Origin of the sequence: Microbacterium sp. MAH-37, from assembly GCF_009758255.1 — a bacterium.
GTDB lineage: Bacteria > Actinomycetota > Actinomycetes > Actinomycetales > Microbacteriaceae > Microbacterium.
This window is the reverse complement of sequence record NZ_WSEN01000001.1, coordinates 1-91,859: the sequence shown is the minus strand read 5'-3', so window position 1 is coordinate 91,859 and position 91,859 is coordinate 1. Positions and strand designations below refer to the sequence as shown.

The window sequence follows — 91,859 nt, the reverse complement described above, 5'->3', positions numbered from 1 at the left end:
CCCACATCGTCCCGGAGGTCTTCGCTCACCTCAGACGTTCACAACGTGTCGGGGAAGAACATCTAGCGCCCGTTGCCGTTCGAGCAGGTCCGGGTCTCGGCGTTCTGCCCCTTGACGTTCGGCGGCAACGCGACGGCGCCGTCGGTCGCGCCCGGGGTGGGCGTCGGCGGGGTCGGCGCAGTGGTCTGCCCCGGGGCGTCCACCACTCCCTCCTGGGTGCCGCGCTTGTGCGTGACCTCGAGCGGCCGGTTCTCGGCGATCGCCGTCCACATCTCCTCGGCGGAGGCCTCGTCCGGCACGACCTTGCTCGAGTTGCTCGGATCGTCGAAGACCGGGTACTGCAGGAACACGTAGTCCGCGGGCGGCACGTCCTTGATCGCCAGGCCGATCTGAGCGATCCGCATCGGGTCGAGCTTGTCGCTGAGCTCGGAGCGCTTCACCCCGATGCTGGCCAGACGCAGCACGGTGCCGACGTTGCCGAGCACCTCGGCGCTGGTCAGCTTGCGCACCAGACTCGACATGTACTGCTGCTGGTTTCCGATCCGGCTGAGGTCACTGCCGCCCACCAGTCCGTGCCGGGTGCGCAGGAAGTTCAACGCCTCCAGGCCCTGCAGCTCACGCGTGCCGGCGGGCAGGTGGAGGCCGGTGAGGGGATCGTCGATGGGCGACGCGAGGCACACCTCGACGCCGCCGATCGCGTCGGTCACCTCGATCACGCCGCCGAAGGTGACGGAAGCCGCGAACGTGACCTGCTCGCCGCTGAGCTCGGAGACCGTCTTGGCGACGCAGTTCAGGCCGCCGCGTCCGTACGCCTCGTTCATCGCCGCGCGGCTGGTCTCGCGGTGCACGGTGCCGTTGTCGTCGGTGCACTCGGGCTGCCCGACCATCATGTCGCGCGGGAAGCTGACCACGGTCACGCGCCGCGGGTCGTTCGACACGTGCACCAGCAGGTTCACGTCGTTGAGCTTTCCGGACTGCTTCTTGTCGTCGCACCGATTGCCGAACAGGTCCGCGATGTCCTTCTCACACTTGTCGATGCCGACGAGCAGCACGTTGAAGCCACCCTCGTACGCCCCGATGTCCGGGGGCAGCTCGGCGGTGTCGTCGAGCGTCACGGTGTTCTCCGCCGCTGTGCTCGCCAGCTGCGTGGCGACGAACGCCACGACGCCCACGGTGCTCACGAGCACGACGGCGAGGGCGATGCCGAGCAGCGACATCAGCTGGCCGAACGCCCTCGGCGTGCGCTGCGGTCCATGCCGCAGGATCGGTCGCCGTCGCCTCAGTCCCACCGGGTGCACCCCCTGCCGGCCCTCGCGGGGTCGGAGGGTACTCACACCCTAGCCGCGTGGTCACCGGAAACCGGCAGATCCACGCGGAACGGAGAAGGTCAGCGCCGGACGTTGCCGTTCGAGCAGGTCTGCTGCGCGGCCGAGTTGCCCTTGACCGTCGACGGCAGCTGAGCGACCTCGTCGGGCGCCGGCGTCGCGCCGGGCTCCGTCGTGGCCGGCGGCGTGGTCGCCTCCGGAGCGTCCTCGACGACGACGCCGTCGTTCTTGGTGTTCTTGTGCGTGATCTCGAGCTGCTTGTTCGCCGAGATCGCCGCCCACATCTCCTCGGCCGAGTCGTCGTCCGGCACGACCTTGTTCGGGTTGTCCGGGTCGGTGGCGGTCGGGTACTGCACGAACACGATGTCGCTCAAGGGCACGTCCTTCATCGCGAGACCGATCTGCACGAGCTTCATCGGGTCGGCGAGCGACTTGCTCGGTGTGAGGTTGCTCACCGTCGTGGAGGCCAGCTTCAGCATCACCGGGATGTTGCCCAGCGTCTCGCTGCTCATCATCTTGCGCGCGAGGCTCGACATGTACTGCTGCTGATTGCCGATGCGGCCGAGGTCGGAGCCGTCGCCGACGCCGTGCCTGGTGCGGAGGAACTGCAGGGCCTCCAGGCCTACGACGGTGTGGGTGCCGGCCTCCATGTCGAGGCCGGTGTACTTGTCCTTGATCGGACTCGCGAGGCAGACGTCGACACCGCCGATGGCGTTCGTGATCTCGATCACGCCGCCGAAGGTCACGGATGCGGCGAACTGGATGTCCTCACCGGTGAGTTCACTGATCGTCTTGGCGACGCAGCTCAGACCGCCGTACTCCCAGGCGGAGTTCAGCGGCTGCTTGCTCATCGCCGAGCTGACCCGCCCGTTCTCGGCCTCGCAGGACGGGATCGGGACCATCATGTCGCGGGGAAAGCTGACCGCGGTGACGCGCCGGGGCTCGGCCGAGACGTGCACGAGCAGGTTCACGTCGTTGAGCGTGCCCTCGCTGTCCTTGCCCGTGCAGCGCTTGCCGAACAGTTCGGCGTACTTCGGCTCGCAGGTGTCGACACCGGTGAGCAGCAGGTTGAAGCCGCCCTCGTAGGCGCCGATGTCCGGCGGCACGGCCTTCTGGCCTTCGAGCTCGACGGCGTTCGCCTGCACCGTGCTGGTCAGGCCGAGGCCGATGTAGCCGACGACGGCCATGCCGCTCACCAGGACGACAGCGGCGAAGATGCCGACGATCTTCAGCAGCTGGCCGACGAACGAAGGACTCGACTGCTGACCATGGCGGGCGAGGGGGCGCCGCGACGTACTCGACTCGCTCAATCGGTGCCTTTCGGATCTGCTGCGGAGGGTGCGGGATTCGAACCCGCGGAACATCTCTGCTCACTGGTTTTCAAGACCAGCTCCATCGGCCGCTCGGACAACCCTCCCGATCCCGGCCGGGGCCGGACGATCAGGCGTCGAGTCTATCCGGTTTCCGCGGATCGCCGGATGCGCCGAGGATCATTCTCCCGCGCCCTCCTGGGGAACTACTGGGCGGCGGCCGTGCGCGAGATCCGTGCGCCGGCCCGACCGAGCATCGACGGGGAGGGCGCCGCGGCCTCGAGCGCCGCGGCGAAGTCGGCACCGGGGATGCGCAGCATCCGGCACTCCGTCCTCGTGACGACCGTCGCGGAGCGCACCGCCCTCTCGAGCAGCCCCAGCTCGCCCACGTAGCCCGGCGCCTCGACATCCGGCACCTCGGCTGCTTGACCGTCCGCCCGGACCGCGGTCACCGCGAGCACGCCGTCTTCGAGCACCCAGAGCGCGTCGGACGGGTCGCCCTGCGCGATGATCGTCGTGCCGGCAGGGACGGTGCGCTCCTGGGCGCTCTCGGCCAGGTGCTCGATCAGGCTGCGCGGCGCACCCGCGAACAGGTCGAGCTGATCGAGGGTGCGCGTGATCGGCGCCAGCCGATCCGCCCTCTGGGCGACGTCGGCGTCGAGACGGCGCAGCACCGGCAGCCCGAGCAGGCCCAGCAGCGGGAAGCCGAGGCCGATGGCACCGAACGCCACGGCCAGCCCGAACACGCCGTACAGCGTGCTGGCGAGCACCGAGGCGAGCACCGCGCTGGCCAGGATCAGCACATCGAGCGTGCCGAGCACCCGACCGAGCACGTCGCGCGGCAGATCCCGCTGCAGCGTCGTGAACGCCAGCACGTCGACGATCACCATGCCGATTCCGGAGATGAGCTGCAGCGCCGAGCCGGCGAGCACGGAGCCCGCGAAGACGCTCAGCCACAGCGGCACGCACTGCAAGAAGATCGCCCCGATGATCAGTGCCGCCAGTCGCCGGGAGGCGGCCAGCCTCTGCGCCAGCCCCGCGGCGACGACGCCGCCCAGCGCGTTGGCCGCCAGGAGCAGCGTGTACCCGACCTCATCGCCGTGCAGGTGCTCGGCGAGTGCCGGCAGCAGCACGTTCGCCGAGTTCGCGGCGGCCGAGTCCAGGATCAGGAACACCGTCAGCACGAGAGCCTTCTGGTGCTGTCCGAGAGTTCGCACCCCCGAGACCCACTGCCGGAACGAGCCTTCACCGGCCTCGGCGCTCCCGTGCGAGCGCACCCGCAGCACGGAGTAGATGAGCGCGGCGACCACGAAGCTCGCAGCGTTGACCAGAACTCCCCACACCGGCTCTCCGGCGAGCAGCAGCAGCCCGCCGACGCCGGGACCGATCACCACGATCACGCTCTCCAGCAGCGCGAAGAGCGCGTTCGCCGCGACCAGGTCGCGTTCCGGCACGACCTCGGGGATGAGCGCGCCGGAGGCCGGGCGCACCGGGGTGCACACCGCGGTGAGGACGGCGGCCCCGACCAGCAGAAGCCACAGCGGCGCCTGCAGCCACACGATCACGGCGATGCCGATCGTCACGACGGAGGCGATCCAGGCGCTGACCATCAGCAGCGCCCGGCGGTCGTAGCGGTCGGCGAGAACCCCGGCGTAACCGCCGCACAGCACCCCGACCACCCAGCGCACGGTCACAAGGGCGGTGACCCACCCGGCGGACTGCGTGCGTGTGAAGACGTACGCGATGAGCACGACGTTGTACGACCACGACGCCCCGCCGTCCACGATGAACGCGAGCGCGAGAAGGCGCAGATCGCGGTGCTTCAGCGCGGCTGTGAAGCGGGGTTTCGCCTCACTCGTCGTGCTCTGGTCCCCAGCATCCATCCGTCGCCCCCATCGCGACTCCGGCACCCCACATGCCGGCAGACGATGTCCGTCCGAGCGAGGCGGACAGCCGAATCATAGACCCGGGCGAACGCCGGCGGTAGAGCGGATGCGGGTGGGGTCAGCGCGCGGCGATGAGCAGCGAATCCAGAGCGAGGGCCAGGCCGCCCTCCTCCACCGTGACGGTGACCTCGCCGGCGGCTGCCTTCACGACATCCGGGGCCTGTCCCATCGCCACCGCGCGGCCGCCGCCGCTCAGCGACCAACCGAACATGCCGAGATCGTTGCGCCCGTCGCCGGCCACCAGCACCCGTTCGGATGCATGGCCGAGCTGCTCGCGCACGCGCGCCAGCGCAGTGCCCTTGTCAACGCCCTGCGGGGCGATGTCCAGCCATGCGGTCCAGCCGATCGCGTACGAGACCTCGTTCAGACCGACCTCGGCGACCAAGTCGTGGAAGTAGTCCTCGTCCTGGCCGGGGGCGACGACGACCACGCGCGAGACAGGCTCGGCGGACAGCTCCGCGAACGCCACCTGTCGGGCGCCGTCGAGCGTCCAGTCGTCGAGCTGCTCGGTGAACAGGCGCTGACCCGACCCGAGTTCGACCATGTACCGGGCGTCCGGCAGCCGCTCGCCGAGCAGCCCGAGCACCTGCGTGGGGTCGAAGGTCTCGACGTGCCAGCGCTCCCAGTCGTCGCCGGCGCGACGCATCGTGACGGCGCCGTTCGAGCAGACCACGAACTCCGGCTCGAGTCCGAGCGACTCGAGATGCGGGCGGGTGCCGCCCCAGCTGCGTCCGGTCGCGAGGGTCACGAAGTGCCCGGCGTCGCGCAGCCGGCCGATGGCCGCGGGCACGCCCGGGCTCATCGTCTCGTCCTCGAGGATGATCGTGCCGTCGACGTCGAGTGCGACCAGCCAGGTGTCGGCCCCGGAACCGGTAAGAGGGATCGTCATGCCTGCACCGGCTCGAGCACCTCGAGGCCGCCCAGATAGGGACGCAGCGCCTCGGGCACGCGCACCGATCCATCCGCCTGCTGGTGCGTCTCGAGCAGGGCGACGATCCAGCGCGTGGTCGCCAGTGTGCCGTTCAGCGTGGCGACCGGCTGGGTCTTGCCGCCCTCCTCCGTGCGGTGCCGCACGTCGAGGCGGCGCGCCTGATACGTCGTGCAGTTCGAGGTCGAGGTGAGCTCGCGGAACGCGTCCTGCGTGGGGACCCATGCCTCGATGTCGTACTTGCGCGCGGCGCTCGAGCCGAGGTCGCCCGCAGCGACGTCGATCACACGGTACGAGAGGCCCAGTGCCGTCAGCATCTCCTCCTGCAGCGCCACCAGGCGCAGGTGCTCCGCCTCGGCGTCCGCGGCGTCGGTGTACACGAACATCTCGAGCTTGTTGAACTGGTGCACGCGGATGATGCCGCGGGTGTCCTTGCCGTAGGAGCCGGCCTCGCTGCGGTAGCAGGTGGACCAGCCGGCGTACCTCAGGGCGCCCTTCGACAGGTCGACGATCTCGTCCTTGTGGTAGCCCGCGAGCGGCACCTCGCTGGTGCCGACGAGGTACAGGTCCTGCGCCTCGAGGCGGTACACCTCGTCGGCGTGCTCGCCGAGGAAGCCGGTGCCCTGCATGATCTCGGGGCGGACCATGGTCGGAACGATCATCGGCGTGAAGCCGTTCTGCAGCGCCTTGTCCAGCGCCATGTTCATCAGCGCGATCTCGAGGCGCGCGCCGATCCCCTTGAGGAAGTAGAACCGCGCGCCGGACACCTTCGCGCCGCGCTCCATGTCGATCGCGTCGAGCAGCTCGCCGATCTCGAGGTGGTCGCGCGGAGTGAAGTCGAACGTCGGGATGTCGCCGACGCGGCGCAGCTCGACGAAGTCCTCCTCGCCGCCGGCGGGCACGCCGTCGATGATGACGTTCTCGATGCGGTCGAGCGCTGCGGATGCGGCATCCGCGGCCTCGTTGGCCGCCTGCTGCGCCTGCTTCACGCGCTCGGCGAGCTCCTTGGCCTGCGCGACCAGCGCGGCCTTCTCGTCCTTGGGCGCCTTCGCGACCTGCTTGCCGAACGCGTTCTGCTCTGCGCGCAGCTCCTCGAACGACGTGATCGCGGCCCGGCGCGATCGGTCGGCCTCGATCGCGGCGTCGACGGTTTCGGGCGCGTTCCCGCGCGCGATCTGAGAGCGTCGGACGGTCTCCGGTTCGTCACGGAGCAGAGCGAGGTCGATCATCCAGCAAGTCTACCGGCGGGCGGACGCGCTCCTCCCGGGCCTCCCTCCCCCGAGGAATGTCGCAATTCGCCGCATCCGGCGCGGGGATGCGGCGAACAGGGACACGCCTCGCGATGAGCGCTGGGCGCATTGCCTTAGAGTGACGTCATGAGCACGCAGGACGGGAAGAAGCAGCACGCCGCGCTCGTGTTCAACCCGATCAAGGTCGACGAGAAGCGGCTGCGCACAGCCCTGAAGACCGCGTCGAAGAGGCACGGCTGGGCGGCGCCGAAGTTCTATGAGACGACGGTCGAGGATGCCGGGCAGGATGCCACTCGCGCGGCGATCGACGACGGCGCCGCAGCTGTGCTGGTCGCCGGAGGCGACGGCACCGTGCGCGCGGTCTCGGAGGCGATCGCCGGCACCGAGGTTCCGCTCTCGATCGTGCCCAGCGGCACTGGCAACCTGTTCGCCCGCAATCTGGACCTGCCGCTCGGCGACCCCGAGAAGATGATCGACGCCGTCTTCGCCGGCATGACCTTCCCGGTCGACATCGGCTGGGCGCACCTGACCCGTGAGGACGAGTCGACCTCGGAGCACGCGTTCGTGGTGCTGGCCGGAATGGGCCTGGATGCGGCGATGATCGCGAACACCAACTCGAACCTGAAGAAGCAGGTCGGCTGGGTCGCGTACGTCGACGGCGCCGCGCGCTCCCTGCCCGGGGCGAAGCCCTTCCGCACGGTCTACCAGATCGACGATCGCCGGCTGCACTCGGTCAAGGTGCAGAGCATGCTGTTCGCCAACTGCGGTGCGCTGCCGGCGGGCATCGCCCTGGTGCCGGACGCGTCGATCGACGACGGCACGCTGGATGTCGCCGTCATCCAGCCGACGGGGCCGTTCGGCTGGCTCGGGGTGTGGCGGCGGATCTGGTGGGACAACTCTGTGCTGCGGCGCACCCGCGCCGGACGCCGGGTCCTCGAGCGGCGCGGACGCGACACCTCGATCCGCTACCTCCGCGGCACTTCCGCGGAGGCGGCCATGTCCGAGCCCACATCGATCGAACTCGACGGCGACGAGTTCGGCGAGGCCGTGCGCATCCGCTGCCGCATCGACCAGGGCGGCCTGCTCCTCGTGCTCCCGGAGGGGCACGACACCAGCAGGTTCTGACTCAGTCCATCACCTCGACGGTGCCGGTGAGGTTGCCTCCGGCCAGCGTCAGCGTGAACGGTGCGTCGTCGTCCGCGGGCTCCTGCACCCCGAGCACGGTCACGCGCGGCGCCATGTCCATCGTGCACACGCGATCGTCGTCCGCGAAGGTCACGGTGGCGCCGCCGTCGGTCTCCTCGACGCCGGAGACCACGGGCGGACACGTCGAGGATCCCCAGGTCAGGAGCACGATCCCCTGATCGTCGAACCAGCCGGCGGAGGGCTGCATGTCGGTAGAGCCGGAGGGGGCGGACGCCAGCGCGTCGAGGTCGGCGTCGGCGGTGAAGTCGCCGTTCACGACCGTCACGTCGATGTCCTTCGTGACGTCGACCCCCTCGGGGATGACGGCGAGCGACGCCCGGGGCGCGAGATCGGCGGTGCACGCCTTCTCGTCGGGGTCGACGAGGGTGACGGTGATCTCCTGACCGGAGGCCGAGATCGAATCCGTCTGCGGCACGCAGGTGGACGACCCCCAGGTGACGACGGCGAACGAGCGCCCGCCGTCGAGCCATGCGGCCTCGGCGTCGTCGGTCTCCTGACCAGCCCCCGAGCCCGTGGTGCTCGTCGGCGCCGGGGCGGAGGAGCCCGGCGCTGAAGGCGACTGCGCGCACCCGGACAGTCCGGCCGCGAGCAGGGCCGCTGCGGCGAGCGCGGCGGCGGACAAGAGGATGCGCGTACGGTTCATGCCTTCACGGTACCTGCGTCCCGGCATCCGGACATACCGATTCGATCACTACTGCAGAGCCGAGGTGAGCCGTGCGAGGTTGTCGAGCACGGTGGAGCGCAGCGGCTGCTGCTCCCACTCCTCGAGCGTGAGCTCGCGGCTCAGCCTGCGGTATTCGTCCTCGACCGCGCGCACCTCGGAGACGAACTCCTCACCGCGCACCAGCATGGAGATCTCCATGTTCAGACCGAACGAGCGCATGTCCATGTTGCTCGATCCGATCACGGCGACATCCTCGTCGATCGTCAGCGTCTTGGTGTGCAGGATGAACGGCTTGCGGTACATCCAGATGCGCACGCCCGCTTTCAGCAGCACCTCGTAGTAGCTGCGCTGCGCGTGGTAGACCATCGCCTGGTCGCCCTCCTCCGAGACGAACAGCTCCACCTGCACGCCACGGTCGCACGCGGTGGACACCGCCAGCAGCAGCGCCTCATCCGGCACGAAGTAGGGGCTCACCATCATGATCTTGCGCTTCGCCCCGTACAGCAGGCCGAGGAACAGCTGCAGGTTGTTCTCCGCCTCGTAGCCGGGCCCCGAGGGCACGATCTGGCAGTCCAGGTCGCCGGTGCCGGTCTCGACGCGGGTGATGTCGATCCCCTCCGGCACCCGGTCGGTCTCGGCGTAGTAGTCGCTGAGGAAGACGGCGTTCACGCTCGCGACGATCGGGCCGTCGACCCTGACCATGAGGTCGACCCAGTGCAGACCGCGCTTGATGTTCTTGCGCAGGTTGTACGACGAGTCGGTGACGTTCTGCGATCCGAGGAAGGCGACGTCCCCGTCGATGACGAGCAGCTTGCGGTGGTTGCGCAGGTCGGGGCGCTGCCAACGCCCCTGGAGCGGCTGCACGGGCAGCATCTCGTGCCAGTCGGCGCCCATCGCGTCCAGCCGCCTGCGGGTCTGCTTGTACTTCGGCTTGCCGCGGTTGGCCCAGAAGTCCACCAGCACCCGCACCGGGATGCCGCGCGCCGCGACCTCCTCCAGGGCGCGGAAGAAGTTGTCGGTCGCGGCATCCGCCTGGAGTATGTAGAACTCGACGTGCACGTACTCGGTGGCCTGACGGATCGCGTCGGCCATCGCGTCGAGCGACTCCTGGTACTCGGAGATGAGGTGGGCGCCGTTGTCGCCGGCGAGCGGCATGGCGCCGAGGCGCTGATTCATCGTGACCAGCGGCGGGAACCACTCCGGCGCGTTGGGCCGCAGAGTGCCGAAGCGCAGATTGCTCGAGGTCTCGGCGATGTACGCGTTGATCTGGGCCTGCTTGCGGCGGCGTGCGCGCGGCAGTCGCGGATTGCCGATCAGCAGGAAGAGGATGATGCCGATCTCGGGCAGGAAGAAGATCGCCAGCAGCCAGGCCATCGCCGAGGTCGGGCGGCGGTTGCGCGGGATCACGATGATCGCGGTGATGCGGATCCCGAGATCGATCACGGCGATGACGGCGACGATCCACCACGGCCAGTTGCTGGTGTTGATCACTCCCCCGCCTCCGTCAGCTGCCGACGACACTCGGATCAGCGTAACGGCTGGCACCGACAAACCGCGTCATTCCGCGGATGTACGCGTGCGAGGTCAGGACGCGCGAGGTCAAGACGCGCGCGGCGGCAGGCCGCGGCGCGCGCGCTCCTCGGCCTCGATCTCGGAGTGCACCTTGCGCTCGGTGCGGTCGAAGCGCAGGATGCCGCGCAGCACGAAGTAGAACACGGCGCAGACGGCGATGGTCGGAAGGATCGACCAGATCACTGCACTCCAATAGCTGTCCACCCCTCCATCGTACGCGTGTTCCACCGGTACTCCCCACCGGGGTATCCGTCCCGAGCTCTGCACAGGCAGGCTTTTCCCGCGGAGACAGGGTGCGCGACTCCGAGCACGCTCGGGGGATGGACACGATCATCAAGGCATCGGATGCCGCAGAACTGCTCAGCCTCGTCCCCGCTCTCGCGGGCTTCACCCCGGTGCGCAGCCTGGTGGTGCTGCCGTTCCACGGCACGCGCGCGCCCGGTGTGCTGCGGATGGACCTGCCGCCGGGCGACGACACCCCCTGCGACTACGTCGACGACGTGCTCGAACTGCTCGCACAGGTGCGCGGCTGCGACGCGATCGCCGTGGTCGTGTACTCCGACGAGGCCGCCACCCACACGCGCGACGGTCTCGTGCTGCCGCACTCGCTGCTGATCGATCACCTGCTCGGCAGCGCGCACGAGGAGGGCTTCCACATCGTCGAGGGACTCTGCGTGCTGCCGTCGGGCTGGAGCGACTACCTCGAACCGGAGCCGGTGCTGCATCCGCTCGACGGGATCCCGTCGGCGCCGGAGCTGCCCGGTGTCGATGTCGTCACCGACCAGCACACCGGCACCGAGCTGCCGCCGGCCGACCTCGCGGCACGGCAGCGGGTCGGCATGGCGCTGCGCGATCTGGACGCCGTCCTGGAACGTGTGCGCTGCGGGGGCTCGCAGCTCGGCTCCGACGAGAATCCGCAGGCGATCGGTGCGGCCGTCATGCTGGACGACATCCCCTCCTTCGCCGAGATGCTGCTGGAGGGCGAGGAAGACCCGCCGCCGTTCGCCTGCGCCGCGCTGCTGTGGTGTCTGCATCGTCCGGCGCTGCGCGACGCCGTGCTCGTGCAGTGGGCCAGTGACCACGCGACCGGGATGCGTGCCTTCGATGCGCAGCTGGGGCACGCGCGGAACGGTGACCGGACGCCGAGCGAGATCGGGGACGTCTTCCTCGGCCGCGCCGGCGATCCCGACCCCGCACGGCTGCGCCGGGCACTGGAGGTCGTGCGGTACTCCGTCGCCTGCGCACCCCGCGATCTGAAGCCCGGCGCCCTGGCATCCGCCGCCTGGCTGTCGTGGGCGCTGGGCAGGTCGACGCACGCCGACGCCTACCTGCGGATGTCGCAGCGGATCGAACCCGGGCACGGTCTGACCGCCCTGCTGCTGCGGGTGCTCGAGAGCGCGCTGCTGCCGATGTGGCTGATGGAACGCGGTGAGCGCCTCGCCCGGCGGGCCGGGTGAGCGGTGGTCGCCGCTCGACCGGCTGCCGTTACTTGACCAGCGGGAAGAGGATCGTCTCGCGGATGCCCAGGCCGGTGACGGCCATCAGCAGGCGATCGATGCCCATTCCCATTCCGCCCGTCGGCGGCATGCCGTGCTCGAGCGCGCGCAGGAACTCCTCGTCGACGCGCATCGCCTCGAGGTCGCCGCCGGCGGCGAGCTTGGCCTGCTCGATGAAGCGCTCGCGCTGGATGACGGGGTCGACCAGCTCGGAGTAACCCGTTGCCAGCTCGAAGCCGCGCACGTACAGGTCCCACTTCTCGACGACGCCCTCGATGGAGCGGTGGTCACGCACCAGCGGAGAGGTGTCGACGGGGAAGTCCATCACGAAGGTGGGTCGCTCCAGGCCCGGCTTGACGAAGTGCTCCCAGAGCTCTTCGATCAGCTTGCCGTGCGTGGCGTGCGGGGGCACCTCGACGTCGTGCGCCTCGGCGAACGCGACCAGGTCGGCCAGGGAGTCCTGCGGGGTGAACTCACGACCGGCAGCCTCGGAGAGCGAGCCGTACATCGAGATGCGGTCCCACTGACCGCCCAGGTCGTACTCGGTGCCGTCGGCCCAGGTCACCGTGGTGGAGCCCGAGACCGCGATCGCCGCATTCTGCACGAGCTCCTGGGTGAGGTCGGCGATGCCGTTGTAGTCGCTGTACGCCTGGTAGGCCTCGAGCATCGCGAACTCGGGGCTGTGCGTGGAGTCGGCGCCCTCGTTGCGGAAGTTGCGGTTGATCTCGTACACCCGGTCGATACCGCCGACGACGGCGCGCTTCAGGTACAGCTCGGGCGCGATGCGCAGGTACAGCTCGGTGTCGAACGCGTTCGAGTGCGTGATGAACGGACGGGCGGATGCCCCGCCGTGCTGCACCTGCAGCATCGGCGTCTCCACCTCGAGGAAGCCGTGGCCGGTGAAGGTCGCGCGCAGGCTGGCGTTCACGGCGGCACGGGCACGCACGGTGGTGCGGGCCTGGTCGCGCACGATCAGGTCGAGGAAGCGGCTGCGCACGCGGCCCTCCTCGCTGAGCTCGCCGTACACGTTCGGCAGCGGCAGGATCGCCTTGGACGCGATCGTCCAGTCGTCGGCCATGATCGACAGCTCGCCGCGGCGGCTGGAGATCACCTCGCCGTGCACGAACACGTGGTCGCCGAGGTCGACGAGCTCCTTCCACGCGGCGAGGGACTCCTCGCCGACGTTGGCCAGCGAGACCATCGCCTGGATGCGGCTGCCGTCGCCGGCCTGCAGCGTGGCGAAGCAGAGCTTGCCGGTGTTGCGGCTGAACACGATGCGGCCGGCCACGCCGACGACGACGCCGGTCTCGGCGCCCGCCTCGAGGTCACCGTACTCGGCGCGCAGCTGCGGGATGGTGTGGGTCACCGGCACGGAGACCGGGAACGCCCCGCCCGCGGCATCCGTGCGCTCGGCGATCAGCTTCTCGCGCTTCGCGAGGCGCACCTCGCGCTGCTCGAAGGTGTCATCCGCCTCGGCGGTGTCGTCTGTGGGCGCGGCGGCGGTCGCGTCGGTCATGTGCGGGCTCCTCGAAAGTCGCCCTCCAGTCTACCGGGGCGCCCCTGTGCGTCCCGCGAGGCGTGGAACGGAGTGATGCGGCAGCCCTCACGCCGCGCGAGGGCTCAGTGCTCGAGCTCCGCACGGAGCGCGAGGCCTGCCCGCCGCATCACCTCGAGCACGCGATCGCGGGCCGGAGCGCCGCGCTCCCAGTTGACCAGCACGGCGTAGGCGAGCCGGCGCTCCGGAGACATCACCAGGCCGACGTCGGCGCGCACGGTGCTGATCGTGCCTGTCTTGTTCCACAGCCAGACGTCGCGGTCGAAGAGATAGTGCGCGAGCGGGTCCAGCCCGAACGCCGACGCGACCATCGACAGATCCATGCCGGCTCCGAGCCAGCGCTGCAGCAGGTCGCGGGAAGCGGCGCCGAGGTCGTCGCCCCGTGCCGTGCGCGTGACGAAGCGCACCATCTCCTCCGCGTTCGCATGGGACAGCGTGCGCGGAGCACCCGGCGGCAGCGGCCAGCGCACGACGTCGTCGAGTCCGGAGTGCGTGTAGCCGAGCTCCCGCGTGTGCGTCTGCACCGTCTCCAGCCCGATGACCCGGCACAGGGTGTTGGTCGCGGCGTTGTCGCTGGTGGCGCCGATGAGCGCCGCCACGTCGTACAGAGAAAGGGTGTGCTGCTGCAGCAGGTACCAGATGCCGGAGTTGTCGAACTGCTCGACCGGGCGACGGGTGACCCGATCGTCCAAGGTGCGCGAGCCCTGCTCGGCTTCGGTCAGCAGACGGTGCAGCAGGAAGATCTTGCCGACGCTCGCCGTGTCGAGCACCCGTTCCGGGTGGTGCCGGAACACCTCCGCTCCGGTGTCGGCGTCCGCGGCGAGCGCCGACACGGCCAGCCCGGGGAACTCCTGCTCCAGCTCGTCGAAGCCGATGGTCACAGCGTCACCCGCTCTCCGCGCGCGAACGCGCTCCACCGGCCGCGCCACAGTGCGCCGCTCCCTGCCAGCAGCACCTCGTCGGCCGCGGTGTCGACCACCGCGGTCACGAAGGTCCACATGTCGTCGGAGCGCCCGAGGACGCCCGGCATGCGCAGAGCGGCGAACACCTCGTCCGCGGTCGCCGGGGTCCCGCATCCGTGCAGCACGCTCAGCCGGTTCCTGCTCTCCTGCAGCCACACGTCGTCATCGGGCACGGCGAGACCGTCCGCGGTGCCGTCGATCAGTCGCAGGTGGTTGGTGTGCCGGTACGCGCCCGAGGTGCGCGCGACCCGGCCTCCGGCGTTCTCGATCAGGTCGGCCCGCCCGTCGGCGTCGGCGATGTCGAAGGCGAAGCCTCCGGCGCACGGCACCTCAGACAGGGCGGCGCGCGCGGAGTCGCCGCTCTGCCGGCGCTGCGCGTGACGCGCGACGAAGTGCCGTCCGGCGCCTTCGGTGTTCGCCGTGACCACCGGCACATGGTCCATCCCGAACGCGAGGCCCGCCGTGGTCGTGACGAAGGCGTTCGAGGGCAGCATCCCGGGATACCAGACGGCTGTGATCGCGGGATCGCCCTCGATGTCGAGCGTGACCAGCCGGATCGCCTCGTGCAGCTCGCCGGAACCGTCCTCGTTGTGGCCCATGAGCACACCGGCATCCGTGGTCAGCGCGAGGTCGCTGCATCCGGTGCCGTCCCTGCCCAGGTCGCCGCGCAGGTTGCGCGCCCACATGTCCCGTTCCGGGATGCCGGCGCCCTCGGCGATCCAGGCGAGCTCCTGCGATTCGACGGGCAGCAGCCGTCTCGTCGACGCGATGACGGCGTCGAACCGCGCGGCGGCGACGCCGTCCGCTCGGCGCATCTGCGCCTCCCAGGTTCCTCCCTGCAGATCGCGGAAGGCCCGGATCGCGTCGGCGTGCTCGCTGCCGAGCGCGCGCATGACCTCTGCGCGCCCACCGCGGAACACGCTCCAGGCGAGGCCGGAGACGGGTTCGAGGTGAGCGATCTCCATCAGACGTCCCTGACGTCCGGTGCGGGGTCGGATGCCTCGCGCAGCGCGCGCTCGACCGTGGACTGCACCAGCGCGGAGAGGTAGCCGCCGGGGTTCTCGACGCCGATGCCGCGCAGCAGCGCCGTGGACTGCCCGATGATCGAGCGGGAGAACTCGGATGCCGTGGCGATGGCCTCGGCGTAGTCGGCGCGGTCCTCCTCGGCGACGACGACCGGCTCGCATCCGAGCTCGACGGCCAGCGCCTGCGCGATCGGCAGCACCGCCGCGGGCGCGGTGACGGCGGCGAACGCGGCCTGCAGCTGCCGCAGGTCGACCGTGGTCCCGGTGAACGAGATCGCCGGATGCACGGCGAGCGGGATCGCCCCGCGCTCGGCGGCGGGGCGGAGCACGTCGATGCCGTAGGCCGGGTCGGTGTGCAGCACGAGCTGGCCGATCTGCCAGCCGCCGACCTCCGCGATCCCGGCGACGAGGCCGGGCAGCTGGTCGTGCGGAACGGCCAGCACCACCAGCTCGCTGCGCCGCACGACCTCTGTCGCGTCGAGCACAGGAGCGCCCGGCAGCACCGCGGCCGCCCGGTCGTCGTCGGAACCCGAGGTGATGCCGGTGATCGCGTGGCCCGCTCCGGCGAGCGCGGCGCCGATCACCGGCCCGACCCGGCCCGCGCCGATGATGCCGACTCCGAGTCGTCCGTTTCGAGTCATCCGTCGATGCTAACGCTGCGGGCGCGCCGTGCTCGTCGGCCCAGGTCGCAGTTCGCACCGCTGAGACGTGCGCGAGCCGCGTCCAACAGCGACCCGGATGCCGAAGCGGCCGCGATACCGAGTCCAACTGCGACGTGAACGCCGTTCGACCCCGCGCCGCGGCCGCGAACCGCGACGCGGCGCCGAACCCGGGCGCCCGCGCCACCGGCATCCGCCCAGGTCGCAGTATGCCCCGCTCTGACCCGCGAAGAGCGGGACCAGCTGCGACCTGAACTCCGACGGCGGCCCGACACCGGGGCGGAGTGCGACCTCAACAGAAGGCCCTCAGACCGCGGCGTCGGCACGATCGCGACCTGTGACGTGCGCGCGCAACTGCTCACCGATCGCGCGCATGGCGTCGATCACCGGCGCGCGCAGATCCTCCGCGCTCCCCTTCCAGTTGGCGGCCACGGCGTATGCGACGCTCGCCGCGGGCCCTTCGAGGTGCCCGGTGTCGATGCGCGCGAACGAGGTGCTGCCGGTCTTGTGACGCAGCACCATGTCCTGATACTCCGGCTCCGCGTGCGCGAGCGGGTCGAGCAGCAGGGCATCGGCGACCATCGATGTGTCCGCGTTCGCGGCGAGCCAGGTCAGCACCTGGTCGCTCACCTCGGGTGAGATCACGTCTCCCGCGCCCAGCCGGCGCATCACGTCGGCGAGCTCGGCGGCGGTCCCGAACGACGGCGTCCACGGCAGGTCCGGAGTGCGCTCCGAGCGGATGTAGTCGTGCAGCGCGGTGTCGGCGTAGCCGAGCTCCGGGGCCACCGCGCGCACCTCGTCCAGCCCGCACAGCGCGATCAGCGCATTGGTCGCGAGGTTGTCGCTGAACGCGCCGACCAGCAGCGCCGCGTCGTACACGCACAGCGACTGGTTCAGCATCCGGTACAGCAGCCCGGAGTCCTCCACGATGTGCTCGGCGGGGATCGGCACGACCTGGTCCGCCGACAGCGACCCGTCGGCGAGCCGGCGCGCGACCTCGATCAGCAGGAAGATCTTGCCGATGCTCGCGGTCTCGCACTGCTGGTCCGGCGTGTGCTCGGCGAGCACGGCGCCGGTCCCGGCGTCCACGATACGGATCGACCAGGTGACCCGATCGTCCAGGGCGGGCAGCTCGATGGCCATCAGGCTTCTCCTCCGACTTCTCCGACGACGAGGCGGATGCCGGCGTCGCCGGCTTCCAGCACGCCGTCCACGTTCAACGGCACGCTCAGCGCGTTGGGGTCGTGTCCGAAGCCCTGCTCCCAGAGCACCGGCTTGCCGAGGTCGGCGAGGTACTCCGACATCAGCGCTCGGACCCCGTCGAGGTCCGCCGTCCCGTCGCGCACCGCGCAGTTGTGCCACGACCCGAGGACGATCCCGGATGCCGCGGCGATGCGGCCCGCCCGCAGCAGCGCGAGCAGGAACCCGTCCAGCCGGTACAGCTCCTCGTCGATGTCCTCGAGGAACAGGATGCCTCCCGGCGCGACAGCGGCCTCCGGTGCGCCGAGCGCACCGGCGAGCAGGGCGAGGTTTCCGCCGGTGAACCGGCCTGCCGCACGCCCTGGCACCATCACCTCCGCCTCGGGCCCGACGATCCCGCGATCGCCCCACGGCTCGAACAGCCAGCGGCGCACGTCGTCGCGGATCGCCTCGGAGTCGCGGAACACGTCGTTGCCGGGCATCGGGCAGAACAGCGTCGGCACGTCCATCTGCACGCGGAACGCCTCGTGCAGAGCGGTGATGTCGGACGACCCGGTGAGCAGCTTCGGCCGGCCGTCGCGCCGCAGCGCAGCCCCGCGCATCAGATCCCAGTCGATCCCGTCCAGCAGTCGCATCGCCCCGTACCCGCCGCGCACGCACACCACGGCGGCCGTGTCGGGGTCGAGCCAGGCGTCGACCAGGTCGGTCCGTCGCCCGGCATCCGGCCCCGCGAGGTACTTCGCCCGCGGATGCGGCTGCAGCACGTGCTCGCCGACGGTGACCTCGAGACCCCACTCGCGGTAGTACCCGACTGCGCGCTGCAGGCTCTCGGCGTCGCCGAGACCGGAAGGAGTGACGAAGTGCACCCGGTCGCCCGGCTGCAACGGCGCCTCGGTCAGGTACGCGTGCCGGTCCACGGCCACGGCCGTGCCGCTCACGCCCCGGTCCGCTCGATCGTCGGCGCGGCCGCGAGCAGCCGCCTGGTGTACTCGTGCTGCGGATCCAGCAGCACCTGCTCGGTGGTGCCGTACTCCACGATCTCGCCCTCGAGCATCACCGCGACGGTATCGGCGATGTTCCACGCCAGCCCGAGGTCGTGCGTGATCACCAGTGCGCTGAGACCGAGGCGATCGCGCAGCGAGAGCAGCAGCGCGAGGATCTCGCCGCGCACCGAGGCGTCCAGCGAGGCCACCGGCTCGTCGGCGACCAGCATCTGCGGCCCCAGGGCGAGCGCGCCCGCGATCACCGCGCGCTGCCGCTGCCCGCCGGACAGCTCCTGCGGGATCGCCGTCACGAACCGTTCCGGTGGCGTCAGCTCGGCGTCGATCAGGCTCTGCGCGACCCGCTCGGCCTCGTCGCCCGGGTAGCGCTGCACGCGCAGCCCCTCGGCGACGGACTCGTAGATGCTGAGCTTCGGGTTCAGCGCCGCCGTGGGATCCTGCAGCACCATCTGCACCTCACTGCGGAACGCGCGCAGCGCGCGCCCCTTCCGCGGCAGGTCCTGGCCGCGGAAGCGCACCGTCGATCCCTCATCCGGATGCTGCAGACCGACGAGCGTGCGCGCCAGCGTGCTCTTGCCCGAGCCGGACTGCCCGACCAGCGCCAGGATCTCGCCGCGGCGCACCTCGAGATCGACGTTCTTCACGGCCCGCAGCGTCTGCCCGCGGCCGTGGTAGGTCACGTTCAGCCCCTTGGCCTCGAGCAGCACCTCGTCCGTCATCCCCTGCCCGCCGTCATGCGCGGGACGCTCCCGCCGCGTGACCGGATTCAGGCGGGATGCCGGGTCGCCGATCGTCGGGAACGCGTCGGCCAGCTGCCGGGTGTACGGCTGCTGCGGCTCGAGGCACACCTGCAGCGACTCGCCGACCTCGATGAGCTCGCCGTCGCGCATCACCGCGATGCGGTCGCAGGCGGTGGCGAGCACCGACAGGTCGTGGCTGATCATCAGCATCGAGATGCCGCGGTCGGTGACCAGTTCGCTGATCATCTCCAGGATCTGCTTCTGCACGATCACGTCGAGCGCGGTGGTCGGCTCGTCCGCGATGATGATGTCGGGCTCGCAGGCCAGCGCCATCGCGATCATCACGCGCTGCTTCTGCCCGCCGGACATCTCGTGCGGATAGGCGTCGATCTTCTGGGGTGCGAGGTCGACCACGCGCAGCAGCTCGGCGACGCGGGCCTTGCGCTCCTTCTCGGTGCGCCAGGCGTCCGTGATGTGCAGCTCGAGCGCCTCGATGATCTGCTGGCCCACGGTGCGCACCGGGTTCAGCGAGTGCATCGCGCCCTGGAAGATGATCGACGCGTCCGACCAGCGCAGCGCGCGCAGTGCGCCGAAGTTCAGCTCGGTGATGTCGGTGTCGCCGACGAGCACGCGCCCGGTGAGCTTCGCGTTGGCCGGCAGCAGCCGCAGCACGCTCATCGCGAGCGTGGACTTGCCGGAGCCGGATTCCCCGGCCACGCCGAGGGTGCCGCCGGCCGGCAGCTTCAGTGAGATGTTCTTCACGGCGTGCACCTCGCCGCGGCCGCCCCGCTCCGAGGTGCGGTAGGTGATCGAGACGTCGTCGAAAGTCAGGTCGGGCATCTCTCAACGGCTCCTCAGGGTCGGGTTCACGATGTTCTCCACGGCACGGCCCACCAGGGTGAACGCCAGCACGACGAGCACGATCGCGATGCCGGGGACGAGCACGTACCACCAGTACCCGGCGGTCGCGGCGGAGTAGTCCATCGAGTTCTTCAGCACGGCGCCCCAGGACTGCATGGTCGTGTCGCCGAGACCGAGGAACGACAGCGTCGACTCCGCGATGATCGCCGATCCGACCGTGAGTGTGGTGTTGGCGAGCACCAGCGGCAGCACGCCGGGGAGCAGGTGCTTGACGATGATGTGCCAGTGCCCCGCGCCGAGCACCCGCGAGCGCTCGATGTAGTCGCGTGACTCCACCGACAGGGTCTGCGACCGCACCACGCGGGCGGTGCCCGCCCACGAGGTGAGGCCGATCGCGATGACGATCGTCCAGACGCCGCGCTGCAGCACCGACGACAGCACGATCGCGAGGATCAGCGAGGGCAGCACCAGGAAGAAGTCGATGATGCGCATCAGCAGGCCGCCGGTCCAGCCCGTGAAGTGCCCGGCGGCGATGCCGACGATCGTGCCGATCAGCATCGACACCGCGGTGGCCGCGAAGCCGACGATCAGCGAGACCTGCGCGCCCCACACCATGCGCACCCAGATCTCGCGGCCCAGATGGTCTGTGCCGAGCGGATGCTCCCACGACGGCGGCGCGAAGCGCGGTGCGTCGATCAGCTTCGTGGCATCCAGCATCCACGCCGGAGCGATGACCGGCGCGAGGATCGCGACGACGATCACGACGAGCAGGAAGACCAGGCCGATCATCCCGGTGCGGCTGCGGGCGAACTCGCGGCAGAAGGCGGCGAAGGCCTTGCTGCGACGCTCCCACGCCATGCTGCGCGGCGAGCGCGCGATGGTGGCTGTCTGGGCGCTCATGCCTGCCTCACTCTCGGGTCGAGCACACGGTAGATGAAGTCGGCGGCGAGGTTCATCACGATGATGATCGCCGAGAAGACGACGAAGGTGCCCTGCAACAGCGGCAGGTCGGGGCCCTGGATGGCTTCGAAGGTGAGCTTGCCGAGACCCGGCCAGGAGAAGACCGTCTCGACGGTCACCGCACCGGCGATCAGGCCGCCGAGGTGCATGAAGACCAGCGTCACCGCGGGGAGCAGCGCATTGGGCACCGCGTGCCGGCTGCGCACCAGGTCGTCACGCAGGCCCTTGGCCCGTGCGGTGACGAGGTAGTCGGCGGTCTTCTCCTCCATCACGGATGCCCGCATCACCAGCACGTACTGGGCGTAGACGACCGCGACCATGGTGATCACCGGAAGCACCATGTGCGAGATCACGTCGAGGATCTGGCCGAGCACGTCGTCGGGCGGGTTCGGCGAGGTCATGCCGCCGGTCGGGAACCAGTGCAGCGTGCCACCGAAGACCATCAGCAGCAGCAGGCCGAGCCAGAAGGTCGGCACCGACCACAGCACCAGCGATGTGCCCGTGGTCATCCTGTCGAACCTCGAGCCGTGCAGCCATCCGGCCTTCTGGCCGAGCCACAGTCCGAGCGTGATCGCGATGATCGCGGCCGTGCCGGTGAGCAGGATCGTGTTCCAGAAATACTCGCCGATGAGCGAGGACACCGACTGCTTGTACACGTAGCTCTCGCCGAAGTTCAGCGTGAACACGTTGCCGAGGTAGGTCAGGAACTGCTGCCAGAGCGGCTGGTCGAGCCCCATCTGGTGCCGCAGCTGCTCCATCTGCTCCGGCGTCATGATGCGATCCTTGGCGATCGACGCCACCGGGTCGCCGGGGAGGATCTTGAAGGCGAAGAACCCCAGCAGCACCACCATCGCCAGGCTGATCAGCGCTCCGCCGATCTTGCTCAGCGCGTAGTTCAGCGCGGGGATCCTGCGGGGCGGGGCCTCGCCCTGCTCCTCCAGGATGACGGCCTCCGTGGCCGGCACCGCATTCGACATCTCTGTCTCCTTCTGCTGTCGCCATGTCCTTCGACAGGCTCAGAAACCCACAGGCGCATGGGTCGCTGAGCCTGTCGAAGCCGGTGTCATTCGACGTCGGCGCTGTTACGGCGTCGCATCACGAGGAAGATGATGCCGCCGATCACGATCACGGCGATCACGACTCCCGTGACGATCAGGCCGACGTTCGGACCGCTGTCCGCCGCTGCGGCCTCGTCACCGACGGCCGTGACCGTGAGGTAGCCCCAGTAGCCGGACTGGTTCGCGATGATGCCGTCCTTCTTCGGCATGAGCGAGAAGTCCTGGAACCGGTCGGAGCGGTACGCCTCGAGGCTGTTGGCGTACCACGTCGCGATCTGCGGGGTCGCCGTGTAGTTCATCTCCAGCATCTCGCGCACGATCGCCTCGCGCTTGCTCTCGTCGAGCTCGGTGTGCTGCTCCTGGTAGAGCTTGTCGAACTCGGGGTCGCACCAGCCGTCCTGCGAGGTGCCGCCGGTGCCGTCCGTGGCCGTCGCCAGGCCCGAGCAGGTGTTGATGCCCAGCTGGTAGTCGGGGTCCGCGCCCTGGCTCCAGCCGCTGATGTACATGTCGTAGTTGCCCTTGGTGGTCTCGGCCGAGATGGTGTCGGTGTCGGACGACTCCACCTTGATCGTGATGCCGATGTCCTTCATCCACGGCACGAAGTACTCGGCCAGGGACTGCTCGAGGGGTGCGCTCGAGTCGGCGAACAGGCGCAGCTCGAGCTTCTTGCCGTCCTTCTCGCGGATGCCGTCGGCTCCTGCGACCCAGCCGGCCTCTTCGAGCTTCTGCTTCGCGGCGTCGGGGTCGAACTTCATGATGACCTTGTCATCCGCCGGCAGCGTCCACTTCGGGTACGAGGCGGGGATGAAGCTGGTGGCCTCGACGCCGTAGCCGCCGAGCACCTTGTCGAGCAGCGTCTTGGTGTCGGTGCCGAGGCGGATCGCCTGGCGCACGGCCTCGTCCTGCAGAGCTGGGTTGCCGTTGCCGTAGGGCGTGCCGTCCTGGGTCTTCGCTCCGACGTTGAAGCTGATCGCCGAGTAGCGGCGTCCCTGGCCGGAGTGGGTGGTGATGCCCTCCACGCCGTCCAGCGCCTCGAACTGGGTCGAGGTTAGGCCGGTGACCATGTCCACGTCGCCGGAGCGCAGCGCCTGCACCTGGGCGTCGGAGTTCGTGTAGTAGATGTACTGGATCTTGTCGATCTTCGGGGAGCCCTTCCAGAACTCCTTGTTCGCCTTCAGCACGATCGACTGGTTCGCCTTGTAGCTCTCCAGCAGGAAGGGCCCGGAGCCGACGACGTCCTTGTCGTTCGCGTACTCGGCGGGGTTGTCGATCTTCTCCCACACGTGCTTGGGCACGACCGGGATCTCGACACCGGGGTTCGGCGCCTGCGGGTCCTTCATGTTCAGCACGACGGTCTTGTCATCCGGCGTCTCGATCGAGTCGAGGTTGGCGAGCAGGCCGCCGTTGGCGACGCCGAGCGCGGGATCGTCGATCATCGACTGGTAGGTGTAGGCCACGTCGGCCGAGGTGATCGGCTCGCCGTCGGACCACTTCAGGCCGTCCTGCAGCGTGAAGGTCCACACCTTGCCGCCGTCGGACGCCTCCCACTTGTCGGCGAGGCCCTTGGTGGGCGAGCCGTCCTCCTGGGAGTTCTGCACGAGGAACTCGTACGTGTATCGCAGGATGTTCGTCGGCGTCAGGTAGATCGAGGTGAACGGGTTGAACGAGTCCACGAAGCCCGAGGTGGCGATCCGGAGCGTCTTCGCATCAGACTTGCCGGTCGGCGGGGCGGAGGAGTCGGCGGCGTGGATGCCGGTGGGGGTTGCGGCGTTCGCGACCGTGGCGGGAGCGACGACCATCGCGGCGGCCGCCGCCACGCACAAGGCGCGGACCAGATATTTACTGTGACGAGTTCGCATCAGCGTCCTTCTTTCGGTGCGGAGCCGTGGGGAGGCGGCCCCCTGGGGATTCAGTTATAGAACCGCACGCCAGGCGCTCCGGTCAACAGATTCGTACCAGATCGTTGCCATCGAAGGGATTATCGCGGTGTCATCCTCGACATCTCGCGAACAGGGTCTCGGCGGCTGCATTGACGCGCGTACAGCCTACGATACCCGTGCTGCTCTGGGAAACAGGCCCCGGACAGGACCGTCCTCCCGTGATCTCCGCGGCCATCGCCGCCTTGACAGCGCGCCACAGCGCGACCGATGATCCGTTACAGATCATCGGTCCTAACATTTTGGGAGCCACCATGCCGACTCCGATGTCGCCCGCCGCACCGCTCACGACGCCGACCTGGCGCACCCGTCTGCTGCGCGCCGATCCGAAGAGCGGCTGGGAGGGCCGCACGTGGACGTCCGCGGTGCTGGAACCCGGCTTCGCCGCCGACCAGGCGGTCGCGTCCTGGAACGCGGATGCCGGGGTCGCGGCGCACGTCGAGATCCGTGCACGCCTCATCGACGCTACCTGGTCGGAGTGGCTGCTCCTCGCCGAATGGGGTGAGCCTGGCGCCCGCCGCAGTCCTGAGAGCGGTACGGCGCACACCGCGGATGCCGCCGAGGGCGCGCCGTTCGTGGACACCGACGTGCTGAAGGCCGCGGACGGGCATCCGTTCGATGCGACGCAGCTGCGCATCACCCTCGATGGGCGAGCCCTGGGCGAAGAGCCCCTGCACCTGGCCGCGGTGAGCTTCACCGCGCCGGCCGGCCCCGCTCCTCTCGAGGACGACGGAGCGCCTTCGGGTGCCGTCGGCGTCGCGGCCGCTCTGCGGCCGCTCTCGCAGCGCGCGTACCCCGCCCGCGACGATCTGGGCGGCGGCGGGCCGGTGTGGTGCTCACCCACTTCGCTGACCATGGTCCTCACGGCCTGGGGCGCGGAGGTGCCTGAGTCGCCGGCGGATGCCGCGGACGGCGCCGACCCGCGCGTGCCCTGGGTCGCACGTGCGGTGTACGACACCGCGTACACCGGCACCGGGAACTGGTCGTTCAACACTGCGCTCGCGGGCACCCTCGGTTTCGACGCCGTCGTGACGCGGCTGCCGTCCCTCCGCGACGCGCGAACACTGACTGATGCCGGTATCCCGGTGATCTCGTCGATCCGGTTCACCGATCGCACCGAGCTGCCCGGCGCCGACTACGAGGCTCCGACGGGCCACCTCGTCGTGATCCGCGGGTTCACCACCGATGGAGACGTCCTCGTCGCCGACCCGGCGAGCCCCAGCGGGGACGCGGGACTGCGCACCTATCCGCGCGACGCGTTCGACACCGCCTGGTCTCGCAGCCGGCGCACGGTGTACCTGGTCACGCCACGCGGGTACGCACTGCCGGAGGCGCCGGGTGACGGCCCCTGGTGAGCGCCGATCACACGTCGGCGAGCACGGCCTCGAGAAGGTCGACACGGGCCGCGAGCGACGAGCGCAGCATGTGCTCGCCGACCGCGTGGGCCCCGCCGCCGCGCGGACCGAACCCGTCGATCGTCGGGATGCCGAGGCTGCCGAGCAGGTTCGCGTCGCCGGCGCCTGCGGCGGGTCGTCCCTCGACGGCCTGACCGATCCCGGCCCCGACGGCCGCGACCCGCGCGAGCAGTCCCTGGTCGGCGGCCGTAGGGCTCCACGCGGGACGGCGACTGAGGACGGTGGTCTCGACGACAGCGTCGTCGCGCACCGGAGTGAGCGCGCACAGAGCAGCGAGCACCCGTTCCTCGGTGACGCCGTCGAGGAAGCGCAGTCCGATCTCGGCCTCGGCCTCGGCCGGGACCACGTTGGCACGCCCGCCGCCGCTGATCGTCCCGACGTTGCAGAGCACCTCGGACTCCAGTCCCGGATCGGCCACGATCCCGCGGATCGTCACGAGCTGGTCGACGAGCTCGTCGATCGCCGAGATCCCGGCATCCGGGTCCAGCGCTGCATGCGCGGCACGTCCGTGCACGCGCACCCGCAGCCGGGTGCTGCCCCGCCGGCCCACCTTCATCGCACCGTCCGGATGCGGGGACTCGAAGCCGATCGCCGCCGCGACGCCGACCGCGCACTCCCGCATCAGGTCCTGCGACGACGGCGAGCCGACCTCCTCGTCGCAGACCAGGACCGCGCGCACCGCCCGGTGCCGCCGCTCTCGCAGCCGCGCGACCGCCTCGATCATCACGACCAGGCCGCTCTTCATGTCGTAGACGCCCGGACCCCGCACGACGTCGCCCTTCACGGTCCAGGGCACCTCACCGCGGAGTGTGCCGCGGGGCCACACCGTGTCGGTGTGGCCGACCAGCAGCAGCGGATCACCCACCCCGTCGATCTCGGCGACCAGATGCGGGCCGGCATCGGACTCGACAAGTCGCACCTCGGCACCGGCATCCGTCCACCACTGCGCGAGCACGGAGGTCATCTCGCGAGCCGCGTCGCGATCGTACGAGGGCGACTCGATCTCGACCAGCCGGCGCAGCCGTGCGAGCTGGCGGTCGGCGCTGACCGCCGAGGAATCCGTCACGATCGCACCCCCTTCGCATGCTGTTATGAAACATATCGGATGATTGATTCCCCCGCGATCCTCGGATATCTTCGACGTTCGGAGCGGGGTTCAGCGAATATAGGATACGTATCATGCACGACGCATCGGGGCGACGGTACCACTGCGCGACGCTGCGCAGCCATCCGGAACTGCACGCGGCCGCCGAGCTGTACGCCCGTGTCTTCGGATACGACACCCCCGATCTGCACCTGAACACCAACCTGCTCAGCGCGCTGGTCCGCAACGGCGGATCGGCGGTCGGCGTGCTCACCGACGACGACGAGCTGGTCGGCTTCGCCTACGGATTCTTCGGGGTCGACCGCGCCGGCGACGAGTTCCACTACTCCCAGGCCGCCGTGGTCGACCCGGCTCACCAGGGCACCGGAGTCGGACGGCTGCTCAAGAACGCCCAGCGCGACGTCGCACGGTCCTGGGGGCAGCGGCGGATGCGCTGGACCTTCGACCCCTCCCTGGCCCGCAACGCACACTTCAACTTCAGCACGCTCGGCGCCGAGGGCATCGACTACGAGGACGACTACTACGGCCGCCCCGGCACCGACCGGATCATGGTCGAGTGGGCGCTGGAGCGCAAGTCCGACCCGTACGCCGCCGAACGGACGCGGCAGCCGCCGCACTTCGGCCCCGAGAACTGGGGGAAGCCGTCACCGGCCGGCGACGACGCCGTCTGGCTGCCGGTCCCGGCTCAGCCCGATTGGGACGCCGAGATGTGCGAGGTCGTGCGCGCCGCGCTGCGGGCGATCGTCACAGACGGTCGCGTGCTCATCGCGTGCACGAGAATCGACGACAGAACCGCCGCGCACCTCGCGGTGCGCCGCCTCGACGAGGAGGAAGAGTGAGCGCGAACATGCCCGTTCCACCAGCGACGGACGACGAGGACGCCCACGACCGGACGCTGGTGTCGCCCGGCGAGCGCTACGGCGAGCGCATCCGCACGAACGTGTCGGCGGAGGCTCTGCAGGCGCGCGTGATCGAGGCGGAGACGCGGTCGCTGGCGCAGACCTTCGACGAGCTCTCGCGCACAGGCGACGTGCCGCGCGCGGCCACCCTGATCCTGGGCGCCCGGCGCCGCTACATCGGAGGGCAGGGCAAGGCGGCGGCCTACGCCGAACTGCTCGGAGCGGATCTCTCGGCGACGCTGTCGAACGTGTTCCTCGTCGACGGCAGGGCGCTGACGCCGCTCACCGTGCTCACCGACGTGCGAGCCAGCGATGTGCTCGTGGTGTTCTCCATGCGCCGCTACCGCGAGGACACGGTGCGCTTCGGCGAGCTGTTCCGCGAGGCCGGCGGCCAGCTGATCGTGATCACCGACAGCGAGGACGCGCCTCTGGCCTCCATCGCCTCCGCCCTCATCCGCGTGCACACCGGCTCTGCGTCCTATGCGGACTCGCCCACATCGGTCGCCGCTGTCTGCCACCTGCTGTCCACCCTCACCACGGCGAGCGCCAAGGGCGCGCGTCGTCGGCTCGCGGTGCGCGACCGGTTCGGCAGCGATCTGAGCCTGTATCACCCCGGGCCGCTCACCGGTCCGGCAACGGGAGCGGAGCCACCGGCATGAGGATCGAGCGCCTGCGCCTGTTCGAGGTGTCCCTTCCGCTCGTGCATGGATTCCAGACCAGCTCCCACCGCAAGACGGGACTGGACCACATCCTGATCGAGGCGACGGATGCCGAGGGGCGGGTCGGCTGGGGCGAGATCGCCTCGCCGGCGGATCCGTTCTACGGCTCTGAGACGACCGAGACGGCGTGGACGATCTCGCTGCGGCACCTCGTGCCGGCAGCCCTCGGCGCCGAGTGGGACGCCCCGGAGGAGTTCGAGACGGGCTGGTGCCGGGTGCGGGGCCACGAGTTCGCGAAGGCCGGCTTCTCGGCCGCAGGCTGGGATCTGCACGCCCGCGCCCACGGTGCCTCGCTCGCGGCGGATCTCGGCGGCACCCGCGCCGAGGTCGTCGCCGGGGTGTCGCTCGGCATCGAGCCGAGCATCGACGACCTGCTCGCCCAGGTGCAGCGGCAGCAGGACGCCGGATACGGCAGGGTGAAGCTGAAGATCGCTCCCGGGTGGGATGTGGAGCCCGTGCGCGCGGTGCGCGCCGCGCATCCGCAGCTCGACCTGCACGTCGACGCGAACGGGGCGTACCCGGACGACGACGAGTCCGCCGCGGTCTTCCGCGCTCTCGACGACGCGGAGCTGACGATGATCGAGCAGCCGTACGCCCCGCGCGACTTCGTCGCCCACGCGCGGCTGCAGCAGAGCATCCGCACCCCCGTCTGCCTCGACGAGTCGGTGGTCGATCTGGGCGACCTGCGCACGATGCTCGCGCTCGACGCCGGCCGCATCCTGAACATCAAGGTGTCGCGGATGGGCGGGCTCTCGGTCGCGCGCGCCGCGCACGACCTGGCGGCGGATGCCGGGGTGCCGGTGTGGTGCGGCGGGATGCACGAGTTCGGCGTCGGCCGGGCCGCGAACGTCGCGATCTCGTCGCTGCCGAACTTCACCCTGCCCTCGGATGTGTCAGGGTCGGACAAGTACTTCGCCCGCGACGTGGTGACCCCCGCGATCTCGGCGCACGAGGGACGGGTTCCCGTTCCGACGGCGCCCGGCATCGGCTTCGAGGTCGACCTCGACTGGGTGCTGCAGAACACCTCGCGAAGCTTCGACACGGACAGGAGCGACGGATGATCCCCGTCATCGACGGCCACAACGACCTCGCCTGGGCACGGCGCGAGAACCACGGCTACGCGACGGCGGGCCTCGACGGCCCGGTGCCCGCGCTGCACACCGACCTGCCGCGGCTCGCCGCGGGCGGTGTGGGCGGGCAGTTCTGGTCGGTGTGGGTGGATCCCGAGCTCGAGGGAGCCGAGCAGGTCACGGCGACGCTCGAGCAGATCGACTTCGTGCAGCGCTTCATCGCGGCGTACCCAGACCGCCTCGCCGCCGCTCGGACCGCGGCCGACGTCCGGCAGGCGATGGCCGAGGGCCGCATCGCCTCGCTGATCGGCGTCGAGGGTGGCGCCCAGATCGACGGGTCGCTCGCGGTGCTGCGGCAGTACGCCCGGCTCGGTGCCCGGTACATGACCCTGACCTGGTCGCGCACGATCGACTGGGCGGACTCCGCGACCGACGAGCCGCGGCACGGCGGACTGACCGGCTTCGGCCGCGACGTCGTGCGCGAGATGAACCGGATCGGCATGCTGGTCGACCTGTCGCACGTGGCGCCGACGACGATGCGCGACGCCCTCGCGGTGAGCACCCGTCCCGTCGTGGTGACGCACTCCTGCGCCCTGGCGCTGTGCGATCACCCCCGCAACGTGCCCGACGACGTGCTGGCCACGATCGGCGCGCAGGGCGGCGTCGTGATGGTCGCATTCGTGCCCTCGTTCGTCTCGCAGGCCCGGCGCGAATGGGTGCTCGCGGGCGAGCACGGCGAGCCGCCGTTCGTCGGGATCGCGGATGTCGCGGATCACATCGAGCACATCCGCGATGTGGCCGGTGTGCAGGCGGTCGGTCTCGGGGCCGACTACGACGGCACCGGGTCGATGCCCGGCGGCCTGGAGGACGTCTCCCGCTACCAGGACCTGCTCGCGGAGCTGCGCGGCCGCGGATGGTCGCAGCAGGATCTCGAGGCGGTCGCGCACGGCAACGTGCTGCGCGTGCTCGAGGCGTCGGATGCCGATCACGCGGCGTTCCTGGCCGGCACGGCCGGCGAACCGGTGTCGGTGGCCCCGGCTGTCGACCTCGCACAGCGTGCGGCTGCGCGGGCGCCGCGTGTGCTGGTCGTCGTGAACGCCGAGCCGTCCGGTCCGCGCCGTCTCGGACACTGGCTCGAGGAGGACGGCATCGTCGTCGACGCGGTCCTCGGCGCCGACGGGCTGCCCGACGATCTGGCCGGCTACGACGGACTGGTCATGCTCGGCGGAGGGCTCATGCCCGATGACGACGACCGCGCGCCCTGGCTGGCGCAGGAGCGCGTGCTCGCCCGGCAGGCGATCGATGCCGACCTGCCGACGCTCGGCATCTGCCTGGGCGGGCAGCTGCTCGCGCATGTCGCCGGTGGCGAGGTGCGCGCCTCGTTCGGGCCGAAGGAGCGCGGCGCCACGCTGATCACCCCGTCGTCGCACGGCGCGGAGGATGCTCTGCTCTCCGCGCTCGAGGATGCCGCGCACATGATCGAGAACCATCAGGACATGATCACGGTGCTTCCGCCGGACGCCGTGCTGCTCGCCTCGAGCGGCGCGGTCGAGAACCAGGCGTTCCGCCTCGGCTCGCATGTGCGCGGGCTGCAGTTCCACCCCGAGGTGGGCGCAGAGGATCTCACCCGCTGGCAGGAGCCGACCACCCGCGCTGAGGGCGATCGCCCGGTCGCGGAGCTGCTCGCCGAGGCCCGGGCGGTGGACGCCGCCAACACGCGCGCGAGTCGTGCTCTGGCCTCGGCGTTCGCCGCCGAGGTGCGCGCGGCCGCCGAGGCTCGTGCGGCGGGCGCAGCCCAGGGCCCGGTGGCGACCGCCGTCGCGGCGAGCGCCTGATGTCGGCGGGCGACGCGACCGAGCAGATCGCCGCGCGGGCGAACGAGGCGCTGGCCGAACGGCTCGATGCCGCGACGCTGCGGCGCGCCCCGGCATCCATCGCCGCCCTGACCTGCCACGGCGAGGTCGTGGCAGTGCGCACGCATGGCGAGCCGAGGCGTGACGGCGCGGCGACGGCCCCCGGGACGGTGTTCCGGATCGCATCGATGTCGAAGAGCTTCCTCGCCGCCACTGCGCTATCCCTGCGCGATGAGGGGCTGCTCGACCTGCACGCACCGATCGAGGGATACGTGCCCGAGGCAGCGGCGGCGCGGTATGAGGGCCGCCAGGCGCGGATCACGATCGACACGCTGCTGAGCAACCGCTCCGGCCTCGCCGAGGACAACCCCTGGGGCGACGAGCACCTCGGCGAATCGAGGGAGTTCCTCGGCGCGCTCGTCGGCGAGGGACTCACGCTGTCCGCCCTGCCCGCGACTGAGTACCAGTACTCCAACACGGGTCAGTCGCTGGTCGGCCGCGCGATCGAGGCGGTCACCGGACGCCCGGTCGAGGACGTCATCCGGGAGCGGATGCTGGATCCCCTCGGGCTCGCAGACACCCGGGCATCCGCCGGCCTCTACCCCGCCGGAACCGATCTCGCGCGCGGCTTCCGCACCTTCGACGACGGCGGCTCCTTCGTGCCGGAGCCCTACGTCGGCACCGGCGCGCTCGGCTGCATCGGCAGCCTGTTCAGCACCGTCACGGACATCGCCGCGTGGATGGGATTCCTCGGCTCGGCCTTCGACGCGGATGCGGGTGACGTCGTCCTCTCCGCCGCCTCGCGACGCGAGCTGCAGGTCGCTCACACGCTGATCGCCCCCGTGATCAGCCAGTTCGCGGACCGGGAGCTCGACGGCGCGGGGTACGGCTACGGGCTCGTCGTCGAGCACGACAGCCGTTTCGGCCGCATCGTGCAGCACGCCGGCGGCCTGCCCGGATTCTCATCGCACATGCGCTGGCACCCGGCCACCGGAATCGGTGTGGTGGTGTTCGGCAACTCCGACCAGTTCGGGGCCGGACGCATCGCGAGCGCCGTGCTGCACGACGTGCTGGGGGCAGTCGATGCGCCGGCCGCCGTCGTGCACCCCTGGCCGCAGACCGTCGCCGCCGCCCGCCGCATCGACGAGCTGCTGCGCGCAGGGCAGACGGATGCCTGGGGCCGGATGGGTCCGCTCGCTCGCAACGTGCTCCGCGACGTGCCTGCTCAGGTGCGAACGCGGCAGCTGGAGGCGGCCGCCGCAGAGGTCGGCGCGCCCATCGCGGATGCCGCGCCGTTCGAGGAGCGCGTGGTCTCGGCGACAGACGCCTCGGCGCTGCGCTGGACGGTGCCGTGCCTGGCCGGCGCCCTGGTGTGCGACGTGCGGATGGTGGGACTGCACGACCCGGTCGTGCAGTCGATCGACGTGCGGGTCGCCGACAGCACCGGGCGCAAACCCCGCGACGAGTCGCCCCGGGTCACCGACCATCACCGGGTGGTGTTGGACTGACCGCCCACTCTGTTCGTGCCGCTCTGAATCGCGGAAAGCGGGTCGAACTGCGATCTGGCTGACCGGCGCGACAACGCCGCAGCTGCTTCCGGGTCCTGCCTGAGGAGCGCCGGCGACGAGCGCCGTGCTGAGCGAGCGAACGCGAGACGAAGTAACGAAGGGCGTTGCTCCGTCAGCCCGCGCTCTCCGCCCAGCGGTGCGAGGTGTCACGCGATGCCGCCGTCACAGCCGCCTGCGCGACCTCGTCCACGAGACGCATGGTGTCGTCGCGCTCGAGGCCGGACAGCCGCCCGGAGACCGGACCGGTGACGGAGTGCACCTGGGCGCCGCCGACGCGCTGCGCGCGGGCGATCGGTCCCTGGTTGACGGCGATCCCCTGCATCCGTGCCAGCGGGAACACGGCCAGCTTGCGCCACAGCACGCCGCGGCGCAGCATCAGTGCGAAGTCGCTGACCGCGTAGCCCTGGCGCTTCCAGCTGAACGGATGGGTCCACCAGGCACGACGGGCCGTGGTGCGGTACGGGTCACCGGCGACGGGGCCGAGCACACCGTGCTCCCAGATCAGCGGGATGACCGACGCCGGAGCATCCGGCAGCACCAGGCCGAGCACCCGCTCGACGTCGGCGCGCTTGCCGACCGGCAGCACGATGTTGAACTGCTGCGCGGTGCTGGACTGCTGCGCCGATGCGCTCTTGCCCGACATCCGGTTGATGCGCACCGACCACCAGCCGAACGGCCGCCACAGCAGCGGCTGCACGACCTCGACGGCGAAGATGCGCCCAGGTGGGAGTGTCTCGGTCACCGTCGTCAGCAGGCCGAAGGTGAGACGGATGCCGTTCTCGGTCGGCGCGATCGAGTAACGCAGCGAGCGCGAGATCTGCGCCCACGCGATGCCCACCGCCGCGATGACCAAGGGGATGCCGACACCGAGGCCGATGCCGAGCACGACGGCGCCGCGGAGCACCTCGCCGTCGGCGAGCGACGAGATCACGACCGTCGCCATGACCGCGAGGAACATCAGGCCGAAGAACACCAGCCAGACGATGGCGTTGATCACATGCGAGCCCACCAGGCGCCCGGTCGGGATCTTCACGACGCTCTCGGGTGCGACGTCCGCGAGGTCGACGCCCGCGATCAGGTCGGTCACGCCGGAGTTCACCGATGAGGCGAACTGCTGGCGCATCGAGCCGGGAGCGGCGGTCGCGGCGGGTGCCGTGCCGGCGGCGGCGAGCCGCGCAGAACGAGCACCGGATGCCAGACGCAGGATGTCCGCCCGCACCGATTCGGCCTTCGCCGTCGCCAGGTACTCCAGCTCGACGTTCGCATCGGTGCCGGCGCCCACGACCTCGACCTTGGCGAGGCCGATCAGGCGGGCGATGAACGGCCGTGTGAGGTTCACGCCCTGCACGCGGTCCAGGGGCGCCCGCCGCTGCGATCGGAACACGATGCCCTTGCGCACCTCGACATGCGATCCGGTGATGCGGAACTGGTGGAACCGCCAGATCACCCAGAAGATCACGATGACGACGATGAGCACGACGAGAACGCCGAGCAGTGCGACGAAGGCGAGGTTGTTGGCCAGCACCCAGTCGACCGGGTCGCCGTCGGGCATGTCACCGACAGCCTCCTCGGGTGCGAAGATGCCGACCAGCCAACCGATCACGCGATCCCGCATGTTCGAAACGATCAGGCCGGCGACGATGATGAGCACCAGGCCGCCCTTGAGCAGCGGGGTGAGCGGGTGCATCCGGTGCCACTCGCCGTCGGCGAGCGTGGATGAGCCGCCGTCGGGGAGCAGCGGCACAGGGCCCGGAGCGGGCGGCGGGACGGGTGCGCTCACAGTCCGGTCCGGCGGGTCTCGGCGACCTGGATGAGGGTGTCGCGCAGGGCCTCGGCGGCAGGCTGGTTCAGCCCGGGGATCTGCACGCCGGTGGTCGCGGCGGCGGTCACCATCTTCAGCTGTGCCACACCGAAGGCGCGGTCCAGCGGGCCGTGCGTGATGTCGACGAGCTGCAGACGACCGTAGGGAACGGCGACCATGCGCTGCCACAGGATGCCGCGGCGGAACACGATGTCGTCGGAGCGCAGCATGTAGCCGATGGCCCTCGCCTGCCGCGGCAGAATGATCATCGTCACCAGCGTGATCACGATGAGGATGCCGGCCGGGATCCAGGCCCAGGTCTGTCCGAACCCGAACGAGAGCACCGCGGCCGCGGCCGCCAGGACCACGATGAACAGCGTGTTCTGCACCATCTGCGAGGCGACGTAGCGCTGCGAGATCTGGTGCCAGACGCCGTCCAGCGCAAGCGCGCCTTCGGAGCGCGGCGTGCGCAGCGCTTCGTAGTTGCCCTCGTCGAGCACAGCGGGCTCGGAGACGGGATTGGCCGGGGCGGTCGGCTCGGCGGGGGTGACGACAGGCGTCGGCGGCACGATCGCGGCGGGCGGAGCCGGCGGTGCGGCAGACGGTGCCGCTGCTGCCGGCGGAGCGGATGCCGGAGGCGGCCCTGGTACGGAGGGACCGCTCGGAGCCGGCGGCTGGACGTCCGGACGTTCCGCGGCAGCCGGCGGCTGCACCGGAGGTGCGGGCGGAGCCGGCGGACTCACGGGCGGGACGGACGCACCGGGCTCATTCTGGTCACTCGGCGGGGTCGTCTGGCTCTCGATCATCGGGGTCCTTCGGCAGTGTGCAGAACTGTTCGGCGAGGAGTGCCGCGGCGATCAGCACGATGGAACCGACCACGACGGCGACCGTCGCCACTGTAGACCCTACCGGCGGGGCGACCGGGCGGGACCAGAGGAACACTCCGAGCCCTGCGCCGAACCCGAGAAGGAGCGCACCGAGCAGGCTGGAGGCCCGGGCCAGAGTCGCCGCGCGCAGCGCCCGGAACGGATCGATGCGGGTGCCGCCGTGCACGCTGCGCCGCACGGGGAGGGCGAGCAGCACGACGACGACCGCGAGCACCACGAGCAGCACGGGCAGGAAGATCGACGGGGTGAATGTCGCCCGCCCCGAGACCGTGAGGAAGTGGTCGACGGCGAAGCCGACCGCGAAGCCGAGCAGGGCGAGCACCGCGAGCAGACCGGGTGAGGTGCGCTTCACCGCGCGCTCCCCTCGTTCTCCGCGTCATCGTCGGCGTGCAGTGCCGTGACGAGGTCGGAGACCCGCCCGCGGCCAGGCAGTACGGCATCCGGGTCGAGCGACAGCCAGGGCTCCAGCACGAACAGCCGCTCCGCGGCGCGCGGGTGCGGCACGTGCAGGTGCGGCTCGTCGCTCGCGAACGAGCCGTACGCGATCAGGTCGAGGTCGAGTGTGCGGTCGCCCCAGCGCTCGCGGCGCACCCGGCCCTCCTCCTCCTCGACGGCGTGCAGCATGCCGAGCAGCACCTCGGGGGCGAGGCGGGTGGTCACCAGTGCGACGGCGTTCAGGTAGCGCGGGGCATCCGGGTCGGGTCCGCCGAGATGAACGGCCACGGTCTCGATCGGCGCCGACATCCGCACCTCCTCGACCAGCGGCAGACGGCGCAGCCGCTCGGCCGCACGCTCCAAGGTCTCGCCGCGATCGCCGAGGTTGGAGCCGAGCGCGACGACGGCGACCTCCGCCTCACGGCCGGGCCGAGGGTCGGGGAAGCCGGACAGCTGCGTCAGGGTGCGGTCGGGGCGGGGATGCTTCATGCCTGCCCCCTCCCCCGGGTGACCGAGACGGAGACGTCGGCGAAGTTCAGCGGGATGGGCGCGTGCGGCTTGTGCACGGTGACCTGCACGACCTGCACCCGGTCGTCCTCGAGCACCGCGTCGGCGATACGCCCGGCGAGCGTCTCGATGAGGTTCACCGGCTCGCCGGCCACGATCGCCGCGACCTTCTCAGCCAGCTCGCCGTAGTGCACGGTGTCGGCGACGTCGTCGGATGCCGCGACACCCCTCAGCGGCAGGTGCAGGGTCAGGTCGATCGTGAACTCCTGCCCGTCCCTGCGCTCGTGCTCGAACACGCCGTGACGCCCGAACACGGTCAACCCGGTCAGCGCGATCTGATCCATGAAGTCCACGCCCCAAGCCTACGGCGGTCCGATGACAGACGCCCTTCGTCCCGCTTCGCTCGCTCAGCGCCCCGGGAACTCGCCGTCCCAGGCGCCGAGCACCGCGAGCGCGTCCCGCGTCGCCGCGACGTCATGCACCCGCACCGCCCATGCGCCGGCCCGCGCGGCGAGCACGCTGGTTACGGCCGTCGCCAGGTCGCGACGCTGTCGTTCCACTGCTCCGGTCTCACTGGATGCGGGTGGTGCGCCCGGCACACCCGCAACAGTTGAGACCGGAACGGAAGAAGCGCCCGCCGTACCCACAACAGTTGAGACCGGAACGGAAGATGCGCCCGCCGCACCCGCAACGGATGAGACCGGAGCGGAGGAGGCAGCGAGCGTCTCGGCGAGGAACCTCTTCCGCGAGGTGCCGATCAGCACCCGCGAGCCGAGCGCGACGATCTCGTCGAGCCCTCGGAGCACCTCCCAGTTCTGCTCACCGCTCTTCGCGAATCCGATGCCCGGGTCGACGATCACCCGGGACGGCGCGATGCCGGCGGCCGCGGCCGCGGCGATGCGCTCGCGCAGTTCCCCCGCCACCTCGCGCGCCGCTCGCACGTACTGAGCGCGCGCGTACATGTCGTCGGACGGTCCGCGCCAGTGCCCGATGGCGATGTCGGCGCCCGTGGGCGCCACCGCGGCCAGCATCCGCTCGTCGGCGAGACCGCCGGAGACGTCGTTCACGATCCGTGCGCCCGCCTGCACGGCGGCTACCGCTGTCTCGGAGTTCAGGGTGTCGATCGAGACCGGGATGCCGGAATCCGCCAGCGCCTCGACGATCGGCAGCACCCGCGCCTGCTCCTCGGCCACCGGCACACGCGCGGCGCCGGGGCGTGTCGACTCGCCGCCCACGTCGATCACGTTCGCGCCTTCGGCGCGCATCCGATGGGCGTGCGCCAGCGCCTTCTCGGGATCCATGTGGCGTCCGCCGTCGCTGAACGAGTCGGGCGTGATGTTGAGGATGCCCCAGATCCCGGTCATTCCGCACCCCACGTGGTCGGGCCCGGCCCCGCGCCGATCAGCGTGATCAGCTCGGTCCGCGCGACGGGGTCGGTGTACGCGCCGCGTGCGGCGATGGTCAGGGTGGATGCCTCGGGCTGGCGCCCGCCGCGCATCGTGACGCAGCCGTGCGTGGCATCCATCACCACCAGCACGCCGCGTGCGTCGAGGTGCTCGGCGATCGTGTCGGCGATCTGCTCGCCGAGCCGCTCCTGCACCTGCGGACGCGCGGCGAGGATCTCGACGACCTTCACCAGCGCACCGAGGCCGACGACCTGCTCCCCCGGGAGGTACGCGATGTGCGCGTGTCCGGCGAAGGGCAGCAGGTGGTGCTCGCACACCGATCGGAACCGGATGCCGCGCAGCAGCACCGCGCCCGACGGCAGCGTCTCGGGAGCAGGGCCCCTCGACACGCTGATGGTGTGCGCGAGCGGCGCGGCCGGGTCGTCGTGGACGCCGGAGAAGTACTCGGAGTACAGCTCCGCCATGCGCGCCGGGGTCTGCCTCAGTCCCGGCCGATCGGGGTCCTCGCCGATCGCCTCGAGCAGCTCACGGGTGAGCCGCTCGACGCGCCCCTTGTCGACGGTCACGTCAGGCCGTCGCGGGTCGGGTGTGTCCCGCCTGCGGCTTCTGCCGCGTCGTTCCGGCGGGAGCCGCGGCCTGTGCGGCGATGCCGACCTCAGACCGCTTGGGCACGTCGATCGGGGGCAACGCGGACACCGGACGCTCGTCGCTGGAGAGCCACAGCGGGCGCTCGGGCAGCTTGCGCACGTCGGTGAAGATCTCCGCGATCTGGTTGTGGTCGAGGGTCTCCTCCTCGAGCAGCGCCAGCGCGAGCCGGTCCAGGATGTCGCGGTTCTCGCTGATCACCTGATAGGCCTCGTTGTGCGCCTGCTCGATGAGCGCGCGCACCTCGACGTCGACGCGCTCGGCGACCGACTCGGAGTACTCGCGGCCGCGGCCCATGTCGCGGCCGGCGAAGGGCTCGCCGCCCTCGGAGCCGAGCTTGACCGGTCCGAGCTCTGTGGTCATGCCGTACTCGATGACCATCTTCCGGGCGATGCTGGTCGCCTTCTCGATGTCGTTCGAGGCGCCGGTGGTGGGGTCGTGGAACACGAGCTCCTCGGCGACGCGGCCGCCCATCGCGTAGGTCAGCTGGTCCTGCAGCTCGTTGCGGGTGACCGAGTACTTGTCCTCGAGCGGCAGCACCATCGTGTAGCCGAGAGCCTTGCCGCGGGGCAGGATCGTGATCTTGGTGACCGGGTCGGTGTGGTTCATCGCCGCCGCGGCGAGGGCATGGCCGCCCTCGTGGTATGCGGTGATGAGCTTCTCCTTGTCCTTCATCACGCGGGTGCGGCGCTGCGGGCCGGCGATCACGCGGTCGATCGCCTCGTCGAGGGCGCGGTTGTCGATCAGCTGTGCGTTCGAGCGTGCGGTCAGCAGCGCAGCCTCGTTCAGCACGTTGGCCAGGTCGGCGCCGGTGAACCCGGGGGTCTTGCGCGCGACGACCTCGAGGTCGACGCTCTTCGACAGCGGCTTGCCCTTGGCGTGCACCTCGAGGATGCGCTGGCGACCCTTGAGGTCGGGGGCGTCGACGCCGATCTGGCGGTCGAAGCGGCCGGGGCGCAGCAGCGCGGGGTCGAGGATGTCGGGTCGGTTGGTGGCCGCGATCACGATGACGTTCGCGTTCGGGTCGAAGCCGTCCATCTCGACGAGCATCTGGTTCAGGGTCTGCTCGCGCTCGTCGTTGCCGCCGCCGAGACCTGCGCCGCGGTGCCGGCCGACTGCGTCGATCTCGTCGATGAAGATGATCGCGGGGGCGTTCTCCTTGGCCTGGTTGAACAGGTCGCGCACACGGGAGGCACCGACACCGACGAACATCTCGACGAAGTCCGAACCGGAGATCGAGTAGAACGGGGCACCCGCCTCGCCGGCGACGGCACGGGCGAGCAGGGTCTTACCGGTTCCGGGAGGGCCGTACAGCAGCACGCCCTTCGGGATGCGGGCGCCGATGGCCTGGAACTTCGCGGGATCCTGCAGGAACTCCTTGATCTCCTGGAGCTCCTCGATGGCCTCATCCGCACCGGCGACGTCGGCGAAGGTGACCGTCGGGCTCTCCTTGTTGACGAGCTTCGCCTTGGACTTGCCGAACTGCATGACCTTGCTGCCGCCGCCCTGCATGGACGAGAGCAGCCACCAGAAAAGCAGGCCGAGGATGATCATCGGCAGGAAGATCGACAGGAAGCCGCTGAACCAGCTGGGCTGCGGCACGACGTCGTTGAAGCCGTCCTTGGGCTCTGCCGCGTTGACGGCCTCGACGATCTCGTCTGCACGGGCCTGCGTGTAGTAGAACTGGACGGCTTCGGAGTCCTTGAAGGGCTTGGAGAGCTCCATGTCCACGCGCTGGTCGCCATCGGTGGTGATCACCTTGGTCACGGTGGTGCCCTCGAGCAGCTTCAGGCCCTCTTGGGTGGTGATCGTCTGCGGTGCGCTGAGGTTCGAGATCAGCAGGAAGCCGCCGAACAGCAGCAGGCCGATCAGCGCCACGTAGATCAGCGGGTTCCGGGAGACCTTCTTGACATCCATGATCCGATCAGCGTACCGCTCGAACCTGTGGCATCCGCTGGGATTCGCCGTGGGCGGACAGCTCAGCTGTAGACGTGCGGGGCGAGCACGGCGACGTCGCGCAGATTGCGGTAGCGCTCGGCGTAGTCCAGCCCGTACCCGACGACGAACTCGGTCGGGATGTCGAAGCCGACGTACTTGCAGTCGATCTGCACCTTCGCCGCCTCGGGCTTGCGCAGCAGGGCGAGCACCTCGATCGACTCGGCGCCGCGGGATTCGAAGTTCTCCAGCAGCCAGCTCAGCGTCAGACCGGAGTCGATGATGTCCTCGACGATGAGCACGTGCTTGCCGTGCAGGTCGGTGTCGAGGTCCTTGCGGATCTGCACCACTCCGCTGGACTTGGTGCTGGCGCCATAGCTCGACACGGCCATGAAGTCGATCGGCGCGTGCATGGGCAGCGCGCGCGCGAAGTCCGCCATCACCACGAATGCACCCTTGAGCACGCCGACCAGCAGCAGGTCCTTGCCCGCGTAGTCCGCGGCGACCCGCGCCGCCAGCTCGTCGAGCTTCGCTCGGATCTGCTCCTCGGTGACGAGGATCTCTGAAAGGTCGTCCTGGATCTCAGCGGCGCGCATGGATCGATTTTAGGCGACGGATGCCGGGCATCCGCACTACTGTGAGCGGTGATGCGGGCACCCGTCCCGCAAGGGGAGCAGGATATGGACATCAACGACATCCTCAAGCAGGTGCCGATCGACGACATCGCGCAGAAGTTCGGCGTCAGCCCGGATGTGGCCGCGCAGGCCGTCAAGGAGGGCGGCGCAGCTCTGCTCGGCGGGCTCGCGAAGAACGCGGAGACCGATGAGGGCTCGGCCGCGATCGAGAGCGCACTGAGCCGGCACGAGGGCTTCTCCGGGGCATCCTCGGTCGACGACATCGACGCCGCCGACGGCGACAAGATCGTGAAGCACGTGTTCGGCGACAAGGAGACGGATGTCGCGCAGGCGCTGAACGCCTCCGAGAAGACCGCGGGCGGCATCGACTTCGGCAAGCTGCTGCCGGTGCTGGCGCCGATCGTCCTCGGCCTCATCGCGAACGCGAACAAGGGCAAGGCTGCGGGCGGTGGCGGCATCGGTGACGTCATCGGCGGCCTGCTCGGCGGAGGCGACCAGCAGCAGGGTGCCGGTGGCGGGGGTCTCGGCGACATCCTCGGCAACCTCGGCGGCCTGCTCGGCGGAGGCTCGCAGGGCGGCTCCGGCGGCGGCATCGGCGACATCCTGGGCGGCCTCTTCGGCGGCAAGAAGTAACGACGTCCTCAGCGGCGGTCGGAGCAGATGCTCCGGCCGCCGCTTCCGTTCTGCGAGCTCCGTCGGGCCCCGCGAGCACGGGCCCGCGAGCGCTCCGGTCGCAAACGAGCACAGTCCGGGCGCACAACACTGTGCCGGAATGCGACCGGAACAGCGAACGCCCGGCCCCGAGCGCCTCCAGTCGCAAACGAGCACAGTCCGGGCGCACAACACTGTGCCGGAATGCGACCGGAGCACGGGCTGCGGCTCGCGCGACTCGACTCAACGATTCGCGCTGCGCGGTCAGCGGGCGGTGAAGACGATGCGACCGCCGGCGCGGCGGGCGACGCAGCCGGGCAGATCGATCGGGCCCTGACCCGACCAGTCCGTGACCAGGCGCGCGACCTCGAGAGTTTGGATGCGGGTCAGGCTGACGCCGAACTCGCTGCCGACGACGAGCCGGATGATGCGGTTGCGCAGCGCTGCCGGATTCGCGGCGAGCGCCGCGACGCTGACCGAGATGCCCGCCTCGGCGTGCTCGACGATGTCCTCGATGGTCTCGTGGATCATCTCGTCGAACGCCTCGGCGTCCTCGCGGAGCTGCTCGGCGGTGCGGGCGAGCGCCTCCGCGATGCCGGGGCCGAGCTCGGTCTCGAGCACGGGCAGCACCCGCTCGCGCACGCGCACGCGGGTGAACCGAGGGTCGAGGTTGTGCGGGTCGTCCCAGAACTCCAGACCGGATGCCGCACACGCGGCGCGCGTGGTCTGACGCCGGACTCCGAGCAGCGGGCGCAGCCACACCGTGCCGTCCTCGTCCTCGCGACGGGGCGCCATGCCCTGCAGGCTCGCGGCACCGGAACCACGGGCCAGGCCCAGAAGCACGGTCTCGGCCTGATCGTCCAGGGTGTGGCCGACGAGCACCGAGGCGCTCTCGCGCGCGGCGGCCGCACGGAGCGCCGCGTGCCGGGCATCCCGTGCCGCGGCCTCCGGCCCTCCGGCGGACTCGACATCGACGCGGACGATCTGCGACCGGATCCCGAGGCTCTCCGCGGTGGAGGCGGCGCGCGCTGCGGCATCCGCCGATCCCTCCTGCAGGCCATGGTCGACGGTGACGCTGATCACTTCGATCCCGCGCGAGCGCGACTCGAACGCGGTCGCCGCAGCGAGCGCGAGGGAGTCGGCACCGCCGGAGAGGGCGACGATCACGGCGCCGCTGTCGGGCAGCGCCGCGCGCACGGCTCGGCGCACTTCGGCGACGGCGGGGTCGAGGGATCCTTCTGCCACATCCCCACGGTAGCGGCCCGGTCGCCCGGAGTAGGCTTGTCCGCGGCATCCCACCGTCTTCCGGCATCCGCAGGTGCCGTCATCACAAGGAGAGAACATGGGCGCACACGACGCCGTCATCGAGATCCCGCGCGGCAGCCGCGTGAAGTACGAGGTCGACCACGAGACCGGTCGGGTGCACCTCGACCGCGTGCTCTACACGACCTTCGGGTACCCGGCCGACTACGGCTACTTCGACGACACCCTCGGCGAGGACGGCGACCCGCTCGACGTGCTGGTCCTGCTCGACCACCCGATCTACCCGGGCGTCGTCGTGAACGTGCGCCCAGTGGCCGTGCTGAAGATGAGCGACGAGGCCGGTGGCGACGACAAGCTCGTCGCCGTGCTGTCGAAGGACCCGCGCTGGGCGCACATCCACGACGTGGACGATCTGCCGCAGCACACCAAGGACGAGATCTCGCACTTCTTCGAGCACTACAAGGACCTCGAGCCCAACAAGTGGGTCAAGGTCGACGAGTGGGGCAACGCCGCCGAGGCGGAGCGGATCCTGAACGAGGCGATCCAGCGCTTCGCCAACGAGGGGCACTGACCTCTCGCCAGACATACGGGAATCCCCCGGCCATCGGATGGCCGGGGGATTCTTCGTTCGTGCGGGACGGGCTTCAGACCGAGATGCCTTGTGCCGCCATGAACTGGATCGGGTTGATCGTGCGGCCGTTGCGGTAGACCTCGAAGTGCAGGTGGCAGCCGTTGGAAGAACCGGTGGTCCCCGCATAGGCGATGACCTGGCCTGCCCTGACCGACTGGCCGTTGCGCACCGCGAATCCGCCGGGACGGATGTGCCCGTAGCCGGTGCCGATGCCCCCGCCGTGATCGATCTTGATGTAGTTGCCGTAGCCGGAGTGCAGCGTGCCGTTCAGGCCGGCGTACACGACCCGACCGGAGTGCGCGGCGTAGATCGGCGCTCCGCAGCCGTTCGCGAGGTCGACGCCGTAGTGGTAGCTCGAGCAGCCGCTGCAGGGGCTGGGCCGCGGCCCGTAGCCGGAACTGCGGTGACCGCCGTGCGGGCGCACCCAGCCGCTGGAGTTCGGGGCACCGCCACCGCCGCCGCCGCCGCCACCGCCACCGCCGCCCTGGGCGGCCAGGCGGGCAGCCTCTTCACGACGGCGCCGCTCCTCCTCCGCCTTGCGGATGCGCTCGCCTTCCTGGTAGCCCGCGACGGTCTGCGCCGTGGTGTCCTGAAGGGCGGCCAGCTGGGCCTGCAGCGTGGTCAGGTTCGCCTGGCTCTCCGCGAGTGCAGCCTCCGCAGCATCCGCCGCCTGCTGCGCCGCGATCATCTTCTGCTCGGCGATCTTCTGCAGCCGGTCGCGCTCATCGCGCGCAACGCGAGCCTTGTCGCTGAGCGCCTGCGCGGAGTTGCGGCTGGCGACAGCCTTGTCGTACACCGACTGGTTGTACTCGAGGAGCTTGTCCATCGTGCCCAGGCGCGACAGGAGCCCGTCGGCGTTCGCCGCCGATCCGCTGAAGAAGAGCTCGAGGCTGGAGTCCTCGCCGCCGTTGCGGTACAGCTGCGTGGCGACCTGCCCTGCCTTGGTGGACGTCTCGTCGGCGAGCTTGGACTGCGCGTCCGCCTGCGACTGCAGGTCATCCGCCTGCTGCGCGGCGTCGAAGTACTTCTGCTGCGCCACGAAGAACTCTGTGCCCGCCTTCTCGGCGGCGGCCTTCGTCTCGGCGACCTTGGCGGTGAGGCTCTGGATCAGCCCCTGGATGCGGGTGACCTCACCCGCCTTCGCCGCCTCGTTGGCCTTGGCGGCCTGCACGTCATCCCAGCTCGGGTAGCTCGCCGCATAGGCCGCGGACGCACCGACACCGATGCCGAAGACGCCGAGCGCGGCGACGCTGAGCGCACCGATCGACAGCGCATTGCGCCGGGTCACACCGTGGGGGGCCCAGAGGCTGCGTCGCTCGTCGGGAGTCGGAGCGCATCCGCAGTCGGCGTCGGCTGACGCATCGGCTGGGTATCTCTCGTCGTTCACACGGCTCCTTTCGCCGGTTTCACAGCTGCAACACTAACAACATCCGTCACATCTGCAACAGGCTTGCACCGGCATCGCGCTCGCTGACAGGTGCCGTCGGGCACGGCTCGCCACCTCCCATGATGCGCCTGAACACGCCCGAGCGACAGAGGGCACGCCCTCGATTCGCGTTTTCGGAAGATCTTCGCTTATGCTTGAGCGTCGGCAAGGAACGCCCCCAAGGCAGACCTTCGGCCCCATCGTTTAGCGGCCTAGGACGCCGCCCTTTCACGGCGGTAGCACGGGTTCGAATCCCGTTGGGGTCACTCATCCGATACAATTTAAAAGTTATGGCCCTGTAGCGCAGTTGGTTAGCGTGCCGCCCTGTCACGGCGGAGGTCGCGGGTTCAAGTCCCGTCAGGGTCGCTCCTAGCGATGAGCCTTCTTTCGAGGAGGCTCTTCGTCTAAGACGCGGCAGATCATGATGTGCCGTGAGGCTCTGTAGCTCAGTTGGTAGAGCGTTCGACTGAAAATCGAAAGGTCACCGGATCGATGCCGGTCGGAGCCACAAGGACCGTCGTTACAACGGTCCCAGAAACCCTCGCGTAGCTTCTACATCGCGAGGGTTTTGCTTTGCCTGGTGAGGGGCGGTTTTTCTGGCGCTCCCCCTGGCTGAGTCAGCGCGTGCCGTTGAGATCCTGATCGTCGAGCACGCGAAACGAGACGAGACGAGACGGGCCTCCCGCGGAGCGTGTGCGGGGTGCTCGACCTGCGCAGATCCAGTGAGGTTGTTCTCGACCGCATCCGCCTGCGGTCGCACCTGTTGTTGAGCTCGTAGGTCCAGGCCTCAATCCTCGGAGGCGCAGGAGCCTTCATTCAGACGTCAGTACGCCTTGAGGTAATCCTTGTGCACCCAGCCGGTCTTGCCGGCATACGTCACCTTGCGCCAGGAACCGCTCGACGCCAGGATCCTGCCGACGCTCTTTCCCTTCGGGATCGTCAGCAGCGCCTTCTTGACCGTCGACGCCGTAGGCCGCAGGTTCACCGCGGCCGTGGTCTTGTACGTGGTCATGGCTGAGGAACTTCCGGCAGGGGCCGGAGCCGGCTTCGGCGCCGTCGTGGGCGGCTTCGGCGCCGTCGTGGGCGGCTTCGGAGCCGGAGCGGGGGTCGGCTCCGGCGCCGGGACAACGGGACGAGTCGGACTGAGCAGCCAGTTCGCTATCCATCCGCTGCGTGAGCCCGCCTTGACGGGCAGGAACGAGTTGGAGACTTGGCCCGGCACTGCCGTGACCATGGTGCCGGCGGCGAGATTCGCGACGACGGCCGTTGCGGTCGATGCCCCTGCGCGCAGGTTCACCACTCCGGTCGTGTAGTAGGTGCAGGTGCTGGGTGCCGTCTTGGCGGTGATCGCAGTGGCCTGCGTGGCCACGTCGACACTCCGACTCTTCAGCCAGGGGACCGGATCGAGCAGCTTGGTCCCGCCCGCCTGGTGCTCCCAGAGCTCCAGGTGAAGATGCGGGCCGGTGGAGTTTCCGCTCGTGCCCACCGAGCTGATCTGCTGCCCGGCCTTCACGACCTGGCCGACCTTCACGTGGGTCGTCGCCGACCAGATGTGCAGGTACTTCGTCGTGTACGTGACGTTGCCGACCGTGTGACGGATGTCGATGTGCCCGGTGACCGAGCTGGACCCCGACACGGTGGCGGTGACGACGCCTGCGCCGACGGCGTAGATCGGCGAACCGTTCCTCGTCGCGAGGTCGACGCCGCTGTGCGACGTGCTGGCGCCGGGCATCGGCATGCAGCGCGGGCCCTGCCAAGCCGAGACGGTGTAAGACTTCCCCGCGAGCGGCGTCACGAAGGCTGTCGCCGCAGGTACAGCGGTGGTCGCCGCGCCTCGGAGCGAGGAGACCGGCGCAGAGACGGGCACGGCCGCGACTGCGGCGGCCGGGAACAGCCCCGCGACCTCCAAGGCGATCGCGGTCGCCAGAGCCAGCGTATGGCGTGATCTGAGTTTCATGATTCTCCGGTCGAGCAGGCTGGTGTCACGAAGGCGTGCCGCGATCAAGACCTTAGTGGCGCAGCCGGGTTCATCACCAGGTCCTGCACGGAGGCTCGTCCTCCGGCATCAGACGCTCGCTGCGGGGCGGGCGAAGGATGCCTGCAGAGCCTCGATCACGGCCGTGCGTTCACGACGCGCCATCCAGCGATAGACCGGCGTCGCCAGGCGAGATGCCCCGTACACCTGCATCCGAGCGTGGTGACGCACCCGCGTGGATCGCGGGCCGATGGCCTCGAGCCGGTAGCCCGGCCACCCCTCGGTCTTGACCTTCCCGTTCGAGGTCGCATCCCACCAGTGGAAGACGACCGCGGTGGGCCGCAGGTACTCGGCGACATCGCCCGGGACGTCACCCACGGATGTCTCGTCGAGGTAGGTCGTCCCGAGGCCGACCGGCCCCGGCGAGGTCTGCCGTGTCCGGCGCAGCAGGCTCCCGCGCGACGGCATCCAGTCCCCGTACCCGTCGATGCCGGCAAGTCGGTCGAACACCTGCTCGATCGGCGCCTCGATCACCCGGACCAACTCGAACTCGATGACGCTCATGGGCTCATCGTCCTCCCGCTGCCTGCTCGGTGCAACGGCTCGCGTTCAGCGAGAGATCGCTACGGCGGCAGGAATCGTCCTGCCCGCCTCGCTCACCCGACCTCCTCGCTACGCTCCGGCAGATGCAGCCTCGTGAGGTACCTCTCCGTGCGCAGCGGAGCGCCCCGCCTGTCCAGGCGCGACACGAGCAGGATCACTCCCGTGACCAGCGGGATGGCCCACGCCGCCGGCTGCACGAGAAGCGATGCCGAGGAGCCCAGCCACGTCGAGGCGGCGAGCGAACCGGCGACGATCAGCGAACCGACGAGCATTCCCGCGATCGCTCCGCGTGCGGTGAGCCCGCGCCACCACACCCCGAGCAGGATCACCGGTGTCAGGCTCGTCGCCGCCATCAGAAACACCGTGCCGACGCTGGAGACCAGCGCCTCCGGACCCGTGATCAGTGCGCCAGCCAGCGGTGCGATGACGCAGAGGGCCGCGGAGAGACGGAAGGACCGCACCGAGCCATCGAAGACGTCCTGGCTGATCACGCCGGCGAGTGAGACGACGAGACCCGACGACGTCGCCAGAAAGGCTGCGAACGCACCGGCCACCACGATCGCAGTGACCACCGTGGCGATGGGCTCGGGCAGCACCCGAGCGGGCAGCGCAAGCACCACGGTGTCGGCGATCCTCGCCTCTGCGAGGTCGCTGGCGGCGACCCGGGCGATGAGACCGAGCGTGCCGGAAACCGCATAGAAGACACCGATCATCGCGACCACGAGCACCGTCGTCCGTCGTGCCGAGCCTCCGTCGGGGCTCGTGTAGAAACGCACGAGCACGTGGGGCAGACCGATCGTGCCGAGCAGCAGCGCGATCATCAGTGATGCGGTCGAGTACGGATCGGTCGCGGAAGGACCCAGCTGCACGGGAAAGGCGAGCACGGTCTCCGGTGAGGGTTCCCGTCCGGACAGCGCGATGAGGATGAGGACGACGGGGATCGCGAGAGCCATGAGCTTCACCCAGTACTGCATCGCCTGCACGACCGTGATCGCTCTCATGCCGCCCGCTGCCACGATGCCCGCCACCACGACAGCCACCACGACAGCGCCGACCCATGACGGCACGTTGGCGACCACCTGCAGCGTCAGCGACGCGCCGTGCAGCTGCGGCACGATGTACAGCCATCCGATCACGAGCACCAGCAGACTGGTCAGCCGCCGCACGGCGCGCGACTCCAGGCGGGCCTCGATGAAGTCCGGGATCGTGTACGCCCCGCTGCGCCGCAGGGGCGCAGCGACGAACAGCAGGAGCAGCAGGTAACCTGCGGCGTACCCGATCGGGAACCAGAACCCGTCCGATCCGACCAGCAGCACGAGTCCCGCCAGGCCGAGGAAGGTACCCGCGGAGAGGTACTCGCCGCTGATGGCCGAGGCGTTCCACACCGGTCGCACGCTGCGCGATGCGACGAAGAAGTCGCCCGTGGTGCGGCTGAGGCGCACGCCCATCACCGCGAGGATGACGGTGGCGGCGAGCACCAGGGCGACGGCCGTCAGATTGAGCACGACGTTCATCGTGCCCCGCCCTCGCCGTCGTCGTCCTCGTCGGCCAGCATCCGGAACCGCCGCTCATTCCGCGCCGCGTTGCGGGCGAACACGATCGCGAAGAAGAGGATGACGGGATAGTAGGCGTAGGCCTGCAGAAGCCACGACAGGGGCACCCCGAACAACACAGGGTCCACGGTGCTCGCGAGCACCACGATCGCGGCGGTGAGCAGCAGCGAAGCCAGGATGAACCCGATCAGACACGCGCCCGCCAGCCGCAGCTGCGCGCGCATCAGGTCGGTCAGGAAGACCGACTCGGCCTCCCGCACCGGCGACCCCGGCAGCGCGATGCCGTGAGTACGGGAAGAATCCGCGGAGAGGACGGCCGGATCGAAGGCGACGCGCACCCGACGCGGTCGATCATCCTCGCCGTCCTCGTTCATCGTGCATCGGCCTTCACCAGCCGGCTGCGCACGGACGGTATCAGCCGGCGACTCACAGGCAGCTCGATCTCCGGCAGTGCCACGGCCGGCAGTGGCCCGGTGAGACGCAGCTCGGTGACCGCCTCGGCGTGCACGAGATACGACCGGTGGATCCGTACGAACCCGGCCGCCGACCAGCGCTCCTCGAGCTCGGAGATGGGGATGCGGACCAGGTGGCTGGCCCCGGATTCGGTCCACAGCCGCGAGTAGTCGCCCTCCGCCTTCACCCAGCGCACGTCACCGCGTCGCACGAGACGCACCGACTGCCCCGACGACACCGGAACGGTCTCCTCATCGCCGCCGTCGGTCGTGTCGCCCGTCCGCCGATCTTCGACCAGTCGGTCCACCGCGCGCTGCAGTCGCTCCGGCCGGACCGGCTTGAGGACGTAGTCGAGAGCGTGCACGTCGAAGGCTTCGAGCGCCCGCGCGTCATCGGCGGTCACGAAGACGACGGCCGGCCTCTCCGCGAACCTGTCCAGTGCCCGAGCCAGATCGAATCCGTCCACACCCGGCATGTGGATGTCGAGGAACACCGCATCCACGGCTTCGCTCGACAGCGTGCGCAACGCATCGGCGCCACTGGACACGGCGTGGATGGCGCCGATCCTGGCATCCATCTCGAGCAGTGCCACGAGCTCGGCAAGGGCGGGCGCCTCGTCGTCGGCGACGAGTACATCCACGATCATGGCGCGTCCGTCTCATGCAGCGGTTGCGACTTCGGAATCCGCATCCGGACCATGGTACCGGCGTCGATGTTCGTCTCGATGATGAGACCGCCTTCCTTCCCGTACAGCCGCCGCAGCCGCGTGTCGACGTTGCGCAGGCCGATGTGGGACGTTCCCGCCGGGTCGGTGAGCGCCCGCTGCACCCGTTGCGGATCCATGCCCGCTCCGTCGTCTTCAACGGATATCTCGGTGTGCGTCGTCTCATCAGCGGCGGCGATGACGATGCGCCCGCCGGAGGCAAGTGGTTCGAGGCCGTGCCGCACCGCGTTCTCGACGAGCGGCTGCACCGAGAGGAACGGGATCACCGTCGACAGTGTCTCCGGCGCGATCTGCAGGCGGACGTCGAGCCGATCGCCGAACCTCGCGCGCTCCAGCTGGAGATAGTTGCGGATGCTGCCGAGCTCCTGCGCGAGGGTCGCGAACTCCCCCTTCTGCCGGAACGAGTACCGGGTGAAGTCGGCGAAGTCGAGTACCAGCGTCCGGGCCCGCACCGGATCGGTGGTGATGAACGACGCGATCGCCGCCAGCGAGTTGTAGATGAAGTGCGGGCTGATCTGGGCGCGCAGGCTGCGCAATTCGGCCTCGGCCAGGCTCGCGCGCGAATCCTCCAGCTCGGTCAGAGCGATCTGCGCCGCGCACCATTCCGCCACATCTCCGGTGGCACGTACAAGGGGACCCCGCACGGTCTCGGCGAAGGCGATCAGCACTCCCCTGCTCTCTCCGTCGACCGTCATCGGCGCTCCGACCGCCTCGTGCGAGCCGTCGTCCCTGCTGCGCCGGGGGAACACCTGGCGGCGCCCCGTCTCCCGGACCCGGGCGGCGATCCGCTGCGCCGAATTCTCCAGTCCGCTGATGGAGCCGTCGATCGCGATCGCTCCCTCCGTGGTCACGAAGGCGACTGCCTGCACTCCGAGCAGGTTGCGCAGGTGACGGGCGGCACGCACGAGGTCCGGCCCACGGTCGGAGCGCAGCTCTGCAGCGGCCAGGCCCGCGAGGTGCAGGGTGCGGCTCGTCGCGCGCTCCGCCTCGCCACCGAGAACCCGCGACCCTCGCGCGAGGCGCAGCATCCAGAGGGCCACGAGGGCGAGCATTGCCCCCGCGACCACTCCGAATGCACCCGCAACCAGAGCCTGGTCGGTCATGCGCCTCAGCCTAGGGCCGAGTCAGCAGCATCGTGCGCCTGGATTGCGGTCCTGCTCCGCCATCCGGTCGCACCAGAATTCGCGTTCCGTGGGGATATCGGCGCCTGGATGATTCCTGCGCTGGTGAGCGACGAAGTCGGCATAGGCGCGGTCGCCCATCAGCGCGGTCACGTACCAGCGGACGCTCGCGAGCGCTGCCCGCACCCGCCGCCCGAAGGTGGCGGATGCGGACGGCAAGCCCCGGCCATCGACGGACATCAGTGCTGCCCCGTCTGACGCGACACACCGCGCTCGGCGTCGTACACCTGCCACCGCGCCTCGAGCTCGCGCTCCGAACGGCTCGCGATCAGACCCGCCGGCGCGAAGCGCTGCGAGGGCACCGGGGCGTCCTCCCCGTCGTCGCTGAGGCCCCGACGGATCGAGTTGATCGCAGAACCGGCCGCGACGAGGATGACGACGATCGTCAGTACGACGAAGATGATCGACAGCGTGCCCTGGACCGCAGTGTTGCGGATCACCGCCTCCACCATCTCGGGCGTGCCGAGGCTGCCGTCGCCGGTGGCCTGAGCGGCACGGTACTTCGCGTTGTTGGCCCAGTATCCGATGGCCGGCACCGGCGAGAAGATCTTGTACATCGACGCCGTGATCGTGATCACCGCGGTGAACGCCAGCGGCACGCCGATGATCCACAGCCAGCGCACGTAGCTCGGACCCCGCTTGGCCACGATCGCGAAGACCACCGCCAGCGCGATCGCCGCGAGCAGCTGGTTGGCGATGCCGAAAAGCGGGAAGAAGGTGTTGATCCCGCCGAGCGGATCCGTGACACCGAGGATGAGGATGTAACCCCACCCGGCGACCATGATCGCCGTGCAGATCCACACGCCCGGGCGCCAGCTGATGTCACGGAACTTCGGCACCCAGGCGCCGATGGAGTCCTGCAGCATGAAGCGTGCCACGCGAGTCCCCGCATCGACGGCCGTGAGGATGAACAGCGCCTCGAACATGATCGCGAAGTGGTACCAGAAGCCCATCAGAGCCGTACCTCCCCCGATCTGCTGCATGATGTGCGCGAGACCGAGCGCCAGGGTCGGTGCTCCACCGGTGCGGGAGATGATCGTCTCCTCCCCCACGGCTGCGGCCGTCGAGGTCAGCATGTCCGGGGTCAACTGCACCCCGGTCAGGCCGAGGGAGTTGACGAACGCGACCGCTGCCTCGGGTGTTCCCCCGGTGAGCGCTGCCGGCGCGTTCATCGCGAAGTAGATGCCCTGGTCGATCGAGATCGCGGCGACGAGCGCCATGATCGCGACGAACGACTCCATCAGCATCCCGCCGTACCCGATGAACCGGGTCTGCCGCTCCTTCTCGACCATCTTCGGCGTGGTGCCGGAGGAGATGAGCGCGTGGAAGCCGGAGAGCGCCCCGCAGGCGATCGTCACGAACAGGAAGGGGAAGAGCGGTCCGGAGAACACCGGACCGAGACCTGTGAAGGCGAAGTCGGTGAACGCGGGCACCGTGATCTCGGGGCGCACGATGACGATGGCAGCCGCCAGCATGACGATCACGCCGATCTTCATGAACGTGGAGAGGTAGTCGCGGGGAGCGAGCAGCAGCCACACCGGCAGGACGGCCGCGATGAAGCCGTAGATGATGATGCCCCAGGCGATCACCGAGCGGTCCAGGTGGAACATCGCCTGGCCCCATTCGGTGCCGGCCACCACGCCGCCCCCGATGATCGCGGCGATCAGCAGCACGAAGCCGATCAGCGACACCTCGGTGATCCGGCCGGGGCGCAGGAAGCGCAGGTACAGCCCCATGAAGATCGCGATGGGCAGCGTCATGGCGACGCTGAAGACGCCCCACGGGCTCTCGCCGAGCGCGTTGACGACGACGAGGGCGAGGATCGCGACGATGATGATCATGATGAGCAGCGACGCGATGATCGCCGCCGTCCCGCCGACCTTGCCCAGCACGTCACGCGCCATCTGCCCGATCGACCGTCCTCCGCGGCGCATCGAGAAGAAGAGCACGGTGTAGTCCTGCACCGCGCCTGCGAGCACGACGCCGACGATGATCCAGATGGTGCCCGGGAGGAATCCCATCTGCGCTGCGAGCACGGGCCCGACCAGCGGTCCGGCGCCGGCGATGGCGGCGAAGTGATGCCCGAAGAGCACCCTGCGGTCGGTGGGAACGTAGTCCTTGCCGTCGTCGCGGATCTCAGCCGGGGTGGCGCGGCGGTCGTCCGGGCGGGTGATGTACTTCTCGATCACCTTCGAGTAGAACCGGTACCCGATCAGATATGTGCACACTGACGCGAAGACGAACCAGATCGCGTTGACGGTCTCGCCACGGATGAAGGCGAGCATCGTCCAGGCGACACCGCCGAGCAGCGCGATGGCCGCCCAGATCACGATCTTCAGGGGTGTCCAGCGGGCATCCCGCTTGAGGTCCGCCTCGGGTACGGCGACGGGTGGGGTGTCGGGCGCCTTCTCGGCGGCGCGAGCGCCGTCGCCGGCGGCTGGGGTGGATGTCATGGTCTCCTCCTCGAGACGCGATGGTGTTTTCGGGTGGGTGCGTACGTGCAGGGACGGGGCAGCCGGCGCATCCGCGGAACGGATGCGCCGGCTGGGCCCCTCGGATCAGGCCATCCGCTTGGACAGCTTCCAGGCCGCGTCGACGAGCCGGTCGACGTCGTCCCGCTGGTGGAACAGGTGCGTCGACACGCGCACCGGACTGTGCTTCACCGTGTCGCCGATGACCGCCACCGAGGTGTTGCGGATCTCGATCCGGTACTCGTCGAGCAGGCGAGCGACGAAGTCGGCGGACTTCTGCGAGTTCTTCACATCGGCCGGGTTCTGGAAGGGGTTGAACCCCGTCAGCGCGCAGGTGAGCCGGGCATCCGACTTCGCCGAGTAGAGCGCCGAGGCTCCCCAGCGCTCGACGACCTGCTCCTTGAGATAGTCCCCGAGCCCGACGATGTGCTCCTGGATGCGCTGGCGCCCGATCTGCTCCCAGACCTCGGAGGCCTTCTGCACTCCGGCGTTGAGCGCCTTGCTGCCGTTTCCGACGGACTGCAGGTACTTGCCGATGTCCTGGGACTGGTCGCGATGGCGCAGATCCACCGACCCGTCGGTCGGGTAACCAGACGACACGATCGGCCAGAACTCCGGCAGCGGGTTCGGGTTCGCCGCGTTCACGCGGTTGCGGATGTAGAGGATGCCTGTGCCTCCGGGGCCGCACTGCCACTTCGCGGCCGATGCCGCGAGAAAGTCGACGCCGAGCTCCCGGAAGTTGTAGTTCATCATCCCGGGGATGTGCGCGCCGTCGACGAGCGTGGGGATCCCGTGCTCCTGCGCGAGCAGGGCGAGCTCCCTGATCGGCAGCATCGTGCCCGTGAGGTACGTCGGCGCGGAGAACATGATCAGCTTGGTGCGGCCGGTGATGCCGGCCCGGAAGAGCTCGACGATCTCCTCGGCCTTCTGCTCGCCGCCGATCGGCAGTTCCACCCGCTTGATCACCACGCCCTGACGATCGTGCAGCATCGCCATCGGGGTGTTGCCGCCGCCGTGCTCGTGGTTGGTCGTCAGGATCTCGTCGCCCACACGCAGGTTCAGGCCGAGCAGCGCCTTCGACATGCCGTCCGAGGTGTTGTGCGTGATGACGATCTCGTCCTTGTCGACGCCGTGCGCCGTGGCGATCGTCTGGCGCACGTCCGCGAAATCGCTGTAGGAGGCCTCGGCGTCCCGCGCGACCTGCCGGTGGACGGCGTCGACGACGTCGAGCACCTGACGCGGCGGCGAGCCGACGGTTCCGACGTTCATGTAGAGGATGCGCTTGTCGAGCACGAACATCTGCTCGACCTTGCGCCAGAACGCCGCGTCGTTGGCGGCGGGGACGACGGCGGAGGACGTCGCGCCCGCGGGCGAGGCGAGGCCGAGGGTGCTTAGTCCGACGGCTCCTGCTCCGGCGCCGAAGAGCTTGAGCGCGTTGCGGCGCGAGAATCCGGATGTCTGCATGTCCTGCGTTTCCATGGTCTTCATCTCCTATCGAACGGCGATCGCGCTGATCTCGACTTTTGCTCCCTGCGGTAGCGCCGCGACCTCGACGGTCGCGCGCGCCGGCGCGGCTTCGGTGCCGAAGTACTCGGCGTAGACCTCGTTGAAGGCGGCGAAGTCGTCCATGTCGGACAGATAGACGGTCGCGCTGACGACGTCGTCGAGATCGAGCCTCGCCTCCTTCAGCACGGCTCGGACGTTCTGCACCGACAGGGCGGTCTGCTCGGAGATCGACTGGCTGTTGTCGATCTTCCCGACCTTCGGGTCGATGGGCAGTTGCCCCGAGACGTAGATCGTTCGCCCTGCCGCTATCCCCTGGGAGTACGGGCCGATCGCGGCGGGGGCGTCATCGGTCTGCAGGACCTTCTTGGAGGAGCCCGGGGAATGTCCCGGGACGGAGGAGGTCTCCGGGGCGAAGCCGCCCTGGAGACCGGTCGTCACCAGACCTGTGACGAGGACGGTCCCGGCGACGGCGAGGACCATCGACCGGGGTGCGGAACGGTATGTGGACAACTGACTCTCCTTCGAGTTCGTCGGCACGACGCGTTGCATGCTCTCGTGTGCTTCATCGCGTGCTGACACGGTAGGAACGCGGGTCGGGAGCGCGCGACGGCGTTGGCCCCGTGCTGCGCGTTCCTGCGACGAACGGTGTCGGATCTGCGACGAGTGGCAGGACGAAGCGACGATGTGCCGCCGGTTACCGCACAGGCCGTGGGCCTCCTAGGTCCGCCGCATCCGGCCGGGTCAGCTCTGTCCTGGCCGCGTGATCCCCGCCAGCCGGCGATCCACGACGGTGAGCACCCGCCGGGCCTGCTCGACGTCCTCCAGCGTGCCCTGCAGTTCGAACTCGAGCAGCACCGGACGCCTCGATGCCCGCGCGATGTGCCGGCACGCCGCCTGGTAGTGCGCACCGAAGTTGCGATTGCCCGATCCCATCACGCCCACCATCAGCCGCCTCGTACGCGGGCGGGACAGGAACCGCTTCACCGGCTCCGGGATCGTGTCGTTCAGGGGATTGCCCGTGACGTACGACGGCGTCAGCAGCACCCACGGTCCCTCCGGAACGGACTGCCTGACCTCGCGCACGGCGAGGTCGAAGACCGGCCGCCGCAGTCGCTCGGCGAAGCCGCGCACCATTCCCGAAGAACTCGAGGAGAAGTACACGGGCACCATCAGGATGTCGCGAGTCTCCATGACACCAGTCCACCACCTGACGGATACCCCGAACCAGGCTTTCAGGCGTGAGAAAGGTCCGCCGGCCTCTGCATCGGCTTCGGTGGATGCTCTGAGGCGATCCGCGCGTTGAGCGGGAGCGCACCAACCGCAGTGTCGGAACCCCAGCCGCTGCAGTCAACCCCCTCCCTTGTGCTGACTCCCGCGCTTACGGTCCTCGGACCGAGCAAAGGAGAGAGCATGAGTGACCCGACGAACACGCAGGGCACCCCGGGCCCCGACGAGCAGGCGGATGTCGCCTCGGGCGGGGCGCCGGAGGAACCCGACGAGCAGTACAAGCAGCGGAAGGTGCTCGACGAGGAGACGACCGGCGAGAACGGCAAGCCGCTCGAGAACCCGTCAGGCGGCTGAACAGTGCCCAGATGACCCGGCTGCCACCGCAGCAGAAGAACGGTCAGGCGTCGGCGTCGTCCTCGAGCAGATTCAGATTGAGCTCGCCCGTCGCATTGAGCCGCGCCATCATCGCCTTGATCCGGGTGGTGCTCAACTGAGGGATCTCGGACCGGTCGAAACCGAACTGCAGGGGGATGGCCGGGTGGATCCAGATGGTGATGCGGGCGTCGGGTTCACCTTCCGGATGCAACCACGTCATCATGAAGCTCTCCTGCCTGCGGAGCTTCGTCGCTATGACGACTTTGACGTGCGCCAGAGTCACGTCGTCAACGGTGATCGGTCCCGAAGTTCCGTCGTACTTGAGCCTGCCCATACTGAACCATAGAACGATCCCCACGATCTGAAGCGCTTCCAGAATCTTCCGAGTCTTTCAACCCCATTTGCTGTGTACTGAACCGGCGTGAGAGTCCTGGTATGGACGAGGCAGTATTCGAGACGCAGACCGAGGTGTCCATCGACGGCACCACCTTCGTCCTCGAACGCGGACAGGACATCGAGGATCTGAAGAGAAGGATCGAAGCGGCCGCGAACTCTCCTGCGCGCTTCGTCGAACTGGTCGTACGAGGAGGCATGCGGGTGAGTGAACTGATCACGCCGCAGACTCACGTCACCATCCGCATACGTGCGGCGGCAGGCACCAGCGCTGAGCCTTTTTCTCCTCAGTTCATGGAGTGGGATCTCTGAGCGTCCCCGTCGACCGGACGGATGCTCTGCGCGGCACGCCGCGAGCATCCGCCGGCCAGGAGGCATCCATCCGGATCGGCAGATCGCGCATGACCACGACGTGGTCCAGCACAGCCGACCCAGGCGGCAGCGATTCGAAGACCGAGGAGTGCACGCTGTGGACCCGGGCCGGTTCGACGACCCAACCGTCCGCGGCGAGCGCGACGGCTTCCAGAGTGCTGCCGTCCGTCCCGCGCGACCAGCCGATCCGTCCGGATCGGTAGAAGTCCGAAGCAGCCTGGACTGTGGGGAAGAAGTCGCTCTCCCACTCGCCACCGACCTCGACGTCGGCCGCGAGGTGCGCGTCTCCGGCATCCATCGTCAGCGCGTACCGGTCCCCGCTCTCGTCGATCGTGAATCGCGCGTGCCGGTGCACGCCGGGGAACACTCTGCCGCCGAGAAGCACCGCGTGCCACGCCGTGCTGTGGCGCTCGAGGATGTACACGCCGGTACGCGTCTGGCCGTCTTCATCCCACTCGACCGCCATGCGGTGCGCGGTGTTCTCCGAGCGCAGGCCGAGCGATCCCGGCATCCGCGCGGGCCGGATCGCGTCGAGGCCCAGCACGCAGAACCCGCCGAGCGCGTGACCTGCCACCAGCTGCGGGCGCAACGGCGCCGGCACGATCGCCCGCGCGACCTCCGGGTCGACCCGGTAACTGACCAGCAGCCGACGGCGCAGATGCGCCCGGACCCCGCGCACCACGGTCATGGTGACACCGCCGCCGGTTCACCGGATGCCGGGCTTCGCCGACGCCGCACCTCGCGCAGCACGATCTGCTCTGGGCAGACAGTGGAGAGGAAATCTCCGACCGACAGCGCGAGGCGCTCCTCGGCGAGCGAATAGAGGATGCGGTTCGCGTCACGCCGCTCGCTGATCAGGCCGGCACCGCGGAGGATGCGCAGATGCCGCGAGATCGTCGGCCCGCTCACGGCGAACCGCGCCGCGATCTCGCCCGCGGCCTGTTCGCCGTCCTTCAGATCCTGCAGGATCTGCCGTCTCGTCGGATGCGCGAGCGCCTCGAAGACGCTGTTCACCTCATCGCTCATGTTCGCAATATAGCACTCAAGCTAAATAGCTTTACAGCGACTACCCCGATCGCCGAAGGACGGATGCGGCTCCCGAGAACTCTCGGGAGCCGCATCCGCCAGGGTGAAGAGCCCGCTCAGTCGCCCCAGGCCTCGGGGAACTGCGGCGAGACGCCGGTCTTCCTGCCCTCGGCGTCGTAGGTGTAGAAGCCCTCGCCGTCGGCGATGCCGGTCTTGCCGTTGTCGATGCCGCGCTTGAGCACCTCGATGAACGGGCTGGGCTGCGGGTTGTTCGCCTGGATGTTGTAGGCGACGTTGAAGCCGACCACGTCGTAGATCTCGAACGGTCCCTGCGGTGAACCCGTCGCCTTGCGCCAGATGCCGTCGATGTCGTCGACCGAGCCGATGCCGTTCACGTACAGCCGTGCGCCGGCGTCGAGGAACGGGATGAGCAGACCGTTCAGCAGGTAGCCGGGCGATTCCTTCCGCACCCGGTAGGGCACCAGGCCGATCTGGGTCGCGAACTCGACCAGGGCGTCCATCACCGCGGGATCCGTTCCCGGGTGCCCCATCACCTCGCCCGTGTTCGCACGCCAGACCATGTTCGCGAAGTGCAGCGTGGCGAGCCGATCCGGGCGCCCGGTCGCGTCGGCGAAGGTGCTCGGCATGAGCGACGAGGTGTTGGTCGCGAAGATCGCCCCGGCAGGAGCTGCCTCACCGACCTGCGCCCACACCTTCTTCTTCAGCTCGAGGTTCTCGGGGACGGCCTCGACGACGACATCCGCATCGCCGACCGCGTCGGCGAGCACCGTCGTGGTGCTGATGCGGCCGATCGCCGCGTCGAACTTCTCGTCACTGAAGTCGGGAAGGTCGGTGCGATAGTGCCCGCGCATCCACTCCCACCGCGCCGGCAGCTTGGCGAGGATCTCATCCGAGATGTCGTACGCCGTCACGTCCTTGCCGTGATAGGCGGCCTGCATGATGATCTGCGATCCGAGCACCCCGGTGCCGAGCACCGCCACCTTCTGCATGTTCTCCACGTTCCGTCCTTTCGTCCGTCACCTGACACAACGTCTGACGCGAGCATCGTATGCCGCCGGAGGTGCCGGCGCCAGGGCGGGAGGCCGGACGAATAGGCTGGAGCGGATGGGCAGACGGACGACGCAGGGAAGCCGGTCCGGCCGAACCTCGGGCGTCGTCAGCGTCGTCGTGATCGTGCTTCTGCTCGTCGCCGGGCTCGCCTCCGGACTCCTCGACCAGACGACGGATGCCGCTCCTGCGCCGACCGCGCCGGCCGCCGCCCAGCCCTCGCCCCCTGCGCCCACCGCGGCACCCGGCACCGCCCTCGATCTGCTCGCCGCTCTCCCCGTCAAGGGCCGCGCCGCGAAGACCGGCTACGACCGGGCACAGTTCGGCCCCCGCTGGCACGACGTCGACCACAACGGATGCGACACGCGCAACGACGTCCTCGGTGTTCAACTCGCCGACCCCGTTCGTGACGGCCGCTGCAGGGTCACCGCGGGCACGCTCCACGATCCGTACACCGGCACGACGATCGCCTTCGTCCGCGGCCAGGGCACCTCGGAGCTGGTGCAGATCGACCACGTCGTCGCCCTGAGCGACGCATGGCAGAAGGGCGCGCAGTCGCTGACCCCGGAGCGGCGGACGGCGTTCGCCAACGATCCCCTCAACCTGCTCGCCGTGGACGGCGCCGCGAACTCTCAGAAGCGGGACGGCGACGCGGCGACGTGGCTGCCGAAGAACAGGGACTTCCGCTGCGCGTACGTCGCCCGCCAGGTCGCGGTGAAGACCCGCTACGGCCTGTGGGTGACGCCGGCGGAGCACGACGCCGTCGCACGGGTGCTCGGAACCTGCCCTGCCGAGCCGGTTCCGGTCCGCTGAAAAGAACGGATGCCGTCCCCGAGAACTCTCGGGAGCGGCATCCGCTGTCTGCTGCTCAGGCCTCCGGGCGGTTGGCCCTCAGCACCTCCAGGCGGGCGCGGTACTCGGTCTCGTCGACGTCGCCCTTGGCGAAGCGGTCGGCGAGGATCTGCTCGGCGCTGCGTCCCTGCGCCTGCGCCCACGGCGCGTGCCCGCCGGGCGCGGCCTGCCAGGGGCCGCCCCAGTAGCGACGGCGGCGGACGATGAGCGTGATGAGCAGGCCGACGATGATGAGGAACATCACCGGCCCGATGAAGAAGAACGGCCAGAACGGAGCCCCGCCCCAGACGCCTGCGTGTGCGGCGACGGCCGCCGATGTTGCGAGCATGATGCCCTTCCTTCGATCCGATCGGCCGCATCTCGACCGATGGATCCAGCCTCGTGATCGGAGGCTTCGAGTGAATCCGCCCCAGGGAGTGAGCTCGCCTACGCCGCGGGGAGTACTACTGCCAGCCCGGCGCGACCAGCCCGGTCTCGTAGGCGATCACCACGAGGTGCACCCTGTCTCGGGCCTGCAGCTTCGAAAGGATGCGGGACACGTGGGTCTTCGCGGTCAGCGGGCTGAGGAAGAGCTCGGCGGCGATCTCGTCGTTCGTACGCCCGAGGCCGACCAGCCGCAGCACCTCGCGCTCCCGTTCCGTGAGCACGTCCAGCGCTCCGGCATCCGGCTCTCGGAGCCCGATCGCCAGCCGATCCAGCAGCCGCCGCGTGACGCCGGGCGAGAGCAGCGCCTCGCCCTCGGCGACGGCGCGCACCGCGCGAACGAGGTCGGCCGGCTCGGTGTCCTTCACGAGGAACCCCGCGGCGCCGGCGCGCACCGCGCGCGCCACGTACTCGTCCAGCTCGAAGGTCGTCACGATCACGACGTGCACCGCGCCGAGCGCGGGATCGGCGGCGATCTGCTCCGTCGCCCAGAGGCCGTCGCCGGCCGGCATCCGGATGTCCATCAGCACCACGTCCACCGGGGTCTCGTGGATGCGGGCGAGCAGTTCCTCACCGCCGGATGCCTCGGCGACGACCTCGATGTCGTCCTCGGCGTCCAGCAGCGCGCGGAACCCCGCGCGCACGAGCAGCTGGTCGTCGGCCAGCGCGACGCGGATCATGACGCCCTCCCCCACGGCAGCTCGGCGACGACCACGGCGCCGCCGTCCGTGCCGTCCTCGAATCGGATGCTGCCGCCGAGCAGCCCCGCACGCTCGCGCATCCCGAGCACGCCGCCGTGCCCGGCGTCCACCGGGTCGGCGCCGCCGAAGCCGCGCCCGTCATCGGACACCGTGACGACCAGCCGCTCGCCGTGTCGCTCCAGCACGACCCGTGCATGTGCGGCGCCGGAGTGCCGCACGATGTTGGTCAGCGCCTCCTGCACGATCCGGTAGGCGGCGAACTGCGCGGCCCTGCTCGGTGCGCTCGTGCCCAGCCGGTCGTCGAGTTCGACGTCGAGCCCCGGTGTCGTCAGTCCCGCGATCAGCCGCGGCAGCTCGGCGAGCTCGGCCTGCGGCACCAGCGGAGCCTCGCCGTCGCGCAACACACCGAGCACGCCGCGCACCTCCTCCAGAGCGAGCTTCGACGTGTTCTTCACGTTCTGCAGTGCGGCCCGTGCCTGCTCGGGGTCCTTGTCGAACAGATGCAGCCCGACACTGGCCTGCACGTTCATCTGGGACAGCGCGTGCCCCAGCACGTCGTGCAGCTCACGCGCGATGCGCACCCGCTCGCGCTCCTCCGCACTCTGCTGCCGGCGCCGCGCCTCGGCCTGCATCGCGGCGCGACGGGCGCCGCGCGTGCGCAGCATCGCGCCGATCGCGAAACACGCAGCGAGCGCGATCGTGACCGCGACGATCGCGCCGGGGAACCAGAGCCGGTCGATCAGAGTGCCGATCAGCAGCGCCGCCGCCCACCCGATCCCGATCGAGACCGCGGCCCAAACCATCGCGCCGCGCGCGACCGCGCCGACGACCGCGAAGGCCAGAGCGATGTACGGCGGCCCTGGCACGGGAGTCGTCAGCAAGTCGGTCAGTGCGAACGCGGTGACGACGGCGACGGTCGGCCCGGGGAACCGACGAGCCGCGAGCAGCGCCAGCGGGCCGGCGATCGCGAGCGCGAGATGCAGTGTGAGAAGCCCGGGCGGCCCGTGATGCCCAGCGCGCACCGTCATCCACAGCGCCGCCGGCACCTGGATCAGCAGGCTCAGCACGACCGGTCCGATCAGCCGCATCCGCTGTGCGATGCGGGGCGGCGGCCCCCAGCCGGCGCCGTCCCCGAAGGGGGCGACGTGCTGCGTGTCCGACATGATCCGATGCTAATCGCGCGCGCCGCGGGGCGGCATCCTGCCTCGGACGTCACGCGACGTACTCCCGCGGGAGTACGTCGGCGCCCCGGTGCGAGACTTCACCTTCCGCATGACACGGCCGCGTCCGGCGGGTGTGTCGTGCCGACGAGGAAGTCTCGCTGTGGCGACCCCGTCTCGCACGGCGGCGGAGCCGAGCACGCGTGCCACACTGGGCGGATGACGGAAGATCCGCGCGAGGCGCGACGCGCGCCCGAGACGCTCGACGAGTTCCAGCTCACCGAGGGGCATCCGCAGTTCCGCGTCGACGTCGAGCGCATCCGGTTCTCGCCGTACTACTCGCGACTGTCGGCCGTCACGCAGGTGATCTCGCAGACCGGCGCAGGGCTCGCCGTGCACAACCGCCTCACGCACTCCATCAAGGTCGCCGCCGTCGCCCGCGCGATCGCCACGCACCTGTCCACTCGAGACGATGAGGCCGGAGGTACGACGGCCGAGCTCGGCGGCGCGCACCCGGTCGTCGTGCAGGCAGCCGCCGCCGCGCACGATCTCGGGCATCCGCCGTTCGGCCACCTCGGCGAGCAGACCCTCGACCGGCTGGCGCGCAGTCGTTTCGGCCTGGCGGAGGGCTTCGAGGGCAACGCGCAGACGTTCCGCATCATCACCCGCCTCGACGAGCACGACCGGCCCGGCGTCGGCCTCAACCTCACCGCCGCGGTGCGCGCCGCCGTGCTGAAGTACCCGTGGCTGCGCGGCGAGGGCGGTCCACGGCGCGGCGGCGGGGGCAAGTTCAACTTCTACGCGATCGACGAAGAGGACGCCCGCGCGGCGCTGTCCGCCTACCCGCTGATCGAGCGCGGCCAGCAGACCGTCGAGTGCTCGATCATGGACCTCTCCGACGACATCGCCTACTCGCTGCACGACCTGGACGACTTCTACCGCGCGGGCCTGCTGAACGCCGTGACGCTGTCGGCGGAGTTCCGCGGCTGGCATCGCGATCTCGCCCTGCTGCGCACGCTCGACACGACGACGCTGCGCGCCGACGCCCGCACTCCCGGGCACTCGCTGGAGCTGCTCTGGCGGCGGCTGGCCGAGAAGGATGCCTGGATCGCGGACGCCGACGCGTTCAGCGAGGCCGTCGCCCGGGTCAAGGCCGAGGTGATCGACGGGCTGCTCTCCGAGCCGTTCGACGGGTCGCTCGCCACCGAGCGCGCGCTCGCCCGGTTCACGACGGAATGGATCGCCCGGCTGCAGTCCTCCGTCGAGGTGCACCGGCATCCCGACATCCGATCCGGGCATGTCAGCCTCGACCGCAGCGCCTGGCACGAGGTCGCGGTGCTGAAGTTCCTGCACGAGCGGTTCATCCTGGAGCGCCCCGACCTCACGGTCTACCAGCGCGGGCAGGCCACGGTGCTCGAGCGCCTGGTCGACGGGTTCGCGGCCTGGCTCGACGACCCCGCCGACGCCCGCCGCGCACCACGCCGGCTGATCGATCTGGTCGAGCTCGCCCAGGACGACCATCGGCGGCTCGGCGGTCCGGGCACCGCGGCGGACAGGGATCGCCTGGCTCGCGGCCGCGGGATCATCGACTACGTCGCCTCGCTCACCGACGCCCAGGCCGGATCACTCGACGCGCTGCTCGCCGGGCAGACCGAGCGGCTCTGGGACGCCGGGCAGGGCCTGTAGCCGCGCGGCATCCCCGACCGGTTCAGCGCTGCCCGGCGGGCTGGCGGATCGCGGCGTTGATGCGGTTCCACACGTTGATCGCGCCGATCTCGAACAGCAGCGCCGAGATCTGCCGCTTGTCGAAGGCCTCGGCCATGCGCGCCCAGAGCTCGTCCGAGATCGGGTCGTGGTGGTCGGCCAGGCGCGTGATCGCCTCGGTGAAATCCAGCGCCACGCGCTCGCGAGCGGTGAAGTACGGCGCATCCCGCCAGGCGGCGACCGCGGCGATCCGCTCGGGGCCGGCGCCGTCCTCGATCATCTCGCGGGTGTGATCGACGGCGCACCAGCTGCATCCGTTGATCTGGCTGGCCCGCAGGCACAGCAGGTGCAGCAGCGGTTCGGGCACGCCCGCGGTGCGGGCGACCTTGTTGAGCCCGGTCAGGGCGTCCAGTCCGCCCTCCAGCAGGAAGGCGGGATGCGGCATCCGGGCCTTGTGCGCGACGATCTCGTCGTGCTCTGCGGAGGTGTTTGCGGGGTCTGTCACGATGTCTCCTCGGTGGATTCCGGTGCCGCGTCATCAGCACTCACTAAGGTGACTCCGGGGCCGAGAGGAATGTGACATGTCCGAGCAGAAAGATCTTGCGGCGCGTTTCGAAGAGCAGCGTCCGCGCCTCATCCGGCTCGCGGAACGGATGCTGGGGTCGCGCGCGGATGCGGAGGACGCGGTGCAGGACGCCTGGCTGCGCGTCTCGCGCGCCGGCGACGATGGCGTCGAGAACTTCGCCGGCTGGCTGACGACGATCACGTCGAGGATCTGCCTCACCGAGCTGCGCGCGCGGTCCGCCCGGGGCGAGAGTTCGCTGGACGAGGGGCTTCCGCAGCCCGAGGTCGTGCCCGCCGGTGCCACGCCGCACGACGCAGCCGAGATGGCGGACGCTTTGAGCAGCGCCCTCGACAGGGTCATCGATCGCCTCGGTCCGGCCGAGCGGGTCGCGTTCGTGCTGCACGACTCGTTCGATGTGCCGTTCGAACAGGTCGCGGAGATCCTCGACAAGACGCCGGATGCCACGCGGCAGATCGCCAGCCGCGCGCGGCGGCGCCTGAGGGCGGAGCGCCCGGGGAGCGCCACTGACCCGCATGTGCTGCGCCGCGTGGTCGACGCCTTCTTCGCGGCCGCACGCGCCGGTGACTTCGACGCCCTCGTCGCCGTGCTCGACCCCGGGGCGGTGCTGCGTGCGGACTCCGGTGCGTCGGCGACGACGATCGTCCGCGGCGCGGCGGCGGTCGCCGGCAACGCGCTGATGTTCGCGATGCCGGACGCCGTGCTCATCCCGGTGCTGGTCGACGGTCGGGCGGGCGTGATCGTCACGGTCGGCGGACGGGCTGTGTCGCTGATGGCGTTCTCGGTGCTCGACGACCGCGTGGTGGCGATCGACGCCTACGCGGGGCCTCGCCGGCTCGCGGAGATCGCACTGCCGGTCTGAACTCAGCTCACGCGGAAGGTCGCACCGAGCGCGCCGTCGGTCAGCATCACGTCGATCGACGAGCGCGGTGCGCCTGCGTACTTGCGCTGCATCTCTTCGCTGATCGCCCGCTGCACCTCGTCGTCCGGGGCGATCGGGGTGAGGGTCACGTCGGCCCGTGGGAGCTCGAGCGCCGCGGCACGGTCGGCCTCGGCGACCGCCCCGTCGCCCAGCGCGAAGGCCGCGGGCCGCCCGGCGCGCACGTGACGGCACCACCATCCGGTCTCGCCGTAGGCGGAGCGGATGTACGGCACGCCGTCGACCACCATCGACCAGATCGGCGTCGCGAGCGGATCGCCGTTCTGCTTGCGGGTCACGATCGCGACCACCTCGGTCTCGTCCAGCAGCGTCACCAGCTCGTCGGATGCCATGGACTCGACGCTACCGCCTGTGTGGTGTGGCAGGGCCGGAACGCGAAGGAGGCGTGGCGTCCGCAGACGCCACGCCTCCTCTCCCCCCGTTCGAATCGCTTGACTTGCTGCCTTCCACCCCCGGGATACAGCAGGTTGCGCGATTCGAAGGCTCAGCCGTTGAAGCTGTCCGGGTGCGGGCCGGTTCGGCCGTCGCGCTCGAGGCCGTCGATCGCGGCGAGCTCGTCCGCGGTCAGCTCGAAGTCGAACACGTCGATGTTCTCTGCGATGCGCGACGGTGTCACCGACTTCGGAATCACGACGCGGCCCTGCTGCAGGTGCCAGCGCAGCACGACCTGCGCCGGGCTCTTGCCGTGTGCGGCGGCGGCGCTCAGCACCGCGTCGTCGCCGAGCACGGCGCCCTGCGCGAGCGGGCTCCACGCCTCGGTGACGATGCCGCGGGCCTCGTCGGCTGCGATGACCGCACGGTTCTGCAGCGCCGGGTGCAGCTCGACCTGGTTCACAGCCGGCACGACGCGGCCCTCGCCGGAGATCTGCTCGAGGTGGGCGGGCTCGAAGTTCGAGACGCCGATCGCACGGACCCTGCCGTCGGTGTACAGCTTCTCCAGTGCGCGCCAGGTCTCGGGGTACAGGCCGCTCGCCGGCGTGGGCCAGTGCACGAGGAACAGGTCGAGGTACTCCAGGCCGAGCCGCTCGAGCGACTCGTCGTAGGCGCGCAGCGCGTTGTCGTAACCGTGGTCGCTGACCCACACCTTCGAGGTGATGAACAGCTCCTCGCGAGGCAGCCCGGACTCGGCGAGGGCGCGGCCCACACCCGCCTCGTTGCCGTAGACGGCGGCGGTGTCGATGCTGCGATAGCCGGCCTGAAGGGCCGCGGACACGGCGGCGGTGGTCTCCGCATCCGGCACCTGGAAGACGCCGAAGCCGAGCTGCGGCATCAGGATGCCGTTGTTGAGGGTGATCTGGGGAACCTGAGCGTTCATGAGCTCTCTCTTTCCGATGGAGGTTTCAGTGGGCCGCGGCGAGCGCGGCGGCGTCGACGGACGCGGCGTCTGCAGCATCCGTGTGAGAACGGGCGGCGAGGACGGCGGCAACGGCCATCACAGCGAGGGCGACGACGGTGAAGGCGGCGCCGATCCAGATCGGCGAGGTGTAGCCGAGACCCGCGGCGATGCCGAGACCGCCGGCCCAGGCGCCGAGCGCGTTGCCGACGTTGAAGGCGCCGATGTTCGCGCCGGAGGCCAGGGTGGGCGCACCGCCGGCGTAGTTCATGATGCGACTCTGCAGGCCGGGCACGGTGCCGAAGCCGAAACCGCCCATGAGCGGCAGGATGATCGCCGTCGCGACCGGCGAGCCGGCCAGCAGGCCGAAGGCGACGAGCACCACGGTCAGCGCACCGAGGAAGGCGACGATCGTGCCGTCGATCGAACGGTCGGCCAGTCGCCCGCCCGCCCAGTTGCCGACGACGAGGCCGGCACCGAACAGCACGAGCAGCCACGGCACGGCGGATGCCGCGAAGCCGGAAACCCCGGTCAGCGTGTAGGCGATGTAGGTGAAGGCGCCGAACATGCCGCCGAAGCCGAGCACGGTCACGACGAGAGACAGCCAGACCTGGCCGGAGCGGAACGCGCTCAGCTCGCGACGCAGGCTGACCTGCACTTCACCCTCGCGGCTGCCCGGCACCAGGAACAGGATGCCGAGGAAGGCGACGACGCCGATGATCGAGATCGCCCAGAAGGTGGAGCGCCAGCCGAGCTGCTGACCGAGGAAGGTGCCGAACGGCACGCCGAGGACGTTGGCCGTGGTGAGGCCGGTGAACATGATCGCGATCGCGCGGGCCTTCTTGGCGGGCTCCACGAGGCCGGTCGCGACAACCGAGCCGATTCCGAAGAACGCACCGTGGCAGAGGGCGGCGATGATGCGGCCGGCGAGGGCCGTGCCGTAGTCGGGGGCGACCGCGGTGAGCGCGTTGCCGACGATGAACAGCACCACGAGGCCCAGCAGCACGGGCTTGCGCGGCAGGCGGACCGTCGCGGCGGTGATGCCGAGGGCGCCCACCACGACAGCGAGGGCATACCCCGAGATGAGCCAGCCCGCCGTGGCCTCGGTGACTCCGAAGTCGGCCGCCACCTCGGGCAGCAGCCCCATGATGACGAACTCCGTGAGTCCGATGCCGAACGCTCCGATGGCGAGAGCGAGAAGTCCGAGTGGCATCCGATGCCTCCTGCTGGGTGGTGAACTGATAAAGTAGTTGCAAACGCGGGATATTGCGTGGATGAACACAATCATTGCACACGCAATTAACCAGCGCAAGCAACTACTTTTGGAGGCATGATGGGCATCGCCGATGACGCCGTCGAGATCCGCGCCCGAGGCTGGCGCACCCTCGCCGCCCTGCACAACCTCATCGACGCAGAGCTGGAGCGCGCGCTGGGCGCCGAGGGGCTCTCGGTCGTCGAGTACACCGTGCTCGACGCGCTGAACCGTCAGGACGGCTGGCACATGCGCATGCAGCAGCTCGCCCGGGCCACCGCGCTGAGCCCGAGCGCCACCACCCGCCTGGTGACCCGCCTCGAGGACCGCGGGCTGCTCACCCGCATCCTGTGCCTGGACGACCGCCGCGGCATCTACACCGAGCTCACCGCCGCCGGGCAGGAGCTCTACGAGAGGGCGCATCCGATCCACGACGAGACGCTCGAGCGCGTGCTCGGCGAGGCTGCGGAGCAGCCAGAGCTCGCCCCCGTGGTGCACGCCCTGCACGACACCACCGCCGCCGTCTGACCTCTCCGACCAGTAAGGACCTCCGCATGCGCGCCGCCGTCTACGACCGCTTCACCCGTGACTTCGACGACCTCGAGGTGCGCGATCTGCCCGAGCCGAAGGTGTCCCCGGCATCCGTCCTCATCGAGGTGCGCGCCGCCGGCGTGAACCCGGTGGACTGGAAGCTCATGGCCGGCGGGCTCGACGCGATCATGCCGACGATGTTCCCCGTGATCCCCGGGTGGGATGTCGCGGGCGTGGTCGTCGCGGTCGGCATGGACACCCCGGAGTTCCAGGTCGGCGACGAGGTTCTCGCCTATGCGCGTCCCGACGTCGTCGGCGGGGGCACGTTCGCCGAACGGGTGGATGTTCCGGTCCGCGCCGTCGCGCACAAGCCGGCTTCCCTGTCCTGGGAGCAGGCGGGCGCGCTCCCCCTCGCCGGCGGCACCGCGCTGCGCGCGATCGACGCCCTCGGAGACATCGACGGTCGCACGGTGCTCATCCACGGCGCGGCCGGCGGAGTGGGCAGCTTCGCCGTGCAGATCGCCGTCGCCCGCGGCGCCCGCGTGATCGGCACGGCATCCGAGCGCAATCACGACGCCCTGCGCGAGTACGGCGCGGAGCCGGTCGCGTACGGCGACGGCCTCGCCGAGCGCGTGCTCGCCCTGGCCGGCGGCACGGTCGACGCGGTCGCCGACTTCGTGGGCGGACAGCTCGAGACCACACTCGCTGTGCTGCGCGAGGGCGGGTCGCAGGTGTCCGTCGCAGACCCGTCGGTGGTCGCGCACGGCGGGCGGCACATCTGGGTGCGCCCCGACGGCGCCGAGACCGCGCGCCTCGCCACGATGGTCGAGGAGGGAACGCTGCGGGTCGAGATCGCAGGCACGTTCAGCCTCGACCAGGTCCCCGACGCCTTCCGCGCGAGCGCGACCGGCCACACCCGCGGCAAGCTCGTCATCGTCCCGTAGCTCGCGCGTCATTCAGTTGGCACCTGTTGCCGCATCGACGCGCCTCAGGCGGCAACAGGTGCCAACTCGAGAGACGGACGGATGCGGCAGACAGACGGTCAACGGCGCAGTTGCAGCCGGGACCAGGTAGTGCAGACCAGCATCGTGAAGACCACAGGGACGGCGAGGACCACGAGCAGCTGTGCGGCGTTCACGGCCGTGCCGGCGCTCATCGCCCACAGTGCGGGCGCGGCCAGCGGCATCCACCCGCCGGCACCGGTGAGCGCGCCGACCTGCGCGAGGATGACAAGGGCGATCGTTCCGCCTACCCCCGCGAAGACCGAGCGCGCCGCCGTCGCGATCCACGCGACCGGCGCGACGATCAGCCCGGTGAGCACAGCCAGCGCGATCTGCCTGCCGAGTCCGGCCCAGGTCGCGGCATCCGGCGCGCCGTAGCCGAGCAGAAGACCGAGCACCAGCACGCCGACCGCCAGGAGCACGCCGACGCACGCCGCCCATGCCAGGTGCACGACGAGCTTCGCCCAGGCGATGCGCCCGCGGCCGATCGGCAGTGCGAACAGCCCGGTGATGGTGCCGTCGGTGAACTCGCGCCCGAACATCCACGCCAGCACCGTGCCGAAGCCGATCAGGCCACCGACCGCTGTGACCTGCGCCGCGCCCGCGAGCAGTCCGCTCCAGTTCAGGGCCGCAGCCGGCCCGGCCTTCGCCGCCACCTCGGGGTTGCCACCGGCGACCGCCCCCGTGATTCCGCCCAGCACGGCGAGCGCCCCCGCGACGACCGCCAGCGTCGCGACCAGTCCCACCGGCGACCGCACGAGTTTCAGCGTCTCCACGCGCAGTGCACCCTTCATCGCAGTACAGCCTCCCTGCGCTCGTCGTCGACGCGGATGCGGTCGAAGAACATCCGCTCGAGGTCGGCGCCGGCGGTGTCGAGCTCGCCGATCAGTCGGCCACGGTTCATCAGGATCACCCGGTCGGCGATCCGTGCCACCTCGTCGAGATGATGGCTGCTCACCAGCACCGCCGCCCCCTCGCCCGCGCGTCGCAGCAACTGCTCGCGCAGCAGGATCACGGATGCCGGATCGAGGGCGTTGCCGGGCTCGTCGAGCACGATCAGGCGGGGATCGTGCTGCATCGCCGCCGCGAGACCGACCCGCTGCCGCGTGCCCAGTGACAGCCGCAGGAACCGTCGATCCGCGACCGGGCTCAGCAGCCAGGCATCCAGCGCACTCGGCACCGCCGCGGGGTCGGCCCCGCGCAGCTGGCATGCGATGCGCAGGTTCTCGCGCGCGGTCAGTTCGGGGTACGCGAGCGGCACCTCGATCAGCGCGCCGACCGCGCTCCAGGCAGCCACAGGGAGATCGTCGAGCGGACGCCCGAGCACCTGCACCGTGCCGCTGTCAGCGCGCAGCATCCCCAGCGCCAGCCGCATCAGGGTGGTCTTGCCCGCCCCGTTCAATCCGACGAGGGCGACGATCTCGCCGCTGTCGACATCGAACGACAGGTCGCGCACCCCATCGCCACCGCGGAAGGCCAGACCGACCTCATCGAAGCGCAGCATCGAGGTTCCCTCCCAGCACGTCGAGCGCCGCCCCCAGGGCAGCCCCCGGATCGGGTTCATCGGACCGCGCCCAGGACAGTAGGGCCACGCCCAGTCCCGCGATCACGGCGGTCGCTGCCACCCGTGCGTCGGTCTCGGACGACCCCCGCGCGACGAGGGCCATGACAAGCGCATCCGTCGTCGCGGCGCTGTTGCGCTCGATCGCACCGTGCAAGCCGGATGCGGCGGTGAGGATGCGCAGCCGGGCGCGCAACGCGTCTGCGGCATCCGCTTCCATCCCCTGCCACACCGAGCGGATACCGGCAGTGAGCGCCCGCATCGCGGGCTCGTCCGACGGGCGCGACCGCACGGCGTCCGCCATGAGCGGGTCGAACGGGTCCTCCAGCAACAGCGCCTCCTTCGAGGGGAAGTGCCGGAACAGCGTCATCTCGCTGACACCCGCGCGCGCGGCGATCTCGACCGTGCCGGTCGCGTCGTAACCCTGCGCAGCGAAGAGCTCCAGCGCCGCGGCGCGCAGAGCCTCATGCGTCCTTGCCCATCTGTCCATGCGGGCAACGTTAGTCACTAACATTGCCCGCGACAAGCCCTGGCAAGCTCGAATCGCTTGGCTTCCTCGATTCCGTGGCCGGATGACGCACGTCAAGCGATTCAAGGGCGGGAGGGCTGGGTCAGGCGCCGATCTGCGCGCGCACCGTGCGACCGGCGAGCAGGGCGTAGAGCCCGACGGACACGATGAGGCCGACCGGCACGGACAGGTCGAGGCCGCCGAGCGCCGCGCCCCACGGGCCGGACCACACCGTGGTCGACAGGAACATCGCGGTCGCGAAGCCTCCGACGACGACCGAGACGAGCCCTGCGACGCCGAACCCGCCGAGGTACCAGAACATGCCGCCGGGCCGCTCGTCGAACAGGTCGTCCCCGTCGTACCTGTTGCGGCGCAGCACGATGTCTGCGACGTAGACGCCCATCGTCGGCACCGAGATGATCAGCAGGAACTGCAGCATCAGGTTGACGGCACTGATCAGGTCGGATGCCAGCACGAGCACGATCGTGAACGCGCAGCCGAGAGCACCGATGAGGATCGCCGAGGGGATGCGGCGGATCGGAACGCCGATCGACTGCAGCGCCATGCTCGCCGTGTAGGTCGTCATGCCGTTCAGCGAGATGCAGTTCACCAGCACGCCGAGCACGAACAGCGGGGCGAGCCAGACCGGCAGGTTCTCGAGCAGGGCGTACTCGATGCCGTTCTCGAGAGTCTCAGGGCCGACCGAGCCTCCCAGCACGACGCCGAACGCGGTGATGAGCACGGCGGGGAACAGCTGCCCCAGCGACGTGGCGCCGATGATGCCCGACGCCTTCGTCTCCCGTGGCAGGTAGCGGGCCATGTCAGCGCTGTTGCTGAACGACAGCGGCGACGACGCCATCAGGGCGAAGGCGATGGTGATGCTCACCCACAGCGGCACCCCGTCGAGCGGCGCGGGCTGCGAGAAGCCCCAGTCCAGTGTGGGCGCGATGAAGCCGATCACCAGCGCGAAGATCACGAACAGGCCGATCGAGATGCCCATGTACGCCTTCAGGATGAGCGCATGGCCGTACACGGCGACGAGCACCGTGATCGCCGAGACGACGACGGCCACCAGGATCGGCGCCAGGACAGGGGCGGGGAAGCCCCAGCGCCCCAGCAGCTCGCCGCCGATGAACGAGGCGGCCACCCAGTTCAGCGCGAGGAACACTCCGGAGATGAACCAGCCGTAGAACGCGATGACGATCTTGTTGCCATGGATGCCGTAGATCGCGCGCTGGATCACCGAACCCGAGGTGCCGGCTGCCGGTCCGGAGATCGCGACGATCCCCGGCAGGATCGCCAGAACGCTCGAGGCCAGCACGACCAGCAGCGCCTGCCAGATCTCGAGTCCCAGCACGAGGGTCATCGACGCCCCGACGGTGATGTTCAGTACGCTGACGCCCGGCGCCGACCACACGAAGAACAGGTCTCGGGCGCGGCCGTGGCGCTGCGTGTCGTCGATGAGCTCGATGCCGCGGGTCTCGGGTGTGTTCGCCGCGTCGACGAACTCGGATCCCGGTTCCTGCGCCGCGGCGCGCAGGGTGGGTACGGCGGATGCTTCGGACATTGAAGGTCCTTCCAGGACAAGTTCCCTCCTGCGTCGCTGCAGGGGGCATTCGGGTTTCAGAGGGGGGTCAGCGCCGCCGGTAGGCGGCTTCGCCGTGCACCAGGGTGAGGAGCACAGCGCCGGTGAGCAGGTCGTCGGTCGGGGCGGTCAGCGGGTCGACGTCGAGCACGGCGATGTTCGCGAAGAAGCCGGGGGCGATCCGCCCGTAGGCGTCGTCGATCGCGCCGACGTGCGCCGCACCGGAGGTCGCGGCGGCGAGCGCCTGTGCGGCGGTGAATGCGCGCTCCGGGTGGTACGGCGGCAGAGCACGGTCGATGGAGGACCGGCCGGACATCGCGATGAACAGGTTGTGCAGAGCCTCGTGGGGTGCCGTGGGGGCGTCGGTGCCCAGGGCGACGGGGACGTCGACGTCGCGGAACCACTTCCACGGGAAGCCGTCCTCGGCACGCTGGTCGCCGAGCACCGCCATCCAGTTGTCCAGGATGGCGGGGTCGCAGTGCACCGGCTGCATGGATGCGGCGACACCGTGCTCCCGCATCCGCGCGACGGTCTCGGGGGCGACCGACTCCAGGTGCTCGATGCGGGGACGCCGGCCGGTGCCGGTGCCGTTCGCCTGCTCGCAGGCCTCGACGAGGTCGACGGCGAGGGCGCTCGCGGCGTCGCCGATGGCGTGCATCGCGAGCTGCAGGCCGGCGCGGTCCGCGGCGATCGCGACCGGCGTCGCGGCCTCGCGACTCCAGATCGGGTCGGCGTTGGACCCGTCCGCGTACGGGCGCACCATCGCGGCGGTGCAGGCGTCGATGACGCCGTCGAGGATGAACTTCACGCCGACCACCTTCAGCCACGGCGTGCCGGTGGCGGCGAGCTCGTCGCGCAGCTGCACGGCGCGCTGCACCTGGGCGAGGTCGGCCGCGGGGTCGCCGGTGGAGCTCAGCCACCAATGCGCGGTCACGGGGAAGGGCAGGCGCCCGTCGCGGTCGAGCCGCCGGCGGAGGGCCGCCATCGACTGCTCGGTCATGCCCATGTCGGCGGCGCCGGTGACGCCGGCGGCGAGGTAGGCGTCGAAGGCGAGATCGAGGTGTCCATCGACCTCCTCGTCGGTGCGGATGCCGTCGAGGTAGTCGGCGAGCAGGTCCATCGCGGCGGTCTCGAGCAGGAAGCCTGTGGCGTCGCCATGCTCGTCACGCACGACCTCGCCACCGATCGGGTCGGCGGTGTCGCGGTCGATGCCCGCGGCGCGCAGCGCCGCCGTGTTCACCCACGTGCTGTGCAGGTCGTTCGCGTCCAGGAAGACCGGGATGTCGTCGATGACCTCGTCGATCATCGCCGCGGTCGGCTGGGTGACTCCCTCGGGGAGGGCGTCGAACAGCCAGCTGACGCCCTCGATGACCTCCGCGTCCGGGTTCGCCGCACGCGCCTCGAGCAGCCGCTGCTGGATCTGCTCCACCGAGGTGCAGTCGCGCAGCTGCACCTTGCCCTGTGCGTGGCCGAACATCGCGAGGTGGGCGTGCGCCTCGATGACACCGGGCATCGCGAACGCCCCGTCCAGGTCGACGACCGCAGCATCCGTCCCCGCGGCGGCGCGCACGTCCTCCTCGGTGCCGACGGCGAGGATGCGGTCGCCGCGGACCGCGAACGCGGACTGCAGCGGAGCATCCGCCAGTCCATCGAAGACGACGGCGTTGCGATAGACGGTGGTGGTCTCAGTCATGGGGATCCTCTTCGATCAGGTCAGAGTGCGAGCTCGATGTGCGGACGGGTGGTGTTCTCAGCCGGAGTGCCGTCGAGCACGTCGGCGCGACGCGCGGACGGGTCGAGCACGACCGTGGCGAGGCTCGCCCAGCGCTGCCCCATCGGCAGCGCGAGGTCGGGAACGCAGGTCACCGGCGGCTGGCCGTCGCCGGTGACGAGCGCGGCGCGGAGCTGGTCGGCATCCGCCGGGGCAGCTCCCCGCGTCAGCCGGTCGCGCAGGAAGTCCCAGCGCTGACCGGAGTCCGGCTGGTACAGCCAGGTCTTCTCGTCGGCGGCCGGCTCGGCCGTGAGGAAGTGGTTCGTGCGCAGCCAGGTGCCCTCGGTGATCGCGGGCGCCTCGAACACACCCTCCGGGCTGATGTCGAGCAGTACGGCGTCACCCTGATCGTCGAACAGCGCAAAGGAGCCGGAACTCGTGACCGGCGCATCGCGCACCAGTTCGACGGCGTGCGCGGCGCTGGTCGCCTCTTCGAGCACCAGCGCGGCGAGCACGTGCATCGGGATGCCCTCGGGCCGGTCGGCCCGGTGCCCGAGGATGTTGAAGTGCAGCGCGACACCGGCGCTGTTCACACCGATCTTGCCGAGGATGCCGCACTCGGTGAGCCCTGCGTAGTCGTGGGCGCCGCCGCGGGAGACGACCGTGTGCCAGTACGGCGCGATCTCCATGTGCCAGTCCCAGGTCTGCACGCCCATCGTGTGCGCACGGCCTTCCGAATCGCGGATGGAGCGCACGATGGTCGAGCACTCCCCCGGCGGTACGGCGACGCTGCGGGACAGGATCTCGGTTCGGCCGTTCAGCGCCGCGATGCGCCAGAGTTCGGCATCCGCGCCGGCGGCGACACCCTCGATCTGCGCACGCAGCGCCGGACGGTGGACACCGACGGCGTCGAGCAGCCGCTCGGCGTCGTCGCGCACCGTCTTCTCGTCGAGTTCGCCGAGGCGGAACAGGCGGTCGTACGCCTCGATCGTGCCGGGCAGCGTCTCGCGCAGCTGCCTGCCGCGCTCGGCACCGCGGGCGAACGGGTCTGCATCGGAGACGGCGATCTGCAGGCGGTCTTCGGGGCGGGGGAACGGCGAGGTCATGAGAGTTCCTCTCCGTCGACGGGGAGAGCGGGAGTGCGCGGCGGCGGGGTGCGGCGAGCGCCGGTCGCCTCGAAGGCGGCGACGAGGCGCAGCAGCGCGGTGTCGTCCCAGCCGCGGCCGGCGAAGGTCAGACCCACGGGCATCCCGATGTCGGCCATCGTGCCCATCGGCACGGTGACGGTGGGCACGCCGAGGTGGCGGATGGCGAGGTTGCCGTTCGCCACCCAGACGCCGTTGCGCCATCCGGCGTCGGCGGATACCGGGTTCACGTCCATGTCGGCGGGGCCGACGTCTGCGACGGCGGGGAAGATCACGGCGTCGAGACCGAGGCCGTCCATCCACTCCTCGAGGTCGATGCGGCGGGTCTCCTCGAGACCGCGCACACCCTCCTCGAGGTACGGGATGTCGGTGAACGCGGCGTGCGGACGCTCGCGCACGAACGCCGGGTACTCGGCGATGTCGTCGTCGAAGCCGGTGTAGCGGTCGGGCAGCGCACCCTCGGGCCGCGGGAAGATGCGCGCGCCGTCGACGAGTTCGAGCCGGTCCAGTGCCGGGTCGGCGTTCGCGCGCAGGAAGTCGTCCCAGGCCCAGGCAGAGAGGTCCTCGATCTCGGAGCGCAGGAACCGCTCGCTGACCAGGCCGCGGGTCTTCAGGGTCGGTGCGCCGGCGCGGTCTCCCTCGTAGTTCGTGACCAACGGGAAGTCGACCTCGACGACCTCGGCGCCTGCGGCTTCCAGGTCGCGCCGTGCCTGCTCCCAGAGGGCGATGACGGATGCCCGGGTCTCGATGCGCTGACCGGTCGGGCCTCCGATCGTGGTGCCGGTGCCGGCATCCGGATCCTGGTTGATGTACATGCGCGGCACGCCGAACCGGCGGCCCTGCAGGGCACCGCTGCCGGTTGCCAGCGCCGGGTACGACTCCGGCCGCACCTCGGATGCCGCGGGGATCGGCGCCCACGGCTGTACACGCCAGAAGTCGCCGCGCAGCTCGGCGTCGTCAGCGACGATGACGTCCAGCACCTCGAACAGGTCGGCCATGGTGCGGGTGTGCGGCACGACGACGTCCATGGTCGGCACGAGCGGCCAGTTGCCGCGCACCGAGATGACGCCGCGCGAGGGCGTGTACGCGCACAAGGCGTTGTTCGACGCCGGTGCTCGTCCGCTCGACCAGGTCTCCTCGCCGAGTCCGAAAGCGGCGAAGCTCGCCGCGGTCGCGGTGCCCGAGCCGTTCGACGACCCGGAGCCGAAGGCGCTGGTCAGCCAGTCCGCGCTGTAAGGGCTCTCGGCGCGGCCGTAGACGCCACGCTGCATGCCGCCGTTGGCCATCGGGGGCATGTTCGTCAGGCCCAGGCAGATCGCACCGGCGGCGCGCAGCCGCTCGATCGTGAACGCGTCGCGCTGGGCGACCAGGTCGGCGAAGGCCGGGGATCCCGATGCCGCGGTGAGGCCGGCGACGAGGTAGCTGTCCTTCGCCGTGTACGGGATGCCGTCCAGAGGACCTCGCGTCTCGCCGGCGGCGCGACGGGCGTCGGATGCCGCGGCCTGGGCCCGCGCCTCGGGGTTGCGGACGACGACCGCGTTCAGAGCCGTGGCGGTGTCCGGGCCGTCGAAGGCGTCGATGCGCGCGAGGTAGGCGTCGACGAGGTCGACGGCGGTGACGGTGCCGTTCTCGAGCGCCGCACGGAGGTCGGCGATGGATGCCTCAGTGACTTCGAACATCACGAGCACCCTCCCCCCACACCCGGCTCCTGAGCGAGGAGCGCAGCGACGAGCGCCGTACTGAGCGGACCCGGGTGAGGGGCTGCTGCTGGGTGATGCAGTGGATGCCGCCGCCGCGGGCGAAGATCGGACGGGCGTCGACGGTCACCACGCGGCGTCCGGGATAGGCGTCCTCGAGGATGGCTCGCGCCCGGGCATCCGCCGCCTGCTCACCGAAGCCGCAGGCGATCACCCCGCCGTTCACGACAAGGTGGTTGACGTAGCTGTAGTCGACGAAGTCGCCGTCCACGCGCAGCGTCTCCGGTGCCGGCAGGTCGATGATCTCGAAGGAGCGGCCGGCGGCATCCGTCTGCGCGGCGAGGTGCTCGCGCAGCTCACGGGTGACGACGTGGTCGGGATGCGCGGCATCCGGCTGCGAGTGCAGCAGCAGGCGACCGGGCGAGGGGATGGTGGCGACGATGTCGACGTGCCCGTTGGTGCCGAGCTCCTCGTAGTCGGCAGTGAGGCCGCGCGGCAGCCAGACCACCTTCTCGGCACCGATCGTGCGGGCGAACTCGGCCTCGACGCGCTCCCGGTCGGCGAGCGGGTTGCGGTTCGGGTCGAGCTGCACGGTGTCGGTCGCGAGCACCGTGCCCTCGCCGTCGACGTGGATGCCGCCGCCCTCGTTCACCAGCAGGCTGGAGACAAGCTCGGCCCCGACCTGCTCGGCGACGACGCGGGCGTGCTGCGCGGCCTTCTGCCACTCGGCCCAGGCCGGCGCGCCCCAGCCGTTGAAGATCCAATCCACCGCGCCGAGCGCACCGGGGCGCTCATCGTCGACGACGAACGTCGGGCCCGAGTCGCGCAGCCAGAACTCGTCCACCGGGACTTCGACGATCTCGACGGCGCCACCGAGCATGCGGCGAGCGCGGTGTGTCTCGGTCGGGTCGACCAGCATCGTGACGGGCTCGAACTCAGCGATCGCGAGGGCGGTGTCGGCCCACGCGCGGTAGCCGCTCTCCTGGTGCTCCGCCCCCGAGCCCAGCGTGACGCCGGCGCGCGGGAACGCCATCCAGGTGCGCTCGTGCGGGTCGCCCTCGTGTGGCATCCGCCATCCCATGCTGTCCTCCTCGACATATTGATCATGCGATCAATAACTGTGGATGACAGTAGTAGGCTGACCGCATCATGTCAACCGCCGAACGCCCCCGCGCCCGCCGCAAGGCCCCGCAGGAGCGCGCCGCCGAGATCACCGCGGCCGCCCGATCCCTCGCTCTGGAGTCTGGGATCAGCGCGGTGACGCTGCGCGCGGTGGCCACCCGTGCCGGTGTCACCCCGGCACTCGTCGCGCACTACTCGGACGGCATGGACCGGCTCGTCGCCGACGTCTTCCAGCGGATCGTCGCCGACGAGCGGCGCGAGGTGGCCGCGCTCGTCGCCGTTCCCGAAACCGCGACCGCCAGCATGGACGCGCTGCTCGACACCATGATCGACGGCACCCGTGATGACGTCACCCTGGTGTGGGTCGAGGCGTGGGCGCACGGCCTGCGCAACGAGCCGCTCGCGCAGGCGGTGCGCTCGGAGATGGACGGCTGGCGCGATCTGATCCGCGACGTGATCGTGCGCGGTGTCGACTCCGGCGAGTTCCGCACCTCGGATCCGACCGGCGCCGCCTGGCAGATCCTGGGCATGGTCGACGGCCTGAACGCGCAGAGCCTGGTGCGCTGGGGCGACTCCCAGACCCGCGGCTCGATGCTGCACGCCGCCGTCGCCGGCGTGCTCGGCGCCTCCTGACCCCCCGGTTTCGGGCGGAGCGGTCTCAGCGCCGCAGCGGCCGGCGGATCACCAGCACCACGACCACGGCGACGAGGATCACCGTCGTCAGCGCGACCGGCAGCGGCAGCACGGCGTCGACGAGCACCAGCACGGCTCCCCCGGGCACGACGGCGTTCACCACGGGGTCGGCGTTCGCACGGATCGCGATCCACCAGATCGCCAGCAGGAACACCGCGATCGGGATCGCCACCGCGAACGCCGCGACCAGCGGGGCCACGTGGCCCTCACCCGTGAGCAGGTCGATCTGCAGCTCGATCCCCACCGAGAACGCCGCGGCCGCGGCGAGCACGAAGTAGTGGGCGTAGCCGTAGCTGAACGAGCTGCGCATCGTCGTGATGGCCCTGTGGTGCGGGGGCCAGAAGTAGATCCACCACATCGACGCCGCCGCGATCAGCGTCAACGCCGAGATCGAGATCAGCGGCAGCAGCGACTCCACCTCATCGAGGGCTCCGATCACGGCGTTCGCCGAGGCGAGGATCGTCTCGCCCAGCACGATCAGCGTGAACAGCGAGTACCGCTCGGTGACGTGGTGCGGATGCCACGGCGTCGTGTTCTGCGCCTCTGCGAGCAGCGGCACCGCCAGCTCGAGCGCCGCGAGCACGACGAACGCGACGAGCTGCCAGGCCGACGGCACGAACAGGAACAGCACCCACAGCACCTGCACGACGGCGATGCCCACAGCGTAGAAGAGTGCCGTGCGCCGATACTCCGCGGTCGAGCGCGCGGCACGCAGCCACTGCGCGACCATCGCGATGCGCATCACGATGTAGCCGATGACCAGCAGCAGGAAGGAATGCTCGACGAAGGCGCGCGGGATGCCGGCGGCGAGCACGAGCACACCGCTCATCTGCACGATCGTCAGCACCCGGTACAGCCAGTCGTCGTTGTCGAACGACGTCGCGAACCAGGTGAAGTTCATCCACGCCCACCAGATCGCGAAGAACACCATCAGGTAACTGAGGATGCCGTCCAGCAGATGCCCTTCACGCAGCGCGTGGTGCAGTTGCGCCGAGGCGATGCTGACGGCGACCACGAACACCAGGTCGAAGAACAGCTCGAGTGAGCTCGCTGCACGATGCGGCTGGGCAGGGTCGCGCGGCAGCATCCTGCTCAGCCGGAATCGGGTCGTCGTGGTGTCGCTCACGGCGACAGATTAGCGGCAGGCGGTGCCGCGCGCATCGTGCGGGACTACAGCTCGCCCGGCCGCATCGCCTCAGCGTCGATCGCGCGGATGATCCGCTGGCCGGCGGTGTCGGTCGACGGCTCGGATGCCGCGGCATCCGCCTTCCTCCCGCGCGGCGCGTAGACGACCAGCGCGTGGAACAGGAATCGCGCGAAGAACGCGACCACCAGCGAGAGCGCGGTCGCGAGCACGCTGGAGATGTGCCAGTTCTCGACCATGAGCGCCATCACCGGGATGCGCACCGCGGCCTCGACGTTGTTGAACGCGAAGGATGCGGCGAATCGCACCCATACCCCTCGCGCGTCCGCGCGCAGGTCGGCGAACACGAATCGCTCCTGCAGCAGGAAGTTGCCGATGATCGTGACCTCGGCGCCGATGATCGCCGCCCAGATGTACGGCATTCCCGCCCTGGTCAGCACCCACATGATGCCGACGTTCGCGACCGCGCCGAGCAGTCCGATCAGCGCGAACAGGCTCATCTTGCCGAACCGCAGCCGCGCGAGGTGCGCGATGAACGTCCCACCCTGCCGCAGCGACGCCTTCGACGTGCCGTGCCGCCGCTCGCCGAACGACATCGGCACCTCGGCGACGCGCACATCGGAGCGCACCAGGATCTCGAGCAGGATCTTGAAGCCCTGCGGACGCAGGCCGTCCACGTCGACGCTCCTCCGGTCGACGAGGAAGTAGCCGGTCATCGGGTCGGTGCTGCGCCACAGCCGGCGCGGGAACATCGCCTTGGTCAGCCAGGTCGCCGCCCGCGAGACGCCGAAGCGCACGGCCGTGCCCAGCCCGTCTGAGTCGCCGCCGCCGATGTAGCGGGAGGCCGCGACGACGTCCGCATCGCCCTTCTCATGTCGCGCGATGATCTCGGGCAGCAGCTCTGGCGGATGCTGCAGATCGCCGTCCATCACGATGCAGACGTCGTGCGCCGCCTGCTGCAGTCCGAGCACAACCGCGCCGCCGAGGCCGCCGGTGTTGTGCTCGCGGTGGATGCCGCGCACCGGGATCCGCGCGGATGCGGCGACCCGCTCGACCTCCGCGATCGTGTCGTCCGAGCTGTCGTCGACGAAGAGGATCTCGGCTTCTCTGCCCTCGAGTGCGCGCGCGGTGCGTTCGACGAGCTCTGCGACGTTGTCGCGCTCGTTGAACGTCGGCACGATCACCGTGACGGCTTCAGCCACCGGCGTCCCCTCCTGTCGTGCGGGCATACGATGCTCCATCGTTTCACGGGTTCCTGTGGCGCGCCTCTCCCAGCGCCCGCTCTGCTGCACGGCCTTACGCTGGAGACATGACGACTCCCGCTTCCGACAGCATCACCATGTTCGGCGCCGACTGGTGCCGCGACTGCATCCGCACCAAGAAGCAGCTCGACGAGCTGGGCATCGAGTACACGTACGTCGACCTGGTCGCCGACCCGGCCGCTGCGGACGTCGCCAAGGAGATCTCGGGCCGCACCAACATCCCCGTGGTCGTGTACCCGGATGCCTCGCACCACGTCGAGCCCTCGAACGCCGACGTCGAGTCGAAGCTGCGCGAGCTCTCGCTGATCTGACCCCTCCAGTCGCTGCGCTCCCTCGCTCAACGACCGAAACCGTGAAACCCGGTCTCACGCAGAGCGGGACCGCGGCGTAGGCTGAGGCGAAGGCCCCGAAGGAGACGATGATGACTTCCCCCGCCACCGCGAAGACGGCCGCGCCCGCGGCATCCGCCCTCGATGACGCGGAACGGGAGCGGCTGGATGCCGCGATCCGCGACCTGCAGGCGGGATCGCGCACCTGGGCCGCCCTCACTGTCGCGCAGCGCGCGACGCTGCTGCGTGCTGTGCGCACCAGCACCGCCGCGAACGTCGAGGACTGGGCTCTCGTCGCCGCGGATTCCAAGGGCCTGAACGCCGCGCATCCGCTGCGCGGCGAGGAGTGGCTGAGCGGCCCGTACAGCGTGCTCGGCGCGCTGGACGCGTACATCGACACGCTCACGAAGATCGCCGAGGGCCGCGGTGCGCTCGACGGCATCCGGCTCGGTCGCGCATCGGGTGGCCGGGTCGCGGTCGACGCATTCCCGCTGACCGGCATGGACAGGTTCCTGCTGCAGGGCTTCACCGGGCAGGTGTGGCTCGAACCGGGTATCACCCCGAACGCCGCACGCCACGCTGCCGGCCTCGGGCAGCTCTCCCCCGGCGAGAACGGCGGCGTCGGCCTGGTGCTCGGTGCCGGCAACATCACCTCGATCCCCGTGCTGGACGTGCTCTACGAGCTGCTCGCGCACAACCGCGTCGCGCTGTTGAAGGTCAATCCCACGCAGGACGCCCTGGTGCCGGTGTACGAGCGCGCGTTCGCGCCGCTCATCGAGCCCGGCCTGCTGCGCATCGTGCGCGGCGGTCCCGCGGCGGGCGCCTACCTCACCGGGCACGACGACCTCGTGCACGTGCACATCACCGGTTCCGCGGCGACGTTCGATGCGATCGTGTGGGGCCCCGGCGCGAACGGAAAGCGCCGTCGACGCGAGAACCGCCCGCAGCTGAAGAAGCCGATCACGGCCGAGCTCGGCGGCGTCTCCCCGATCATCGTGGTCCCGGGCGAATGGTCCGACGCGGATCTCACCTTCCAGGCCGAGCACGTCGCCACCATGCGACTGCAGAACTGCGGCCACAACTGCATCGCCGGTCAGGTCGTGCTGATGTCGGCGGACTGGCCGCAGAAGGAGCAGTTCCGCGCCGCGCTGCGCCGCGCGTACGCCGCGGCTCCCGACCGCCCGATCTGGTACCCGAACTCGGATGCCCGGATGTCGCAGGCGGCCGGGGACTATCCCGACGCGCTGCAGCTCGCCGACCGGCTGCTGATCGAGATCGGCGCCGACGACGACGCGACCGCGCTGGAGAACACCGAGTACTTCGCCCCGGTGCTGGGCGTCGAAGAGCTGCCCGGGCTCGGCCAGGAGTTCCTCGACGGTGCCGTCGCGCATGCGAACGCGAAGCTGCAGGGCACGCTCGGTGCCAACCTGATCATCGATCCGGCGACCGAGAAGAGTCTCGGCAGCGGGTTCGGACGCGCGATCGCCGCACTGCACTACGGCTCGATCGCGGTGAACACCTGGACCGCGTTCGGGTTCATCACCCCGACGATGACGTGGGGCGCGTTCCCGGGCAACACCATCCAGGACGTCGGCAGCGGCCTGGGCGTCGTGCACAACGCGCTGCTGCTCGACGGCGTGGAGCGCTCGGTGGTCCGAGGGCCGTTCCGCCCGTTCCCGCGGTCACTGCCCGTGGCGAACGGCGGCGGCCGGGTGACCATCCTGCCGAAGCCGCCGTGGTTCGTCAGTGCACGCACAGCTGCGACGGTCAGCGAGGGTCTGACGCGCTTCCGTGCGAACGGGGGCCTCGGCACGCTGGTGAAGACACTCCTCGCAGCGCTGCGCGCCTGACCCGTCCCCCGGCTCCGGTCTCACTCGTTGCGGGTGCCGGCACCACAACACCCGCAACCGTTGCGACCGGAACATCGGGAGGGTCAGCTTCTGGGGCTCCGGTCTCACCCGTTGCGAGTCAGAGCAGTATCAGGGGCGGAAGCCGTCCGTCGCGGCGCGCAGCGCCGCGGCGATGCCGGGCTCGGACGCCGAGTGGCCGGCGTCGTCGACCACCACGAACTCCGCCTCGGGCCAGGCCGTGTGCAGGTCCCAGGCCGTCATCATCGGAGTGCACACGTCGTGCCTGCCCTGCACGATCACGGCCGGGATGTGCCGGATGGCGTCGACGCCCGCGATGAGCTGCCCCTCCTGCATCCATCCGCCGTGCAGGAAGTAGTGGTTCTCGATGCGGGCGAACGCGGTGGCGTGCTCCGGCTCGATCGCGGTGGCGATGTGCGCGGCATCCGGCCGCAGAGTGACCGTCGAGGCCTCCCATCGGGTCCAGGCGACCGCCGCCGGCACGTGCACGGCGGGATCGGGGTCGCTGAGCCTGCGGTGATACGCCTCGATCAGGCGGTTGCGCTCGAGCACCGGGATCGGCGCGAGGTAGTCCTCCCACAGGTCGGGGAAGATGGCCGATGCGCCTCCCTCGTAGAACCACTCCAGCTCGTGCCTGCGCAGCGTGAAGATGCCGCGCAGCACCAGTTCCGTCACCGCGTCCGGATGCGTCTGCGCATAGGCCAGGGCCAGCGTGCTGCCCCAGGAACCCCCGAAGACCTGCCACGCCGTGATGCCGAGGTTCCGTCGCAGCAGCTCCATGTCGGCGACCAGGTGCCAGGTGGTGTTGAACCGCAGGTCGGCGGCCGGGTCGCTCACGTGCGGCGTACTGCGGCCGCATCCGCGCTGGTCGAAGAGCACGATGCGGTAGACCTCGGGATCGAAGAAGCGCCGCTGCCAGGCGGATGTTCCGCTGCCAGGGCCGCCGTGCAGGAAGACGACCGGCTTGCCGTCGGGGTTGCCGCTCTGCTCCCAGTGGATGCGATTGCCGTCGCCCACGATGAGCTCGCCGGTCCCGTACGGCTCGATCGGCGGATACAGCGAGTCCAGATCCATCCTTCAACCCCCCGGTCGTTCGGACTGCGTCCCTTCAACCTAGCCCGAAGTCAGAGCTTGTCCCCCGGCACCGAGAAGGTGTCGCAGACGCCGAGTCCGTTCTTGTAGCCGTCGGCGAACCAGGCCTGGCGCTGCTCGCTGGTGCCGTGCGTGAAGCTCTCCGGGTTCACGAAGCCGGACTGCTCCTGGATGTGGTCGTCTCCGACGGTGAAGGCGGCGTTCAGCGCATCCCTGATCTGCGCCTCGGTCGGCTTCTCCAGGTACGGGTTGCCGTTGTCGTCCTCGAGCTCGGTGACGTCGCCCAGCCAGGCGCCCGCGTAGCAGTCGGCCTGCAGTTCCATGCGCACGCCGTTGCTCTCGGGCCCGGTGCCGTTGTTCGGGTACTTGTCCATCGTGCCGGTGATGTTCTGGATGTGGTGGCCCCACTCGTGCCCCACGATGTAGAGCTGAGCGAGTTCCTCGGCGGATGCCCCGAACTGCTGCCTCATCAGCTGGAAGAACGTGGGGTCGATGTACACGCCCTGCTCCGGCGGGCAGTAGAACGGGCCGACCGCGTTCGACGCGGTGCCGCACTGCGTGGGCGTCTGCCCGTCGACGACCGTCATCGTCGGCTCGACGTACCCGTCGACGTGCTGCGCCCAGTAGTCGTTGAGCACGACCTCGGCGCCCGCCATGCGGCAGTCGTCGTTCGTGTTCGCATCCTCACCGGTCTTGCACTCGGTCAGCGTGCCGCCGTCGGATGCCGCGGGCTGCTGGTCACCGCCGGGCAGCCCGCCGACCAGGCCGGACAGGTCGATGCCGAACAGCGGACCTGCGAGCAGGGCGAGGATCGCGACGATGCCGACGGCGCCGCCGCCGGCGATGGCCGTCGTCCGCCCGCGCCTGCGCGTCTTGTTGCCGGAGATGTCGGCATCCGGATTGAACGTCATGCAGAAAACGTACCCCGCGCCGCGCCGCGCGCATACGTCCTAGGCTCGATCCATGGCGACCACCATCACTCTCACCGGAGCCGGCGGACAGATCGGCTATGCACTGCTCTTCCGCATCGCGGCGGGCGACCTGCTCGGCCAGGACCAGCATGTCCGGCTGCGACTGCTGGAGATCCCGCAGGGGCTGAAGGGTGCGGAGGGTGCGGCCCTCGAACTGCAGGACGCCGCCTTCGACCTGCTCGATGACGTCGAGGTCACCGACGACCCGGCAGTCGGCTTCGACGGCGCGAACCTCGCGCTGCTGGTCGGCGCCCGCCCGCGCGGACCGGGCATGGAGCGCGGCGACCTGCTCGCGGCGAACGGCGGGATCTTCGCGCCCCAGGGCCGTGCGATCGCTGCGCACGCGGCATCCGATGTGCGCGTGAGCGTGGTGGGAAACCCGGCGAACACCAACGCCCTGATCGCCTCCGCGGCGGCCGACGGCGTGCCCGCCGAGCAGTTCAGCGCCCTCACCCGGCTGGACGAGAACCGGGCGCGGGCGCAGCTCGCCGCCGCACTCGACGCGCCGGTCGCCGACATCCGCGGCGTGACCATCTGGGGCAACCACTCCGCGACCCAGTACCCGGACATCTCGTATGCCACCGTCGCAGGGCGGCCGGTGGCGGATGTCCTGGCCGAGCGCGTCGGGGACGCGGAGGCGTGGCTCGACGGCACGTTCATCCCCCGCGTCGCGAAGCGCGGCGCCGAGATCATCGAGGTGCGCGGGTCGTCCTCGGTCGCCTCCGCGGCGAGCGCGACCATCGATCACGTGCGCGACTGGGTGCGCGGCACCGAGTGGACCAGCGCTGCCGTCGTGTCCCACGGCGAGTACGGTGTGCCGGAGGGGCTGGTGTCGTCGTTCCCGGTGCGATCCGTCGGCGGGCGCTGGCAGGTCATCGAGGGGCTGGAGATCGGCGAGCGCTCGCGGACGCGCATCGACGCCTCCGTCGCTGAGCTCACCGGCGAGCGCGAGGCCGTGCGCGCCCTGGGGCTGCTCTGACCGGCAGCCCTGCAGGCGGGAGTCAGGCAGAATGGGACGAGGAGGTACGGCGATGGACGACGTGACGAGCACCAACGGGCGACCGGCGGCGATCGAGGACGCGCTGACCAGCCCGCTGAACCTGCCGCACGCGGCCGCCCAGTGCCCGAAGTGCTTCACTGAGCTGCAGCAGAACGACAACTGGTGGTCAGCCCGCCCCGACGGCGCGAAGCTGGTCGGACTTGTCGTGAGTCGCGACGGCATGCCTTCTGTCGTGGAGCAGCGCGACGACCTCACCCGCTTCGGTGTGCCGATCGAGGGATTCCGCCATCCGGCTCCCGAGATCCTGGAGAGCTGGGGCGATCGCCTCGCCCGCCTGATCGACACGCTGGTTCCCGGTGACGTGCTGGTCGTCGCGACGATCCACGCGCTGGGCCGCGACATCGACGAGGAGACCCGCACGGTCGCCGAACTGCGCCGCCGCGGCATCATGGTGAAGGTGCTGAACCACCACGCCCGTCACCTCGCCGACGCGGGACGCTGAGCGCCGCGCAGGTCAGCCCTTTGCGGCGAACAGTTCGTCGCGCAGCGACGGCGGATGCTCCGCGCTGAAGTAGGACGCCGCGACGAACTCGTCGAACAGCGCGCACATCATGTTCTCCAGTTCACCCAGAGGCGTGGAGAAGCGTGCCACCAGCATCTGCTTGGTGCCCGGAACCGGGATCCAGTAGTCGGCGATCAGCCGCAGGGTGCCGTCGGCCTCGCTGCCGTCCTGGACGGCCTCGACGCGGTGCGTGCGCAGCGCCTGACCGGAGGGCCCGCGCACCTCGACCATCGAGGCGTGCGCGACCGGGTCGATCCGCTTCAGCCCCTCGGCCATGACCTTCAGCACCGTCTCGGGCGCGGTGCCGATCGCGGGGCTCATCCGCAGGTCGGCCGGCTCGAAGACGAGCAGAGTCACCGGCAGCGGGGTTCCCGCGGCGATCTCGGTCGAGAACATGATGGCGCGGAGATCGCCCTGCGCACCGGCCGCGACGGCCTCCTGCAGCTGCTGGCGCACCCGCGCACGCTCGGGGGCGAGGTCGTCGGCGGCGCCGACGGCGCCCTTAGCGATCCTGCGGATGGATGCCGCGGTGGCGTCTCCTCCGGCGAGGTCGACCGAGAACCAGCGGCCTGGGAGGCGGAAGCGCAGTTCGGGGCGGCTCACTCCGGAGCCGTCCAGGCGCCGTAACGGGTTCTCATGCCCGTCAGGCTGACTCCGCCCTGGCCCGCATTGGTCGCACCGAGGGGACTGAGCTCAGCGGCCGCGGCACGGAGGTCGACGGGATCCTCCCCGTCGGCCGTCGTGACGCCTGCCACGATCTTGATCGTGTTCGGCTCCCACGGCAGCGTCGTCCAGATCGTCTCGACGACCGCATCCAGCTCGGCGCTCGTGAACGGCTCCGCGGAATCCGTGACCAGGCCGATGCTGAGCCGGTACCCGAAACCGTTGCGCGACCGCTTCAGGGAGTCCACCTCCACGACCCTCGGCGCAGCCTCCGTCACGGCATCCGACACGTCGCCATAGTCCACAGTCGTCTCCTCCGTATGTCCGCCGCCCGCCGGCAGGACACTGCACCCGGCCAGTCCACCGCCCAGCAGCGCTCCCGTCAGGGCGACCGCGAGCAGCCGTCGACCACCCGCATCCCATCGCCGCATACTCATTCGCTCCAGTGATAGTAGGAGATGTCGGTGTACCCATCATCGTTGAAGAAGTTCGCCAGGTCCGGATGATCCGCCTGCACCTGGGCGAGATTGTCCTGGTAGGTCTGCGAGTACTTGTCCGCGTTGTGTGCGCCCACGTCGACGCCGAGGACCGGATTCGCGTCCGGCGGGTCGACCCGGATCGATGTCCAGTTCGATCCGTGATCGATGCTGTCGAAGTCACCGGTGATGGCATCCAGTCTCGGCACCGGATCTCCGTTGTGCTGCACGGACACCACGTCGATGTCGTCCGGGATGGGCATGTGGTCGATCGGCGCACCCGCGGCGACCACCGCCTGCCAGTTGTAGTCGGAGTTGTAGGCCGCGAGGTGTCCGGCCATGATGCCGCCCTGACTGAACCCGACGAGCATCACCGGGTCGTTCGGCCCGATCCCCTCCTGCGCCATGGCATCCAGCACCGCACGTTCGTACTGGGTCTGCAGCGCGGGCGTGAGCATCAGCGCGAGGTTGCTGTCGAGGTCGTTCACGGCGCCCTTGTCGCCGAACCGCGACAGCCACTCCTGCGTACTCGGCAGCGTCACCGTGTAGTACCAGCCATCGGGACCGAGCACCTTCGTGATCTTCACGACGCTCTCGTCCTCCAGCCCGAGCTCGTCGACCTCGCCGGCGCCGTCGAGGACGTTCGCCAGGCTCGGATCGTCGGGGAGCTCCTTCTCCTTCACGTCCGCGTACGGGTCCGTCTCAGTCACCTTCGGGGTGTCCTTCAGTACGTCGGACAGCACGCTCCAGATGAGGAAGGCGGCGAGCACGCCGGCGATCACCGCTCCGATGATGAGACCGATGGTGCCGAACAGCGCCCCGATTGCGACGATGAGCAGCAGCACGACGAGCGCCCCGAGGATCGCGACGATGGTGTCTGCGATCTTCTTGAGCAGGTTGACGACGTCCTGCAGGAAGTCATCGATCCAGTCGGCGATGCCGGCGAGGAAGTCGCCGATGTCGGAGAAGAAGTCCCCGACCTTGTCCCAGAAGCCCTCGTTCGTGGAGTCGATCGCCGCGTCGATCTTGCGGATCGCCGCCTCGGCGGCGGCATCCATGGCCTCGCGCGCGGCGTCGATCCGCGCTCGGGCGGAACCGACGGCGGCGAGGGCGTTGTCCGCGGCGCGCTGCGCGCCCGGCACCTGGTCGGTGAGTGCCGGCGCGGGGTCGTCCGCGGCATTCACCTGATCGTTGAGGTCTTCGAGTGCGCGATCGGCGCGGCTCTGCGCGACGAGCGCGTCGTCGAGGTCGTCCTGTGCGCGGTGCGCATCTTCGTGCGCGGCGGTGAGGGCGACGGCGTACTCGGTGATCGCGTCGGCGGTGCCCTTGTAGCGCGGATGGATCCGCTCCAGGTCGGACGAGATCTGCTCGTTCTGCTCGTACAGGGCCTGGACGGCCTTGCCCTCGTCGTCCTGGACGATGCCGCGCAGCTCCTGGATGACGTTGAGGATGACCTCCGCAGAGGCCACGAGACCCGCAGCGCGGGAGGTGAGTTCGGCCGGCTGGCCGGGAAGGACGCTCATGTTGTCTCCTATTTCCCGTCCTGGGCCATCTTGTCGTCGAGGTCACGGAACGTGTCGACGATCGCCTGCATGAAGTCGGCCTGCGAACGCAGGTTGTCGCGCAGCTCCTCGCGCGCGATGTCCCACTTGCCGCCGAAGTCCTCGATCTTGTTCGCGAGTCCGCCGTGACCGGTGAGAGCGCCGATGTCGTCCGCGAAATCCTCCGCGTCGTCGAAGGTCGTCGCCAGCCCCTTGGCGGTGTGCGCGGTCGACTCCAGGCGGTCGAGGTCCATCCTGACGTCGGTCATGCCGCCGCTCCGTCCCGCGTCGCAGCGCGGCGCAGCAGCTCGCCCAGCGCGGCATCCGCCGCCTGCACCTCGGCGCGCAGCGCCGCGACATCCTCCGGCGTGGTGGGCACGCGCACGCGCAACCCGTCGAGCGCTTCCTTCAGCCTGTCATCCGTCATACCGCTCACTCCCCCTCGAATGCGACGAGCGGCCGACGCCGTCAAGCACCGGCCGCTCGTGCGGAAACTCGTGGCTCAGTTGCCGGCGAGCTGCTGATCCAGATCCTGGATCGCACGCATCATGCCCAGCAGCGACTCCGACATGTCGTTGATACCGTCCACAGCCTGCTTCAGGCCCGTGGTCAGCTCACCGTAGCCCTCACCGAACTTGCCCGACGCGTGCTGCGTCTTGAAGTCCTCACCCAGCAGGTTGTCCACTTGCCCCTTCAGGGTGTCCAGCTGACCCTGAATGTCATCACGAGCCTGCGACAGCGACGACGCCACCTGCTCCATCTCCGCATAAGACGCACCGAAATCGGCCATCGAAAACACCTCCGGTAGAAACTGAATGGACCGGACCAGCCGGCCCGACAACAACAACCCTACGAGAACCCACAACAGGCAGTCGATGGGGACAACTACCCATGCGACGGGCCCACCTCCACGACGCATTGAGGGGCCGACCGGAAACCGGTCGACCCCTCAACAGAAACTCGTGGCTCAGTTGCCGGCGAGCTGCTGATCCAGATCCTGGATCGCACGCATCATG

At 69.9% G+C, this 91,859-nt stretch carries 92 protein-coding genes and 4 tRNA genes; 25 read left to right on the top strand and 71 right to left on the bottom strand.

The features are described 5' to 3' along the window. Positions 1-62 precede the first annotated feature (62 nt). From GON06_RS00470 to serS, 6 genes are all read right to left on the bottom strand, one after another. Positions 63-1,334 (bottom strand): LCP family protein, encoded by a 1,272-nt coding sequence (locus tag GON06_RS00470; protein ID WP_332837021.1) that lies wholly within the window; start codon positions 1,332-1,334, stop codon positions 63-65. A 53-nt stretch (positions 1,335-1,387) separates the two neighbouring features. After that, positions 1,388-2,635, bottom strand: coding sequence for an LCP family protein (locus GON06_RS00465; RefSeq protein WP_157310239.1), 1,248 nt, complete (start codon positions 2,633-2,635; stop codon positions 1,388-1,390). A 22-nt stretch (positions 2,636-2,657) separates the two neighbouring features. Then, positions 2,658-2,742: transfer RNA gene (locus tag GON06_RS00460), tRNA-Ser, on the bottom strand. 99 nt (positions 2,743-2,841) lie between these two features. Continuing rightward, positions 2,842-4,518: an MFS transporter gene (locus GON06_RS00455; protein ID WP_157310236.1), complete on the bottom strand. Its 1,677-nt coding sequence runs from the start codon at positions 4,516-4,518 to the stop codon at positions 2,842-2,844. A 121-nt stretch (positions 4,519-4,639) separates the two neighbouring features. After that, a complete protein-coding gene (locus tag GON06_RS00450; RefSeq protein WP_157310233.1) occupies positions 4,640-5,470 on the bottom strand; it encodes an HAD family hydrolase in 831 nt (276 codons plus the stop codon). Then, the gene (gene serS / locus GON06_RS00445) at positions 5,467-6,738 is read right to left on the bottom strand and encodes a serine--tRNA ligase (RefSeq protein WP_157310230.1); all 1,272 of its coding nucleotides are present in this window, start codon (positions 6,736-6,738) and stop codon (positions 5,467-5,469) included. Before serS ends, GON06_RS00450 begins: the two co-directional genes overlap by 4 nt. Positions 6,739-6,885: 147 nt before the next feature. On the opposite strand from serS, the gene GON06_RS00440 reads away from it, so the two are divergent. Continuing rightward, positions 6,886-7,884: a diacylglycerol/lipid kinase family protein gene (locus tag GON06_RS00440; RefSeq protein ID WP_157310227.1), complete on the top strand. Its 999-nt coding sequence runs from the start codon at positions 6,886-6,888 to the stop codon at positions 7,882-7,884. Position 7,885: 1 nt separating this feature from the next. On the opposite strand, the gene GON06_RS00435 is transcribed toward GON06_RS00440, so the two are convergent. From GON06_RS00435 to GON06_RS18465, 3 genes are all read right to left on the bottom strand, one after another. Then, positions 7,886-8,608 carry a hypothetical protein gene (locus GON06_RS00435; RefSeq protein WP_157310224.1) on the bottom strand — a complete coding sequence of 241 codons (723 nt, stop codon included), beginning with the start codon at positions 8,606-8,608 and terminating at the stop codon, positions 7,886-7,888. A 48-nt stretch (positions 8,609-8,656) separates the two neighbouring features. Continuing rightward, positions 8,657-10,117: a cardiolipin synthase gene (gene cls / locus GON06_RS00430; RefSeq protein WP_332837022.1), complete on the bottom strand. Its 1,461-nt coding sequence runs from the start codon at positions 10,115-10,117 to the stop codon at positions 8,657-8,659. 111 nt (positions 10,118-10,228) lie between these two features. Continuing rightward, positions 10,229-10,405, bottom strand: a complete 177-nt coding sequence (locus GON06_RS18465) for a hypothetical protein (RefSeq protein WP_232527992.1) — start codon at positions 10,403-10,405, stop codon at positions 10,229-10,231. 116 nt (positions 10,406-10,521) lie between these two features. On the opposite strand from GON06_RS18465, the gene GON06_RS00425 reads away from it, so the two are divergent. Continuing rightward, positions 10,522-11,658 carry a DUF4192 family protein gene (locus GON06_RS00425; RefSeq protein WP_157310221.1) on the top strand — a complete coding sequence of 379 codons (1,137 nt, stop codon included), beginning with the start codon at positions 10,522-10,524 and terminating at the stop codon, positions 11,656-11,658. Positions 11,659-11,686: 28 nt separating this feature from the next. Here GON06_RS00425 and lysS read toward each other — a convergent pair whose 3' ends face one another. The 10 genes from lysS to GON06_RS00375 all read right to left on the bottom strand — a co-directional run bounded on the left by lysS (position 11,687) and on the right by GON06_RS00375 (position 23,577). Further along, entirely contained in the window at positions 11,687-13,213 is a 1,527-nt protein-coding gene (lysS, locus tag GON06_RS00420) for a lysine--tRNA ligase (RefSeq protein WP_157310218.1), read from the bottom strand. A 104-nt stretch (positions 13,214-13,317) separates the two neighbouring features. Then, on the bottom strand, positions 13,318-14,133 hold the full coding sequence (locus GON06_RS00415) for a serine hydrolase (RefSeq protein ID WP_332837020.1): 816 nt from the start codon (positions 14,131-14,133) through the stop codon (positions 13,318-13,320). Beyond that, complete coding sequence (locus GON06_RS18595) at positions 14,130-15,179, bottom strand: C45 family autoproteolytic acyltransferase/hydolase (protein WP_157310215.1); 1,050 nt, start codon at positions 15,177-15,179, stop codon at positions 14,130-14,132. Before GON06_RS18595 ends, GON06_RS00415 begins: the two co-directional genes overlap by 4 nt. After that, positions 15,179-15,880: a DUF2520 domain-containing protein gene (locus GON06_RS00405; protein ID WP_157310212.1), complete on the bottom strand. Its 702-nt coding sequence runs from the start codon at positions 15,878-15,880 to the stop codon at positions 15,179-15,181. Before GON06_RS00405 ends, GON06_RS18595 begins: the two co-directional genes overlap by 1 nt. Positions 15,881-16,204: 324 nt before the next feature. Beyond that, complete coding sequence (locus GON06_RS00400; RefSeq protein WP_198346559.1) at positions 16,205-17,041, bottom strand: serine hydrolase; 837 nt, start codon at positions 17,039-17,041, stop codon at positions 16,205-16,207. Continuing rightward, positions 17,041-18,036: a S66 peptidase family protein gene (locus tag GON06_RS00395; protein WP_332837019.1), complete on the bottom strand. Its 996-nt coding sequence runs from the start codon at positions 18,034-18,036 to the stop codon at positions 17,041-17,043. The genes GON06_RS00400 and GON06_RS00395 overlap by 1 nt, the downstream gene beginning before the upstream one ends. After that, complete coding sequence (locus GON06_RS00390) at positions 18,033-19,679, bottom strand: ATP-binding cassette domain-containing protein (RefSeq protein ID WP_157310209.1); 1,647 nt, start codon at positions 19,677-19,679, stop codon at positions 18,033-18,035. Before GON06_RS00390 ends, GON06_RS00395 begins: the two co-directional genes overlap by 4 nt. A gap of 3 nt (positions 19,680-19,682) precedes the next feature. After that, the gene (locus GON06_RS00385; RefSeq protein ID WP_157310206.1) at positions 19,683-20,600 is read right to left on the bottom strand and encodes an ABC transporter permease; all 918 of its coding nucleotides are present in this window, start codon (positions 20,598-20,600) and stop codon (positions 19,683-19,685) included. Next, a complete protein-coding gene (locus GON06_RS00380; protein WP_157310203.1) occupies positions 20,597-21,637 on the bottom strand; it encodes an ABC transporter permease in 1,041 nt (346 codons plus the stop codon). Before GON06_RS00380 ends, GON06_RS00385 begins: the two co-directional genes overlap by 4 nt. A gap of 86 nt (positions 21,638-21,723) precedes the next feature. Further along, a complete protein-coding gene (locus GON06_RS00375) occupies positions 21,724-23,577 on the bottom strand; it encodes an ABC transporter substrate-binding protein (RefSeq protein ID WP_157310200.1) in 1,854 nt (617 codons plus the stop codon). A gap of 332 nt (positions 23,578-23,909) precedes the next feature. Here GON06_RS00375 and GON06_RS00370 point away from each other — a divergent pair, with 332 nt between their 5' ends. Next, positions 23,910-25,010, top strand: coding sequence for a peptidase C39 family protein (locus GON06_RS00370; protein ID WP_157310197.1), 1,101 nt, complete (start codon positions 23,910-23,912; stop codon positions 25,008-25,010). Positions 25,011-25,017: 7 nt separating this feature from the next. Here the strand turns inward: GON06_RS00370 and GON06_RS00365 are convergent, their stop codons facing one another. Next, the gene (locus GON06_RS00365; RefSeq protein WP_332837018.1) at positions 25,018-26,136 is read right to left on the bottom strand and encodes a M20/M25/M40 family metallo-hydrolase; all 1,119 of its coding nucleotides are present in this window, start codon (positions 26,134-26,136) and stop codon (positions 25,018-25,020) included. Positions 26,137-26,249: 113 nt separating this feature from the next. Between GON06_RS00365 and GON06_RS00360 the strand changes: the two genes are divergently transcribed. Genes GON06_RS00360 through GON06_RS00340 form a run of 5 tightly spaced genes read left to right on the top strand, consistent with a single transcriptional unit; the run spans position 26,250 to position 32,224 of the window. Beyond that, positions 26,250-27,014: a GNAT family N-acetyltransferase gene (locus GON06_RS00360; protein ID WP_157310193.1), complete on the top strand. Its 765-nt coding sequence runs from the start codon at positions 26,250-26,252 to the stop codon at positions 27,012-27,014. Between the two features lie 8 nt (positions 27,015-27,022). Then, positions 27,023-27,733, top strand: a complete 711-nt coding sequence (locus GON06_RS00355) for a MurR/RpiR family transcriptional regulator (RefSeq protein ID WP_157310189.1) — start codon at positions 27,023-27,025, stop codon at positions 27,731-27,733. Further along, positions 27,730-28,854, top strand: coding sequence for an o-succinylbenzoate synthase (gene menC / locus GON06_RS00350; RefSeq protein ID WP_157310186.1), 1,125 nt, complete (start codon positions 27,730-27,732; stop codon positions 28,852-28,854). The genes GON06_RS00355 and menC overlap by 4 nt, the downstream gene beginning before the upstream one ends. Then, a complete protein-coding gene (locus GON06_RS19020; RefSeq protein WP_157310184.1) occupies positions 28,851-30,698 on the top strand; it encodes a membrane dipeptidase in 1,848 nt (615 codons plus the stop codon). Before menC ends, GON06_RS19020 begins: the two co-directional genes overlap by 4 nt. Next, the gene (locus GON06_RS00340; protein ID WP_157310181.1) at positions 30,698-32,224 is read left to right on the top strand and encodes a serine hydrolase domain-containing protein; all 1,527 of its coding nucleotides are present in this window, start codon (positions 30,698-30,700) and stop codon (positions 32,222-32,224) included. Before GON06_RS19020 ends, GON06_RS00340 begins: the two co-directional genes overlap by 1 nt. Before the next feature lie 172 nt (positions 32,225-32,396). Here GON06_RS00340 and GON06_RS00335 read toward each other — a convergent pair whose 3' ends face one another. The 9 genes from GON06_RS00335 to hpt all read right to left on the bottom strand — a co-directional run bounded on the left by GON06_RS00335 (position 32,397) and on the right by hpt (position 40,496). Further along, a complete protein-coding gene (locus tag GON06_RS00335) occupies positions 32,397-34,064 on the bottom strand; it encodes a PH domain-containing protein (RefSeq protein WP_332837017.1) in 1,668 nt (555 codons plus the stop codon). Further along, complete coding sequence (locus tag GON06_RS18885) at positions 34,061-34,654, bottom strand: PH domain-containing protein (protein WP_378737160.1); 594 nt, start codon at positions 34,652-34,654, stop codon at positions 34,061-34,063. Before GON06_RS18885 ends, GON06_RS00335 begins: the two co-directional genes overlap by 4 nt. A gap of 205 nt (positions 34,655-34,859) precedes the next feature. Beyond that, on the bottom strand, positions 34,860-35,324 hold the full coding sequence (locus tag GON06_RS00325; RefSeq protein WP_332837016.1) for a DUF3180 family protein: 465 nt from the start codon (positions 35,322-35,324) through the stop codon (positions 34,860-34,862). Then, positions 35,321-35,896, bottom strand: coding sequence for a 2-amino-4-hydroxy-6-hydroxymethyldihydropteridine diphosphokinase (folK, locus tag GON06_RS00320; RefSeq protein ID WP_157310174.1), 576 nt, complete (start codon positions 35,894-35,896; stop codon positions 35,321-35,323). Before folK ends, GON06_RS00325 begins: the two co-directional genes overlap by 4 nt. Beyond that, on the bottom strand, positions 35,893-36,258 hold the full coding sequence (gene folB / locus GON06_RS00315; protein WP_157310266.1) for a dihydroneopterin aldolase: 366 nt from the start codon (positions 36,256-36,258) through the stop codon (positions 35,893-35,895). The genes folK and folB overlap by 4 nt, the downstream gene beginning before the upstream one ends. A 63-nt stretch (positions 36,259-36,321) precedes the next feature. Further along, complete coding sequence (gene folP, locus GON06_RS00310; RefSeq protein ID WP_157310171.1) at positions 36,322-37,278, bottom strand: dihydropteroate synthase; 957 nt, start codon at positions 37,276-37,278, stop codon at positions 36,322-36,324. Next, positions 37,275-37,886: a GTP cyclohydrolase I gene (gene folE, locus GON06_RS00305; RefSeq protein WP_332837015.1), complete on the bottom strand. Its 612-nt coding sequence runs from the start codon at positions 37,884-37,886 to the stop codon at positions 37,275-37,277. Before folE ends, folP begins: the two co-directional genes overlap by 4 nt. Position 37,887: 1 nt before the next feature. After that, on the bottom strand, positions 37,888-39,882 hold the full coding sequence (gene ftsH / locus GON06_RS00300) for an ATP-dependent zinc metalloprotease FtsH (protein WP_157310168.1): 1,995 nt from the start codon (positions 39,880-39,882) through the stop codon (positions 37,888-37,890). A 62-nt stretch (positions 39,883-39,944) separates the two neighbouring features. After that, on the bottom strand, positions 39,945-40,496 hold the full coding sequence (gene hpt, locus GON06_RS00295; RefSeq protein WP_157310166.1) for a hypoxanthine phosphoribosyltransferase: 552 nt from the start codon (positions 40,494-40,496) through the stop codon (positions 39,945-39,947). A gap of 84 nt (positions 40,497-40,580) precedes the next feature. On the opposite strand from hpt, the gene GON06_RS00290 reads away from it, so the two are divergent. Next, positions 40,581-41,168, top strand: a complete 588-nt coding sequence (locus GON06_RS00290; protein ID WP_157310164.1) for a DUF937 domain-containing protein — start codon at positions 40,581-40,583, stop codon at positions 41,166-41,168. 282 nt (positions 41,169-41,450) lie between these two features. Here the strand turns inward: GON06_RS00290 and tilS are convergent, their stop codons facing one another. Beyond that, positions 41,451-42,431: a tRNA lysidine(34) synthetase TilS gene (gene tilS, locus GON06_RS00285; protein ID WP_332837014.1), complete on the bottom strand. Its 981-nt coding sequence runs from the start codon at positions 42,429-42,431 to the stop codon at positions 41,451-41,453. A gap of 97 nt (positions 42,432-42,528) precedes the next feature. On the opposite strand from tilS, the gene ppa reads away from it, so the two are divergent. After that, positions 42,529-43,020 (top strand): inorganic diphosphatase, encoded by a 492-nt coding sequence (gene ppa / locus GON06_RS00280; RefSeq protein ID WP_157310160.1) that lies wholly within the window; start codon positions 42,529-42,531, stop codon positions 43,018-43,020. A gap of 73 nt (positions 43,021-43,093) precedes the next feature. Here the strand turns inward: ppa and GON06_RS00275 are convergent, their stop codons facing one another. Further along, on the bottom strand, positions 43,094-44,467 hold the full coding sequence (locus GON06_RS00275; protein WP_332837013.1) for a M23 family metallopeptidase: 1,374 nt from the start codon (positions 44,465-44,467) through the stop codon (positions 43,094-43,096). Between the two features lie 232 nt (positions 44,468-44,699). On the opposite strand from GON06_RS00275, the gene GON06_RS00270 reads away from it, so the two are divergent. The 3 genes from GON06_RS00270 to GON06_RS00260 all read left to right on the top strand — a co-directional run bounded on the left by GON06_RS00270 (position 44,700) and on the right by GON06_RS00260 (position 45,014). After that, positions 44,700-44,772 (top strand) — tRNA-Glu (locus GON06_RS00270). Between the two features lie 26 nt (positions 44,773-44,798). Further along, a tRNA-Asp gene (locus tag GON06_RS00265) sits at positions 44,799-44,872 on the top strand. A gap of 69 nt (positions 44,873-44,941) precedes the next feature. After that, positions 44,942-45,014: transfer RNA gene (locus GON06_RS00260), tRNA-Phe, on the top strand. A gap of 315 nt (positions 45,015-45,329) precedes the next feature. On the opposite strand, the gene GON06_RS00255 is transcribed toward GON06_RS00260, so the two are convergent. From GON06_RS00255 to nrdI, 11 genes are all read right to left on the bottom strand, one after another. Next, positions 45,330-46,463, bottom strand: a complete 1,134-nt coding sequence (locus GON06_RS00255; RefSeq protein WP_157310158.1) for a peptidoglycan DD-metalloendopeptidase family protein — start codon at positions 46,461-46,463, stop codon at positions 45,330-45,332. 108 nt (positions 46,464-46,571) lie between these two features. Beyond that, entirely contained in the window at positions 46,572-47,045 is a 474-nt protein-coding gene (locus GON06_RS00250; protein WP_157310156.1) for a hypothetical protein, read from the bottom strand. Positions 47,046-47,137: 92 nt separating this feature from the next. Continuing rightward, positions 47,138-48,598, bottom strand: a complete 1,461-nt coding sequence (locus GON06_RS00245; RefSeq protein WP_157310154.1) for a sodium/solute symporter — start codon at positions 48,596-48,598, stop codon at positions 47,138-47,140. Next, entirely contained in the window at positions 48,595-49,011 is a 417-nt protein-coding gene (locus GON06_RS00240) for a heavy metal transporter (protein WP_157310152.1), read from the bottom strand. Before GON06_RS00240 ends, GON06_RS00245 begins: the two co-directional genes overlap by 4 nt. Beyond that, a complete protein-coding gene (locus GON06_RS00235) occupies positions 49,008-49,736 on the bottom strand; it encodes a LytR/AlgR family response regulator transcription factor (protein ID WP_157310150.1) in 729 nt (242 codons plus the stop codon). The genes GON06_RS00240 and GON06_RS00235 overlap by 4 nt, the downstream gene beginning before the upstream one ends. After that, a complete protein-coding gene (locus GON06_RS00230; RefSeq protein WP_157310148.1) occupies positions 49,733-50,917 on the bottom strand; it encodes a sensor histidine kinase in 1,185 nt (394 codons plus the stop codon). Before GON06_RS00230 ends, GON06_RS00235 begins: the two co-directional genes overlap by 4 nt. 21 nt (positions 50,918-50,938) lie before the next feature. Further along, positions 50,939-51,175 carry a YbdD/YjiX family protein gene (locus GON06_RS00225; protein ID WP_157310146.1) on the bottom strand — a complete coding sequence of 79 codons (237 nt, stop codon included), beginning with the start codon at positions 51,173-51,175 and terminating at the stop codon, positions 50,939-50,941. Then, positions 51,175-53,448 carry a carbon starvation CstA family protein gene (locus GON06_RS00220; protein WP_157310144.1) on the bottom strand — a complete coding sequence of 758 codons (2,274 nt, stop codon included), beginning with the start codon at positions 53,446-53,448 and terminating at the stop codon, positions 51,175-51,177. The genes GON06_RS00225 and GON06_RS00220 overlap by 1 nt, the downstream gene beginning before the upstream one ends. A gap of 105 nt (positions 53,449-53,553) precedes the next feature. Next, positions 53,554-54,945: an aminotransferase class V-fold PLP-dependent enzyme gene (locus tag GON06_RS00215; RefSeq protein ID WP_157310142.1), complete on the bottom strand. Its 1,392-nt coding sequence runs from the start codon at positions 54,943-54,945 to the stop codon at positions 53,554-53,556. Positions 54,946-54,957: 12 nt separating this feature from the next. Beyond that, the gene (locus tag GON06_RS00210; RefSeq protein ID WP_232527991.1) at positions 54,958-55,482 is read right to left on the bottom strand and encodes a RidA family protein; all 525 of its coding nucleotides are present in this window, start codon (positions 55,480-55,482) and stop codon (positions 54,958-54,960) included. A 231-nt stretch (positions 55,483-55,713) separates the two neighbouring features. Continuing rightward, positions 55,714-56,163, bottom strand: a complete 450-nt coding sequence (nrdI, locus tag GON06_RS00205) for a class Ib ribonucleoside-diphosphate reductase assembly flavoprotein NrdI (RefSeq protein ID WP_157310140.1) — start codon at positions 56,161-56,163, stop codon at positions 55,714-55,716. A 219-nt stretch (positions 56,164-56,382) separates the two neighbouring features. On the opposite strand from nrdI, the gene GON06_RS18445 reads away from it, so the two are divergent. After that, positions 56,383-56,553 (top strand): hypothetical protein, encoded by a 171-nt coding sequence (locus tag GON06_RS18445; protein WP_198346558.1) that lies wholly within the window; start codon positions 56,383-56,385, stop codon positions 56,551-56,553. 43 nt (positions 56,554-56,596) lie between these two features. On the opposite strand, the gene GON06_RS00200 is transcribed toward GON06_RS18445, so the two are convergent. Then, positions 56,597-56,908: a DUF7882 family protein gene (locus GON06_RS00200; RefSeq protein WP_157310139.1), complete on the bottom strand. Its 312-nt coding sequence runs from the start codon at positions 56,906-56,908 to the stop codon at positions 56,597-56,599. Between the two features lie 101 nt (positions 56,909-57,009). Between GON06_RS00200 and GON06_RS00195 the strand changes: the two genes are divergently transcribed. Continuing rightward, positions 57,010-57,279, top strand: coding sequence for a hypothetical protein (locus tag GON06_RS00195; protein WP_157310138.1), 270 nt, complete (start codon positions 57,010-57,012; stop codon positions 57,277-57,279). On the opposite strand, the gene GON06_RS00190 is transcribed toward GON06_RS00195, so the two are convergent. The 3 genes from GON06_RS00190 to GON06_RS00180 all read right to left on the bottom strand — a co-directional run bounded on the left by GON06_RS00190 (position 57,260) and on the right by GON06_RS00180 (position 59,375). Then, positions 57,260-58,027: a DUF2071 domain-containing protein gene (locus tag GON06_RS00190; protein WP_157310137.1), complete on the bottom strand. Its 768-nt coding sequence runs from the start codon at positions 58,025-58,027 to the stop codon at positions 57,260-57,262. The genes GON06_RS00195 and GON06_RS00190 overlap by 20 nt on opposite strands. After that, on the bottom strand, positions 58,024-58,365 hold the full coding sequence (locus tag GON06_RS00185; RefSeq protein WP_157310136.1) for a metalloregulator ArsR/SmtB family transcription factor: 342 nt from the start codon (positions 58,363-58,365) through the stop codon (positions 58,024-58,026). The genes GON06_RS00190 and GON06_RS00185 overlap by 4 nt, the downstream gene beginning before the upstream one ends. Positions 58,366-58,481: 116 nt before the next feature. Further along, positions 58,482-59,375 carry a 3-hydroxyacyl-CoA dehydrogenase gene (locus GON06_RS00180; RefSeq protein ID WP_157310257.1) on the bottom strand — a complete coding sequence of 298 codons (894 nt, stop codon included), beginning with the start codon at positions 59,373-59,375 and terminating at the stop codon, positions 58,482-58,484. Positions 59,376-59,490: 115 nt separating this feature from the next. Here GON06_RS00180 and GON06_RS00175 point away from each other — a divergent pair, with 115 nt between their 5' ends. Next, positions 59,491-60,246, top strand: coding sequence for an HNH endonuclease family protein (locus GON06_RS00175; protein WP_157310135.1), 756 nt, complete (start codon positions 59,491-59,493; stop codon positions 60,244-60,246). A gap of 55 nt (positions 60,247-60,301) precedes the next feature. Here the strand turns inward: GON06_RS00175 and GON06_RS00170 are convergent, their stop codons facing one another. The 3 genes from GON06_RS00170 to GON06_RS00160 all read right to left on the bottom strand — a co-directional run bounded on the left by GON06_RS00170 (position 60,302) and on the right by GON06_RS00160 (position 62,572). Continuing rightward, the gene (locus GON06_RS00170; RefSeq protein WP_198346557.1) at positions 60,302-60,613 is read right to left on the bottom strand and encodes an SHOCT domain-containing protein; all 312 of its coding nucleotides are present in this window, start codon (positions 60,611-60,613) and stop codon (positions 60,302-60,304) included. Positions 60,614-60,728: 115 nt separating this feature from the next. Further along, the gene (locus tag GON06_RS00165) at positions 60,729-61,388 is read right to left on the bottom strand and encodes a response regulator transcription factor (protein WP_157310134.1); all 660 of its coding nucleotides are present in this window, start codon (positions 61,386-61,388) and stop codon (positions 60,729-60,731) included. Beyond that, entirely contained in the window at positions 61,385-62,572 is a 1,188-nt protein-coding gene (locus GON06_RS00160) for a sensor histidine kinase (protein ID WP_157310133.1), read from the bottom strand. The genes GON06_RS00165 and GON06_RS00160 overlap by 4 nt, the downstream gene beginning before the upstream one ends. A 216-nt stretch (positions 62,573-62,788) precedes the next feature. Here GON06_RS00160 and GON06_RS00155 point away from each other — a divergent pair, with 216 nt between their 5' ends. Continuing rightward, complete coding sequence (locus GON06_RS00155; protein ID WP_157310132.1) at positions 62,789-64,255, top strand: deoxyguanosinetriphosphate triphosphohydrolase family protein; 1,467 nt, start codon at positions 62,789-62,791, stop codon at positions 64,253-64,255. Between the two features lie 22 nt (positions 64,256-64,277). Here the strand turns inward: GON06_RS00155 and GON06_RS00150 are convergent, their stop codons facing one another. Further along, positions 64,278-64,778, bottom strand: a complete 501-nt coding sequence (locus GON06_RS00150; RefSeq protein ID WP_198346556.1) for a carboxymuconolactone decarboxylase family protein — start codon at positions 64,776-64,778, stop codon at positions 64,278-64,280. A gap of 76 nt (positions 64,779-64,854) precedes the next feature. Between GON06_RS00150 and GON06_RS00145 the strand changes: the two genes are divergently transcribed. Further along, a complete protein-coding gene (locus tag GON06_RS00145; protein WP_157310131.1) occupies positions 64,855-65,718 on the top strand; it encodes a sigma-70 family RNA polymerase sigma factor in 864 nt (287 codons plus the stop codon). Between the two features lie 2 nt (positions 65,719-65,720). On the opposite strand, the gene GON06_RS00140 is transcribed toward GON06_RS00145, so the two are convergent. From GON06_RS00140 to GON06_RS00130, 3 genes are all read right to left on the bottom strand, one after another. Continuing rightward, a complete protein-coding gene (locus GON06_RS00140) occupies positions 65,721-66,128 on the bottom strand; it encodes a DUF2255 family protein (RefSeq protein WP_157310130.1) in 408 nt (135 codons plus the stop codon). Between the two features lie 152 nt (positions 66,129-66,280). Then, on the bottom strand, positions 66,281-67,111 hold the full coding sequence (locus GON06_RS00135; protein ID WP_157310129.1) for an aldo/keto reductase: 831 nt from the start codon (positions 67,109-67,111) through the stop codon (positions 66,281-66,283). A 25-nt stretch (positions 67,112-67,136) separates the two neighbouring features. After that, positions 67,137-68,342 carry an MFS transporter gene (locus tag GON06_RS00130; RefSeq protein WP_157310128.1) on the bottom strand — a complete coding sequence of 402 codons (1,206 nt, stop codon included), beginning with the start codon at positions 68,340-68,342 and terminating at the stop codon, positions 67,137-67,139. Between the two features lie 120 nt (positions 68,343-68,462). On the opposite strand from GON06_RS00130, the gene GON06_RS00125 reads away from it, so the two are divergent. Together GON06_RS00125 and GON06_RS00120 are read left to right on the top strand one after the other, a co-directional pair. After that, on the top strand, positions 68,463-68,909 hold the full coding sequence (locus tag GON06_RS00125) for a MarR family winged helix-turn-helix transcriptional regulator (RefSeq protein WP_157310248.1): 447 nt from the start codon (positions 68,463-68,465) through the stop codon (positions 68,907-68,909). Between the two features lie 26 nt (positions 68,910-68,935). Continuing rightward, positions 68,936-69,856, top strand: a complete 921-nt coding sequence (locus GON06_RS00120) for an NADP-dependent oxidoreductase (protein ID WP_157310127.1) — start codon at positions 68,936-68,938, stop codon at positions 69,854-69,856. Positions 69,857-69,954: 98 nt separating this feature from the next. Here GON06_RS00120 and GON06_RS00115 read toward each other — a convergent pair whose 3' ends face one another. The 8 genes from GON06_RS00115 to GON06_RS00080 form a co-directional block, all read right to left on the bottom strand. Next, on the bottom strand, positions 69,955-70,707 hold the full coding sequence (locus GON06_RS00115; RefSeq protein WP_157310126.1) for an ABC transporter permease: 753 nt from the start codon (positions 70,705-70,707) through the stop codon (positions 69,955-69,957). Next, positions 70,704-71,417, bottom strand: a complete 714-nt coding sequence (locus GON06_RS00110) for an ABC transporter ATP-binding protein (protein ID WP_157310125.1) — start codon at positions 71,415-71,417, stop codon at positions 70,704-70,706. Before GON06_RS00110 ends, GON06_RS00115 begins: the two co-directional genes overlap by 4 nt. After that, positions 71,401-71,964 (bottom strand): TetR/AcrR family transcriptional regulator, encoded by a 564-nt coding sequence (locus tag GON06_RS00105; protein WP_157310124.1) that lies wholly within the window; start codon positions 71,962-71,964, stop codon positions 71,401-71,403. The genes GON06_RS00110 and GON06_RS00105 overlap by 17 nt, the downstream gene beginning before the upstream one ends. A 121-nt stretch (positions 71,965-72,085) precedes the next feature. Then, the gene (locus tag GON06_RS00100; RefSeq protein ID WP_157310123.1) at positions 72,086-73,549 is read right to left on the bottom strand and encodes a purine-cytosine permease family protein; all 1,464 of its coding nucleotides are present in this window, start codon (positions 73,547-73,549) and stop codon (positions 72,086-72,088) included. 67 nt (positions 73,550-73,616) lie between these two features. Beyond that, positions 73,617-75,260, bottom strand: coding sequence for an amidohydrolase (locus GON06_RS00095; protein WP_157310122.1), 1,644 nt, complete (start codon positions 75,258-75,260; stop codon positions 73,617-73,619). Positions 75,261-75,280: 20 nt separating this feature from the next. Then, the gene (locus GON06_RS00090; protein WP_157310121.1) at positions 75,281-76,384 is read right to left on the bottom strand and encodes a C45 family autoproteolytic acyltransferase/hydolase; all 1,104 of its coding nucleotides are present in this window, start codon (positions 76,382-76,384) and stop codon (positions 75,281-75,283) included. Then, positions 76,381-78,102 carry an amidase gene (locus GON06_RS00085; RefSeq protein WP_157310120.1) on the bottom strand — a complete coding sequence of 574 codons (1,722 nt, stop codon included), beginning with the start codon at positions 78,100-78,102 and terminating at the stop codon, positions 76,381-76,383. Before GON06_RS00085 ends, GON06_RS00090 begins: the two co-directional genes overlap by 4 nt. After that, a complete protein-coding gene (locus tag GON06_RS00080) occupies positions 78,086-79,201 on the bottom strand; it encodes an agmatine deiminase family protein (protein ID WP_157310119.1) in 1,116 nt (371 codons plus the stop codon). The genes GON06_RS00085 and GON06_RS00080 overlap by 17 nt, the downstream gene beginning before the upstream one ends. A 68-nt stretch (positions 79,202-79,269) precedes the next feature. Between GON06_RS00080 and GON06_RS00075 the strand changes: the two genes are divergently transcribed. Further along, positions 79,270-79,875, top strand: coding sequence for a TetR/AcrR family transcriptional regulator (locus GON06_RS00075; protein ID WP_157310118.1), 606 nt, complete (start codon positions 79,270-79,272; stop codon positions 79,873-79,875). 25 nt (positions 79,876-79,900) lie between these two features. On the opposite strand, the gene GON06_RS00070 is transcribed toward GON06_RS00075, so the two are convergent. Continuing rightward, positions 79,901-81,022: a low temperature requirement protein A gene (locus GON06_RS00070; RefSeq protein ID WP_157310245.1), complete on the bottom strand. Its 1,122-nt coding sequence runs from the start codon at positions 81,020-81,022 to the stop codon at positions 79,901-79,903. A gap of 83 nt (positions 81,023-81,105) precedes the next feature. Further along, positions 81,106-82,308: a glycosyltransferase gene (locus GON06_RS00065; RefSeq protein ID WP_232527989.1), complete on the bottom strand. Its 1,203-nt coding sequence runs from the start codon at positions 82,306-82,308 to the stop codon at positions 81,106-81,108. A gap of 80 nt (positions 82,309-82,388) precedes the next feature. Here GON06_RS00065 and GON06_RS00060 point away from each other — a divergent pair, with 80 nt between their 5' ends. Both GON06_RS00060 and GON06_RS00055 read left to right on the top strand, forming a co-directional pair. Further along, positions 82,389-82,652, top strand: coding sequence for a glutaredoxin family protein (locus tag GON06_RS00060; protein WP_157310116.1), 264 nt, complete (start codon positions 82,389-82,391; stop codon positions 82,650-82,652). Positions 82,653-82,759: 107 nt separating this feature from the next. Further along, positions 82,760-84,520: an aldehyde dehydrogenase family protein gene (locus GON06_RS00055; RefSeq protein WP_157310115.1), complete on the top strand. Its 1,761-nt coding sequence runs from the start codon at positions 82,760-82,762 to the stop codon at positions 84,518-84,520. A gap of 129 nt (positions 84,521-84,649) precedes the next feature. Here the strand turns inward: GON06_RS00055 and pip are convergent, their stop codons facing one another. Beyond that, positions 84,650-85,612 (bottom strand): prolyl aminopeptidase, encoded by a 963-nt coding sequence (gene pip / locus GON06_RS00050; RefSeq protein ID WP_198346555.1) that lies wholly within the window; start codon positions 85,610-85,612, stop codon positions 84,650-84,652. Between the two features lie 50 nt (positions 85,613-85,662). Next, on the bottom strand, positions 85,663-86,541 hold the full coding sequence (gene ypfJ / locus GON06_RS00045; protein WP_157310114.1) for a KPN_02809 family neutral zinc metallopeptidase: 879 nt from the start codon (positions 86,539-86,541) through the stop codon (positions 85,663-85,665). A gap of 52 nt (positions 86,542-86,593) precedes the next feature. Between ypfJ and GON06_RS00040 the strand changes: the two genes are divergently transcribed. Together GON06_RS00040 and GON06_RS00035 are read left to right on the top strand one after the other, a co-directional pair. Then, entirely contained in the window at positions 86,594-87,580 is a 987-nt protein-coding gene (locus tag GON06_RS00040; protein ID WP_157310113.1) for a malate dehydrogenase, read from the top strand. A gap of 52 nt (positions 87,581-87,632) precedes the next feature. After that, positions 87,633-88,103 carry a recombinase family protein gene (locus GON06_RS00035; protein WP_157310112.1) on the top strand — a complete coding sequence of 157 codons (471 nt, stop codon included), beginning with the start codon at positions 87,633-87,635 and terminating at the stop codon, positions 88,101-88,103. 12 nt (positions 88,104-88,115) lie between these two features. On the opposite strand, the gene GON06_RS00030 is transcribed toward GON06_RS00035, so the two are convergent. The 6 genes from GON06_RS00030 to GON06_RS00005 form a co-directional block, all read right to left on the bottom strand. Beyond that, a complete protein-coding gene (locus GON06_RS00030) occupies positions 88,116-88,766 on the bottom strand; it encodes a hypothetical protein (protein WP_157310111.1) in 651 nt (216 codons plus the stop codon). After that, on the bottom strand, positions 88,763-89,263 hold the full coding sequence (locus tag GON06_RS00025; RefSeq protein ID WP_198346554.1) for a hypothetical protein: 501 nt from the start codon (positions 89,261-89,263) through the stop codon (positions 88,763-88,765). The genes GON06_RS00030 and GON06_RS00025 overlap by 4 nt, the downstream gene beginning before the upstream one ends. Continuing rightward, on the bottom strand, positions 89,260-90,825 hold the full coding sequence (locus GON06_RS00020) for a hypothetical protein (RefSeq protein WP_157310109.1): 1,566 nt from the start codon (positions 90,823-90,825) through the stop codon (positions 89,260-89,262). The genes GON06_RS00025 and GON06_RS00020 overlap by 4 nt, the downstream gene beginning before the upstream one ends. 8 nt (positions 90,826-90,833) lie before the next feature. Next, positions 90,834-91,112 (bottom strand): hypothetical protein, encoded by a 279-nt coding sequence (locus GON06_RS00015; protein WP_157310108.1) that lies wholly within the window; start codon positions 91,110-91,112, stop codon positions 90,834-90,836. Continuing rightward, a complete protein-coding gene (locus GON06_RS00010; protein WP_157310107.1) occupies positions 91,109-91,270 on the bottom strand; it encodes a hypothetical protein in 162 nt (53 codons plus the stop codon). Before GON06_RS00010 ends, GON06_RS00015 begins: the two co-directional genes overlap by 4 nt. Before the next feature lie 75 nt (positions 91,271-91,345). Then, positions 91,346-91,633 carry a WXG100 family type VII secretion target gene (locus GON06_RS00005; RefSeq protein ID WP_157310106.1) on the bottom strand — a complete coding sequence of 96 codons (288 nt, stop codon included), beginning with the start codon at positions 91,631-91,633 and terminating at the stop codon, positions 91,346-91,348. Between the last annotated feature and the right edge of the window lie 226 nt (positions 91,634-91,859).

Excerpts from the sequence above, each read along its gene's own strand:
- GON06_RS00400 (WP_198346559.1), bottom strand. The coding sequence starts at position 17,041 with ATGGCCATCGAGCTGCCCGCCCTGGACGATCGGGTCACCTGGTCGATC.
- GON06_RS00230 (WP_157310148.1), bottom strand. The coding sequence starts at position 50,917 with ATGACCGACCAGGCTCTGGTTGCGGGTGCATTCGGAGTGGTCGCGGGG.
- GON06_RS00155 (WP_157310132.1), top strand. The coding sequence starts at position 62,789 with ATGACGGAAGATCCGCGCGAGGCGCGACGCGCGCCCGAGACGCTCGAC.
- GON06_RS00455 (WP_157310236.1), bottom strand. The coding sequence starts at position 4,518 with ATGGATGCTGGGGACCAGAGCACGACGAGTGAGGCGAAACCCCGCTTC.
- GON06_RS00020 (WP_157310109.1), bottom strand. The coding sequence starts at position 90,825 with ATGAGCGTCCTTCCCGGCCAGCCGGCCGAACTCACCTCCCGCGCTGCG.
- GON06_RS00390 (WP_157310209.1), bottom strand. The coding sequence starts at position 19,679 with ATGCCCGACCTGACTTTCGACGACGTCTCGATCACCTACCGCACCTCG.
- GON06_RS00245 (WP_157310154.1), bottom strand. The coding sequence starts at position 48,598 with ATGAACGTCGTGCTCAATCTGACGGCCGTCGCCCTGGTGCTCGCCGCC.
- GON06_RS00095 (WP_157310122.1), bottom strand. The coding sequence starts at position 75,260 with ATGACTGAGACCACCACCGTCTATCGCAACGCCGTCGTCTTCGATGGA.
- GON06_RS00180 (WP_157310257.1), bottom strand. The coding sequence starts at position 59,375 with ATGCAGAAGGTGGCGGTGCTCGGCACCGGGGTGCTCGGATCGCAGATC.
- GON06_RS00040 (WP_157310113.1), top strand. The coding sequence starts at position 86,594 with ATGGCGACCACCATCACTCTCACCGGAGCCGGCGGACAGATCGGCTAT.
- GON06_RS00190 (WP_157310137.1), bottom strand. The coding sequence starts at position 58,027 with ATGACCGTGGTGCGCGGGGTCCGGGCGCATCTGCGCCGTCGGCTGCTG.
- GON06_RS00015 (WP_157310108.1), bottom strand. The coding sequence starts at position 91,112 with ATGACCGACGTCAGGATGGACCTCGACCGCCTGGAGTCGACCGCGCAC.
- GON06_RS00120 (WP_157310127.1), top strand. The coding sequence starts at position 68,936 with ATGCGCGCCGCCGTCTACGACCGCTTCACCCGTGACTTCGACGACCTC.
- GON06_RS18595 (WP_157310215.1), bottom strand. The coding sequence starts at position 15,179 with ATGGAGATCGCTCACCTCGAACCCGTCTCCGGCCTCGCCTGGAGCGTG.
- GON06_RS00145 (WP_157310131.1), top strand. The coding sequence starts at position 64,855 with ATGTCCGAGCAGAAAGATCTTGCGGCGCGTTTCGAAGAGCAGCGTCCG.
- GON06_RS00290 (WP_157310164.1), top strand. The coding sequence starts at position 40,581 with ATGGACATCAACGACATCCTCAAGCAGGTGCCGATCGACGACATCGCG.
- GON06_RS00240 (WP_157310152.1), bottom strand. The coding sequence starts at position 49,011 with ATGAACGAGGACGGCGAGGATGATCGACCGCGTCGGGTGCGCGTCGCC.
- GON06_RS00375 (WP_157310200.1), bottom strand. The coding sequence starts at position 23,577 with ATGCGAACTCGTCACAGTAAATATCTGGTCCGCGCCTTGTGCGTGGCG.
- GON06_RS00005 (WP_157310106.1), bottom strand. The coding sequence starts at position 91,633 with ATGGCCGATTTCGGTGCGTCTTATGCGGAGATGGAGCAGGTGGCGTCG.
- ypfJ (WP_157310114.1), bottom strand. The coding sequence starts at position 86,541 with ATGACGTTCAATCCGGATGCCGACATCTCCGGCAACAAGACGCGCAGG.
- GON06_RS00425 (WP_157310221.1), top strand. The coding sequence starts at position 10,522 with ATGGACACGATCATCAAGGCATCGGATGCCGCAGAACTGCTCAGCCTC.
- pip (WP_198346555.1), bottom strand. The coding sequence starts at position 85,612 with ATGGATCTGGACTCGCTGTATCCGCCGATCGAGCCGTACGGGACCGGC.
- GON06_RS00010 (WP_157310107.1), bottom strand. The coding sequence starts at position 91,270 with ATGACGGATGACAGGCTGAAGGAAGCGCTCGACGGGTTGCGCGTGCGC.
- ftsH (WP_157310168.1), bottom strand. The coding sequence starts at position 39,882 with ATGGATGTCAAGAAGGTCTCCCGGAACCCGCTGATCTACGTGGCGCTG.
- GON06_RS00370 (WP_157310197.1), top strand. The coding sequence starts at position 23,910 with ATGCCGACTCCGATGTCGCCCGCCGCACCGCTCACGACGCCGACCTGG.
- GON06_RS00175 (WP_157310135.1), top strand. The coding sequence starts at position 59,491 with ATGGGCAGACGGACGACGCAGGGAAGCCGGTCCGGCCGAACCTCGGGC.
- folB (WP_157310266.1), bottom strand. The coding sequence starts at position 36,258 with ATGGATCAGATCGCGCTGACCGGGTTGACCGTGTTCGGGCGTCACGGC.
- GON06_RS00360 (WP_157310193.1), top strand. The coding sequence starts at position 26,250 with ATGCACGACGCATCGGGGCGACGGTACCACTGCGCGACGCTGCGCAGC.
- GON06_RS00115 (WP_157310126.1), bottom strand. The coding sequence starts at position 70,707 with ATGAAGGGTGCACTGCGCGTGGAGACGCTGAAACTCGTGCGGTCGCCG.
- GON06_RS00075 (WP_157310118.1), top strand. The coding sequence starts at position 79,270 with ATGTCAACCGCCGAACGCCCCCGCGCCCGCCGCAAGGCCCCGCAGGAG.
- GON06_RS00160 (WP_157310133.1), bottom strand. The coding sequence starts at position 62,572 with ATGTCGGACACGCAGCACGTCGCCCCCTTCGGGGACGGCGCCGGCTGG.
- GON06_RS00185 (WP_157310136.1), bottom strand. The coding sequence starts at position 58,365 with ATGAGCGATGAGGTGAACAGCGTCTTCGAGGCGCTCGCGCATCCGACG.
- GON06_RS00440 (WP_157310227.1), top strand. The coding sequence starts at position 6,886 with ATGAGCACGCAGGACGGGAAGAAGCAGCACGCCGCGCTCGTGTTCAAC.
- folK (WP_157310174.1), bottom strand. The coding sequence starts at position 35,896 with ATGAAGCATCCCCGCCCCGACCGCACCCTGACGCAGCTGTCCGGCTTC.
- GON06_RS00450 (WP_157310233.1), bottom strand. The coding sequence starts at position 5,470 with ATGACGATCCCTCTTACCGGTTCCGGGGCCGACACCTGGCTGGTCGCA.
- GON06_RS18445 (WP_198346558.1), top strand. The coding sequence starts at position 56,383 with ATGAGTGACCCGACGAACACGCAGGGCACCCCGGGCCCCGACGAGCAG.
- lysS (WP_157310218.1), bottom strand. The coding sequence starts at position 13,213 with ATGACCGACGCGACCGCCGCCGCGCCCACAGACGACACCGCCGAGGCG.
- GON06_RS00405 (WP_157310212.1), bottom strand. The coding sequence starts at position 15,880 with ATGACTCGAAACGGACGACTCGGAGTCGGCATCATCGGCGCGGGCCGG.
- GON06_RS00110 (WP_157310125.1), bottom strand. The coding sequence starts at position 71,417 with ATGCTGCGCTTCGATGAGGTCGGTCTGGCCTTCCGCGGTGGCGATGGG.
- GON06_RS00035 (WP_157310112.1), top strand. The coding sequence starts at position 87,633 with ATGGACGACGTGACGAGCACCAACGGGCGACCGGCGGCGATCGAGGAC.
- GON06_RS00340 (WP_157310181.1), top strand. The coding sequence starts at position 30,698 with ATGTCGGCGGGCGACGCGACCGAGCAGATCGCCGCGCGGGCGAACGAG.
- GON06_RS00065 (WP_232527989.1), bottom strand. The coding sequence starts at position 82,308 with ATGCCCGCACGACAGGAGGGGACGCCGGTGGCTGAAGCCGTCACGGTG.
- GON06_RS00225 (WP_157310146.1), bottom strand. The coding sequence starts at position 51,175 with ATGTCCGTCGATGGCCGGGGCTTGCCGTCCGCATCCGCCACCTTCGGG.
- GON06_RS00200 (WP_157310139.1), bottom strand. The coding sequence starts at position 56,908 with ATGGGCAGGCTCAAGTACGACGGAACTTCGGGACCGATCACCGTTGAC.
- GON06_RS00220 (WP_157310144.1), bottom strand. The coding sequence starts at position 53,448 with ATGACATCCACCCCAGCCGCCGGCGACGGCGCTCGCGCCGCCGAGAAG.
- GON06_RS00255 (WP_157310158.1), bottom strand. The coding sequence starts at position 46,463 with ATGAAACTCAGATCACGCCATACGCTGGCTCTGGCGACCGCGATCGCC.
- folP (WP_157310171.1), bottom strand. The coding sequence starts at position 37,278 with ATGACCGGGATCTGGGGCATCCTCAACATCACGCCCGACTCGTTCAGC.
- GON06_RS00435 (WP_157310224.1), bottom strand. The coding sequence starts at position 8,608 with ATGAACCGTACGCGCATCCTCTTGTCCGCCGCCGCGCTCGCCGCAGCG.
- nrdI (WP_157310140.1), bottom strand. The coding sequence starts at position 56,163 with ATGGAGACTCGCGACATCCTGATGGTGCCCGTGTACTTCTCCTCGAGT.
- GON06_RS00080 (WP_157310119.1), bottom strand. The coding sequence starts at position 79,201 with ATGGGATGGCGGATGCCACACGAGGGCGACCCGCACGAGCGCACCTGG.
- GON06_RS00165 (WP_157310134.1), bottom strand. The coding sequence starts at position 61,388 with ATGATCCGCGTCGCGCTGGCCGACGACCAGCTGCTCGTGCGCGCGGGG.
- GON06_RS00235 (WP_157310150.1), bottom strand. The coding sequence starts at position 49,736 with ATGATCGTGGATGTACTCGTCGCCGACGACGAGGCGCCCGCCCTTGCC.
- GON06_RS00130 (WP_157310128.1), bottom strand. The coding sequence starts at position 68,342 with ATGCCACTCGGACTTCTCGCTCTCGCCATCGGAGCGTTCGGCATCGGA.
- GON06_RS00380 (WP_157310203.1), bottom strand. The coding sequence starts at position 21,637 with ATGTCGAATGCGGTGCCGGCCACGGAGGCCGTCATCCTGGAGGAGCAG.
- GON06_RS00195 (WP_157310138.1), top strand. The coding sequence starts at position 57,010 with ATGGACGAGGCAGTATTCGAGACGCAGACCGAGGTGTCCATCGACGGC.
- GON06_RS00085 (WP_157310120.1), bottom strand. The coding sequence starts at position 78,102 with ATGTTCGAAGTCACTGAGGCATCCATCGCCGACCTCCGTGCGGCGCTC.
- ppa (WP_157310160.1), top strand. The coding sequence starts at position 42,529 with ATGGGCGCACACGACGCCGTCATCGAGATCCCGCGCGGCAGCCGCGTG.
- GON06_RS00070 (WP_157310245.1), bottom strand. The coding sequence starts at position 81,022 with ATGCTGCCGCGCGACCCTGCCCAGCCGCATCGTGCAGCGAGCTCACTC.
- GON06_RS00100 (WP_157310123.1), bottom strand. The coding sequence starts at position 73,549 with ATGTCCGAAGCATCCGCCGTACCCACCCTGCGCGCCGCGGCGCAGGAA.
- GON06_RS00215 (WP_157310142.1), bottom strand. The coding sequence starts at position 54,945 with ATGGAAACGCAGGACATGCAGACATCCGGATTCTCGCGCCGCAACGCG.
- GON06_RS19020 (WP_157310184.1), top strand. The coding sequence starts at position 28,851 with ATGATCCCCGTCATCGACGGCCACAACGACCTCGCCTGGGCACGGCGC.
- serS (WP_157310230.1), bottom strand. The coding sequence starts at position 6,738 with ATGATCGACCTCGCTCTGCTCCGTGACGAACCGGAGACCGTCCGACGC.
- GON06_RS00090 (WP_157310121.1), bottom strand. The coding sequence starts at position 76,384 with ATGACCTCGCCGTTCCCCCGCCCCGAAGACCGCCTGCAGATCGCCGTC.
- GON06_RS00250 (WP_157310156.1), bottom strand. The coding sequence starts at position 47,045 with ATGAGCGTCATCGAGTTCGAGTTGGTCCGGGTGATCGAGGCGCCGATC.
- GON06_RS00355 (WP_157310189.1), top strand. The coding sequence starts at position 27,023 with ATGCCCGTTCCACCAGCGACGGACGACGAGGACGCCCACGACCGGACG.
- GON06_RS00135 (WP_157310129.1), bottom strand. The coding sequence starts at position 67,111 with ATGAACGCTCAGGTTCCCCAGATCACCCTCAACAACGGCATCCTGATG.
- GON06_RS00105 (WP_157310124.1), bottom strand. The coding sequence starts at position 71,964 with ATGGACAGATGGGCAAGGACGCATGAGGCTCTGCGCGCCGCGGCGCTG.
- hpt (WP_157310166.1), bottom strand. The coding sequence starts at position 40,496 with ATGCGCGCCGCTGAGATCCAGGACGACCTTTCAGAGATCCTCGTCACC.
- GON06_RS00140 (WP_157310130.1), bottom strand. The coding sequence starts at position 66,128 with ATGGCATCCGACGAGCTGGTGACGCTGCTGGACGAGACCGAGGTGGTC.
- GON06_RS00385 (WP_157310206.1), bottom strand. The coding sequence starts at position 20,600 with ATGAGCGCCCAGACAGCCACCATCGCGCGCTCGCCGCGCAGCATGGCG.
- GON06_RS00055 (WP_157310115.1), top strand. The coding sequence starts at position 82,760 with ATGATGACTTCCCCCGCCACCGCGAAGACGGCCGCGCCCGCGGCATCC.
- menC (WP_157310186.1), top strand. The coding sequence starts at position 27,730 with ATGAGGATCGAGCGCCTGCGCCTGTTCGAGGTGTCCCTTCCGCTCGTG.
- GON06_RS00125 (WP_157310248.1), top strand. The coding sequence starts at position 68,463 with ATGGGCATCGCCGATGACGCCGTCGAGATCCGCGCCCGAGGCTGGCGC.
- GON06_RS00060 (WP_157310116.1), top strand. The coding sequence starts at position 82,389 with ATGACGACTCCCGCTTCCGACAGCATCACCATGTTCGGCGCCGACTGG.
- GON06_RS00170 (WP_198346557.1), bottom strand. The coding sequence starts at position 60,613 with ATGCTCGCAACATCGGCGGCCGTCGCCGCACACGCAGGCGTCTGGGGC.
- GON06_RS00025 (WP_198346554.1), bottom strand. The coding sequence starts at position 89,263 with ATGAGTATGCGGCGATGGGATGCGGGTGGTCGACGGCTGCTCGCGGTC.